At 59.5% G+C, this 115,343-nt stretch carries 92 protein-coding genes, 3 tRNA genes, 1 other RNA gene and 1 pseudogene (1 of these 97 running past the window's edge); 29 read left to right on the top strand and 68 right to left on the bottom strand.

Features of this window, described 5'->3' with window-relative positions; all coding sequences use genetic code 11:
• The 4 genes from ACYYKW_RS05850 to ptsP form a co-directional block, all read right to left on the bottom strand.
• Positions 1–449: the 5' portion of an alkaline phosphatase D family protein gene (locus ACYYKW_RS05850; RefSeq protein WP_464989641.1), read on the bottom strand. 1,093 nt of this gene lie to the left of the window's left edge; 449 of the gene's 1,542 nt are visible here — the first part of the coding sequence; its start codon is at positions 447–449; its stop codon lies off the left edge, out of view.
• Positions 450–629: 180 nt separating this feature from the next.
• Positions 630–2,363: a PTS fructose-like transporter subunit IIB gene (locus ACYYKW_RS05845; protein ID WP_464989640.1), complete on the bottom strand. Its 1,734-nt coding sequence runs from the start codon at positions 2,361–2,363 to the stop codon at positions 630–632.
• Positions 2,364–2,374: 11 nt separating this feature from the next.
• Complete coding sequence (gene pfkB / locus ACYYKW_RS05840) at positions 2,375–3,316, bottom strand: 1-phosphofructokinase (RefSeq protein ID WP_090281725.1); 942 nt, start codon at positions 3,314–3,316, stop codon at positions 2,375–2,377.
• Positions 3,316–6,177, bottom strand: coding sequence for a phosphoenolpyruvate--protein phosphotransferase (gene ptsP / locus ACYYKW_RS05835; RefSeq protein ID WP_464989639.1), 2,862 nt, complete (start codon positions 6,175–6,177; stop codon positions 3,316–3,318). The genes pfkB and ptsP overlap by 1 nt, the downstream gene beginning before the upstream one ends.
• Positions 6,178–6,479: 302 nt before the next feature.
• On the opposite strand from ptsP, the gene cra reads away from it, so the two are divergent.
• Complete coding sequence (gene cra / locus ACYYKW_RS05830) at positions 6,480–7,475, top strand: catabolite repressor/activator (protein ID WP_093104762.1); 996 nt, start codon at positions 6,480–6,482, stop codon at positions 7,473–7,475.
• Between the two features lie 3 nt (positions 7,476–7,478).
• Positions 7,479–8,255 (top strand): TatD family hydrolase, encoded by a 777-nt coding sequence (locus tag ACYYKW_RS05825; protein ID WP_093104763.1) that lies wholly within the window; start codon positions 7,479–7,481, stop codon positions 8,253–8,255.
• Positions 8,256–8,372: 117 nt separating this feature from the next.
• Here ACYYKW_RS05825 and ACYYKW_RS05820 read toward each other — a convergent pair whose 3' ends face one another.
• From ACYYKW_RS05820 to ACYYKW_RS05805, 4 genes are all read right to left on the bottom strand, one after another.
• On the bottom strand, positions 8,373–9,077 hold the full coding sequence (locus ACYYKW_RS05820) for a methyl-accepting chemotaxis protein (RefSeq protein ID WP_464989650.1): 705 nt from the start codon (positions 9,075–9,077) through the stop codon (positions 8,373–8,375).
• A 1,490-nt stretch (positions 9,078–10,567) separates the two neighbouring features.
• Entirely contained in the window at positions 10,568–11,407 is an 840-nt protein-coding gene (ampE, locus tag ACYYKW_RS05815; RefSeq protein WP_336356792.1) for a regulatory signaling modulator protein AmpE, read from the bottom strand.
• Positions 11,404–11,964 (bottom strand): 1,6-anhydro-N-acetylmuramyl-L-alanine amidase AmpD, encoded by a 561-nt coding sequence (ampD, locus tag ACYYKW_RS05810; protein WP_093104766.1) that lies wholly within the window; start codon positions 11,962–11,964, stop codon positions 11,404–11,406. The genes ampE and ampD overlap by 4 nt, the downstream gene beginning before the upstream one ends.
• 64 nt (positions 11,965–12,028) lie before the next feature.
• Positions 12,029–14,209, bottom strand: a complete 2,181-nt coding sequence (locus ACYYKW_RS05805; protein ID WP_464989638.1) for a DUF1631 domain-containing protein — start codon at positions 14,207–14,209, stop codon at positions 12,029–12,031.
• Positions 14,210–14,596: 387 nt separating this feature from the next.
• On the opposite strand from ACYYKW_RS05805, the gene nadC reads away from it, so the two are divergent.
• Positions 14,597–15,445, top strand: coding sequence for a carboxylating nicotinate-nucleotide diphosphorylase (gene nadC, locus ACYYKW_RS05800; RefSeq protein WP_464989637.1), 849 nt, complete (start codon positions 14,597–14,599; stop codon positions 15,443–15,445).
• An 81-nt stretch (positions 15,446–15,526) separates the two neighbouring features.
• Here the strand turns inward: nadC and ACYYKW_RS05795 are convergent, their stop codons facing one another.
• Positions 15,527–15,826, bottom strand: a complete 300-nt coding sequence (locus ACYYKW_RS05795) for a DUF6388 family protein (RefSeq protein ID WP_093104769.1) — start codon at positions 15,824–15,826, stop codon at positions 15,527–15,529.
• Between the two features lie 275 nt (positions 15,827–16,101).
• Here ACYYKW_RS05795 and ACYYKW_RS05790 point away from each other — a divergent pair, with 275 nt between their 5' ends.
• The gene (locus ACYYKW_RS05790) at positions 16,102–16,596 is read left to right on the top strand and encodes a hypothetical protein (RefSeq protein WP_090281715.1); all 495 of its coding nucleotides are present in this window, start codon (positions 16,102–16,104) and stop codon (positions 16,594–16,596) included.
• 7 nt (positions 16,597–16,603) lie between these two features.
• Here the strand turns inward: ACYYKW_RS05790 and ACYYKW_RS05785 are convergent.
• The 16 genes from ACYYKW_RS05785 to rlmE all read right to left on the bottom strand — a co-directional run bounded on the left by ACYYKW_RS05785 (position 16,604) and on the right by rlmE (position 32,144).
• Positions 16,604–16,679, bottom strand: a tRNA-Thr gene (locus ACYYKW_RS05785).
• A 129-nt stretch (positions 16,680–16,808) separates the two neighbouring features.
• Positions 16,809–18,914 carry a polyribonucleotide nucleotidyltransferase gene (gene pnp, locus ACYYKW_RS05780; RefSeq protein WP_090281714.1) on the bottom strand — a complete coding sequence of 702 codons (2,106 nt, stop codon included), beginning with the start codon at positions 18,912–18,914 and terminating at the stop codon, positions 16,809–16,811.
• Positions 18,915–19,118: 204 nt separating this feature from the next.
• The gene (gene rpsO, locus ACYYKW_RS05775) at positions 19,119–19,388 is read right to left on the bottom strand and encodes a 30S ribosomal protein S15 (protein WP_016771751.1); all 270 of its coding nucleotides are present in this window, start codon (positions 19,386–19,388) and stop codon (positions 19,119–19,121) included.
• Between the two features lie 144 nt (positions 19,389–19,532).
• Complete coding sequence (truB, locus tag ACYYKW_RS05770) at positions 19,533–20,450, bottom strand: tRNA pseudouridine(55) synthase TruB (protein WP_024011571.1); 918 nt, start codon at positions 20,448–20,450, stop codon at positions 19,533–19,535.
• Positions 20,451–20,454: 4 nt separating this feature from the next.
• A complete protein-coding gene (gene rbfA / locus ACYYKW_RS05765; RefSeq protein WP_016771753.1) occupies positions 20,455–20,856 on the bottom strand; it encodes a 30S ribosome-binding factor RbfA in 402 nt (133 codons plus the stop codon).
• Positions 20,857–21,015: 159 nt separating this feature from the next.
• On the bottom strand, positions 21,016–23,544 hold the full coding sequence (gene infB / locus ACYYKW_RS05760) for a translation initiation factor IF-2 (RefSeq protein ID WP_093104770.1): 2,529 nt from the start codon (positions 23,542–23,544) through the stop codon (positions 21,016–21,018).
• A 27-nt stretch (positions 23,545–23,571) separates the two neighbouring features.
• Entirely contained in the window at positions 23,572–25,053 is a 1,482-nt protein-coding gene (gene nusA / locus ACYYKW_RS05755) for a transcription termination factor NusA (protein WP_093104773.1), read from the bottom strand.
• Positions 25,054–25,100: 47 nt separating this feature from the next.
• On the bottom strand, positions 25,101–25,559 hold the full coding sequence (gene rimP, locus ACYYKW_RS05750; RefSeq protein ID WP_048385666.1) for a ribosome maturation factor RimP: 459 nt from the start codon (positions 25,557–25,559) through the stop codon (positions 25,101–25,103).
• Between the two features lie 139 nt (positions 25,560–25,698).
• A tRNA-Met gene (locus ACYYKW_RS05745) sits at positions 25,699–25,775 on the bottom strand.
• Between the two features lie 97 nt (positions 25,776–25,872).
• Positions 25,873–25,958, bottom strand: a tRNA-Leu gene (locus ACYYKW_RS05740).
• A gap of 22 nt (positions 25,959–25,980) precedes the next feature.
• Entirely contained in the window at positions 25,981–26,367 is a 387-nt protein-coding gene (secG, locus tag ACYYKW_RS05735; protein ID WP_093104776.1) for a preprotein translocase subunit SecG, read from the bottom strand.
• 4 nt (positions 26,368–26,371) lie between these two features.
• A complete protein-coding gene (tpiA, locus tag ACYYKW_RS05730; RefSeq protein ID WP_464989636.1) occupies positions 26,372–27,127 on the bottom strand; it encodes a triose-phosphate isomerase in 756 nt (251 codons plus the stop codon).
• Positions 27,128–27,192: 65 nt separating this feature from the next.
• On the bottom strand, positions 27,193–28,530 hold the full coding sequence (gene glmM, locus ACYYKW_RS05725) for a phosphoglucosamine mutase (protein WP_464989635.1): 1,338 nt from the start codon (positions 28,528–28,530) through the stop codon (positions 27,193–27,195).
• Between the two features lie 16 nt (positions 28,531–28,546).
• Positions 28,547–29,398: a dihydropteroate synthase gene (folP, locus tag ACYYKW_RS05720; RefSeq protein WP_093104778.1), complete on the bottom strand. Its 852-nt coding sequence runs from the start codon at positions 29,396–29,398 to the stop codon at positions 28,547–28,549.
• Between the two features lie 8 nt (positions 29,399–29,406).
• Complete coding sequence (gene ftsH, locus ACYYKW_RS05715) at positions 29,407–31,314, bottom strand: ATP-dependent zinc metalloprotease FtsH (RefSeq protein WP_090281707.1); 1,908 nt, start codon at positions 31,312–31,314, stop codon at positions 29,407–29,409.
• A 200-nt stretch (positions 31,315–31,514) separates the two neighbouring features.
• Positions 31,515–32,144 (bottom strand): 23S rRNA (uridine(2552)-2'-O)-methyltransferase RlmE, encoded by a 630-nt coding sequence (gene rlmE / locus ACYYKW_RS05710; RefSeq protein WP_090281706.1) that lies wholly within the window; start codon positions 32,142–32,144, stop codon positions 31,515–31,517.
• A gap of 101 nt (positions 32,145–32,245) precedes the next feature.
• Between rlmE and ACYYKW_RS05705 the strand changes: the two genes are divergently transcribed.
• On the top strand, positions 32,246–32,554 hold the full coding sequence (locus ACYYKW_RS05705; protein ID WP_003221534.1) for a YhbY family RNA-binding protein: 309 nt from the start codon (positions 32,246–32,248) through the stop codon (positions 32,552–32,554).
• Positions 32,555–32,563: 9 nt separating this feature from the next.
• On the opposite strand, the gene ACYYKW_RS05700 is transcribed toward ACYYKW_RS05705, so the two are convergent.
• The 8 genes from ACYYKW_RS05700 to grpE form a co-directional block, all read right to left on the bottom strand.
• Positions 32,564–32,968, bottom strand: coding sequence for an MFS transporter (locus tag ACYYKW_RS05700; protein WP_093104781.1), 405 nt, complete (start codon positions 32,966–32,968; stop codon positions 32,564–32,566).
• A gap of 28 nt (positions 32,969–32,996) precedes the next feature.
• Positions 32,997–33,473 (bottom strand): transcription elongation factor GreA, encoded by a 477-nt coding sequence (gene greA / locus ACYYKW_RS05695; protein ID WP_464989649.1) that lies wholly within the window; start codon positions 33,471–33,473, stop codon positions 32,997–32,999.
• Between the two features lie 2 nt (positions 33,474–33,475).
• Complete coding sequence (gene carB, locus ACYYKW_RS05690; RefSeq protein ID WP_039759558.1) at positions 33,476–36,697, bottom strand: carbamoyl-phosphate synthase large subunit; 3,222 nt, start codon at positions 36,695–36,697, stop codon at positions 33,476–33,478.
• A gap of 124 nt (positions 36,698–36,821) precedes the next feature.
• Positions 36,822–37,958, bottom strand: coding sequence for a glutamine-hydrolyzing carbamoyl-phosphate synthase small subunit (carA, locus tag ACYYKW_RS05685; protein ID WP_464989634.1), 1,137 nt, complete (start codon positions 37,956–37,958; stop codon positions 36,822–36,824).
• Between the two features lie 257 nt (positions 37,959–38,215).
• Positions 38,216–39,022, bottom strand: coding sequence for a 4-hydroxy-tetrahydrodipicolinate reductase (dapB, locus tag ACYYKW_RS05680; RefSeq protein WP_090281703.1), 807 nt, complete (start codon positions 39,020–39,022; stop codon positions 38,216–38,218).
• Between the two features lie 9 nt (positions 39,023–39,031).
• Positions 39,032–40,156: a molecular chaperone DnaJ gene (gene dnaJ, locus ACYYKW_RS05675; protein ID WP_464989633.1), complete on the bottom strand. Its 1,125-nt coding sequence runs from the start codon at positions 40,154–40,156 to the stop codon at positions 39,032–39,034.
• A 296-nt stretch (positions 40,157–40,452) separates the two neighbouring features.
• Positions 40,453–42,369, bottom strand: coding sequence for a molecular chaperone DnaK (gene dnaK / locus ACYYKW_RS05670; protein ID WP_039759567.1), 1,917 nt, complete (start codon positions 42,367–42,369; stop codon positions 40,453–40,455).
• A gap of 101 nt (positions 42,370–42,470) precedes the next feature.
• Complete coding sequence (gene grpE, locus ACYYKW_RS05665; protein ID WP_464989632.1) at positions 42,471–43,037, bottom strand: nucleotide exchange factor GrpE; 567 nt, start codon at positions 43,035–43,037, stop codon at positions 42,471–42,473.
• A 240-nt stretch (positions 43,038–43,277) separates the two neighbouring features.
• On the opposite strand from grpE, the gene recN reads away from it, so the two are divergent.
• Positions 43,278–44,951, top strand: a complete 1,674-nt coding sequence (gene recN, locus ACYYKW_RS05660; RefSeq protein WP_464989631.1) for a DNA repair protein RecN — start codon at positions 43,278–43,280, stop codon at positions 44,949–44,951.
• Between the two features lie 76 nt (positions 44,952–45,027).
• On the opposite strand, the gene fur is transcribed toward recN, so the two are convergent.
• Entirely contained in the window at positions 45,028–45,432 is a 405-nt protein-coding gene (fur, locus tag ACYYKW_RS05655) for a ferric iron uptake transcriptional regulator (protein ID WP_016771770.1), read from the bottom strand.
• A gap of 97 nt (positions 45,433–45,529) precedes the next feature.
• Here fur and ACYYKW_RS05650 point away from each other — a divergent pair, with 97 nt between their 5' ends.
• Positions 45,530–46,057 (top strand): outer membrane protein assembly factor BamE, encoded by a 528-nt coding sequence (locus ACYYKW_RS05650; RefSeq protein ID WP_090281698.1) that lies wholly within the window; start codon positions 45,530–45,532, stop codon positions 46,055–46,057.
• Between the two features lie 62 nt (positions 46,058–46,119).
• Here the strand turns inward: ACYYKW_RS05650 and ACYYKW_RS05645 are convergent, their stop codons facing one another.
• Genes ACYYKW_RS05645 through ACYYKW_RS05635 form a run of 3 tightly spaced genes read right to left on the bottom strand, consistent with a single transcriptional unit; the run spans position 46,120 to position 48,266 of the window.
• A complete protein-coding gene (locus ACYYKW_RS05645; protein ID WP_203420693.1) occupies positions 46,120–46,428 on the bottom strand; it encodes an RnfH family protein in 309 nt (102 codons plus the stop codon).
• Complete coding sequence (locus tag ACYYKW_RS05640; RefSeq protein ID WP_464989630.1) at positions 46,409–46,855, bottom strand: type II toxin-antitoxin system RatA family toxin; 447 nt, start codon at positions 46,853–46,855, stop codon at positions 46,409–46,411. Before ACYYKW_RS05640 ends, ACYYKW_RS05645 begins: the two co-directional genes overlap by 20 nt.
• 7 nt (positions 46,856–46,862) lie before the next feature.
• Positions 46,863–48,266: a sodium-dependent transporter gene (locus ACYYKW_RS05635; RefSeq protein ID WP_090281358.1), complete on the bottom strand. Its 1,404-nt coding sequence runs from the start codon at positions 48,264–48,266 to the stop codon at positions 46,863–46,865.
• 119 nt (positions 48,267–48,385) lie between these two features.
• Between ACYYKW_RS05635 and smpB the strand changes: the two genes are divergently transcribed.
• On the top strand, positions 48,386–48,868 hold the full coding sequence (smpB, locus tag ACYYKW_RS05630) for an SsrA-binding protein SmpB (protein ID WP_007953781.1): 483 nt from the start codon (positions 48,386–48,388) through the stop codon (positions 48,866–48,868).
• 135 nt (positions 48,869–49,003) lie between these two features.
• Here the strand turns inward: smpB and ACYYKW_RS05625 are convergent, their stop codons facing one another.
• A complete protein-coding gene (locus ACYYKW_RS05625) occupies positions 49,004–49,771 on the bottom strand; it encodes an FCD domain-containing protein (protein WP_090281356.1) in 768 nt (255 codons plus the stop codon).
• Between the two features lie 263 nt (positions 49,772–50,034).
• Between ACYYKW_RS05625 and ACYYKW_RS05620 the strand changes: the two genes are divergently transcribed.
• From ACYYKW_RS05620 to ACYYKW_RS05565, 12 genes are all read left to right on the top strand, one after another.
• Positions 50,035–51,729, top strand: coding sequence for a lactate permease LctP family transporter (locus ACYYKW_RS05620; protein ID WP_464989629.1), 1,695 nt, complete (start codon positions 50,035–50,037; stop codon positions 51,727–51,729).
• A gap of 149 nt (positions 51,730–51,878) precedes the next feature.
• Entirely contained in the window at positions 51,879–52,703 is an 825-nt protein-coding gene (locus ACYYKW_RS05615) for a (Fe-S)-binding protein (protein ID WP_093104809.1), read from the top strand.
• On the top strand, positions 52,700–54,154 hold the full coding sequence (locus ACYYKW_RS05610) for a LutB/LldF family L-lactate oxidation iron-sulfur protein (RefSeq protein WP_464989628.1): 1,455 nt from the start codon (positions 52,700–52,702) through the stop codon (positions 54,152–54,154). Before ACYYKW_RS05615 ends, ACYYKW_RS05610 begins: the two co-directional genes overlap by 4 nt.
• Positions 54,154–54,825, top strand: coding sequence for a LutC/YkgG family protein (locus ACYYKW_RS05605; protein ID WP_464989627.1), 672 nt, complete (start codon positions 54,154–54,156; stop codon positions 54,823–54,825). Before ACYYKW_RS05610 ends, ACYYKW_RS05605 begins: the two co-directional genes overlap by 1 nt.
• Positions 54,822–57,632: an FAD-binding and (Fe-S)-binding domain-containing protein gene (locus ACYYKW_RS05600; protein ID WP_464989626.1), complete on the top strand. Its 2,811-nt coding sequence runs from the start codon at positions 54,822–54,824 to the stop codon at positions 57,630–57,632. The genes ACYYKW_RS05605 and ACYYKW_RS05600 overlap by 4 nt, the downstream gene beginning before the upstream one ends.
• Before the next feature lie 129 nt (positions 57,633–57,761).
• A complete protein-coding gene (locus ACYYKW_RS05595; protein WP_093104826.1) occupies positions 57,762–58,040 on the top strand; it encodes a hypothetical protein in 279 nt (92 codons plus the stop codon).
• 95 nt (positions 58,041–58,135) lie between these two features.
• Positions 58,136–58,524: a transfer-messenger RNA gene (gene ssrA, locus ACYYKW_RS05590) on the top strand.
• Between the two features lie 708 nt (positions 58,525–59,232).
• Positions 59,233–60,924: a DNA cytosine methyltransferase gene (locus tag ACYYKW_RS05585; protein ID WP_464989625.1), complete on the top strand. Its 1,692-nt coding sequence runs from the start codon at positions 59,233–59,235 to the stop codon at positions 60,922–60,924.
• A gap of 19 nt (positions 60,925–60,943) precedes the next feature.
• Entirely contained in the window at positions 60,944–63,088 is a 2,145-nt protein-coding gene (locus tag ACYYKW_RS05580; protein WP_464989624.1) for a hypothetical protein, read from the top strand.
• Positions 63,085–64,626: a hypothetical protein gene (locus ACYYKW_RS05575; RefSeq protein WP_464989623.1), complete on the top strand. Its 1,542-nt coding sequence runs from the start codon at positions 63,085–63,087 to the stop codon at positions 64,624–64,626. The genes ACYYKW_RS05580 and ACYYKW_RS05575 overlap by 4 nt, the downstream gene beginning before the upstream one ends.
• The gene (locus ACYYKW_RS05570) at positions 64,619–70,090 is read left to right on the top strand and encodes an ATP-binding protein (RefSeq protein WP_464989622.1); all 5,472 of its coding nucleotides are present in this window, start codon (positions 64,619–64,621) and stop codon (positions 70,088–70,090) included. Before ACYYKW_RS05575 ends, ACYYKW_RS05570 begins: the two co-directional genes overlap by 8 nt.
• A gap of 24 nt (positions 70,091–70,114) precedes the next feature.
• The gene (locus tag ACYYKW_RS05565; RefSeq protein WP_394598974.1) at positions 70,115–70,546 is read left to right on the top strand and encodes a very short patch repair endonuclease; all 432 of its coding nucleotides are present in this window, start codon (positions 70,115–70,117) and stop codon (positions 70,544–70,546) included.
• Between the two features lie 265 nt (positions 70,547–70,811).
• On the opposite strand, the gene ACYYKW_RS05560 is transcribed toward ACYYKW_RS05565, so the two are convergent.
• The 7 genes from ACYYKW_RS05560 to ACYYKW_RS05530 form a co-directional block, all read right to left on the bottom strand.
• The gene (locus tag ACYYKW_RS05560) at positions 70,812–71,693 is read right to left on the bottom strand and encodes a glycine betaine ABC transporter substrate-binding protein (RefSeq protein WP_464989621.1); all 882 of its coding nucleotides are present in this window, start codon (positions 71,691–71,693) and stop codon (positions 70,812–70,814) included.
• A gap of 53 nt (positions 71,694–71,746) precedes the next feature.
• Entirely contained in the window at positions 71,747–72,415 is a 669-nt protein-coding gene (locus ACYYKW_RS05555) for an ABC transporter permease (protein WP_464989620.1), read from the bottom strand.
• A 2-nt stretch (positions 72,416–72,417) separates the two neighbouring features.
• Positions 72,418–73,416, bottom strand: coding sequence for an ABC transporter ATP-binding protein (locus tag ACYYKW_RS05550; protein ID WP_464989619.1), 999 nt, complete (start codon positions 73,414–73,416; stop codon positions 72,418–72,420).
• Positions 73,413–74,102 carry an ABC transporter permease gene (locus ACYYKW_RS05545; protein WP_090281322.1) on the bottom strand — a complete coding sequence of 230 codons (690 nt, stop codon included), beginning with the start codon at positions 74,100–74,102 and terminating at the stop codon, positions 73,413–73,415. Before ACYYKW_RS05545 ends, ACYYKW_RS05550 begins: the two co-directional genes overlap by 4 nt.
• A 312-nt stretch (positions 74,103–74,414) precedes the next feature.
• Positions 74,415–75,410, bottom strand: a complete 996-nt coding sequence (locus ACYYKW_RS05540) for a GlxA family transcriptional regulator (protein ID WP_464989618.1) — start codon at positions 75,408–75,410, stop codon at positions 74,415–74,417.
• Positions 75,411–75,552: 142 nt separating this feature from the next.
• Positions 75,553–76,527: a dienelactone hydrolase family protein gene (locus ACYYKW_RS05535; protein WP_464989617.1), complete on the bottom strand. Its 975-nt coding sequence runs from the start codon at positions 76,525–76,527 to the stop codon at positions 75,553–75,555.
• A 35-nt stretch (positions 76,528–76,562) separates the two neighbouring features.
• Positions 76,563–77,456 (bottom strand): amidohydrolase family protein, encoded by an 894-nt coding sequence (locus ACYYKW_RS05530; protein ID WP_464989616.1) that lies wholly within the window; start codon positions 77,454–77,456, stop codon positions 76,563–76,565.
• Between the two features lie 289 nt (positions 77,457–77,745).
• Here ACYYKW_RS05530 and ACYYKW_RS05525 point away from each other — a divergent pair, with 289 nt between their 5' ends.
• Positions 77,746–78,111 carry a DUF6124 family protein gene (locus ACYYKW_RS05525; protein ID WP_090281312.1) on the top strand — a complete coding sequence of 122 codons (366 nt, stop codon included), beginning with the start codon at positions 77,746–77,748 and terminating at the stop codon, positions 78,109–78,111.
• A 249-nt stretch (positions 78,112–78,360) separates the two neighbouring features.
• Positions 78,361–78,948, top strand: coding sequence for a ribosomal protein S5-alanine N-acetyltransferase (rimJ, locus tag ACYYKW_RS05520; RefSeq protein WP_464989615.1), 588 nt, complete (start codon positions 78,361–78,363; stop codon positions 78,946–78,948).
• Here rimJ and ACYYKW_RS05515 read toward each other — a convergent pair.
• Both ACYYKW_RS05515 and pmrG read right to left on the bottom strand, forming a co-directional pair.
• Positions 78,896–79,738: a phosphatase PAP2 family protein gene (locus ACYYKW_RS05515; protein ID WP_464989614.1), complete on the bottom strand. Its 843-nt coding sequence runs from the start codon at positions 79,736–79,738 to the stop codon at positions 78,896–78,898. The two genes, rimJ and ACYYKW_RS05515, sit on opposite strands and share 53 nt — an antisense overlap.
• Positions 79,735–80,406, bottom strand: coding sequence for a lipopolysaccharide core heptose(II)-phosphate phosphatase PmrG (gene pmrG, locus ACYYKW_RS05510; RefSeq protein WP_464989613.1), 672 nt, complete (start codon positions 80,404–80,406; stop codon positions 79,735–79,737). Before pmrG ends, ACYYKW_RS05515 begins: the two co-directional genes overlap by 4 nt.
• A gap of 253 nt (positions 80,407–80,659) precedes the next feature.
• On the opposite strand from pmrG, the pseudogene ACYYKW_RS05505 reads away from it, so the two are divergent.
• Together ACYYKW_RS05505 and ACYYKW_RS05500 are read left to right on the top strand one after the other, a co-directional pair.
• Positions 80,660–81,721: pseudogene (locus ACYYKW_RS05505) on the top strand (methyl-accepting chemotaxis protein); the annotation flags it as partial.
• Positions 81,716–82,579, top strand: a complete 864-nt coding sequence (locus ACYYKW_RS05500) for a methyl-accepting chemotaxis protein (RefSeq protein ID WP_370593494.1) — start codon at positions 81,716–81,718, stop codon at positions 82,577–82,579. The pseudogene ACYYKW_RS05505 and the gene ACYYKW_RS05500, both read left to right, overlap by 6 nt.
• Positions 82,580–82,723: 144 nt before the next feature.
• On the opposite strand, the gene ACYYKW_RS05495 is transcribed toward ACYYKW_RS05500, so the two are convergent.
• The 5 genes from ACYYKW_RS05495 to ACYYKW_RS05475 all read right to left on the bottom strand — a co-directional run bounded on the left by ACYYKW_RS05495 (position 82,724) and on the right by ACYYKW_RS05475 (position 88,314).
• A complete protein-coding gene (locus ACYYKW_RS05495) occupies positions 82,724–83,143 on the bottom strand; it encodes a type II toxin-antitoxin system VapC family toxin (protein ID WP_336356765.1) in 420 nt (139 codons plus the stop codon).
• Positions 83,140–83,385 carry a FitA-like ribbon-helix-helix domain-containing protein gene (locus tag ACYYKW_RS05490; RefSeq protein WP_464989612.1) on the bottom strand — a complete coding sequence of 82 codons (246 nt, stop codon included), beginning with the start codon at positions 83,383–83,385 and terminating at the stop codon, positions 83,140–83,142. The genes ACYYKW_RS05495 and ACYYKW_RS05490 overlap by 4 nt, the downstream gene beginning before the upstream one ends.
• A gap of 179 nt (positions 83,386–83,564) precedes the next feature.
• On the bottom strand, positions 83,565–85,124 hold the full coding sequence (locus ACYYKW_RS05485; RefSeq protein WP_464989611.1) for an FGGY-family carbohydrate kinase: 1,560 nt from the start codon (positions 85,122–85,124) through the stop codon (positions 83,565–83,567).
• Positions 85,121–86,713, bottom strand: a complete 1,593-nt coding sequence (locus tag ACYYKW_RS05480) for a glycerol-3-phosphate dehydrogenase/oxidase (protein ID WP_464989610.1) — start codon at positions 86,711–86,713, stop codon at positions 85,121–85,123. Before ACYYKW_RS05480 ends, ACYYKW_RS05485 begins: the two co-directional genes overlap by 4 nt.
• A gap of 5 nt (positions 86,714–86,718) precedes the next feature.
• Positions 86,719–88,314, bottom strand: a complete 1,596-nt coding sequence (locus ACYYKW_RS05475; RefSeq protein WP_464989609.1) for an FAD-binding oxidoreductase — start codon at positions 88,312–88,314, stop codon at positions 86,719–86,721.
• A 206-nt stretch (positions 88,315–88,520) separates the two neighbouring features.
• On the opposite strand from ACYYKW_RS05475, the gene gliR reads away from it, so the two are divergent.
• Positions 88,521–89,537 (top strand): AraC family transcriptional regulator GliR, encoded by a 1,017-nt coding sequence (gene gliR / locus ACYYKW_RS05470; RefSeq protein ID WP_093104885.1) that lies wholly within the window; start codon positions 88,521–88,523, stop codon positions 89,535–89,537.
• A gap of 284 nt (positions 89,538–89,821) precedes the next feature.
• Here the strand turns inward: gliR and ACYYKW_RS05465 are convergent, their stop codons facing one another.
• From ACYYKW_RS05465 to mdaB, 7 genes are all read right to left on the bottom strand, one after another.
• A complete protein-coding gene (locus ACYYKW_RS05465) occupies positions 89,822–90,190 on the bottom strand; it encodes a glyoxalase superfamily protein (RefSeq protein WP_093104889.1) in 369 nt (122 codons plus the stop codon).
• Between the two features lie 118 nt (positions 90,191–90,308).
• On the bottom strand, positions 90,309–91,766 hold the full coding sequence (locus ACYYKW_RS05460; protein WP_464989608.1) for an N-acyl-D-amino-acid deacylase family protein: 1,458 nt from the start codon (positions 91,764–91,766) through the stop codon (positions 90,309–90,311).
• Between the two features lies 1 nt (position 91,767).
• The gene (locus tag ACYYKW_RS05455) at positions 91,768–92,628 is read right to left on the bottom strand and encodes a MurR/RpiR family transcriptional regulator (protein WP_464989607.1); all 861 of its coding nucleotides are present in this window, start codon (positions 92,626–92,628) and stop codon (positions 91,768–91,770) included.
• A 16-nt stretch (positions 92,629–92,644) separates the two neighbouring features.
• Positions 92,645–93,994 carry a GntP family permease gene (locus ACYYKW_RS05450; RefSeq protein ID WP_203420658.1) on the bottom strand — a complete coding sequence of 450 codons (1,350 nt, stop codon included), beginning with the start codon at positions 93,992–93,994 and terminating at the stop codon, positions 92,645–92,647.
• Between the two features lie 338 nt (positions 93,995–94,332).
• On the bottom strand, positions 94,333–95,226 hold the full coding sequence (locus ACYYKW_RS05445) for an NAD-dependent epimerase/dehydratase family protein (protein ID WP_464989606.1): 894 nt from the start codon (positions 95,224–95,226) through the stop codon (positions 94,333–94,335).
• A 103-nt stretch (positions 95,227–95,329) separates the two neighbouring features.
• Positions 95,330–96,241, bottom strand: coding sequence for a LysR substrate-binding domain-containing protein (locus ACYYKW_RS05440; RefSeq protein WP_464989605.1), 912 nt, complete (start codon positions 96,239–96,241; stop codon positions 95,330–95,332).
• A 60-nt stretch (positions 96,242–96,301) separates the two neighbouring features.
• Complete coding sequence (mdaB, locus tag ACYYKW_RS05435) at positions 96,302–96,892, bottom strand: NADPH:quinone oxidoreductase MdaB (RefSeq protein WP_093104909.1); 591 nt, start codon at positions 96,890–96,892, stop codon at positions 96,302–96,304.
• A gap of 182 nt (positions 96,893–97,074) precedes the next feature.
• Here mdaB and ACYYKW_RS05430 point away from each other — a divergent pair, with 182 nt between their 5' ends.
• A complete protein-coding gene (locus ACYYKW_RS05430; protein WP_464989604.1) occupies positions 97,075–97,389 on the top strand; it encodes a putative quinol monooxygenase in 315 nt (104 codons plus the stop codon).
• Here the strand turns inward: ACYYKW_RS05430 and ACYYKW_RS05425 are convergent.
• Complete coding sequence (locus ACYYKW_RS05425) at positions 97,379–98,143, bottom strand: sulfite exporter TauE/SafE family protein (protein WP_464989603.1); 765 nt, start codon at positions 98,141–98,143, stop codon at positions 97,379–97,381. The genes ACYYKW_RS05430 and ACYYKW_RS05425 overlap by 11 nt on opposite strands.
• A gap of 232 nt (positions 98,144–98,375) precedes the next feature.
• Between ACYYKW_RS05425 and ACYYKW_RS05420 the strand changes: the two genes are divergently transcribed.
• On the top strand, positions 98,376–99,314 hold the full coding sequence (locus ACYYKW_RS05420) for a LysR family transcriptional regulator (RefSeq protein ID WP_206415547.1): 939 nt from the start codon (positions 98,376–98,378) through the stop codon (positions 99,312–99,314).
• 42 nt (positions 99,315–99,356) lie between these two features.
• On the top strand, positions 99,357–99,707 hold the full coding sequence (locus tag ACYYKW_RS05415; protein WP_016770579.1) for a cupin domain-containing protein: 351 nt from the start codon (positions 99,357–99,359) through the stop codon (positions 99,705–99,707).
• 224 nt (positions 99,708–99,931) lie between these two features.
• On the opposite strand, the gene mmsB is transcribed toward ACYYKW_RS05415, so the two are convergent.
• A complete protein-coding gene (gene mmsB / locus ACYYKW_RS05410) occupies positions 99,932–100,819 on the bottom strand; it encodes a 3-hydroxyisobutyrate dehydrogenase (protein WP_464989602.1) in 888 nt (295 codons plus the stop codon).
• A gap of 10 nt (positions 100,820–100,829) precedes the next feature.
• Positions 100,830–102,356, bottom strand: coding sequence for a CoA-acylating methylmalonate-semialdehyde dehydrogenase (locus tag ACYYKW_RS05405; protein WP_093104921.1), 1,527 nt, complete (start codon positions 102,354–102,356; stop codon positions 100,830–100,832).
• 148 nt (positions 102,357–102,504) lie between these two features.
• On the opposite strand from ACYYKW_RS05405, the gene ACYYKW_RS05400 reads away from it, so the two are divergent.
• Positions 102,505–103,452, top strand: a complete 948-nt coding sequence (locus ACYYKW_RS05400; RefSeq protein WP_090281250.1) for a LysR family transcriptional regulator — start codon at positions 102,505–102,507, stop codon at positions 103,450–103,452.
• Here ACYYKW_RS05400 and yfiB read toward each other — a convergent pair.
• The 6 genes from yfiB to recC form a co-directional block, all read right to left on the bottom strand.
• Positions 103,449–103,943 carry an outer membrane lipoprotein YfiB gene (gene yfiB / locus ACYYKW_RS05395; protein ID WP_464989601.1) on the bottom strand — a complete coding sequence of 165 codons (495 nt, stop codon included), beginning with the start codon at positions 103,941–103,943 and terminating at the stop codon, positions 103,449–103,451. The genes ACYYKW_RS05400 and yfiB overlap by 4 nt on opposite strands.
• Before the next feature lie 5 nt (positions 103,944–103,948).
• Entirely contained in the window at positions 103,949–105,217 is a 1,269-nt protein-coding gene (dgcN, locus tag ACYYKW_RS05390) for a diguanylate cyclase DgcN/YfiN (protein WP_464989600.1), read from the bottom strand.
• Positions 105,214–105,783, bottom strand: coding sequence for a regulatory sequestration protein YfiR (gene yfiR / locus ACYYKW_RS05385; protein ID WP_464989599.1), 570 nt, complete (start codon positions 105,781–105,783; stop codon positions 105,214–105,216). The genes dgcN and yfiR overlap by 4 nt, the downstream gene beginning before the upstream one ends.
• A gap of 122 nt (positions 105,784–105,905) precedes the next feature.
• Positions 105,906–108,014, bottom strand: a complete 2,109-nt coding sequence (gene recD, locus ACYYKW_RS05380; RefSeq protein ID WP_464989598.1) for an exodeoxyribonuclease V subunit alpha — start codon at positions 108,012–108,014, stop codon at positions 105,906–105,908.
• Positions 108,011–111,700, bottom strand: a complete 3,690-nt coding sequence (recB, locus tag ACYYKW_RS05375) for an exodeoxyribonuclease V subunit beta (protein WP_464989597.1) — start codon at positions 111,698–111,700, stop codon at positions 108,011–108,013. The genes recD and recB overlap by 4 nt, the downstream gene beginning before the upstream one ends.
• Entirely contained in the window at positions 111,697–115,149 is a 3,453-nt protein-coding gene (recC, locus tag ACYYKW_RS05370; RefSeq protein WP_464989596.1) for an exodeoxyribonuclease V subunit gamma, read from the bottom strand. Before recC ends, recB begins: the two co-directional genes overlap by 4 nt.
• Between the last annotated feature and the right edge of the window lie 194 nt (positions 115,150–115,343).

Raw genomic sequence — 115,343 nt, 5'->3', positions numbered from 1 at the left:
CCTTGGCCAACGGTGTCGCCGCTCCAGACAAAACGAATGTCGCGTTTCGCCGTGGGGACGCTGCGCAGGTGGCCGAACCATGGTTCGCTGGCTACGCCGGTCTGGGCATCCTCGAAGTACACGCGATAGAAAATCGCCTGATCGGCGGGCAGCCCGGTCAGTTCGACGCGGGCGGTGAAATCGCTGCGGGCGTCGGCCAATGGCGAGACGAATTTGCGCGGGTTGCCGAACAGGCTGCGGGTATCCCACTCGACCACCATGCGTGCCGGGCGATCGCTGCGGCTCCAGATCATCGCGCGGTCGCCGAACAGGTCGCCCGATTGCACGCCATCGGTGAGCTGCGGACGATCCTTGACCGAGGCAATCACCGCCGGCGCCAGCCCCGGCAGCAACAGCCCGGCGCCGACCGCTTGCATGACCCGACGGCGCCCGAGGTTGAAATCGCTCATGGTGTTCTCCCTGCAAAAGGGAAAACTTAAGCATGGCTGTATGAATTCGCCATGACATCAGTCACACCGCAAACAAAATGTAGGAGTGAGCCTGCTCGCGATAGCGGTGGGTCAGTAACATCAATGCATCTGACACACCGCTATCGCGAGCAGGCTCACTCCTACAAGGGGATCGCGGTGTCAGGCCTTGGCCGGTTCCAGCGCCAGCTCAACCACCTCAGGCCGCTTGAGCAGCGCATACACCACTGCCGTCACCAGACTCCCCGCGACAATCGCCAGCAGATACAGCAGCGCATGATTGATCGCATTCGGGATAGCCAGCACAAACAAGCCACCGTGCGGCGCCATCAGTTTGCAGCCGAAATACATCGACAGCGCGCCGGTCAGTGCGCCGCCGGCGATGGCCGCCGGGATCACCCGCAACGGGTCTTTCGCGGCAAACGGGATTGCCCCCTCCGAGATAAAGCACAGGCCGAGCACGAAGGCCGCTTTACCCGCCTCGCGCTCGCTCTGGGCGAACTTGCGCCGGGCAATGAACGTGGCGATGCCCAGACCAATCGGCGGCACCATGCCGGCGGCCATGGTCGCAGCCATCGGGGCGTAACTCTGTGAGGCCAGCAGCCCCACCGAAAACGCATACGCGGCTTTGTTGATCGGCCCGCCGAGGTCGACGCACATCATTGCGCCGAGCAGCACGCCGAGCAGAATCGCGTTGGTGGTGCCCATGCTGTCGAGGAACTGCGTCAGCGCCGCGAGCATGCCGGCGACCGGTTTGCCGACCACGTAAATCATCACCAGACCGGTGATCAGACTGGCGAACAACGGAATGATCAGGATCGGTTTCAGCGCCTCCAGACTTTGCGGCAACGAGACATAACGGCTGATCGCTTTCGCCGCGTAACCGGCAATGAAACCGGCAATGATCCCGCCGATAAACCCGGCCCCCAGCGTGCCCGCCAGCAAACCACCGATCATCCCTGGCGCAAGGCCCGGGCGGTCGGCAATCGAGTAGGCGATGTAGCCGGCCAGCAGCGGCACCATCAATTTGAACGCGGTCTCGCCGCCGATCTGCATCAGCGCCGCCGCCAGCGTGCCCTCTTCCTTGAACGCGGTAATGCCGAAGACGAACGACAGAGCGATCAGCAAACCACCCGCCACGACCATCGGCAGCATGTACGAGACACCGGTCAGCAGGTGTTTGTAGACGCCGGTTTTCTCTGACTTGGCCGGGGCCGTGCCCTCGCCTGCCGCGCTTTCAACAACGCCTTCGGCCAGGGCCTTTTTCAGCGTGGCCTCGGACTGCTTCAAGGCGATGCCGGTGCCGCAGCGATAGATCTTCTTGCCAGCGAAACGCTCGGTGGCGACATCGATGTCCGCCGCCAGCAGGACCACGTCGGCGTCGGCAATCGCCGCTGCGCTCAACGGGGTTTTCGCGCCCACCGAGCCTTGGGTTTCGATCTGCAATTCGTAGCCCAGGCGCTTGGCCGTCTGCTGCAACGCTTCGGCCGCCATGAAGGTGTGGGCGACGCCGGTCGGGCACGCGGTGATCGCGACGATGCGCGGCGCACGCGACGTGTCTGCCGCCGGTTGTGCTTCACTGGCAACGTAGACCTCGGCCTCTTCAGCACCACGGCGCAGCACTGCTTCCACATCCTGCAACGCCTGCGCCGGGGCAATCTGGAACACCCGCTTGCCGACGAAACGGTTCATGTCGACCGGACCGGTGGTCACCAGCAAAACCCACTCCGCCGCTTCGATGGTCGCCGCCGACAACTCGCGCTCCGGGTGTGCCGGATCAACCACTTCGACGCTGGTGCTCCAGCCCTGACGCTGCGCTGCGGCATCAAGCAAGCGTGCGCACAGCACACTGGTGACCATGCCGTTCGGGCAAGCCGTAACAATGGCTAACTTCATCACAAACCCTCTTATTGTTCTGTCAGGGGGCGCACGCGCACGCCCTGTTCGAGCTGCGCCAGTTGCGCGGCGTCGTTGATGCCGAAACCGATCTGGGTCACCGCCATCGCGGCAATCGCCGTGGCCGTGCGCAGGGTTTGTTCGGGCGTATCGGCGCTGAGCAAACCGTGGAGCATGCCGGCGAGCAACGAATCACCGGCACCAACCGTGCTGGCGACGCTGACCTTCGGCGGCGTCGCGTGCAGCGCCGAGCCGACGCTGAACCAGTTCACGCCGTCAGCGCCGTGGGAGATCACCACATGCTCGATGCCCTGGGCGTGCAACTGTGCGGCGGCTTGCGCTTCGGCGAGCGGGGAAACCACTTCACAGCCGAGCGCATGGGCCAGTTCTTCGGTGTTCGGCTTGATCAGCCAAGGCCCGGCTTGCAGCGCCGCGCGCAAGGCTTCGCCGCTGGAGTCGAGGGCAACTTTCAGGCCGAGCGCATTGAGTTTTTCGATCAGCTCACGCAACCACTGCGCCGTGACCCCACGCGGCAAACTGCCGGCGACCACCACCGCGTCATGCCCCGGTGCGATCTGCAGCAGACGGTCGAGCAACGCTTGCTGCGCCGCTGCATCGACCACCGGCCCGGGACCGTTGATGTCAGTGATGCGGCCGTCCTGTTCGGCGACCTTGATGTTGCTGCGCGTCTCGCCCGGCACGCGGATGAATGCGTCGACAAAGCCGCGCTTGGCGAACAGGGTTTCGAACGCTTGCAGGTTGTCCTCGCCGAGGAAGCCGCTGACCGTCAGTTGATGGCCGAGATCGGCGAGCACCTGCGCGACGTTCACGCCTTTGCCGGCGGCGTGGGTGTGCATCTCGTCGCTGCGATTGACCTGACCGGCCTCCAGCTGCGGCAACTCGACGGTGAGGTCGAGCGCCGGGTTGAGGGTCAGGGTAAGAATCCTGGCCATTACAGGGCCTCCACTAATGCGCGCACTTCGTTGGCGCTGCCCACGGCCAAGGCCTGTTGAGCAAGGGTTTGCGCCTGGGTCAGGCTGAGTTCGCGGATGCGCGCCTTGACTTCGGCAATGCTGCGGCCGGACACGCTCAGTTCATCGACACCGAGGCCGACCAGCACCGGCACCGCCAGCGGATCGGCCGCCAGCTCGCCACAGACGCCCACCCATTTGCCATGGGCATGGGCCGCGCGCACGGTGATGTCGATCAGTTGCAGCACCGCCGGGTGCAAGCCGTCAGCCTGTGCCGACAGGGTCGGGTGACCCCGGTCAATGGCCAGGGTGTATTGCGTCAGGTCGTTGGTGCCGACGCTGAAAAAGTCGACTTCCTTGGCCAGCACCGGCGCAAGCAACGCGGCGGACGGCACTTCGATCATGATCCCCAGTTGCAGATCGGCGACCGGGATTTCCTTACGCAGGCGTTCAGTCATGTCACGGGCCTGGCGCCATTCTTCGACGCTGCCGACCATCGGGAACATGATCCGCAGCGGCCGGTTATCCGCCGAACGCAGCAAGGCGCGCAGTTGCGCTTCCATGATCTGCGGGCGCTGCAAGGTCAGGCGAATGCCACGCACGCCAAGGAAGGGATTTTCCTCTTTGGCGATCGGCCAATACGGCAGCGGTTTGTCGCCGCCGACATCCAGCGTGCGCACCACCAGCGGACGACCGGCGAGACCATCGAGAACGCGGCGATATTCGGCTTCCTGCGTGGCCTCATCCGGCGCTTGCGGGTGGGCCATGAAAATCAGTTCAGTGCGCAGCAGGCCAATGCCTTCGGCGCCCTGCTCCACCGCGCTGGTCACACCGGCGCTTTCGCCAATGTTGGCGAACACTTCGACGGCATGACCGTCGGTGGTGTGTGCCGGTTGATGGCGCTGTTCGGCGGCGATCTTCAGGCGCTGCTCGCGGGTGTCGCGTTCTTCGGCGGCACGTTTGAGGGTCGCGGCATCGGCGTCGACATGCAGACGCCCGCGCTGGCCGTCGAGCAGCAACGGCGTGCCCGGCTCCAGCAGCAACACCGCCGCGCCTGCGCCAACCAGCGCCGGAATGCCGAGGGCACGAGCAACGATTGCGCTGTGCGCGGTGGCGCCGCCGCGGGCGGTGAGAATCCCGGCGACGCGCACCGGGTCCAGGCGCGCAACATCGGACGGGCCGACTTCGTCCATCACCAGAATGTACGGCTGCTCAGGCTCGCTCGCGGTTTGCACGCCACACAACTGCGCCAGCACCCGACGACCGATGTCACGCAGATCCGCGGCGCGCTCGGCGAGCAAGGCGTCCTGCAACGCTTCCTGCTGTTTCGCCGCGGCTTCAATCACCGCCATCCACGCCGCTTCGGCGCTCTCGCCTTGCTTGAGGCGGGTGTCGACTTCGTCGGTCAGATCCGGATCGTCGAGCATTTCCTGATGGGTAATGAAAATCTCGCGAATGGCTTTGGCCTTGCTGCGTTCGATCAGGCCCTGAATGTCTGTGCGCACGTCGCTCAGCGCTTGCGTCAGGCGCTCACGCTCGATGGCGGCGGACTCGCCGCGCAACGGGTAATCAATGTGCTGCTGAACCTGAACATGCGCCGGACCGATGGCAATGCCCGGCGCTGCCGGAATCGCTTGCAGCAGGCTGCCTGAGGCCGGGGCGACCAGCACCTCGGCAATGTCGGCCATCACTTCACGCTGCTGACTGACGGCGGGCAGCGGCTCGACTTCTTCGCCGAGGCCTTCTTCGATGGCGGCGAGCAGTGCCGGCAAGGCATCGGCGGCGATGCTTGGCTCGGCGATCAACTCCAGCACCTGACCACGCCGGGCGCCGAGGCTGAGCAGTTTGCTCAAACTCTTCACCGACACGGCGCTGTCCTGGCTGTCGACGATGCGCACACGAATTTCGCCGTCAAAACTTTTCGCCAGTTGCGCGAGGATTTTCGCCGGCCGCGCATGCAGGCCGTGGGCGTTGGCCAGCGCAATACGCGCGCTCGGCCAGTCGGCAGGCAACTCACCGCCGAGCACTTCGAGGACTTTACGGCTGCTGGTGGCGCGGCCCAATTCATGACCGCGACCTTCGATCAGCAGCGCACACAAGCGCTCGAGCAACGCCTGATGCGCCTCGCCGAGGCTGGCGAGGCAAAACAGACCGCTGAGCGGCTGGCCGAGGTAACGCATCGGTTTGTCCGGGGTGACGAACGCCAGACCCGGACGCTTCACGGTCTGTTCGCTGTGCAGCCACCACAGGCCATCGCCGAGCGGCAGCGCTTCGACCTGCTGCAACACGCCGGCAAAACCGTTGCTGACGCAATCGGCCTGACGCAGCAGACGCGCGCCACGCCAGACCAGTTCTTCGAAATCGTCGGCGGAAACGCCGAGGCCGATCATCTGCGCATCCAGCGCCAGTTCCTGCGGCGCGCCTTGCAGCAATTTCAGCAGCGCTTCCGGCGAACTGGCACGGCGCAGGGCCTGGCCCAGGTCGGTTTCACCAAGGGCGCGGGTCAGCAATTGCAGCAGGCGCAGGTGTTCATCGGATTTGGCCGCGATGCCGATCGCCAGATAGACGATCTGCCCATCGCCCCAATCGACGCCCTCGGGAAACTGCATCAGGCGCACGCCGGTGGCGAATACCTGATCGCGGGTTTCCGGGGTGCCGTGAGGAATGGCAATACCCTGGCCGAGAAAGGTCGAGCCCTGGGCTTCCCGGGCCTGCAAGCCGGCGAGATAGCCATCGGCGACCAGGCCATCGGCAACCAGATGATCGGCCAAAAGTTGCAGGGCGGCGGGTTTATCCACGGCCGCTTGGCCCATGGATATCTGCTCTATAGTGAGCTCGAGCATGCAATCTCCTTTTTGGCCCGATACAGGCCAGGTATTGTTTTGATGGTCACAGCTTAGGCGCTCGGCCGCGCTTTTTGAGCGGTCGTTTTGGCGGTTTTACGGCAGAACCGGGCAAAGGCGTCTAAAACGTAGAAAATACGCTTGCTGAAACGTTTAATCTAGATTGATCGGCACGTTACTCGATAATGTCTCATCGTTGAAGTCCAACTTGTCGGAAGTGCGTAGGCCATAAGTCGTCTGCCCGAATCGGGTAGGATTGGCGAAAATGTCGAGGCAAGCTCGAAAAAACAAGGAATCCCGGGTTGAAACTCAGTGATATCGCGCGGTTGGCCGGCGTGTCCGTGACCACCGCCAGCTACGTCATCAACGGCAAGGCCGAACAGCAGCGCATCAGCAATGCGACCGTCGAGCGCGTGCGCGCGGTGGTGGACTTGCACGGCTTTACCCCAAACCCGCAAGCGGCCGGCCTGCGCAGCCGGCATACGCGCACGCTGGGCTTTATTCTGCCGGATCTGGAAAACCCCAGTTACGCGCGAATCGCCAAGCTGCTCGAGCAAGGCGCGCGAGCCCGCGGTTATCAATTGCTGATCGCCAGTTCCGACGATGCGCCGGAGAGCGAACGGCAGTTGCTGCAACTGTTCCGCGCGAGGCGCTGCGACGCGTTGATCGTCGCCAGTTGCCTGCCAGCCAGCGATGACAGTTATCGGCAGTTGCAGGCCAAAGGGTTGCCGATCATCGCCATCGACCGGGTCATGGAGCCGGAGCATTTCTGCTCGGTGATCAGTGACGACCGCGAAGCCAGCCTGCACCTGACCCAGAGCCTGCTCGATCCGCAGCCGAAGCAGATCGTGCTGCTCGGCGCGCGCCCGGAACTGAGCATCAGCCAGGAACGTGCCGCCGGTTTCAGACAGGCATTGAGTGACTTCAAAGGCGAAGTGCTGGTCGAGCACGCCGAGGCCTTCAGCCGTGAATGCGGCCAGCAACTGATGGAAGAACTCCTGCAACGTCTGGGGCATTTGCCCGACGCGCTGATCACCACATCCTACGTTTTGCTGCAGGGTGTGTTCGATGCGCTGCACGACTTCCCGCTGAAATCGCGGCCGCTGCGTCTCGGCACCTTCGGCGACACGCAGCTGCTGGATTTCCTGCCGCTGCCGGTCAATGCCATGGCCCAGCAGCACCAGTTGATCGCCGACAAGGCGCTGGAACTGGCGCTCGCCGCCGTCGAACAATCGGAGTACGCCCCCGGCGTGCAAGCCATCGCGCGTACGTTCAAGCAGCGTATTCACCGGGACTGAACCGTGGAGCTGATCGACAGCCACACCCACCTGGACTTCCCCGACTTCGACGCCGATCGCTCGGCGTTGCTGGCCGAAAGCCGCGCCCTCGGCGTGCGGCGAATGGTGGTGCTTGGCGTGCACACCGGTAACTGGCAGCGGGTGTGGGATCTGGTGCAGAGCGATGCGGATCTGTACGCGGCGTTTGGTCTGCACCCGGTATTTCTCGATCAGCACCAGCCCGCAGACCTGCAAAGCCTGGGTGACTGGCTGACGCGCCTGCACGGTCATCGACAGCTGTGCGCGGTGGGCGAGATCGGTCTGGACTACTTCATCGAAACCCTCGACCGCGAGCGCCAGCAGACGCTGTTCGAGGCGCAACTGCGATTGGCCGCGGACTTCGAACTGCCGGCGCTGATCCACGTGCGCCGCAGCCACGCGGCGGTCATCGCAACGCTCAAGCGCTTCAAGCTCAAACGCGCGGGGATCATCCACGCCTTTGCTGGCAGCCGCGAAGAAGCGCGCGAGTACATCAAGCTCGGTTTCAAACTCGGCCTTGGCGGCGCGCCGACCTGGCCGCAGGCGTTGCGCATGCACCGCGTGCTGCCGCAGTTACCGCTGGAGTCGGTGGTGCTGGAAACCGACTCACCGGACATGGCGCCAGCGATGTATCCGGGCCAGCGCAACAGCCCGGCGCACTTGCCAGCGATTTGTGTGGCGCTGGCCGAATTGATGCACATCGCACCTGAACAACTGGCCGCCGGCAGCACCGCCAACTGCTGCGAAATATTTGGCTGGTGACACATCGCCCCCTGTAGGAGTGAGCCTGCTCGCGATAGCGGTGTGTCAGATAAAAAATTGTAACTGACACACCGCTATCGCGAGCAGGCTCACTCCTACAGGGGATCGGCGTATGGCCTAGACGCGAAACGCGCTGATCAGCTGTTTAAGCTCCACCACCTGTGCCGACAGCGCCCGACTGGCATCTTCGGTCTGGTGCGCACCTTGCGCCGTGCGCTCGCCGGCGCGGTTGATTTCGACGATGTTCTGGTCGATGTCGTGGGCCACGGCGGTCTGCTGTTCAACCGCGGCGGCGATCTGCTGGTTCTGATCGACGATCATGCCCACCGCGCCGAGGATATTTTCCAGCGCCTGCTGCACCTTGGCCGATTGGTCGACGGTGCCGTTGGCCATCTGATGGCTGATACCCATGGCTTTCACCGCCGCGCCGACGCCGCCGTGCAGCTTGGCGATCATCTGCTCGATTTCTTCGGTCGATTGCTGGGTGCGCTTGGCCAGCGTGCGCACTTCGTCGGCGACCACGGCAAAACCGCGGCCCTGCTCGCCGGCACGGGCGGCTTCGATCGCCGCGTTGAGCGCCAGCAGGTTGGTTTGTTCGGCGATGCTCTTGATCACTTCGAGCACGCGGCTGATCGACTGGCTGTCGCTGGCCAACTGATTGATGACTATTACCGACTGGTCGATTTCGCTGGCCAGCGCGGCAATGCTGCCCTGCTGCGACTCGACCAGACCGCGGCCGCTGACGGTCTCTTCATTGACGCTGTGGGCGCTGCTCACGGCGGCGGCGGCACTGCGCGCGACTTCCAGCGAGGTGGCCGACATCTGATTCATCGCTGTCGCCACTTGCTCGATCTGCGTGCGCTGACCGGCAACCGCCTGATTGCTTTGCGCCGATACGTTTTCCACCTGCCCGGCCTGACGCTCGACTTCAGCGACAGTCTGACCGACCCGCTCGATCAAATCGTGAATCTTCTTCACGGTGCCATTGAACACCTCGCCCAACTCGCCGAGCTCGTCGCGGCTGCTGGCCTTGAAGTTGACGGTCATGTCGCCGGCCGCCACTTTGTCCATCATCGCGCCGAGGCGTTTGAGCGTGGTGCGGGTCGAGGCGTAGAAGCCGCCGTAGAGATAGAAAATCAGCACAAACACCAGCGACAGCGCCACGGCCTGCAGGACCATGTGCGTGCGGTTCTCGCTCAGGCGTTGCTGTAATTGCCGGTCGAGAAATTTCAGCGTGGCGTCATTGAGCTGGTAGGTCTTATCGATCAGCCCAGTGACCTGGTCGTAAAACGCCTGCCACGGCGCATCGAGGGTATCGGCCATCACCACCTGCTCTTCGAACAGTTCGCTGGCCTGTTTCAACGATGCCTTGCTGCTCTCGGCCGGGGCATTGAGGAACTCACGCGCGGCGCTGCTGGACGTGAGGGCGTCCTGCAGTTTCAAGGCATATTCGGCCTGGAGTTTTTCAATCTGCACCAGCAGTTCATCGAAACGGGTGCTCGACGCGCTATTGAGAAACCCTTGGCCCAGAGAGTAGGAACCCATCGCCCGGCCTTCGCCGAGGGTTTGCGTGACGCTGGGCGTCACGAGCGTCACCAGTTCAGCGAGCTGACGAATATCGCCTTGGTTGTCGCGACTCAAACCCGCCTGACTGCTGATGATCTGGCTGAAAATCTGCGCGCTCGCAAGCAGTTTGCCGATCAGCGCGCTTTTGCTCTGCAGCGAGCTTTCCGCTTGCTGGGACTTGAACGCGGCGATCATCTCGTCGCGCTTGCTATCGAAGAGCTTGATCTGCTCCGAGTCGTCGGTCATCGCCTCCAGCCCTTGCAGGCGCGTCAGCACGGCTTGTTCGAGGGTGGTGATCTGCGCGTCGACATTTCCCGCTTTTCCGGACTGGCCGAGGGTGACGTTGATCTGCACCAGGTTGTTCAGGGTTTCCAGATCGCGGCGCAGGGCCAGGCTGCTGCCCAGCAGGTCGAGGCTTTGCAGCTCGATCCGGGTGCCCTGGAATTCGCGATAGGAATCGCGCACCAGATAGAAATTGGTCACCAGCATCGGCACCAGAAACAGCACGCTGATCAGGCTGAACTTCATGCCGAAGCTCAAGCGGTTCATCAGCGAGACGGCGGGATAGAGCAAGCTCTTCACTGGAAGTCTCCCTTGGTTTTTCTTGTTTTTATTGGCAGGCGCGCAGCGACAGCAGATAGCCACTATCGGGCGCTATCTCTGTATAGCTCAAATCGAAGGGAGTTTTTGTAACTTAAGGTTAACGGCAGCGATGCCGAGGGCATGACGCCCTCGGCACGTCGGGATCAGTGCACCAGCACGGTCCACAGGGCAAAACCGGCATACCACAGCACGGCTGCGCGCAGCAGCAGTTCCCACAGGCAGTCGAGGGTGTTGATGCCTTCCGGCCCGAGCGCCGGTGGCGGGATTTCTCCGGCGGCCAGGCCGACCCGGTTGATCAACTGCGCCGCGCTGATGTTCCAGTTGAGCAATTCATGCAGCATCACCCGACTGACCGCGACGAAGTTGCCGACCAGCGCCAGACTCGCCGCCAGCAAACGCACCGGCAACCAGTCGAAGGCATGGCGCAGTTGCGCGGCGCGCTCGACCAGCGCCGGGTTTTGCCCGTGTTCCTGGGCCAGCGCCAGCAAGCGATACGCCAGTGCTGCCACCGGGCCGAGGACGAAATACCAGAAGATCACCGCGAAGAAGCTTTGATAGGCCTGCCACAACACATGCGCCTGCACGCGTTCGAGCAACTGCTCGCCGCTGTCGGCGCAGATGTTCAGGTCGCGCTTGGCCACATGCGCCGCCGCTTGCAGATCCTCGCGGCGCCAGGCATCGCGAAACGGCCCGAGCCCGCCGAGCAGATCGCCACGCCCCAGGCTGTAAATCACCACCAGCAAATGCACAGGCAAGGCCAGCAAGCCATACGCCACCGGCTCCAGCACCACCAGCAAAAGCGCCAGCAGCGCCACCGGCAACAGCACCAGTATTGTCAGCACCAGCCACGGTTTGCCCGCCATGCGCGGGCTGCTTTCAAGTTTGTGCAGCTCGCGGATCCATCCGCCATCGCGTTGAACCCGATGGCGCAAGGCCGAAAACTTCTCGATCCACAGCGCCAGCAGTAACACCAGAAAACTCATTGTCCTTCCTCTTGTGCCAGGGCCGCGCGGTAACGCGCCCAGTCGAACCCCGGGCCAGGATCAGTCTTGCGCCCTGGGGCAATATCACTGTGGCCGCAGATGCGTGCGTCGGTGATCGCCGGAAATGCCTTTTGCAACTGCCGGGTCAAGGCAATCAACGCTTGGTACTGCGCATCGGTGAACGGCTGATCATCGGTGCCTTCCAGCTCGATGCCCACGGAAAAATCGTTACAGGTTTCCCGCCCATCGAAGACCGAGACGCCCGCGTGCCACGCCCGCTCCAGACAGGAGACAAACTGGGTGACCGTGCCGTCACGTTCAATCAGAAAATGCGCCGAGACGCGCAAGTCGGCAATCCCTGCAAAGTAGGGATGTTCGGTGACATCCAGACGATTCTGGAAAAACTCCTGGACCTTGCCGGTGGCGAACTGCGCCGGCGGCAGGCTGATGTTGTGGATGACCAACAAGGAGATTTCGCCGCTCGGGCGTTCATTGAAGTTGGGCGATGGGCAGACCTGCACCCCGTGACACCACCCGCTAGCGGGATCCAACTGCATACCGATTCCTTCAACGCCGACTGTGTTGGCGCCCAGTATGCCGTGATCGGCCACCGGCGCGCGATCACTTGGCGCGATTGAGTCGGCGCAGATTGCCCAGCACCGACTCCAGCGCACGGTCGAACAGCAAGGTATTGTCCAGCGCACGTGCAACACCGCGGCGCAACTCCAGGGCCAGCGCGGTCCTGCTGCGCTCGAGCACTTTCATTCCGGTGCGATCGACGAAGACATATTTGCCGGTGGCTTCGATGATCGCGGCGAGTTTACAGCGCAGGGTATGCTCGTCGTCTTCGGTAAACGCCACCCAACTGCCCACTCGCAATTGCTCGACCTGCCGCAGACCGGGGTCATCGTGGGGCAGGCGCACCGTTGGCAACGTGGTGTCGCCCTCGTCGGCGGCGGGCAGCACGATCTTTTGCGACACCTCGACCATGGGCGCGGCTTGATCGGCTTCGGCGGAACGCTCCAGCACACTGACGTGCAGCGCTTCGAGTTCGCTGAAAAACTCGCTGGTGGCGAACGGATCGAATGCTGAGCTGGTCAAGCCATCACGCAACGACTTGAGCAAGCCCGGCACCAACGCCAACAGACGCAGACTGGATTCGGCGTCTTCATGACGCTGCACGCTCCAGATCAGTTGTTCCATGGTTTGCACGTCGGCCTGCCATTCGGCGGACTGGTCGCCATGTTTCAGGCAGGTCAGCAGCAGGACCTTGCTCCAGGCGTTCTCGACAAACGTGACCACCGACGGCGGCAGGGTTTTGCCCAGCAACGCCTGATTCAACACCTGCTCGACCCGGCGCCGCGCCAGTTCGGTTCGGGCCCGGCCTTCTTCGGCATCGCGCAAACGCTGTTCCAGCAGTTCGCTGCGGCGGCGTTCGTCGCTGGTGAAGGCGAGAAAGTCGGCCAGCAGTTCGGAAAAAATTGCCGGGTCATCGACGAAATCGGTGAGCAAGCGCTGCACCACTTGTTCGATGCGCAGATACAGACTGTCGCGCGCGTCGCCGTCGCAATCGCCCCAGCCCATCGCCGCCTCGGCAATTTCGTTAAGCAGGCGCCGCGCCGGGTGCGTGCCGCGGCTGAAGAAACTTTTGTCGAGCACCGCTACCTTGAGCATCGGAATCTGCAAACGGGCGATCAGCGCCTTGAGCGAATCCGGCACATTGCGGTCTTCGAGAATGCAGTCGAAAACCATGGCGATCAGGTTGATCACGTCTTCATCCGCATCGCCGACGATCCGCGACTTGCCACTCCTGACACTGACCCGCGTCAGCAATTGTTCGAGCTGATTGCGCAGGTCGAAATCATCCTGAGTTGCCAGCGCCGGCACGTAGTGTTGCAGATGCGAGAGCAGCCGCAGCAAGTCGCGGGTGGAGATCGGTTGCGCCGCGACACTCGGCTCCAGGGTTGGCGCGACCGTGCCACGTACCTGCACGAGCAACTGCTGCAACGCGGCGAAGACTTCCTGCACATCGTCATCGGCGGGCGGCGAATCTTCACGCTCGTCGCGCTCGACCTGGGCGGCCGCTCGATCCAGCGCACGCCGCGCCGGCGCTGGTTTCAGTTCCGGCAGCACGCCGGTGGCGAGCAGCAGTTGATTGGCTTCGGCGTACAACTGCTCGGTTTCGGCCAGGACATAGCGTTCGAACAGCTTGAGCAGGATCAGCTTGACCTTGATTTCCACGCCCAGATTGCGTCCGGCCTGCAGGAAGAATTCGCAAAGCAGCGCCGGGCCGAGGGGGTTGTGTTGATCGTCGAGGGTCTTGCCGAGCAACGCGTTGAGCCGCGCCGTCAACTGATCGAGGGCGAAGCCGTCACGCTTGAGCACGCGACGGACCATGGTCTCGATCGCCACGCTGCGCTCCATGTCGTCGGTGCGCGGCGCCGCCTCGTCGAACAGCAGCGTGCGCGGCAAGGCATTCTGGGTGGGGTCGTATTGAGTCAGGCCGACGAAGGCTTCGAAAAACAGTTCGAGAAAGCCGCGTTCGATGTGTTTGCGCTTGAGGCGCAGGTCACGCATGGCTTCGAAAAAGATGTTCTGCTCGACATCGTTGCGCGCCCGATCGGCCATTTCGAACAGGGTGTCATCGGCGTTATCGAACAGCTCCTGCAAACCGTGGCGCAATTGCTGGGCGGCCTTGTCGCGGACCTGAAGCAGAATCACCGGCAGGCGGGCGAGCGGCGAGTGATTCGCCTGATCGATAGCAGCCTTGTGCAAAGGCACTACTTTTCCGTCGCTGTGCATCCAAGCCTCCTGAAACGGTGATTCGTTCGATCAAGTAACCCCGATCCCCTGTGGGAGCGAGCCTGCGCGCGATGGCGGTGTGTCAGCCGCATCAATGTCACTGAAAAAATGCATTCGCGAGCGGGCTCGCTCCCACAAGTCCCAGCCCATTCTGGCGACATCAGACGTCAATGCCATGACGTCAAATGCAAGGCGGATTATCTTTCATAACGTGTCACCCGCGCCATAGCCGTCAGGGTTTCCCCTAGCAACGCCCCTTCAATGACCACGATATCGCCGGTTTGCTCAAAGAAAATCGACCGGCTGCAGGCCGGCACGCCTGTTCTCACCTTGGGTTGGCTCGCGCCGTACCCCTATAATCGGGCCACTTTGTTTGTGGAGCCCGTTATGCCGAATCTACGTCTCGCCGATCTGACCGCCGAAATCGAAGCCAACGTGCGCCGTGCGTTGCTCGAAGACGTCGGCAGCGGCGACATCACCGCACAACTGATCCCGGCCGAACGTCTGGCCAAAGCCACCATCATTACCCGTGACGACGCCGTCATTTGCGGCACGGCGTGGGTCGATGCGGTATTTCGTCAGCTCGATCCGCGCGTCGCCGTGCATTGGCAAGTGATCGATGGCGAACGGGTCAAACCCAATCAGCCGCTGTTCCATCTGGAAGGCCCGGCGCGTTCGCTGCTGACCGGTGAACGCAGCGCGCTGAATTTTTTGCAACTGCTCTCCGGCGTGGCGACGCGCGCGCAGTACCTGGCCGATTTCGTCGGGCAAACCGAGGTCAAGTTGCTCGACACGCGCAAAACCCTGCCGGGCCTGCGTCTGGCGCAGAAATACGCCGTGACCTGTGGCGGCTGCCATAACCACCGCATCGGTCTGTACGACGCGTTCCTGATCAAGGAAAACCATATTGCTGCCAGCGGCGGCATCACCGAAGCCGTCGTCGCCGCGCACAAGATCGCCCCGGGCAAACCGGTCGAGATCGAAGTGGAAAGTCTGCAGGAATTGAAAGAAGCACTGGATGCCGGCGCCGACATCATCATGCTCGATGAACTGAGCCTCGACGACATGCGCGAAGCCGTGCGCCTGAACGGCGGCAAAGCCAAGCTGGAAGCCAGCGGCGGCATCAACGAAAGCACGCTGCTGCCGATCGCCGAAACCGGGGTGGATTACATCTCGATTGGTGCGATGACCAAGGATGTGAAAGCAGTGGACCTGTCGATGCGCCTCAGCCTCTAACAGCAGCGGCAAGTTTCAAGCTACAAGCCACAGCGCTTTTGCTTTGACTTGTAGCTTGCCGCTTGAAACTTGTAGCTGCTTTTAGACGACGAGGTTGTTCATCTCGCAGTACTCATCCCATTCGACACCCAATACTTCAGCCGCCTCTTTATGCAGTACGAGGCGTTGGGCCTCGAACTCTTCCGGCGTGCTCGTGTACTTGAGCGTCAACTCCCAAGGCTGCAAGCCCTGAGCCTCGGCTTCGTCTTCAAAGGCCCACTGAATCTGGTCTTTCTGATCATCGGGACTCAGGTCCTTGATCTCTTCCTTCAGATCGGGCACGTCCAGAAGGTATTGTTCCAGCGCTTGTTGGTGACGCTGCTCTTGAGTTAATTCAGTCATGGCGTTCTCGTTGATCTGGGAATGGAGGATGGATCTGGATCATCAAGGATCTCTCTGACGCGGCTTGGCCGGCCTTCGGAACCATTCGGGATCATCTGAAAACTGCTAAGCGATGCTCATGCAGGCACCGAATATAGGACGTTTGCATGACGAATTACACGGCTCTTTACATCTCTCGCACAAAAAGCTGACTTGCGGAACATAAATGCCGATCTCGAGTCATAGCGATGTGCCACATCGGCACTCACTTACGCTGTTCACAAGGAAAACCAGTGATGCGCAGCTTCTCGAAAATCTCCGCTGTTGTCTCCACTACCGCTTTGATTGCTGCCCTGGCCCTGCCGGCCAGCGCCATGGCCGTTGAGCTGAGTTCCAGCAGCCCGTCCTATGGCGACAAGGTTTCACTGATCCACAACGACTATGGCAAGACCGTCGTGATCAAAAGCGATATCAGCATCGATGAGTTGCAAAAGATGCGCGATACCCTCAAAGATCAATCACAGCAGATCGAAGAGCTCAAGCGCAGCGGCGGTTCCAGCTCAAGCTCCAGCGGCAGGGAGCTGGACGAACTGAAGAACAAGGTCAAGGAACAGGACCGTGAACTCGAATCCCTTGGCCGTCAGGTTGAAGACCTCAAGCGCAACAGCGGCTCCAGTTCCAATTCCAGCAGCAGCGAGATTTCCAGCTTGAAGCAGAAGGTCAACGATCAGGATCGAGCCATGGATCAGCTCAAACGTACCGTCGAGGATCTGAGCCGCAAGGTGAAATAAGCGAGGATGGTGCCCGAGACAGGAATCGAACCTGCGACCTTCGCGTTACGAGTGCGCTGCTCTACCGGCTGAGCTACACGGGCGGTGCGCTAAAACTAGCACCGCTCTTGTGGTCCGGCAACTTCGCAGAATGTCCGGGTATTTCGCGGGCAAAAAAATGCCCCGCCGTTTGCACGGTGGGGCATTTTCATTGCGCTACAGGCAGGGGGTGATTAAACGCCCGAAGCCTTGGCAGCTGCCACGTCTTTAATGGACAGCTTGATACGGCCGCGGTTGTCCACGTCCAGTACCAGCACTTCCACTTCCTGGCCTTCTTTCAGAATGTCGGTGACTTTCTCTACGCGAGCGTCGCTCAGCATCGAGATGTGCACCAGACCGTCCTTGCCCGGCAGGATGTTGACGAACGCGCCGAAGTCGACGATGCGCTCAACCTTGCCGACGTAGATCTTGCCGATCTCGGCTTCGGCGGTGATACCCAGAACGCGCTGACGAGCCGCTTCTGCAGCTTCCTTGGTTTCGCCGAAGATCTTGATCGAACCGTCGTCTTCGATGTCGATCGAAGCCTTGGTTTCTTCGCAGATCGCACGGATGGTCGCGCCACCTTTACCGATGACGTCACGGATCTTGTCGGTGTCGATCTTCATCGCGATCATGGTCGGTGCGTTGGCCGACAGCTCGGTACGCGACTGACCGATGATCTGGTTCATCTGACCGAGGATGTTCAGGCGCGCTTCCAGGGCCTGGCCCAGAGCGATCTCCATGATCTCTTCGGTGATGCCCTTGATCTTGATGTCCATCTGCAGCGCGGTCACGCCTTTGGCGGTACCGGCTACTTTGAAGTCCATGTCGCCGAGGTGGTCTTCGTCACCGAGGATGTCGGTCAGGACGGCGAACTTCTCGCCTTCTTTAACCAGACCCATGGCGATACCGGCAACCGGCGCCTTCATCGGTACACCGGCGTCCATCAGAGCCAGGGAAGCGCCGCAGACGGAAGCCATCGAGCTCGAACCGTTGGATTCGGTGATTTCCGAAACCACACGGATGGTGTACGGGAACACGTCAGCGGCTGGCAGCATGGCCGAAACCGAACGACGGGCCAAACGGCCGTGACCGATTTCGCGACGACCAGCGCCACCCATGCGACCACACTCGCCTACCGAGAACGGCGGGAAGTTGTAGTGCAGCATGAACGGGTCTTTTTTCTCGCCTTCCAGGGTGTCCAGCAGTTGTGCGTCACGGGCGGTGCCCAGTGTTGCAACGACCAGCGCCTGGGTTTCGCCACGGGTGAACAGTGCCGAACCGTGAGTTTTTGGCAGAACGCCGACTTCGATGTTCAGCGGACGTACGGTGCGGGTGTCGCGGCCGTCGATACGTGGCTTGCCGTTGACGATGTTTTCGCGAACGGTGCGGTATTCGATTTCGCCGAAAGCAGCTTTGACTTCAGCAGCCGAAGGCTGGCCTTCTTCGCCGGACAGCTTGGCAACCACCTGGTCACGCAACTCGCCCAGACGCGCATAGCGGTCGGCCTTGATGGTGATGGTGTAAGCCTGGGAGATCGCGTCGCCGAACTCGGCACGGATAGCGCCCAGCAGTTCGGTGGCTTCAGGCTGTGGAGCCCAGTTCCAGGTTGGCTTGGCAGCTTCAGCGGCCAGTTCCTTGACAGCGTTGATCACCACCTGGAACTCGTCGTGGGCAAACAGTACCGCGCCCAGCATCTGGTCTTCGGTCAGCTCTTTGGCTTCCGATTCAACCATCAGCACGGCGTCGGAAGTACCGGCAACGACCATGTCCAGGCTCGAAGCGGCTTGCTGTTCGTAAGTCGGGTTCAGCAGGTAGCCGGTGCTTTCATGGAAAGCCACGCGCGCGGCGCCGATCGGGCCGTCGAATGGAATGCCGGAGATGGCCAGGGCAGCCGAGGTACCGATCATCGCAGCGATGTCCGGATCGGTCTTCTTGCTGGTGGAAACGACGGTGCAGACAACCTGCACTTCGTTCATGAAGCCTTCAGGAAACAGCGGACGGATCGGACGGTCGATCAGTCGGGAAGTCAGGGTTTCTTTCTCGGAAGGACGGCCTTCACGCTTGAAGAAACCGCCAGGGATCTTACCGGCAGCGTAAGTCTTTTCCTGGTAGTGAACGGACAGAGGGAAAAAGCCCTTGCCCGGATCGGCTTGCTTGGCACCGACAACGGTCACCAATACGCTGACGTCGTCGTCAACGGTGACCAGCACTGCGCCGGAGGCCTGACGGGCGATACGGCCAGTCTCGAGGGTAACGGTCGACTGACCGAACTGGAATTTTTTGATTACCGGGTTCACGGTGTCCTACCTTCTTTGTGGCTCTTGGGGGAAACGGTTTCTTGCGAATTCTTGGGCAATCTCGGGAATCGGCCCGATGTGGATTGTCCGGGTGCTACAGGTAAAGCCATGCCGCAGATAAAACTTGAGGCTGGGAGCCTGCAAGGCGCCAGCGGCGAACCGCTGACGACTTGCAGACAACCAACCTCATAGCGCAATCGCTGATTAGCGACGCAGACCCAGGCGAGCGATCAGAGCGGCGTACCGGCTCACGTCCTTGCCTTTCAGGTAGTCCAGCAGCTTGCGACGCTGGTTTACCATGCGGATCAGACCACGACGGGAGTGGTGATCTTTACCGTTGGCCTTGAAGTGACCTTGCAGTTTGTTGATGTTGGCGGTCAGCAGTGCAACTTGCACTTCTGGCGAACCAGTGTCACCAACAGCTTGCTGGTAGTCAGCAACGATTTGAGCTTTTTCTTGAACGTCGAGAGCCATGAGGCAATCCTTCCTTATCAGGAAACTGTTTCAAAAAAACAGTTTCAACAGGCCAGGGACAAATCCCTGTATCTATAAATGAGTCGTGACCGTGCCTGTTGACAGCCACACTCGCCGACCTGCTGTGACGCAGGCCGGCTCCGGTCATTCCGACCGAATCAAACGACGTGGCGCAATGCGCCCGTCTTCGCTCACTTCACCGATGCCGATGAAGCGACCATTGTGATCCTGTACCCGTACCATGCCGAACTTCGGAGCATCCGGGGCACGTACCGGCTGGCCGTTGAGCCAGTAGAACGCGCTCGCTTCCGAGAAATGCAGCAACGGCCAATCCTGCAGGCCGCTGTCCGATGGCATCAGGAAACGATCGACCGCTTCGTTGCCGCCTTCGGCATGTACCGCTTCCAGCTCTTCGAGGGTCACCGTCTGCGCGAGGGTGAAAGGCCCGGCCTGGGTACGGCGCAATTCTGCGACGTACGCACCACAACCGAGTTGCTCACCAATATCCTCCACCAGGGTGCGGATATAGGTGCCCTTGCTGCAGTCCACCGCAAGACGCGCAGTATCGCCTTCGAAGGCCAGCAATTCCAAGCGCGCAATAGTAACAGAACGCGGTTCGCGCTCCACTACTTCGCCTGCACGGGCCAGCTTGTACAGCGGCTGGCCATCACGCTTGAGCGCCGAGTACATCGGCGGTATCTGACTGATTTGACCGCGAAATTTCGGCAAAACCGCTTCGACATCGGCGCGACCAACGGTCACCGGGCGCTCCTGCAAAACCTCACCTTCGGCATCCGCCGTGGTGGTGGTCTTGCCCAGTTGCGCCAGGGTTTCGTAACCCTTGTCGGAATCGAGCAGGTACTGCGAGAACTTGGTCGCTTCGCCGAAGCACAACGGCAGCACACCGGTGGCCAGCGGGTCGAGGCTGCCGGTGTGACCGGCCTTCTCGGCATTGAGCAGCCAGCGCACCTTCTGCAACGCGGCGTTGGAGGTAAACCCCAGCGGCTTGTCGAGCAAGATGATGCCGCTGACGTTACGACGGATACGTTTGACCTGAGCCACCGAGTTACTCCTTGGTGTCTTCAGGTGCAGGCGCCGCGACGTGCTGATTGTCTTCAGCCACGGCGCGCTCGATCAACGCCGACAAATGCGCGCCACGCACGACGGATTCGTCGTAGTGGAAGTGCAATTGCGGCACGCTGCGCAGCTTCATTTCACGCGCCAGTTGCATGCGCAGGAAACCTGCGGCGGCATTCAGCACCTTGATGCTTTGCGCGATGTCTTCGGCGTTGTCCTGCCCCATCACGGTGATGAAGATCTTCGCGTGACCGACGTCACGGGAGACTTCCACTGCGGTAATGGTGACCAGACCCACGCGTGGGTCTTTGACTTCGCGACGGATCAGTTGAGCCAGCTCGCGCTGCATCTGATCGCCGATACGTTGGGTACGGCTGTATTCTTTTGCCATGATTTGTTACCTGTTACTGCCCAGCGGTGAAACCCGCAAGGTCTGAAAGCGGCAAACGCCCGGCCTGACAAATGCCAGACCGGGCGTTGCGTTTAGAGTCCGGACGCTGCACCGCGCATTTGCATGCTACGGCGCATCGTGGCCCTTGAAGTGCGCGAGTCAGAGGCTGCGAGCAACCTGAACCTTCTCGAAGACTTCGATCTTGTCGCCGACTTTGACGTCGTTGTAGCTCTTCACGCCGATACCGCATTCCATGCCGGCACGTACTTCGGAAGCGTCATCCTTGAAGCGGCGCAGGGATTCCAGCTCGCCTTCGAAGATAACGATGTCTTCACGCAGTACACGGATCGGACGGTTACGGTGCACAACACCTTCGATCACCATGCAACCGGCGATCGCGCCAAACTTCGGCGAACGGAACACGTCACGCACTTCGGCCACACCCAGGATGTTCTCGCGAACATCGCTGCCGAGCATGCCGGTCAGGGCTTTCTTGACGTCTTCGATGATGTCGTAGATCACGTTGTAGTAACGCATGTCCAGACCTTCCTGCTCGACGATCTTCCGTGCGCCAGCATCGGCACGCACGTTGAAGCCGAACAGTACAGCGTTGGAAGCCAGTGCCAGGTTGGCATCGGATTCGGTGATACCACCGACGCCGCCGCCCACTACGCGCACTTGAACTTCGTCGTTGCCCAGGCCATTCAAGGCACCGTTCAACGCTTCCAGCGAACCACGGACGTCGGATTTGAGGACGATGTTGAGCGTCTTCTTCTCGGCCTGACCCATGTTTTCGAAGATGTTTTCCAGCTTGCCGGCGTGAGCGCGAGCCAGTTTGACTTCGCGGAACTTGCCTTGACGGAACAGAGCCACTTCACGGGCCTTCTTCTCGTCGGCAACCACGCTCATCTCGTCGCCAGCGTCCGGGGTACCGTCCAGGCCGAGGATCTCGACAGGGATGGAAGGACCGGCTTCCTTGATCGGCTTGCCGTTCTCGTCGAGCATGGCACGCACGCGGCCATAGTTCGAACCGACCAGAACCATGTCGCCTTGGCGCAGGGTGCCGTCCTGAACCAGCACGGTGGCTACCGGGCCACGACCTTTGTCGAGACGCGATTCAACCACCACACCACGGCCAGGAGCCGATGGAGTCGCTTTCAGTTCGAGAACTTCGGCCTGCAGCAGGACGGCTTCAAGCAGCTCGTCCACGCCAGTACCCATTTTCGCGGATACCGGAACGAATGGTGTGTCGCCACCCCAATCTTCGGAGGTCACGCCGTGAACCGACAGTTCGCTGCGGATGCGATCGAGATCGGCGCCCGGCTTGTCGATCTTGTTCACCGCAACCACCAGAGGCACGCCAGCTGCCTGGGCATGCTGGACTGCTTCGATGGTTTGCGGCATCACACCGTCGTCGGCTGCAACCACGAGGATCACGATGTCGGTCGCCTTGGCACCACGGGCACGCATTGCGGTAAACGCAGCGTGACCCGGGGTGTCGAGGAAGGTGACCATGCCGCGATCAGTCTCAACGTGGTACGCACCGATGTGCTGGGTGATACCGCCGGCTTCGCCAGCAGCTACCTTGGCACGACGGATGTAGTCGAGCAGGGACGTCTTGCCGTGGTCAACGTGGCCCATTACGGTCACGACAGGAGCACGGGAGAACGACTCACCTTCAAACTTCAGGGACTCGGCCAGGGAGTCTTCCAGGGCGGTGTCGCTGACCAGGGTCACTTTGTGGCCCAGTTCTTCGGCTACCAGTTGAGCAGTTTCCTGATCAAGCACCTGGTTGATGGTCGCTGGGGTACCCAGTTTGAACATGAACTTGATGATTTCAGCCGCTTTGACCGACATCTGATTGGCCAGATCGCCAACCGTGATGGTCTCACCGATCTGCACATCACGCACGACAGGGCCAGTAGGGCTCTGGAAACCGTGGGCGTTGCGCTTCTTCAGCTTGGCCTTGCCGCGACCGCCGCGACGGAAGCCATCGCTTTCTTCGTCGGTAGTGCGTGGCGCCACGCGTGGAGCCGGGGCTTTTTCCTTGACCGATGCGCGATGCGGAGCGTTTTTACGCTCGCCATCACCACCGCCGCTGCGACGATTGTTGTCGTCGGCACGCGGTTTGTCCGGACGGCGCTGTTCGTTCTGCTTGTTGCGAACGTCAGCAGACGGCGCTGGAGCAGCAGCCACCGGCGCGCTTTCGCGCACAGGCTCGGCCACGGCAGCCGGTGCCGCAACGGCGTCGCTGGCAGCGGTTTGCGCAGCAGCAGGCTGGCGACGCGCTTCTTCTTCGGCGCGCTGCTTGGCTTCTTCTTCAGCCTTCTGACGGGCAGCATTTTCTACTGCGCGACGCTCATCCAGTTCACGCTTGCGCTCGGCTTCGATTTCTTCCGGGCTGCGCTGTACGAAAACTTTCTTCTTGCGAACTTCTACGCTGATGCTCTTGCTACCAGCCACCCGCAGGGTGCTGGTGGTTTTACGCTGCAGCGTGATCTTGCGTGGTTCTTCCACTTTCGCCTTGTGGCTGCTTTTCAAGTGAGTCAGCAGGGACTGCTTCTCACTGTCAGTCACATTTTCGTCGGCGGCGGTGTGCGGCAGACCTGCCTCACGCATCTGCTGCAACAGGCGCTCTACCGGTGTTTTGACCTCATCGGCCAGTTGTTTCACCGTGACTTGCGTCATGCACTTCTCTCCTCAGGCCGCGCCTAATTACTCGAACCAGTGGGCTCGGGCGGCCATGATCAACTTGCCGGCACGATCATCGTCAATGCCGTCGATGTCGAGCAGGTCGTCAATAGACTGCTCGGCCAGGTCTTCGCGGGTAATTACGCCGCGCACCGCCAGTTCCATCGCCAAATCCTTGTCCATGCCCTCAAGCGAGAGCAGGTCTTCGGCCGGATGGGCGTCTGCCAGCTTTTCCTCAGTAGCGATGGCTTTGGTCAACAAACGATCCTTGGCACGAGCGCGAAGCTCGTCGACGATATCCTCGTCGAAGCCGTCGATGTTGAGCATCTCCTCCACCGGTACGTAGGCAATCTCTTCCAGGCTGGTGAAGCCTTCGTCAACCAGCACCTGCGCCAGCTCTTCGTCGACTTCCAGCTCATCGATGAAGTTGCGCAGGATGTCGCCGGTTTCCGCTTGCTGCTTGGCCTGGATGTCCGATTCGGTCATCACGTTCAGGGTCCAGCCAGTCAACTGGCTGGCCAGACGCACGTTCTGACCACCGCGACCAATGGCCTGAGCCAGGTTATCTGCGCCAACGGCGATGTCCATGGCATGGGCATCCTCGTCGACAATAATTGCCGCAACCTCGGCCGGGGACATGGCGTTGATCACGAACTGGGCCGGGTTATCGTCCCACAGCACGATGTCAACACGCTCGCCGCCCAACTCGCCCGACACTGCCTGGACGCGCGAACCGCGCATACCGATGCAAGCGCCCTGCGGGTCGATGCGTTTGTCCTTGGAGCGAACGGCGATCTTGGCGCGCGAACCCGGATCACGGGACGCTGCCATGACTTCGATGAGGCCTTCGGCAATCTCCGGCACTTCGATGCGGAACAGCTCGATCAGCATTTCCGGCGCGGTACGCGACAGGATCAGCTGCGGGCCGCGGTTCTCGGTGCGGATTTCCTTGAGCAGCGCACGCAGACGCACGCCGACACGGAAGGTTTCGCGAGAGATGATGTCTTCGCGGGCCAGCAACGCTTCAGCGTTGTTGCCCAGATCGACGATCACGTTGTCGCGGGTAACTTTTTTCACGGTGCCGGAGATGATTTCTCCCAGGCGCTCGCGATAGGCGTCAACCACTTGAGCGCGCTCGGCTTCGCGAACTTTCTGCACGATGACCTGCTTGGCAGTCTGTGCAGCGATGCGGCCGAACTCGATGGATTCAATTTTTTCTTCGACGACGTCGCCGACCTTGGCACCCGGATGCGTTTCGGCAACCTTGCTTGGCCAGGTTTCGATGGCCGGATCGTCGAGATCATCCTCTTCAACGACCGTCCAGCGACGGAAAGTCTCGTAAGAACCGGTGTGGCGGTTAATTTCCACACGCAGGTCAACTTCGTCTTCAAAACGCTTTTTGGTAGCAGTGGCCAGAGCCAGCTCCAGCGCTTCAAAAATTACGCTTGCCGGTACGCCCTTTTCATTGGATACCGACTCAACAACCAGCAGTACTTCTTTGCTCATCGTACGCCTCGCCTTTCGCAAGCCATTGGATCCGCGGGATCCGCGTCTCAGTCAAAACTGGGAATAATGTTGGCCTTGTCGATCATATCGATCGGCAACAGGAATTCATGGTCATCTACCTGCACCACGACGTCCTGCTCTTCTACACCGCGCAGAAGGCCCTGAAAGTTGCGTCGACCTTCAAAAGGCGAGCGCAGCTTGATCTTCACTTGTTCACCAACGAACTGGGCGAACTGCTCAAGAGTGAACAGTGGGCGCTCCATGCCTGGCGAGGAAACTTCAAGGGTGTATTCAACGGCGATCGGATCTTCAACATCCAGTACACCGCTGATCTGACGGCTGACAATGGCGCAATCGTCCACCAGCACGCCGCCCTCTTTATCGATATAAACGCGCAACATCGAGTGCCGACCCTGAGCCGAAAACTCGATACCCCAGCATTCATAGCCCAGGGCCACGACCACCGGGGCCAGCAAGGCCTGCAACTCTTCTAGCTTGCTCGACACCTGAACCCCCTAGTGCATGATATGTGCATGCTTTGCAAAATAAAAAAATGGGCATAACGCCCATCCTTGAAACGCCGTCGAACAGCGGCGTTGAAAGTGTCCAGCTAACAAAAAGCCCCTGAAAAGGGGCTCCTTAAACTGGTTGCGGGGGCCGGATTTGAACCGACGACCTTCGGGTTATGAGCCCGACGAGCTACCAGACTGCTCCACCCCGCGACAAAGCTGGGGCGGAAGTATACGACCGATCCCTTATAGGGTCAATGTAACCTTCCACCTGCAAGAAAGCCCGCAACAGCGGGCTCTCCTGACTAATTGGTACCGAGAAGGGGACTCGAACCCCTACACCCTATGGGCACAACCACCTCAAGGTTGCGTGTCTACCAATTCCACCACCTCGGCAAAACTACGTTTGAAACCCTTCTTACTTCTGCTCTTGAGCTGGAGGTACGTCAGTCGCTGGAGTAGCCGACCTTTGCTCTTGAAGCACCGGGACATCATCAGAAGCCGGTTGTTGTTGCTTAGGCACTTCCAACACTGCTGGATCTGGCAAACCTGCTTGAGTCAGCTGATGAGCCTTCTCTTTAGCAAAGTAACCTAACCCCAAGCTGGTTATGAAGAAACCGGCGGCAAGTATAGCAGTAAACTTACTAAGAAAGGTAGAGGAACCTTGGCTTCCGAACACAGTATTTGAAGCACCTGCTCCGAAAGACGCGCCAGCGTCCGCACCCTTACCCTGCTGCAGCAAAACCAGAGCAACTACGCCCAATGCACCCAGCAGATGAAAAACGACTACGACTGTTTCCAGCATTTTCTCAGTTTCCCGCGGCGCGACAGATCGCACCGAACTCATCTGCATTCAGGGAAGCTCCACCAATGAGCCCCCCATCGATATCCGGCATGCCGAACAGTTCGGCCGCATTGGCCGCCTTCACGCTGCCGCCGTATAGAAGCCGCACACCTCGTGCGACTTCAGAATTCTCTGCCGCCAACTGCTCGCGAATGGCTTTATGCACATCCTGAGCCTGTTGCGGAGTTGCAGTCAGTCCGGTACCAATGGCCCAGACAGGCTCGTAAGCAATGACTGCCTTGGCAAAGGCACCGACACCCAGCTCCTCGATGATGCTGCCCAGCTGACGCCCGACAACCTCAAGAGTTTTACCGGCTTCACGTTGCTCGAGGGTTTCCCCTACACACAACACCGGAATCAAGCTGCATGCCTGTGCCGCTGCGAACTTGCGATTCAGCATCCCGTCGCGCTCGCCCATTATCTGGCGGCGTTCGGAGTGCCCGACAAGCACCAGGGAACAACCTGCATCCACCAACTGACTGGGAGCAATCTCACCGGTCAGTGCACCTTGCATGGCTTCCACCGCAGAATTCTGCGCGCCGACCGAAATCGACTTGCCTTTCAAGCCATCAATCACTTGATTGATATGCAAGCAAGGCGGGAATACCGCAACATCAACACCGCTTGGCAAGGCCAGATGACGAAGGCCGTTGATCAGCTCAGCGACGCTGGCGCGGGTACCGTGCATCTTCCAGTTACCAGCTACCATAGGGCGACGCATGCTGTACCTCGTCGGTCAAAGTGGGCGCAGATGTTACCCAAGAGAATGAAGGCTGGCAAGCCGAATCAGGCAGAAACTTCAGTTACCAGTTTTGCCAGTTCTTCGGCATAGCCGCGAACCTGAGTTTCGTCCTCGCCTTCGACCATTACGCGCACCAAAGGCTCTGTTCCCGACTTGCGCAAAAGCACTCGACCACGACCGGCCATTGCCTGGGTTACACGCGCACTCGCTTCTTTGACAGCAGGGTGCTCCAGCGGGCTTTCGCCACCACCGAAACGCACGTTGATCAGCACCTGAGGACACTTGCGCAGCGCCTGACGGGTTTGCGCCAGACCTTCATTACGGCTCTTCAACGCCATCAGTACCTGCAAGGCGGCAATGATCGCATCACCGGTCGTGGTGTGATTGAAGCAGACAACATGCCCCGAATTCTCGCCACCCACCAGCCAGTTGCGCTCCAGCAGCTCGGCGATTACATAGCGGTCACCGACATTGGCCCGGATAAACGGGATGGACAGATCGGCAAGCGCCAGCTCAAGACCCAGATTACTCATCAAGGTACCAACCACGCCGCCCTGCAACTTGCCGCGCTCATGCAGGTCACGTGCGATGATGAACAGCAAATCGTCGCCATCGACAATGGCGCCGGTGTGATCGACCATCAGAACGCGATCACCATCACCATCGAATGCGATGCCCAGATCCGCGTGCTCAGCCAGCACCGCAGCCTGCAACGGCCCCATGTGGGTCGAGCCGCAGTTATCGTTGATGTTCAGACCGTTAGGCTGCGCCGACAGCACGGTCACTTCTGCGCCCAACTCGCGGAACACGCTTGGCGCAACCTTATAGGTCGCGCCGTGTGCGCAATCGATGACAATCTTCAGACCGGAAAAACTGGTGCCGGTTGGCACACTGCTTTTGCAGAATTCGATGTAACGACCGGACGCATCGTTGATTCGCGACACTTTACCGATCTTGCTCGACTCAACCACTGTCATCGGCGCGTCGAGCAACTCTTCGATCATCAACTCCAACTCATCCGGCAGCTTGGTGCCTTTGCCGGAGAAGAACTTGATGCCGTTGTCGTCGTGCGGATTGTGCGATGCACTGATCACGATCCCGGCCTCAGCCTGGAATGTGCGCGACAGATAGGCAATCGCCGGGGTCGGCATCGGACCGAGCAACATCACATCGGCGCCTGCCGATGTCAGGCCGGCCTCGAGAGCCGATTCGAACATGTATCCGGAAATACGCGTGTCCTTGCCGACCAGCACCTTGCAGGCGCCCATCTTGCGGAACGCCATGCCGGCGGCCCAGCCGAGCTTGAGCATGAAGTCAGGAGTGATCGGGTACACACCGACCCGGCCACGAATGCCGTCGGTACCAAAGTATTTTTTGCTCATAAACGCTCCATCATTCTTATTCGGCTGATTCTACGGCCGTGATCATCCGCACCACATCTACCGTTTCCGCCACATCATGGACGCGCAATATACACGCACCTTTTACCGATGCCAGCGCAGCAAGGGCCAGACCGCCATGAAGACGCTCGCCCACGGGACGATTCAAGGCCTGCCCGATCATGCTCTTTCGCGAAACACCCACAAGCAACGGCCTGCCCAACGCATGCAGGGCTTCCATGTGTTTGAACAAGCTTAGATTGTGCTGCAGGGTTTTGGCGAAACCGAAACCGGGATCGAGAATGATGCGCTCGGCAGGGATGCCGGCCGCCGCACACTGCGCCATGCGCTCGGCGAGAAACTCACCCACTTCGCGAGTCACATCCTGATACTGCGGGTTGTCCTGCATGTTTCCAGGCTCGCCGAGCATGTGCATCAGACACACCGGCAAACCGGTCGCCGCCGCTGCGTCCAGGGCACCATCGCGCTGCAGCGAACGGACATCATTGATCAGGCCAGCGCCGAGTCGCGCAGTTTCGCGCATGACCGCTGGCGTCGAGGTATCGACCGAAATGATCACGTCGAGCTCGCGATTGATCAGCTCGACGATCGGCGCCACGCGCTCAAGCTCTTCCAGCGGTGACACCGCTCTTGCACCTGGGCGCGTGGATTCGCCACCGACATCGATCAGCGTCGCGCCGGCAGCCACCATGGCTTCAGCGTGACGCAATGCAGCGTCCAGCTGGCTGTATTGGCCGCCATCGGAAAAGGAATCGGGGGTGACATTGAGAATGCCCATGACATGTGTCCGGGCCAAATCAAGAACCCGGTTGCCGCAAGGCAACCGGGTCAGGGACTGTACAGAAGTCATTTCAAGCCTTAAACGTCAGCAGCCGGACCGCCAATCGGTGTTTCCGGACGCTCGTCACGGACTACTGGTGGTGGCGGAGTACCCGTGCCACCTGTCCAGTCGCGCGGCTCGCGAGGTGTACGCCCCGCCATGATGTCATCGATCTGCTCAGCGTCGATCGTTTCGTACTTCATCAGCGCATCGGCCATCGCATCGAGCTTGTCGCGATTGTCGGTCAGGATCTGCTTGGCGGTGCCGTAGCAGTGATCGATGATGCTGCGCACTTCGGAGTCGATCAACTTGGCAGTCTCACCCGAGAAGCTCGCTGCCTGACCACCGCCGCCGCGACCGAGGAACACTTCACCTTCCTCTTCTGCATACATCAACGGACCGAGTTTTTCCGACAGCCCCCACTTGGTCACCATGTTCCGTGCGATCTGGCTGGCACGCATGATGTCGTTGGAGGCACCTGTGGTGACGCCGTCGAAGCCAAGGGTCATTTCTTCAGCGATACGACCACCATACAGTGAGCAGATCTGACTGATCAGCGCACGCTTGGACAGGCTGTAGCGATCTTCTTCCGGAAGGAACATGGTCACACCCAGCGCGCGACCGCGCGGAATGATCGAGACCTTGTAAACCGGATCATGCTCAGGCACTACTCGACCCACAATGGCATGGCCGGCTTCGTGATAAGCGGTGTTCTGTTTTTCTTTCTCGGACATGACCATCGATTTGCGCTCGGCGCCCATCATGATCTTGTCTTTGGCCAGTTCGAACTCTTTCATCTCGACGATGCGCTTGCCGCTGCGTGCAGCAAAAAGCGAGGCTTCGTTGACCAGGTTGGCCAGGTCGGCACCGGAGAAGCCCGGGGTACCACGCGCGATCACCGCCGGCGCAACGTCGTCGCCCATTGGCACCTTGCGCATGTGGACCTTGAGAATCTGCTCGCGACCACGGATGTCTGGCAAGCCAACCACCACCTGACGGTCGAAACGGCCCGGACGCAGCAGTGCCGGATCGAGTACGTCTGGACGGTTGGTTGCAGCGATGACAATGATGCCATCGTTCATTTCGAAGCCATCCATCTCCACCAGCAACTGGTTGAGAGTCTGCTCACGCTCGTCGTGACCGCCGCCCATGCCGGCGCCACGGTGACGACCGACGGCGTCGATTTCGTCGATGAAGATGATGCACGGCGCGTGCTTCTTCGCCTGCTCGAACATGTCACGAACACGACTGGCACCGACACCGACAAACATTTCTACGAAGTCAGAACCGGAAATGGTGAAGAACGGCACCTTGGCTTCACCGGCAATCGCCTTGGCCAGCAAGGTTTTACCGGTACCCGGAGGACCGACCATCAGCACACCGCGAGGAATGCGACCGCCCAGACGCTGGAATTTGCCCGGATCACGCAGGAACTCGACCAGTTCACCGACTTCTTCCTTGGCTTCGTCGCAACCGGCGACGTCAGCCAGTGTGGTTTTCACCTGATCTTCGGAGAGCAGGCGCGCCTTGCTCTTGCCGAAGCTCATCGGCCCGCCCTTGCCACCGGCGCCGCCCTGCATCTGGCGCATGAAGAACATGAACACCGCGATGATCACCAGGATCGGGAAGCTGGCCACCAGCAGTTGCGTCCAGATGCTTTGCTGCTCGGGCTGCTTGCCTTCAACCACGACATGGTTGTCGACCAGATCGCCGATCAGGCCATTGTCCTGGATTGCCGGACGAATGGTCTTGAAGCTGTCGCCATCGGTGCGCTTGCCGGTAATCACATAACCATCAACGGCGACGCGCTCGACCTTGCCATCCTTGACCTGCTGGATGAAGTCGGAATAGTTGAGGGTCTGCGGCTCGTTAGGGCTGGAGAAGTTGTTCATCACCGTCACCAGGACAGCCGCGATGATCAACCACAGGATCAGATTCTTTGCCATATCGTTCAATTAACTACCCTCTGAAGCAAGCTCCGCTACTGGCGCGCGCTTCGCATGATATTCACCGGCTTAACTTACTACATTACCTACAACTCTGGCAGGCGCCGTCTGTAACCCTTTGTGAAACACTTTCTACACAATATTCGTTTATGCACGCGGGGCAAAATATGAAAAAGCTATCGCCCCGCTGAAAAACCACATTATTCGCCGTTGCCACGGTAGCCCCAGGCCAGCATATATTGCTCGCGGGAGCTGCCACGCGAAGAATCCGGCTTGATCATCTGGATCTTGTCGAATTTGCGACGGGCATCCTTCAAATAAACATCAAACCCTTCGCCCTGAAAAATCTTGATGACGAAATTGCCACCCGGCTTGAGTATCCGTTCCGCCAGGTCCAGTGCCAGTTCGCACAGGAACATGGCCTTGGGCATATCCACTTCAGGCGTACCACTCATATTGGGGGCCATATCGGAAATCACAAGGTCCACTTGCGAATTACCGACAGCCTCAAGGATTCGACCAAGTACTGAGTCCTCGGTGAAGTCCCCATGAATGAAGGTGACGTCTGGAATGCTGTCCATTTCCAGGATGTCCGAGGCGATCAAACGTCCCTGACCACCGATCAGTCGACTGGTGACCTGCGACCAGCCACCGGGCGCCGCGCCCAGATCGACAACGCTCATGCCCGGACGGATCAGTTTGTATTTTTCCTGGATTTCCAGAAGCTTGTAACTTGCACGCGAGCGGTAGCCATCCTTCTGCGCCTGCTTCACATAGGGATCGTTGACATGTCTTTTCAGCCAACCAAGGCTTGTCTTGGAACGCGCCATTGGGCACCTCGATGATAAGGGTCGTGATTAGTTGGGCGGATCCACGAACCCTCGGGTAAAATGGCCGCCATTTTACAGAATCCAGACGAAAGGGTCAGATTATGCCGCTCACTCCAGAGCAGAAGAAACAGTACAAATCCATTGGCCACCATCTGAAACCAGTTCTGACTGTGGCTGACAACGGTCTGACTGAAGGTGTGCTAGCCGAACTCGAACGCGCCCTGGCGGATCACGAGCTGATCAAGATCAAGCTCAACATCCTCGATCGCGAGTCGCGCCTGGCGCACATTGCAGAACTGTGCAAGGTCGGCAAAGCGGACCTGGTACAGGTCATCGGCAAGATGGCACTGGTGTATCGCAAGAACTTCAGCGTCAACAAGCAGCTGTCGAACGTTCATCGCTTCAAGTGATGACAAGGGTCAAGGGTGTGCTTCGCGCACCCTGCCACTCCAGCCCGGCACCGGCTGCATGACCAGCACCAGCCCGGAAAACCCCAGCACCAGATAACTGAACACCTGCCAGCGCTGCGCATCCGGCCAGCCGACACGCACGGCGACATACATCGCACACGCGTACAACGCCATCATCAGCACCTGCCCGCGAAAATCCCGCCATAGACTGCCATGGCCCTCGGCCTGTACCAGCACCAAAGCCTGAAAAATCACGCAGACTGCAGCGAAACCCACGACCAGGACTTCAAACGCACTGGCGACTTCGTCGATCAGCAGCGGCGCCAGGCCAATCTGGCCCAAGGCCGGCTGCAAACCGAGATGGATCAGCCATAGCCCGCCAACCCAAAGCATCTGGGCCAGCTGCCAAAGCATGGCGCCCGCATGCAGCGGACGCCTTCTTTCAGATGTGACGAACTTCGACAATCTCGTACTCGATCACGCCGCTTGGCGTTTTGACGGCGACTACGTCACCCTCTCCCTTGCCAATCAAGGCACGGGCCAACGGCGAGCCGACCGAAATCTTGCCGAGTTTGAAGTCAGCTTCATCCTCACCCACGATCTGGTAAGTGACGCTTTCATCCGTCTCGACATTGGCGATTTCAACGGTCGTGCCGAAAATCACCTTGCCCGTGTGCGGGATGGTCGTGACATCGATGACGACCTGATTCTGAATCCGGCCTTCGATGTCACGGATCCGCGCCTCGACCATGCCCTGCTGTTCGCGCGCGGCATGGTATTCAGCGTTTTCCTTCAAGTCACCCAACTCGCGGGCCGTACCGATGTCCTGGCTGAGCTTCGGACGGACGACCTTGGTCAGGTGAGCGTGTTCTTCTTCCAGGGCGCGAGCGCCCTGAACAGTCATTGGGTACTTGGTTATGCTCATGCCTTCAATCCTGCGTGTAGATCCTGCAAGCGACGCACGGTCTTTTCCGGACCGAATTTCAGCGCTTCGCAGATCGCTTCGCCCGCAGCAATGGTGGTGGTGCAGTAGATCTTGTGCTGCAGGGCATTGCGACGAATGGAGTACGAATCGGCGATCGACTGACGACCCTCGGTGGTGTTGATGATCAGCGTGACTTCGTCATTCTTGATCATGTCGACCACGTGCGGACGACCCTCGGTCACCTTGTTTACGCGGCGCACTTTCAGGCCTGCGGCTTCGATCAGCTTGGCAGTGCCGGCAGTGGCAACCACTTCGAAACCCAAGTTGATCAGATCACGGGCCACGCCTGCAACCAGTGGCTTGTCGTCGTCACGTACGCTGATGAACGCAGTACCGCCGGTGGGCAGCACTTCGCTGGCGCCCATCTGAGCCTTGGCGAACGCTTCACCGAAGGTGTCGCCGACGCCCATCACTTCACCGGTCGACTTCATCTCTGGGCCGAGGATCGGGTCAACGCCAGGGAATTTGGCGAACGGGAATACCGCCTCTTTCACGCTGTAGAAGTTTGGAATGATTTCCTTGGTGAAGCCGATCTCTTTCAGAGTCTTACCGGCCATCACGCGCGCAGCGATCATCGCCAGGGAAACACCGATGCACTTGGACACGAACGGCACGGTACGCGAAGCGCGCGGGTTGACTTCGATGACGTAGATATCTTCGCCCTGCAAGGCCAGCTGCACGTTCATCAGGCCGACAACGCCCAGTTCCAAGGCCATTTTCTTGACCTGTTCGCGCATTTCGTCCTGGATGTGCGCCGGCAGCGAGTACGGCGGCAGCGAGCACGCGGAGTCACCGGAGTGAACGCCCGCCTGTTCGATGTGCTGCATGATCGCGCCGATCACCACGTCTTTGCCGTCGCAGACCGCATCCACATCCATTTCGATGGCGCAGTTGAGGAAGTGGTCGAGCAGCACCGGGCTGTCGTTGGACACTTGCACCGCGTCACGCAGATAACGCTTGAGTTCGTCTTCCTTGTAGACGATCTCCATCGCACGGCCGCCCAGTACGTAGGACGGACGCACGACCAGCGGATAACCGATTTTCGCGGCAGCACGGACAGCTTCGTCTTCGCTGCGCACGGTGGCGTTCGGCGGCTGACGCAGGTTCAGACGCTCAACCATTTGCTGGAAGCGCTCGCGGTCTTCGGCACGGTCAATGGCGTCAGGGCTGGTGCCGATGATCGGCACGCCAGCGGCTTCCAGCGCGCGAGCCAGTTTCAACGGGGTCTGGCCGCCGTACTGGACGATCACGCCTTTCGGCTTCTCGACGCGGCAGATTTCCAGCACGTCTTCCAGGGTCACTGGTTCGAAGTACAGACGGTCGGAGGTGTCGTAGTCGGTGGAAACGGTTTCCGGGTTGCAGTTGACCATGATGGTTTCGTAGCCGTCTTCACGCAGGGCGAGAGCGGCGTGAACGCAGCAATAGTCGAACTCGATGCCCTGGCCGATACGGTTCGGACCGCCACCCAGGATCATGATCTTGTCGCGGCCCGACGGCGCGGCTTCGCACTCTTCCTCGTACGTCGAGTACAGGTAAGCAGTGTCAGTGGCGAACTCGGCGGCGCAGGTATCAACGCGCTTGTAGACCGGGAACACTTCGAGCTTCTGACGGTGCGTGCGCAGGTTTTTCTCGGTCACACCCAGCAGTTTGGCCAGACGCTGATCGGAAAAGCCCTTGCGCTTGAGCTTGAACATCAGGTCGCGGTCGATCGAAGACAGACCGAGGGTCTTGACCTTCTCTTCGTCCTTGATCAGGTCTTCGATCTGCACCAGGAACCATGGGTCGATCATGTTCATGCCGAAGATATCTTCGACCGACAGACCGGCGCGGAACGCGTCAGCTACGTACCAGATACGCTCGGCGCCCGGCACGGTCAGCTCGCGCTTGAGCACGCTCATGCTTTCCGGGTTGCTCAGGTCGAGCTTCTCGTCCAGACCGCAAACGCCGACTTCCAGACCGCGCAGGGCTTTCTGCAGGGATTCCTGGAAAGTCCGGCCGATGGCCATGACTTCACCCACCGACTTCATCTGAGTGGTCAGGCGTGCGTCAGCCTTGGCGAATTTCTCAAAGGCGAAGCGTGGCAGCTTGGTCACGACGTAGTCGATCGACGGCTCGAAGGACGCTGGGGTCTTGCCGCCGGTGATGTCGTTCGACAGTTCGTCGAGGGTGTAACCCACGGCCAGTTTGGCCGCGACTTTGGCGATCGGGAAACCGGTGGCTTTCGAAGCCAGCGCCGAGGAACGCGATACCCGCGGGTTCATTTCGATCACGACCATACGGCCAGTGTTCGGGCAGATACCGAACTGCACGTTGGAACCGCCAGTCTCGACGCCGATCTCGCGCAGTACCGCCAGCGAGGCGTTACGCAGGATCTGGTATTCCTTGTCGGTCAGGGTCTGTGCAGGCGCCACGGTGATCGAGTCACCGGTGTGCACGCCCATCGGGTCGAAGTTTTCGATCGAGCAGACGATGATGCAGTTGTCCTTTTTATCGCGGACAACTTCCATTTCATATTCTTTCCAGCCGATCAGCGATTCGTCGATCAGCAGCTCTTTGGTCGGCGACAGGTCCAGACCACGGGCGCAGATTTCTTCGAACTCTTCACGGTTGTAAGCGATACCGCCACCGGTGCCGCCCATGGTGAACGACGGACGGATGATGCACGGGAAGCCCAGCGTCTCGAGGACGGCGTTGGCTTCTTCCATACTGTGCGCGATGCCGGAGCGCGGGCACGCCAGGCCGATGGATTTCATCGCCTTGTCGAAACGCGAACGGTCTTCAGCCTTGTCGATGGTGTCGGCGTTGGCGCCGATCATTTCAACGCCGAACTTCTCCAGAACGCCTTCGCGTTCCAGGTCCAGTGCGCAGTTCAGAGCGGTCTGGCCGCCCATGGTTGGCAGGACGGCGTCCGGACGTTCTTTCTCGATGATCTTGGCAACGGTCTGCCACTTGATCGGCTCGATATAGGTGGCGTCGGCCATGTCCGGGTCGGTCATGATGGTCGCCGGGTTGGAGTTCACCAGGATGACGCGGTAACCCTCTTCGCGCAGGGCTTTGCAGGCCTGGGCGCCGGAGTAGTCGAATTCGCAGGCCTGGCCGATAACGATCGGGCCAGCGCCGAGAATCAGGATGCTTTTAATGTCTGTACGTTTTGGCATGGGTTGTCACTCAAATCCGCAGGTCAGTCGGCAAGCCGTCTTGATCGATTTCTGAAGTCCCGAAGGGGCCACCGGTGCCGGGGCCGCCCTCGAAGACTTCTCTCTACAGTCTCAAGGCGAACGCTTAGCGTCGCTTGGCCATCTCGTTGATGAAGCGGTCGAACAGTGGCGCGACGTCGTTCGGGCCCGGGCTCGCTTCAGGGTGGCCCTGGAAGCTGAACGCGCTCTTGTCGGTGCGCTCGATGCCTTGCAGGGTGCCGTCGAACAGCGATTTGTGGATCGCGCGAACGTTGCCCGGCAGGGTGGCTTCGTCGACCGCAAAACCGTGGTTCTGGCTGGTGATCATCACAACGCCGGTGTCCAGATCCTGCACCGGGTGGTTGGCACCGTGGTGGCCGTGGCCCATCTTCACGGTCTTGGCGCCGGAGGCCAGAGCCAGCAGCTGGTGACCGAGGCAGATACCGAAGACCGGAATTTCGGTTTCCAGCACGTCCTTGATCGCCTGGATCGCGTAGTCGCATGGCTCCGGATCACCCGGGCCGTTGGACAGGAACACGCCGTCCGGCTTCAGCGCCAGGACATCGGCAGCCGGGGTCTGGGCAGGCACCACGGTGACGCGGCAGCCACGCTCGACCAGCATGCGCAGGATGTTGACCTTGACGCCGTAGTCAAAGGCCACCACGTGATACGGCAGCTCGGAAGCGTCGATGGTCGCGTGGCTGTCGGTCTTCAGATCCCAGACCGTCGAGCGCCATTCGTATTGGGTCTTGGTGCTGACGACCTTTGCCAGGTCCATGCCCTTCAGGCCCGGGAAGCCTTGCGCAGCGGCGATGGCGGCTTCTTCGGAGATGTTGTCACCGGCCATGATGCAGCCGTTCTGCGCGCCCTTTTCACGCAGGATGCGGGTCAGACGACGGGTGTCGATACCGGCGATCGCCACGACATTGTTGGCTTTCAGGTAATCGGACAGCGACATCGTGTTACGCCAGTTGCTCGCTACCAACGGCAGGTCACGGATGACCAGGCCAGCGGACCATACGCGGTCGGACTCGGCGTCTTCCGGCGTGGTGCCGGTGTTGCCGATGTGCGGGTAAGTCAGGGTAACGATCTGTTGGGCGTAGGAAGGATCGGTAAGGATTTCCTGATAGCCGGTCATTGCGGTGTTGAACACCACCTCACCAACGGTCTGACCGTCGGTTCCAATGGCTTCGCCGCGAAAAATGCTGCCATCAGCAAGGGCAAGTATGGCTGGCTTAGTCAAGAAGACCTCCCGTAAATAACGCATGAAAGGGCGATCGCAGGTTGTAAAAAAGCGGAGTGACGTATGGACACGTCACCCCGCTTCTTCACTGAATTATTCTGCGCGCTTTTAGTGGACACACTAAAGCTGTAGCTTACAGAAAAAGGCTTTTTTGGTCCACCGCTAAAGAGCCCTAAAGGCCGGAGAATGCGACAGGTCGTCGCCAAGCGGAGAAAAACCGGTGCAAACAGGGCGTTTGCACCGGGTTCAGCACTGCATCAACGCAGCTCGAGCACGTCCTGCATGTCGTAAAGGCCCGGCTCACGACCATCCAGCCACAGCGCAGCACGCACCGCACCCTTGGCGAAAGTCATGCGGCTCGAGGCCTTGTGCGTGATCTCCAGACGCTCGCCCTCGCAGGCGAACAGCACGGTGTGATCCCCCACCACATCACCACCGCGCACAGTGGCGAAACCGATGGTTTCACGCTCACGGGCGCCGGTGTGACCTTCGCGACCGTAGACCGCAACTTTCTGCAGATCACGATCCAGCGCGCTGGCGATCACTTCACCCATGCGCAGCGCGGTGCCCGACGGCGCGTCGATCTTGTGCCGGTGATGCGCTTCGATGATTTCGATGTCCGCTTCATCGCCCAGGACACGTGCTGCCATGTCGAGCAGCTTCAACGACAGATTGACGCCGACACTGAAGTTGGCCGCGAAGACGATCGGAATGTCCTTGCCCGCCTCGACCAGCAACTGCTTCTGCGCTGCATCCAGCCCGGTGGTGCCGATGACCATGGCTTTGCCGGCCTTGCGGCAGAATGCCAGATTTTTCAGCATCACTTCCGGCAGCGTGAAGTCGATCAGCACGTCGAACTCTTCCGCAACGGCCTCAATATGCCCGGACAGCGGCACACCGATGCGCCCCAGCGAAGCCAGCTCACCGGCGTCGACACCGATCAGCGTACTGCCGGGACGCACCACCGCGGCCGTCAGACCGGTCAGCGGCGCGCGCTGCTGCACGGCTTCGACCAGAATCTTGCCCATGCGCCCAGCAGCGCCCATCACAGCTATACGTCGCATGCCGACTCCTTACAGATCGCCGAAGAAACGCTTCACACCGTCGAACCAACCGGTGGTTTTCGGCGAGTGGCTGTTGTCGTCGGCCAGCGAGCTGCGGAACTCTTCCAGCAGTTCACGCTGACGACGATTGAGGTTGACTGGCGTCTCGACCGCTACGCGGCACATCAAGTCGCCTGCACCACCGCCACGGACCGGCGCCACACCTTTGCCACGCACACGGAACTGCTTGCCGGTCTGGGTGCCTTCAGGGATTTTCAGTTTGACCCGACCGTCGAGGGTCGGAATCTCCAGCTCGCCGCCCAGCGCTGCATCGACGAAGCTGATCGGCACTTCGCAAAACAGATGCTTGCCGTCGCGCTGGAAGATGTCGTGTTCGCGGACATTGATGACCACGTACAGATCGCCCGTCGGGCCACCCTGCGTCCCCGCCTCGCCTTCGCCGGACAGACGAATGCGATCGCCGGTGTCGACGCCGGCCGGCACTTTGACCGACAGGGTTTTGTACTCTTCAACGCGACCGTCACCGTGGCACGAATCACACGGGTCGGAAATGATCTTGCCCTGGCCATGGCAGCGCGGACAGGTTTGCTGCACCGAGAAGAAGCCTTGCTGCATGCGCACCTGACCGATACCGCCACAGGTCGGGCAGGTCGACGGCGACGAGCCTTTCTTCGCCCCCGAGCCATCGCACGGCTTGCAGTTGACCAGCGTCGGCACACGGATATTCACCGAGGTACCGCGCACCGCCTCTTCCAGATTCAGCTCCAGGGTGTAGCGCAAGTCGCTGCCACGCTGAGCGCCGCCACGGGAACCGCCGCGACCGCCACCGAAAAAGTCGCTGAAGACGTCGCCGAAAATATCGGAGAAGTTCTGCCCGCCGAAACCGGCACCGCCGCCACCCATGCCTGGGTCCACGCCGGCATGACCGTACTGGTCGTACGCCGCGCGCTTGCTGGCGTCGGACAACACTTCATAAGCCTCGTTGGCTTCCTTGAACGCCTCTTCCGAAGCCTTGTCGCCCGGATTACGGTCAGGGTGGTGCTTCATTGCCAGGCGGCGGTAGGCCTTCTTCAGGTCCGCTTCGCTCGTGCCTCGCTCGACACCCAATACTTCGTAATAGTCACGCTTTGCCATAAGTTCTTTGCACTCTTAAGGACGTTCGGCAAACCCCTCCTGAGCCTCGCCAAACTCGTTGAGCCCCCATGAAGGCCCGGACCCAACTCACGTCAATTCAACGATCCTGGTCTTGATTGGTGCGGTATCTGCGGCGCGAAAAGCAGGAGCATTTTCGTCCATACCGCCAACATCCGAGCGTTGTCGCATGCTGTAAAAATTCGCGTATTCCAGATACGCCAACGCGGGAGCAAGCTCCCGCGCGGCGACATCCTACCAGTCACCGCCGCAAGGCAGTCAACCGGACGACCAACAACTTACTTGTGGTCTTTTACTTCTTCGAACTCTGCATCGACAACATCATCAGCCTTCTCGGCCGACTCGCCTTGCGGGGCTGCGCCATCAGCTGGCTGAGCCTGTTCGGCGTACATCTTCTGCGCAACCGGAGCGGAGACTTTCGACAGTTCTTCAACCTTGGCTTCGATGGCAGCCTTGTCGTCGCCTTTAACAGCGGCTTCGAGGGCAACCACGGCAGCTTCGATGGCAGTCTTCTCTTCGGCAGTCACTTTGTCACCGGCGTCAGCGACCATCTTGCGAGTCGAGTGAACCAGTGCGTCGCCCTGGTTACGGGCAGCGGCCAGCTCTTCGAACTTGCGGTCTTCCTCGGCATTCGCCTCGGCGTCACGCACCATGCGCTCGATTTCTTCGTCGGACAGACCGGAGTTGGCCTTGATCACGATCGACTGAGTCTTGCCGGTGGCCTTGTCTTTCGCACCTACGTGCAGGATGCCGTTGGCATCGATGTCGAAGGTCACTTCGATCTGCGGCACGCCACGTGGAGCAGGTGGAATGTCGGCCAGGTCGAACTTGCCCAGCGACTTGTTCTGTGCGGCTTGTTTACGCTCACCCTGCAGAACGTGAATGGTCACAGCGCCCTGGTTGTCGTCGGCAGTCGAGAACACTTGCGATTTCTTGGTAGGAATCGTGGTGTTTTTCTCGATCAGCGCGGTCATCACGCCACCCATGGTTTCGATACCCAGGGTCAGCGGGCTGACGTCGAGCAGCAGAACGTCTTTAACATCACCGGCCAGAACCGCGCCCTGGATTGCGGCACCCATTGCGACAGCTTCGTCCGGGTTGACGTCTTTACGAGCTTCTTTACCGAAGAAATCGGTTACCAGCTTCTGCACCAGCGGCATACGGGTCTGACCACCGACCAGAATCACGTCGTTGATCGCGCCAACGTCGATACCGGCGTCTTTCATGGCGATACGGCAAGGTTCGATGGTGCGCTGAACCAGGTCTTCAACCAGTGCTTCGAGCTTGGCACGCGAAATCTTCACGTTCAGGTGCTTAGGACCGGTGGCGTCTGCAGTGATGTACGGCAGGTTGACATCGGTCGACTGAGCGGACGACAGCTCGATCTTGGCTTTCTCAGCGGCTTCTTTCAGGCGCTGCATGGCCAGCGGGTCACCCTTGAGGTTCATGCCGCTTTCTTTCTTGAACTCGTCAACGAGGTAGTCGATCAGACGAATGTCGAAGTCTTCACCGCCCAGGAACGTGTCGCCGTTGGTGGCCAACACTTCGAACTGATGCTCGCCATCAACTTCAGCGATCTCGATCACGGAAACGTCGAAAGTACCGCCACCCAGGTCATAAACGATCACGGTGTGATCGCCCTTGGCCTTGTCCATACCGTAAGCCAGAGCAGCTGCGGTTGGTTCGTTGATGATACGTTTTACGTCCAGACCCGCGATGCGGCCGGCGTCTTTGGTCGCCTGACGCTGACTGTCGTTGAAGTAGGCCGGAACGGTGATCACCGCTTCGGTCACTGCTTCGCCGAGGTAGTCTTCGGCGGTCTTCTTCATCTTTTTCAGGATTTCAGCCGAGATCTGTGGCGGAGCCATTTTCTGGCCGTTCACTTCAACCCAGGCGTCATTGTTGTCAGCCTTGACGATCTTGTAAGGGACCATCTGGATGTCTTTCTGCACAACTTCTTCGTCGAAACGACGACCGATCAGACGCTTGACTGCGTACAGGGTGTTGTGCGGGTTGGTCACAGCCTGACGCTTGGCCGACTGACCTACCAGGATTTCGCCATCGTTGGCGTACGCAATGATCGACGGCGTGGTACGCGCGCCTTCAGCGTTTTCGATAACTTTAGCCTTGCCGTTTTCCAGCACGGAGACGCAGGAGTTGGTAGTCCCCAGGTCGATACCGATAATTTTGCCCATGTTCACTCTCCCGAAACTTTGATTTTTTTGCCGCAGCAGTGGTGGCTGACTGCGGTAATACTTAAACGCTTGACTTCTAAATGGGGGCCTTGCGGCTAATTTCAAGCCTGCTCGTCAATAGAAGGCGAAACTGGCGCAGGCGCCTTGCTGACCACAACCATGGCCGGGCGCAACAGGCGACCGTTGAGCTGGTAGCCTTTCTGGAACACTTTCAGCACGCTGTTCGGTTCGACGTCAGCGCTTTCCTGCATGGCCATCGCCTGATGCTGAACGGCGTTGAACGGTTCGCCATGCGGGTCGATCGCTTCCAGCTGATAACGCTTGAGGGTGTCGTGAAACATTTTCAGCGTCAGCTCAATACCTTCGCGCATCGGGCGGATGCTTTCGTCGTCCGGGCTCGACAGCTCAAGGCCGCGCTCCAGACTGTCAACGATAGGCAGCAGGTCGCCGGCGAATTTTTCCAGGGCAAACTTGTGCGCCTTCTCGACGTCCTGTTCGGCACGGCGACGGACGTTCTGCAGATCGGCAGCTACACGCAGAGACTGATCCTGCGCGGCGGCCAATTGCTCTTCGAGCACTTGTACACGGGTCGCCAGGTCGTCACCCGAACCTTCGGGCGCCTGATTGGCTTCTGGGTTTTGCGTATCTACTGTCTGTTCGTCAGCCATAGAATTCTCCTTTCAATTACGTCCGCGAGCCTGACTCGCGCTTCTGTCCCGATATATGGGGCCGCAAAATCAGGCTTCAAGGGCTGGATTCGATTGTCCCTACAAAAAAGTGCTGATTAGTCATTCTCTAATGCGCTAATAAAGTTATTCGACCAAGCGAATCGAGCTAAGCAGGGGCATTGTCAGGTCCAGACAAAACACTGTATAAATAACCAGACCTCAAGCCTGGGAGCGGCCTCTATGCTGGTGCACCTGTCCGTACACAACTACGCCATCGTTGAACATCTCGATCTCGAACTTGATCGCGGGATGAGCGTGATCACAGGGGAAACAGGCGCCGGCAAGTCGATCATGCTCGACGCGCTGGGCCTGACTCTCGGCGATCGCGCCGACAGCGGCGTAGTACGCCCGGGCGCCGACAAGGCCGATATCCTGGCAACCTTCGATCTGGCCGACATCCCGGAAGCCAGCGCCTGGCTGGCCGAGCGCGATCTGGACATCGACGGCCCGTGCATTCTGCGCCGGGTCATCACCTCCGAAGGTCGCTCGCGCGGCTATATCAATGGCACGCCCTGCCCGCTTGGCGACCTCAAGTCGCTTGGCGAACTGCTGATCGATATCCACAGCCAGCATGAACACCAGTCGCTGCTGAAAACCGATACCCACCGTCGCTTGCTGGATGAGTACGCCGGCGCCACCGATCTGGCCCGTCAGGTGCAGCTTGCCGCCCAGCGCTGGCGCCAGACTCGTCAGGAACTGGAGCGTCTGTCCAACTCCGGCGACGAACAACGCGCCCGGCATCAGCTGCTCAGCTATCAACTCGAAGAGCTGGAAAACCTCGGCCTCGGCGAGAACGAACTGGAGCAACTGGAGCAGGAACACAAGAACCTGACCAATGCCGAAACCTTGCTGGGCATCTGTCGCCAGGTGGTCGAACAATGCAGCGAAAGCGATTCCGGGAATGTGCTGAATGCGCTGACCGCCAGCCTCAACCGCCTGTCGAGCGTGAACCATTCCGCCGGCGCGCTGGGCGAAGCCAGCAGCCTGCTGACCAGTGCACAGATCCAGGTCGAAGAAGCTGTCGGCGAGCTCAACCGCTTTCTCGATAACTTCGATGCCGACCCGGCGCGCCTGCAATATCTGGAAGAACGTCTCGACGCCATCTACACGCTGGCGCGCAAGCACCGCATCCAGCCCACCGAAGTCGGAGAAATGCAGCAGAAACTGCTGGATGAAATCGAAACACTGAATGCCAATGACGAATCCATCGAGCGCCTGGGTGAGGAGCTGGCATCGTATGCCCGTCATTATCAGGAGAAAGCACGCGAGCTGAGCGGCCTTCGCCATCAGGCCGCCGGCAGTCTCGCCAGCGCGGTGGAACAGGAAATCCAGCGCCTGGGCATGCCCGGCGGTCGCTTCACTATCGAATTGAAAGCCAACAGTGGCGACGAGCTGCAACCCAACGGGCTGGAGCAGGTTGAATTGCTGGTCAGCGCCAACCCTGGCCAACCGCTGAAAGCCTTGGCAAAAGTCGCCTCTGGCGGCGAGTTGTCACGAATCAGTCTGGCGATTCAGGTGATCACAGCGCAGACGTCACGCGTGCCGACGCTGGTATTCGACGAAGTGGACGTCGGTATTGGCGGGCCAACGGCGGAAATTGTTGGCCAATTGTTGCGGCGTCTCGGCGATCGCGGTCAGGTATTGACCGTGACTCACTTGCCGCAGGTAGCCGCACAGGGGCATCAGCATCTTTTTGCGCACAAGGTTCGCGATGAAAAAGCCACTCACACCGCTGTCGCGAAGCTGAGCAAGAACGAACGTATCGAAGAAGTCGCGCGCATGCTCGGCGGCATCGATCTGACCAAGGAATCCTTGGCCCATGCGAAAAAAATGGTAGTGACGGCCAAGGCCTGACCGACAGCAGAAAGCACGAAGGCGACCCTTGGGTCGCCTTCGTTCGTTTCGCGAACGTAAAATTCGCGCGACATGCTTACTTTTTCTTGCGTACGTACAACACCAGGTTGTGATCAACCATTTCGAAGCCATGCTTCTCGACGATCGACTTCTGAAGTTTTTCGATTTCTTCGTCGAAGAATTCGATCACTTCACCCGATTCCACGTTGACCATATGGTCGTGGTGACCACCATCAGCCAGTTCGAAGACCGCGTGGCCGCCGTCGAAGTTGTGGCGGACCACGAGGCCGGCCGCTTCGAACTGGGTCAGGACACGGTAAACCGTGGCCAGACCGACGTCCTCGCCAGCTTCCATCAACGCCTTGTAGACGTCCTCGGCACTCATGTGACGCTGCTCGGTGGAGTCGAGCATTTGCAGGATCTTGACCCGTGGCAGGGTCACTTTGAGGCCGGCTTTGCGTAGTTCGCTATTTTCAACCATGGTCAGCTTTCTCGCGATGCTGCTTCGCAGCTTCTCTTAATGCGGGTATGATCGGCGTTTACGTTGTCCCAGCCAAGATAGTGGAAGTCGCCCACCGATGCAAAACACCAAGCTCTTGCTAACCAGTTTCACCTTTGTGGGACTGCTCGCACTCGCCGGTTGTTCATTCCCCGGGGTTTACAAAATCGACATCCAGCAGGGCAATGTCGTCACGCAGGACATGATAGACCAGTTACGCCCGGGAATGACCCGGCCGCAAGTACGGTTTATCATGGGCAACCCTCTGCTTGCCGACACGTTCCATGCCGATCGCTGGGATTATCTGTACAGCCTGCAACCGGGTGGCGGTGAACGCCAGCAGGAACGAATCAGCGTTATCTTCAATTCCAACGACCAGCTTGTCAGCCTGTCCGGTGACTTCATGCCGGGTGTGAGCCGTGACGAAGCCATTCTCGGCAAGGACAGTGGCACCACCGTCACCGCGCCTGCTGAAAACGCCGAGAAGCCAGAAGCTGAAAAACCAGCCAAGCCAGGCTCCTTGCTGGATCAGATCCAGAAAGATGTCGATGGCGTAGAAACCGTTCCGGTGCCAACGCCAGAACCGCTGGACACCTCGCCGCAATAATTTTGCGAGGCAATAAAAAACCCGGACATTCCGGGTTTTTTATTGCCTGCGTTTTGTTCGCCTCAAAGATTTCGGGCCTTGGCCTCTGCCGCTTTGGCTGCCCGCAAACGTCGCACTTCCTTGGGATCGGCAAGCAGCGGCCGGTAGATCTCAATGCGATCACCCGCCTGAATCACACGCGTGTCCGCGACCGTGTTACCGAAGATACCCAACGGGCACTCATCCAGCTTGAGCTCAGGAAAATCGGCGGCGATTCCCGATACCTGCACCGCCGCACGAACCGTCATGCCCTCCGGCACATTGACCGAACGCAGCACCTGGCGATCAACCGCGGCATACACCACTTCAATCTCAAGCACCGGGCTGACCATGCATCTGTTTGGCGCGCTGGCAGAACGCGTCCACCAGCGTGTTGGCAGCCTGATTGAACAGCGGCCCCAACGTAGCGCGCACCAGCGGCCCGGCATAATCGAACGAAAGGTCGAGGCTGATCTTGCAGGCTTTCTCGTTCAACGCCTTGAACACCCAGACGCCGTGCAACTGATTGAACGGGCCTTCTTCCAGGTTCATCTCGATCGACTGCCCCGGCACAAGGGTATTGCGCGTCACGAAATGCTGGCTGAGGCCGCCCTTGGCTACGCCGACGCTGGCGCGCATATGGTCTGGCGAGCTTTGCAGCACCTCGGCAGCCGAACACCACGGCAGGAATTCCGGATACCGCGCCACATCATTGACCAGGTCGTAGAGAAACTGCGCCGGGTAAGGCAGCAGCGCGGATCGTTGAATATGTGTCGTCATGTAAGCGTTACTTCCAGAGCTGAGCGGCAAATACTACAAGAATGCCGATAGGCGCCACGTAGCGCATCAAGAACAGGGACAGGGCAAACAGTGCCGGGTTGCGGATCGACAACTCGTCGCGCACCGCCTCACGCCCCATCACCCATCCGGCGAACAATACGAAACACAAGCCACCGACGGGCAACATGATCCGCGAGGTGAAGAAATCGATCACGCCGAAGAAGTCCAGACCGCTCTTCGCGCCCCATTGGTAGAGGCTGAACACTCCGCCTTCGTTCACGAAAAACTTGGCTTCCTTCCAGATATTGAAGGAAAACACCGTGCCCAGACCGACGAACCAGCAGGTAAAGGCCAGCCAGAACGTGACCCACGCGCGACTGATTTTCGTGCGCTCGACCAGGTAGGCGACCATCGGCTCAAGCAGCGAAATCGCCGAACTCCACGCCGCCACCGCGACCAGCACGAAAAATACCACGCCCATCAACTGGCCGAAAACCACGTTACCAAAAGCAAATGGCAGGCTGACAAACATCAGCCCCGGCCCTTCGCTCGGGTTCAGGCCGGCCGCGAACACAATCGGAAACAACGCCAGACCGGCGACCAGCGACACGAACGTATCGAGCAACGCGACACCCACCACGGTACGCGACAACGACGTGTTCTTCGGCATGTAGGCGCCGTAGATCATGATCGAGCCGACACCGACGCTCAGCGAGAAGAACGCGTGCCCCATTGCCGGCAGCAAGCCATCCAGAACTTTTTCCGGATGGAAGTCGAACATGAAATGCACGCCTTCCATGAAATGCCCGGTGGTCATGCTGTAGCCCAGCAGCACCAGAATCATCACGAACAACAGCGGCATCATGATCCGAAGGCTGCGCTCCAGGCCGGCAACCACGCCTCTGGCAATAACGAACGCCGACAGCAGCATGAAAATCGTGTGCCAAAGTGTCAGCCGCCATGGATCGGCGATGACGTTGCCGAAATACGCGCCGACCTGATCGGGTGTCGCACCCTGGAAGTCGCCGCGGCCCATGTCGACGATGTAGTCCAGCGACCAGCCGCCGACCACACTATAGAAAGACAGGATCAGCAACGCCGTGATCATCCCGGCGAAGGCGCCCCACGACCACTTGGGCGAGTGCCCGGCTTCCAGCGCCAGCACCTTTAAAGCGTTCGCCGGACTTTGCCGGGCGCGCCGGCCGATCAGGGTTTCAGCGAGCATCACCGGAACGCCGATCAGCGCGATGCAGGCCAGAAACATCAGCACAAAGGCGCCGCCGCCGTAGACCCCGACCATGTAGGGGAACTTCCAGATACTACCCAGTCCCACGGCCGAACCGGTCGCGGCGAGTATGAATACCCAGCGGCTAGCCCAACTGCCGTGGACAGAAACCTTGTCTGTCGACATCGTTTATCACGCCCAAGCGTTAGAAAAAGAGGCCGCATTGTCCGGGATTCACTCAACCTGCTCAAGCACGCAGCATCACCGTAGCCGACAGCCGAACAACTCCATATAATGCCGCCCCTATGGCTAAACAGAAGAAACACCCAACAGGGACCATCGCGCAAAATAAAAAGGCGCGACACGATTACTTCATCGAGCACAAGTTCGAGGCTGGTCTGGTCCTGGCCGGCTGGGAAGTAAAAAGTCTGCGGGCGAGCAAGCTACAGCTGGTCGACAGCTACGTGCTGCTCAAGGATGGCGAAGCGTGGTTGCTCGGCAGCCACATCACGCCGCTGATGACCGCAAGCACCCACGTCATCGCCGACCCGGTGCGCACGCGCAAGCTGCTGCTCAACCGCCGCGAGCTGGACAAGCTCGCCGCGGCCGTGCAGCAAAAGGGTTACGCCTGCGTCTGCCTGTCCTGGTACTGGAGCAAGCACATGGTCAAGTGCGAGATTGCTCTGGGCAAGGGCAAGAAGGAATACGACAAGCGTGACACCGAGCGCGAACGCGATGCCGGTCGCGAATTGCAGCGCGCGGTGCGCAACAAGGGCAAGGAAGACTAATTTTCCACCCTGATCGTTCCCACGCTCTGCGTGGGAATGCAGCAATGGACGCTCTGCGTCCGCATTGTGACGCGGAGCGTCACGGGATGCACTCCCACGCAGAGCGTGGGAACGATCGTTTGCAGAACTAACTAACTACATCCCCTTGCGCCGCTCCGCCCGCGCCATCCGCTGAACCTCCTGCCGAACCTCTTCCAGCACTTCCTGCACATACAGAATGTGGCGGCTGGACACTTCCCGCGCCTGCTCCGCACGGCCTTCGATAATCGCCAGATACAATTCCCGATGCTGCGTGATCAGCATGTCGCGGGTCTCCGTGCGCTGCTTGTACATGCCGCCGATGTTGGTCACGACGTTGCGCTTGAGCAGATCGAACAGCCCGCGAATGGTGTGCAGCAACACCGCGTTATGGCTGGCCTCGGCAATTGCCAGATGGAATTTCGCATCGGCCGCGCCCTCCTCCGCCCGACTCACTTCTTCGTGGCGCGAATAGCAGTCCTGTAGCTCTTCGAACGCGGCGGTCAGGCGCTCGCGATCCACATCGGTGGCGCGCAATGCAGCGTAATAGGCACACGATGCTTCCAGAGTGTGGCGAAACTCCAACAGATCCCGCTGCGCCTCGGGGTTGCTTTCGAGCAGTTGCAACAGCGGATCGCTGAACGTCGACCCCAGGCTTTCGACCACATAATTGCCGCCGCCCTGACGGCTGACCAGCAAGCCCTTGGCCGCGAGTTTCTGGATCGCCTCGCGCAGCGACGGACGTGATACGCCAAATTGCTCGGCCAGCGTGCGCTCCGCCGGCAGTCGCTCACCGGACTTCAGCGTGCCCTCGAGAATCATCCCCTCGAGCCGCTCGACAATGTCGTCAGACAAACGGCGCGAACGTATCTGATCAAACCCCATAACTCATTTCTCCACGATCCCGGCCGCTCGCCGGGCTCTCTATTCTGGCCTATCGGCGCCCTGCCGGCACCTGGCAGACGCCACCTGCCGAAAGCGGAGCAGATGCGATCTGCACCGCATGTTCGACAAAAGTTTTAGGGCGGCAAATTGACACACCGATATCAAGGCTTTTACCCTAGCCAACAGCGATTGTAAATTGGTCTTACCAATTATCCAAGAACGCTGACAGTGCCTGACCAACAACAATTAGGGGCCACCCCACTATGCAAACCTGGCAACAGATCTACAGCCCGCTCGGCAGTCTCGGCGTCTCCGCACTCGCGGCCGTCATTCCCATCGTGTTCTTCTTTCTCGCTCTGGCGGTGTTTCGCCTCAAGGGCCATGTCGCGGGCAGCATCACGCTGGCGCTGTCGATTGCCGTGGCGATCTTCGCCTTCCAGATGCCGATCGATATGGCGTTCGCCGCGGCCGGGTACGGCTTCGCCTACGGTCTGTGGCCGATTGCGTGGATCATTGTCGCGGCGGTGTTCCTCTACAAATTGACGGTCAAAAGCGGCCAGTTCGAAGTCATCCGCAGTTCGGTGCTGTCGATCACTGACGACCAGCGCCTGCAAGTGCTGCTGATCGGTTTCTGCTTCGGCGCTTTCCTCGAAGGCGCGGCCGGTTTCGGCGCACCCGTGGCGATCACCGCTGCGTTGTTGGTGGGCCTGGGTTTCAATCCCTTGTACGCCGCCGGCCTGTGCCTGATTGCCAACACTGCACCGGTTGCCTTTGGTGCGCTGGGGATTCCGATCATCGTCGCCGGTCAAGTCACCGGCATCGACGCCTTCAAGATCGGCGCCATGACTGGTCGCCAACTGCCGCTGCTGTCGCTGTTCGTGCCGTTCTGGCTGGTGTTCATGATGGACGGCCTGCGCGGCGTGCGCGAAACCTGGCCGGCTGCGCTGGTCGCAGGTCTGAGCTTCGCCGTGACGCAGTACTTCACGTCGAACTTCATCGGCCCGGAACTGCCGGATATCACGTCGGCGCTGGCCAGCCTGATTTCCCTGACCCTGTTCCTGAAAATCTGGCAGCCAAAACGCGCCGCCGGTCAGCATATCGTCGGTGCCGTTGCCGCTTCGGTGGTGAGCGCCAGCGTCGGCGGTTTCGGCCAGAAGCGCACTACCGTGGCGTCGCCTTACAGCCTCGGGGAAATTTTCAAGGCGTGGTCGCCGTTCCTGATTCTCACCGTGTTGGTGACGATCTGGACGCTGAAGCCTTTCAAGGCGATGTTCGCCGCAGGCGGCTCGATGTACAGCTGGGTGTTCAACTTCGCGATTCCGCACCTTGATCAACTGGTGATCAAGACTGCGCCAATCGTGGCCAATCCAACGGCCATTCCAGCAGTATTCAAACTCGACCCAATTTCCGCGACCGGCACGGCAATTTTCTTCTCTGCACTGATTTCGATGCTGGTGCTGAAGATCAATTTCAAAACTGGCCTGACCACTTTGAAGGAAACCTTCTACGAGCTGCGCTGGCCGATTCTGTCCATCGGCATGGTGCTGGCGTTCGCCTTCGTCACCAATTACTCAGGCATGTCGTCGACCATGGCCCTGGTACTGGCCGGCACCGGCGCGGCGTTCCCGTTCTTCTCGCCGTTCCTTGGCTGGCTGGGCGTGTTCCTTACCGGTTCCGATACCTCGTCGAACGCGCTGTTCAGTTCGCTGCAAGCAACCACCGCGCACCAGATCGGCGTCAACGACACCTTGCTGGTGGCCGCCAATACCAGCGGCGGCGTGACCGGCAAAATGATCTCGCCGCAATCCATCGCCGTGGCCTGCGCCGCGACCGGGCTGGTGGGCAAGGAATCGGATCTGTTCCGCTTCACCCTCAAGCACAGCCTATTCTTTGCAACGATCGTCGGTTTGATCACCTTGGCTCAGGCCTACTGGTTCACCGGCATGCTGGTGCATTAAGCCTACAAGCAACACAGCAATAACCGACGCCGGCCCGTGATCCGGCGTCAGCCATTCACCACCGGGTCTGTAAGGCTGCTGAAAGCAATGCGCTCTATATTCAGCAGCCGCCGCAGACGGATAACCGGGACCACCCGGAGACACGCCTGATGAGCGAGCTTTTTTACAACGCTGTGCCAAACGCGACCCGCGTGGCGCCGCCACTGCCCGAACCTCGGCAATACCCCAGCGAGAAACCGTCGCGGGTCTACCTGTTCGGCACGTGTGTGGTCGACCTGTTCTACCCCGAAGCCGGGATGGACGCGATCCACCTGCTGGAGCGCGAAGGCATTCGGGTCGAGTACCCGCAAGGGCAGAGCTGCTGCGGGCAACCGGCCTACACCTCGGGTTACACCGAGCAGGCGCGGACCGTGGCGCGCTCGCAACTGGCGCTGTTTGCCGGGGATTATCCGGTGGTGGTGCCGTCGGGTTCCTGCGCCGGCATGCTGCGTGAACATTACGCCGACTTGTTCAAGGACGAGCCGGAAACGCTGAAACAGGTACAGGCCCTCGCAGCCCGCACCTATGAACTGGCCGAGTTTCTGCTGTTCGTCTGCAAGGTGCAGCTCAAGGACAGCGGCGAACCGGTGAAAGTCGCGCTGCACACCTCGTGTTCGGCACGCCGCGAAATGAACACCCACCTGCACGGCCGCGAGCTGTTGGCGCAGTTGAGCAACGTGGAACGGGTCAACCACGACCACGAAAGCGAATGCTGTGGCTTCGGCGGAACATTCAGCGTCCGTATGCCAGACATTTCCGGGGCGATGGTGGCTGACAAGACCCGGGCCTTGAAGGAATCCGGCGCGCATCAGATTCTCAGTGCCGACTGTGGCTGCCTGATGAACATCAACGGCGCACTGGAGAAACAACGGGAAGCGCTGCGCGGGCAACACCTGGCGAGCTTCCTCTGGCAACGAACCGGAGGTGCGCAATGAGCACCTCGACGATTATTCCTACGGTCGCCGTAGAAGAAGATTTCCGCACCCGGGCGCACAACGCCCTGGGTGACCAGCAGCTACGGAACAACTTCCGCACTGCCATGGACTCCCTGATGACCAAGCGCGCCGCCGCTTTCAGTGATGCCCATGAACGAGAACATTTGCGCGCACTGGGCAATTCGATCAAGGCCCGCGCATTGTCCAAATTGCCCGACCTGCTCGAGCAACTGGAACAGAACCTGACCCGCAACGGTGTGACAGTGCACTGGGCGGAAACGGTGGACGAAGCCAATGGCATCGTCCTCTCGATCATCCGCGCTCACGAGGCGCGGCAAGTGATCAAGGGCAAATCGATGGTCAGCGAAGAGATGGAGATGAACCATTTCCTCGAGGCTCGGGACATTGAATGTCTGGAGTCCGACATGGGGGAATACATCGTCCAGCTCGACCACGAGAAGCCTTCACACATCATTATGCCGGCGATCCACAAGAATGCCGGTCAGGTCGCGTCCTTGTTCCACGACAAACTTGGCGTGGAGTACACCAAGGACGTTGACCAACTCATTCAGATCGGTCGCAAAGTCTTGCGGCAGAAATTCTTCGAAGCCGACATCGGCGTCTCCGGCGTCAACTTCGCCGTGGCTGAAACCGGCACCCTGCTGCTGGTGGAAAACGAAGGCAACGGCCGCATGACCACCAGCGTGCCGCCGGTGCACATCGCCGTCACCGGCATCGAAAAAGTCGTGGAAAACCTGCGCGACGTGGTGCCGTTGCTGTCCCTGCTGACCCGCTCGGCACTGGGCATTCCGATCACTACCTACGTCAATATGATCTCCGGTCCGCGCAAAGAGCCTGAACTCGACGGCCCGCAGGAAGTGCATCTGGTGCTGCTCGACAACGGCCGCAGCCAGGCCTTCGCCGACAGTGAATTGCGCCAGACCCTCAACTGCATCCGCTGCGGCGCCTGCATGAATCATTGCCCGGTGTACACCCGCGTCGGCGGCCACACCTATGGCGAGGTCTACCCGGGACCGATCGGCAAAATCATCACCCCGCACATGGTCGGCCTGGCGAAAGTCCCGGACCACCCGAGCGCGTCCTCGCTGTGCGGCGCCTGCGGTGAAGTGTGCCCGGTGAAAATTCCGATCCCGGCCATTCTGCGCCGCTTGCGCGAAGAGAACGTCAAAGCGCCGGACTCGCCGCATCAAGTGATGCGCGGTCAGGGCAGCAAGTACTCGCGCAAGGAACGCTTGATCTGGAACGCCTGGGCGAAACTGAACAGCTCGCCGACGCTGTATCGCCTGTTCGGCTTCTTCGCCACCCGGCTGCGCGCGCTCACGCCAAACAATGTCGGCCCGTGGACGCAAAACCACAGCGCACCGAAACCCGCCGCTCGCTCACTGCACGACATGGCCCGCGAGCATCTGGCCAAACAGGGAGATCGTTGATGAGCGCCAAGCAAAACATCCTCGGCAAACTGAGGAAAAGTCTGACGGGCACTACGCCAATCGCCGACAACTTCGATGTCGATCTGGTGACGCAGCCTTACACGTACAGCGCCGAACAACGCATCCCGCAACTGCGCAAATTGATGGAAGCGGTACACACCGAAATCCATCTGACCTCGGCTGAAGCATGGCCGGCGCTGCTCGCGCAATTGCTGCGGGATCGCCAGTTGCCGAGTCTGCTGATCGCACCGACGACGCCGCACGGGCAACGCATCACTCAACACTGGGCGAACAATCCCGGGCTGCCTGCACTGAAATCCTACGACCGGCCGGTGGAGGAATGGAAAGCCGAGCTGTTCAACGACACCCCGGCCAGCCTCACCGGCACCCTCGGCGCCATCGCCGCCACCGGCAGCCTGATTATCTGGCCAACGCGTGAAGAACCACGCCTGATGAGTCTGGTGCCGCCGGTGCATTTCGCCCTGCTCAAGGCCAGCGAGATACGCGACAACTTCTACCAGGTGCAAGCGGAATTTGAATGGGCGCAAGGCATGCCGACTAACGCGCTACTGGTCTCCGGGCCTTCGAAAACCGCCGATATTGAACAGGTGCTGGCGTATGGCGCGCACGGTCCGAAAGATTTGGTCGTGCTGATTGTGGAGGATCAATGAGTCTTCCTGCCGCTTTCCTGCGTGATGCTGAGCAACTGATCCCGGTCGAGCGCCGTTTTGACGATCCGTTATCGACTCTGGCCTTCGGCACCGATGCCAGTTTCTATCGATTGATTCCGCAACTGGTGATCCGCGTCGAGTCCGAAGACGAAGTCGTGGCATTGCTGAAACTGGCACAGCGCGATCATGTTCCGGTGACCTTCCGCGCGGCGGGTACCAGTCTGTCAGGGCAGGCGATCAGCGATTCGGTGTTGATCGTGCTTGGGGATAACTGGAACGCCCGCGAGATCCGTGGCCAGGGCATGCAGATCCGTCTGCAACCGGGCGTTATCGGTGCGCAGGCCAACGCCTGGCTGGCGCCGTTCGGACGCAAGATCGGCCCAGACCCGGCGTCGATCAACGCCTGCAAAATCGGCGGCATCGTCGCCAACAACGCCAGCGGTATGTGCTGCGGCACCGCGCAAAATACCTATCACACCCTGGCCGGAATACGTCTGGTGCTGGCCGACGGCACGCGCCTCGACACCGAAGACGCGGCCAGTGTCGCAGCGTTTCGCTCAAGCCACGGCGAGCTGCTCGAACGCTTGGCGACATTGGGCCGCGAGACCCGCGCCAATGCCGAACTGGCCGCACGAATCCGCCACAAATACCGTCTGAAAAATACCACCGGCCTGTCGCTCAACGCCCTGGTGGATTTCGACGAGCCTGTGGATATCTTGAGCCACTTGCTGGTCGGCTCCGAAGGCACCCTCGGCTTCATCAGCGCGGTGACCTACGACACCGTTGTCGATCATCCGAACAAAGCCTCGGCGCTGATCGTCTTCCCCAATGTGGAAACCTGCTGCAACGCCGTCACCGTGCTGAAAAGCCAACCGGTGTCCGCCGTCGAATTGCTCGACCGGCGCAGTCTGCGCTCGGTGCAGGACAAACCGGGCATGCCCGCTTTCGTACAGCAACTGTCGAACAATGCCTGCGCCTTGCTCATCGAATCCCGCGCCGCATCTTCCACGTTACTGCAGGAACAACTGGCGCAGATCATGGCGTCGCTCAGCGGTTTCCCCGTCGAGAAGCAGGTCGACTTCACCGAGGATCCTGTGGAAAACGCCCGGCTGTGGGCGATCCGCAAAGACACCTTCCCCGCCGTCGGCGCCGTGCGCAAAACCGGCACGACGGTGATCATCGAAGACGTGACCTTTCCGGTCGAGCAACTGGCAATCGGCGTCAATCGCCTGATCGAGCTGTTCGACAAACATGCCTACGACGAAGCGATCCTTTTCGGACATGCCCTGGAAGGCAATCTGCACTTCGTTTTCACCCAAGGCTTCAACAACCCGGAAGAAATCGCACGCTATCAAGCGTTCATGGACGACGTCGCGCAACTGGTGGCGGTGGAATTCGGCGGCTCGTTAAAGGCTGAGCACGGCACCGGGCGCAACATGGCGCCGTTCGTCGAACTGGAATGGGGCAGCGACGCCTATCAGTTGATGTGGCAGCTCAAGCGCCTGCTCGACCCTAATGGGATTCTCAACCCGGACGTGGTCCTCAGCGAAGATCCGCAGATCCACCTCAAGCACCTGAAACCGCTGCCCGCCGCCGACGAGATTGTGGATAAGTGCATCGAATGCGGTTTCTGCGAACCGGTCTGCCCGTCGAAAGGCCTGACATTGAGCCCACGCCAGCGCATCGTCATCTGGCGCGATATCCAGGCGAAAAAACGCGCCGGCATCGACACCCGCGAGCTGGAAGAAGCCTACGAGTACCAAGGCATCGAAACCTGCGCGGCGACTGGGCTTTGCGCACAACGCTGCCCGGTCGGCATCAATACTGGCGAGCTTGTGAAAAAGCTCCGCGGCCGACACGCAACCCATCAGAAAACCGCCGACTGGATCGAAGGACATTTCGCCAAGACCCTGCAAGGCGCACGCTTCACCCTGCATGTCGCCAACGGTGCGCGGATGCTGCTTGGCGCACCGCGTCTGGCAAAGCTGTCGGCGACCCTGACCCGTTTGTCCAAAGGCCAGGTGCCGCTGTGGACCAACGCGATGCCGCAACCGGAAAAAGCCATTCGCTTCAGTCCGAACGTCGCAGACGAGCGCCCGCGCGTGGTGTACCTGGCCGCGTGCGTATCACGGGTCATGGGCCCGGCGGCGGGCGACAAAGAGCAAATGTCGCTCTACGACAAAACCCGCGGGCTGCTGGAAAAGGCTGGTTACCAGGTGGTGTTCCCGGACAACCTCGACAACCTCTGCTGCGGTCAGCCGTTCGCCTCCAAGGGCTACGCCGAACAGGCCGAACACAAGCGCCAGGAACTGATCAGCGCATTGCTGCACGCCAGCCGCGGCGGGCTCGACCCGATCTATTGCGACACCAGCCCGTGTACGTTGCGACTGGTGCAGGACGTCGGCGAATCGCGCCTGGATCTGTACGATCCGGTGCGTTTCATCCGCACTCATCTGGCAGATCGCCTGGACTTCACTCCACAAGACGGACCAATTGCCGTGCACGTGACCTGCAGCACCCAGCATCTAGGTGAAAGCCAGGCGCTGATCGAGCTGGCGCGCAAGTGCAGCAAAAACGTGGTCATCCCCGAAGGCATTCATTGCTGCGGGTTTGCCGGCGACAAAGGCTTCACCACACCGGAGCTGAACAGCCACTCGCTGCGAACGCTCAAGGATGCGGTGCAACAATGCAGCGAAGGCATTTCCACCAGCCGCACGTGCGAAATCGGCCTCACCCAGCATGGCGGCATCGACTACCACGGACTGGTCTATCTGGTAGACCGGGTGACCCGTGCAAAAGCCGTCTGAAGAAAAATAGAACCCTTGAGCGAGACGGCAGTCCACAGAACAAGCCCCGAACAATCGGGGCTTTTCCTCCATTCGGTGGCCCATCCCACGGTCAGCGAAGCCTGGATCCCTCAGTTCAAGGAGATACACATGAAGCGTTCTGTACTGTTAGGTCTGTTCGTTACTGCCTCGATGATGGCCTCCACTTCGTTCGCCGCTGACAAGCCAGCCGATCTGTGTGATGCCAATATTCAGACGATCAACAATTCCAAGGCGCAGTTGGCGTCTAAACCAGAGCTGGTGCAGCGTGCTGAGACCAGCGTGGCCAGAGCCCAGTCGCTCAAAGCCGAAGGCAAAATCGACGACTGCGTCGCGGAAACCTCGCAACTCATCGTGGAAATGCGCAAAGCCACCGGTACCAACAATTGATCAGCGCCGGGCCAACCTGCGGGTTGGCCTCGCAGGCTGATTGACGTACACTGTGCAGGCTTGTTGCTCAAACAGATTCACTGAGCAATGAGTTCGGGGCCGTTTAGGATTCGACGCCGGTTGCGAAACTCTAGGTGCATGCCGACTTGGTAACAGAAGTCGTAAATCCACTGTTGCAACTACTTATAGTTGCCAATGACGACCAATACGGTGTTGCTCTCGCTGCTTAATTGCAGCTGACAATGCTCCTGGTACCTTCGGGTCCAGCAATCATCAGGGGATGTCTGTAAACCCGAAATGATTGTCATATAGAACAGAATCGCCGTGCAGTACGTTGTGGACGAAGCGGCTAAAACTTACACAACTCGCCCAAAGCACCCTGCCCGTCGGGTCGCTGAGGGTTAACTTAATAGACACGGCTACGCATGTAGTACCGACAGCGGAGTACTGGCGGACGGGGGTTCAAATCCCCCCGGCTCCACCAACTCATCATCTAAAGACGTCCATGGACGTCTTTTTTTGTGCCTGAAATCCAGTGAATTGTGGGGTTTGAGGTAACGGGTCAGATGGCCCTGAACTCATCCTACAATTCGTATATTCCAGACTTTGATAGAATTGTGATCAATCCTTTCACCCTTATCGAAGTGCTAGCAAGCACTTCAGGTAACGTCGACTGCTATCCTCCTTTTTCGATTCCCGCCTATCCTGACTGCCGTTGGGATAGCTTTATCGCTCCTGGAATGGCTTCCGGCGCCGATCCGGACTCGAATAAACGGCAGAAGCTGGACACGAGGCAGGCACGCTTGCTGCCGGCATAAATTCATTTCTTTATCTGGCTGATCGAAAACACAGGCTCTGTTCCTGCGCGGTCTGCCGTTCCTCCTTGTTAGGCGCCTCCCCCTAGAGTTAGGAGCAATTCCCGCCCGACATTTTCGCGTACGCAAGGGCGCGTGTATCGCTATGCAGAGACTCTGTAGATCAAAAGTTGCTAATCAGCCGACGGACGTGACTATACGGATCGCCCCAAGGCTAATACTGTACATAATTACAGCATCAAGACCGAGCTTTCCAACGCTTCTGGATCTATTTGCTTACTCTTCAATACACTAGCTCAGCTAGCTCCCTACTAGATCAGCACAGGGCTGCGCTGAGGCGAGATTACTCGGGTTTCAAACCGGCCAAGGAGCTCAATATGTGGGTACCACCAAGCGAAGCCCCAGGCTTAGCCGAGGAAGTATTTCTGAATGAATTCAAAGATATAACTGAATTCGACACTCTTAAACCAGTACAGCAGCTAGGCGGCCCAAGCCATTGCGTTTGCTTGCAGAGCAATCCATTATCCACCACTATTGCCCCCTCGACGCTCGCCGAGCTACCTCTAGTCAGCATGCCGAGTAAGCATCCAGCATCAGTGGCGAAAAAAGACCACCATCGTGCTGCCATTAGTGGCGCTAGCCAAGGGCTTCGCGAGACGCTCCCTACCCTGAAAACGACCGTATCCGGGCAGGAGCCCATGAAAAATTCTGAAACCCTTCCCGCCTTACCCACCCACGGACAACCTTTGATGTTCGCAGATCTTTTTGCGGGCTGTGGAGGGCTATCTCTAGGTCTATCGCTCGCAGGGCTAAACGGCGTTTTTGCCGTCGAACGGGACAAAATGGCATTTTCTACCCTTTCGGCAAACCTGCTCGAAGGGCGTAATGTGCCTGTACCTCAATTCGAATGGCCCGATTGGCTGGAAAAGAAAGCCTGGGGTATCGATGAAATTCTTGAACAGCACCCAATTAAACTTTCCGAGCTCAAGGGCAAAGTGCATGTACTTGCAGGTGGACCTCCCTGCCAAGGATTTAGCTTCGCAGGGAAGCGACTAGAGTCCGACCCCCGAAACCAACTATTTGAGAAATATGTGGAGATGGTCAAGGCTATTCAGCCAGCGGCCATTGTCCTGGAAAACGTACCGGGCATGAAGGTCGCGCATAAGGCCAAATCTTGGAAAGATGAACTTGGCTTAACAAAAGTGAAGCCCGACTCTTACTATGACAAGCTTGTCGAAAGCCTGAATAGGGTTGGCTATCAGGTCCTCGGAAAAATAGTGGACTGCTCACTCTTCGGTGTTCCCCAGAGGCGCCCACGCCTAATCGTAATAGGGATCCACAAAGATCTCGCTCGCCATCTCCGTGGCGGCGCTAACAGAGCTTTCGAGCTTCTAGAGGAAGCAAGAATCAAACAACTGCAGGAGCTTGGTCTTCCAGAAATTGTGAGTACTTCGGACGCTATTTCTGACTTGGAAATAAAGCACGTTGGGACCAGCCCATGCACTGATCCTAGCTCTCGCACCGGCTTTCTGGAGCTCGGATATAAGGGACCTAGGACACATTACCAAACCCTCATGCATCAAGGGAGCGACGACTCTATGGACAGCGTGCGCTTAGCAAAACATAAACCCGAAATCAGTGAACGGTTTATGAGGATCATTCAGGATCCCGAGTCCGTTAGGGGGGGAAAGATGAGCTTGGCCCAAAGGACAAAATATGGCCTCAAGAAGCACCGCATCTGCCTAATGCATGAGGAAACTCCTGCACCGACCATAACAACTTTGCCCGACGATGTGCTCCACTACAGCGAGCCAAGAATATTGACCGTCCGAGAGTCTGCACGCCTACAGTCCTTCCCCGACTGGTTCAAATTCCGAGGTAAATTCACCACCGGGGGGAGCCAACGTACTAAGGAATGCCCGCGCTACACGCAGGTAGGCAACGCTGTTCCTCCTTACCTTGCAAGAGCCATTGGTCTCGCCATCGAGTTGGTACTAAAAGAAGCCATGGCTATAGCTAGCCAAGAAACGATCAATGAGCCAGAACAAGAAATCTTAGCCATAGCTTAAAACATAGGAGTCGAGGGGAATGGATAGCACCCAACTGGAAGGGGCGCGCTACCCCGCAGCCCTTGTCGACTGGGCCGGCCATCACTCGGGGGGAGTGAAGCGGCTTTTAGACAACGAAAGCGGGCAGCCCAACAAACAATTATTAAGGACAAGCCTTCTGGCTCGACTCGAAGTATGGACAAAAAAGCTTCCGGCCGACAGCAAGACCATCCCGAGGATTATCCTTTTGGTTGGCGGACCAGGTAATGGAAAAACCGAAGCGATCGAATCCACAATCCACTGGCTAGATGCGAGCTTATGCTGTGAGGGACGGCTCATCGAAGAGCTGTCAAAGGCGTTCCACCCATCCGCCGGCTTCAAAGTCCCACGAATGGTAAGCGTCGATGCTGGAAGCCTTTCGAAATTCGATAGCAACCTGAGCTTGGATATAGTTCAGGACGCCACTTCTACAGCTGGTCACGAGGTAAGCACTGCACCAGCACTCCTTATCGAGGAGCTTGGCAGGCTTCTGGATGGGCCACCTTCCCAAGCTTATCTATGCTGCGTTAACCGGGGCGTCCTTGATGATGCATTGATCCATGCTATCGATAATAATCTGGAAAGTTCGCGCGCCATACTCGAGGCTGTTACGAGGGCTGTAAGCCTGGCGTACGATGCCCCGTCATGCTGGCCACTCGAAGGCTTCCCATCGATTGCGGTCTGGCCAATGGATGCAGAGTCCCTACTAGTCAAGCCTGACGATGTGACTTCAGCGCCAGCGGAAATCCTCATCGGCCAAGCCACTGCATCCGAAATGTGGCCCGTAAAGGGAGCATGCCCAGCGGGCGAAAAATGCCCCTTCTGTACCAGCCAGGTCATCTTAGCCAAAGACGAGCACCGAACTGCGCTACTAAAGATTTTACGCTGGTATGAGCTAGCCAGCGGCAAGCGTTGGAGCTTCCGTGACCTTTTCTCTCTTACCTCGTACTTGTTGGCTGGCCACCACCCTGTAGTTCATGACTCAGCAAGACACACACATCAATCAACACCTTGCCAATGGGCCGGAAACTTAGTCGAACTTGACCGCAAGGCAGCAGGCACTAAAAAGCACAACCGACAAACACTCACTGCGATTTTTCACCTAGCAACGTCAAGCTACCAACATGCACTGTTCCATCGTTGGGACAAGGATGCAGCGACCTCGCTCCGCCGTGATCTCAAGGATTTAGGGCTCGAGAAGGAGCTAGATGCCGAAGCTGGGCGAACCCTTATGGGGCTTGTGCATTTTCTCGCAGAAAGAAAGGCACATTACCTACCGGCTACAATTGCGCCATTGCTGGAAGGCCTCGTCGAGACCTTAGACCCAGCATTCGCAAGTCCCGACAGTCAGGTCGCCGTAAGTAGCCAGAGCATGATTAGCCTAGGCGACCTCGACATTCGCTTTAGTCGCTCCCTCGCCGGCGGAATAGAGTTTGTCAGCAAATATAGAGTGTTATCGCGAAACGAGATTGAGCTACTCAAGCGACTTTCGGATGCAGACGAAATGCTTTCTATGCCAATTGTCCGAAGAAGGAGACCCGTCGCAGCCAGTCGTGTTCAACGTTTACTTCGTGACTTTGCTTGCCGCCTAGTCCGCAGAAGCATTTGCACCCGAACGGCAGTAGTTGCAGATTTCAAGATCCTCCAGGCTTTCCAACTGGTCGTCGAAGAGAATGACAAGCACCAGCTTTACGAGGTTGTGCAGCAAGTGAAGGGTCTGCTGAATACCGGTCAGGAATTCGAGGTGTCGCTAACCACCACATTTGGACAACCACTTCCACCCAAGCAACGTCAGGCGACATTGGTTGTGCCTCTACGTCAGGTCAGGATGCTGCCCCTGAACACTTCAGGGCGACCTCGCTCCCCAATCTGTTACCTCGGGGTCGGCCATGTGCAATCGGCGCAACCAATCCCTCTTACCTATGACTTGTTCAAGGCAGTGAAGGAGCTGGAAAGGGGGCTATCCCCCGCCTCTCTCCCTCGTACAGTATTGGCCCTGTTGGATACAACAAAAGCTCGTCTCTCTGGTTCCATTGTCCGGGATGAGGAACTTCTCGAGCATGCCAAAATTCGTATCGGGTCAGATGGCACTGTAGTAGCTCGTTCATGGGATGGCTTAGTTGCGAGCAAGGAGGATGTCGTATGAGCCTTATGGAATTCAAGCAAGCACCTTGGCGCTTCTCCAATAGCATTTATCAGAAGTCGGCTCTAGCTATGAGCCCTGCGCCGGAATACGCAAGCTCAGAGGTCCTGCTGGCCTCGCTCTACCGGACGATAGGCTTTGAATCAGCAAGCGAAGGCAGCGTGCCACAGGCGGGACGTGATCTAGATAGGCGCATACAGAAGCTTCGAGAAAAGAGCCAACTACCGCCAAGTGGAGCGGTGATAGGCGTGGACGCTTGGCATACCGTGCTTCATGGGATATTGGAGAGCCCGAAACTTCCTAACCAGTCTTCCAAACGCTTTGTGCAGGTTACTCCTCTCGTACCAGGAGCGGCGATCTTCTCCGGCTCCGCTCGGCTCAGTAGCAACTCCTGGCCTGCCGGCAGCTTGATACGCCGCATGGTCTGCCTGGGCTCAAAGGATCAGGAATCAGCGCAGCGCCTTTGGAAACATCTCTTTGACTCTTTAAGTGTCAACGATACAGACGACTTCTTCGCCCGCTGGCTTGAGCAGGAGACATCGTCGTGGAATCAAGGCGCAGGTACATGGTCACTAGCGCGGATCCCGGAAGAGGAAGCGACAACACTTACGGCGTCCGACTTTCAGGAAATTCACTTCCTGCCAGCCAGACGATTTGCCAAGGACCTGCAAGCGATCATGCAGGCGAAAGACTCCATGACTCGCCGGCAATGGACTAGTTTATTAGAGGCTGTGTTGCGCCTTGGAGCAGTCTCCCATGTGACATGGTTATGTGACGTCCACGCGAGGATTTGGAGCTGTCTCTCCGCAACACTTACCGAAGGCGCGGCACCTAACGAGAAAGAGGTAAGGATCGCAATTTTCCCTGAAACCCCGCAATACATGGCTTACGGAGGAAAGGCTCTTCAAGGTATCAAAGACAAGGTTTCCAGCTACCTAAACGCCAGGCTGGGGATCAATACGCTCCTTTGGTCACTTAAGCAAATAGGAACCCCCTACGAGGGCGATTTCTCCTCAAGTAAAGGAATTGCCGCACTTTGTCAGCATATCCAAAACCATAGAAATGCCCTCCTTCGCGCAGGGACTCTCGAAACCATTATCGATATACGCGAGCAAGAAGCTCGCGCGTTGCTATGCAGGAAAGGCATCGGCTCGAATCTGCTGGAGTTCGCGAGGCACGCGCTAGGGCAGCGCCAGACTGCAGTCCCGTTGCTTAGGGGGTATGACCAAGGATATATCCTCAAGAAGAAAGGTAGCAGTCCATCCAGTCCATGGATCGTATCCCTTGGACCTGTAGCTGTGTTGGCTCTAGTCCACTGCGCGCTCGCCGGGATGGGTGGCCCTCGCTCAATCCACAGACTAGGGCTGCACCTCGAAGCCTACGGCGTTACCGTAGATAAACACGAAATAGCCAGGAATGACTTGGGGCACCAGCTAAGGATGCTCGGTCTTGTGCTCGATAGCCCAGATGCCGAGAGCGGCATGCTGCTATTGCCACCGTTCCACACGAGCCAAGTCCTTCAGGAATACGAACATGAATAAACTCGCAAACTGGCTCGCATCAATTGTCCGTGAAAAAGCTTTGGGTGCAACACAGGGGCTTAGCGGCAAAAAATTTGAGTATCGCCTGATTTTCCGCGGCCCCCCCCTTGAGATTCTCGAGCAAGTCTACGAGGAGCTCGCTCGTGATGGGGGGATTCAAGTTATGTCTGGAATAGACGGCAGTATGGTGACTCTACCAGTACTGCTCCAGTATCCAACTGACCAGATGAGTAGCCATAAGCTTCGTATCGGGGAGTCTGGCAAGTGCGATAACGACCACTTGCTGGATGTACGAAATGATCCAAATAATTCCAGCTTCGTAGCCCTAGTTCCTGCGGGCCAGCACAACAACCTTTCGATCGAGTCTTCAAGTGATGTCTTCGGCATGAGTGCCAATCTCGAAAAATGGTGGGACGATGGTTTTGTGCAGCAATCGGTAAATGAGGCATTGCTCGTCGCAGGTATCGTAGATTCGCAGAGAGACGATGCGAAGCAATTAATCCGTGCAGCTGCAAGCTCCATCGACGAAGTGGATCCAGAACACGCTAACCACGCAGCTTCATGGCGCATGCTATCTCGCTTATTTTCGATAGAGACCGCCCAACTACATCTCTCACCTGGAGATGCGCTTGCTCTGGCATGCGGTCTCCCTCCAATGGCAGACAATGGGATCTCGTCGAAGGCACAGCTCTCCGTCATAGCTAAAATTGCAGATGAGCTGGCTGATGGGTTCAAGACTGGTATTGAACGCCTAGCAAACGGCGCCCCTGACGACATCGCTCAAGCTCTTCGAGAGTTGCTCCTCCACCTTCAAGTAGGCTGCGACGTCCCTACTGCCTTTGAACGTGCAACCCAGGCGTTTTATTTACCAGGGAAAACCCTAGCGCTAGTTTCTCCACCCCTTTGGTGGACGCTGCTAACTATAGAGCAATGGACTTATCTGCTTGCCGAAGAGCCCGATGAAGTCATCGGAGAGATCAGCATTCGATGCACAAATAGTATTATTCCCGCAACCAAGGGCTTACCGGCGATCGTGCGTGACAAGGTGGGGCTAGCCATCTATACGAGCGAAAGCGGTCAACCAGAAGAGTTTCTACTGACAGGGGGTTCCTATGGTAAGGCGCCAACTCCGTTACTAGCAGCCTCTAGCGGAATTAATGAGTACACAGATCTTCTCCCTCCCGCACACAAGACCCCCATAACCTATAAGGTCACCTCTACGGGGTGCAAGCCTGCAAGTATCCGCGTCATTTCCTTAATAAATTGGAAGCCAGGGATACTGGTAACCTGCAGGCTGGCGACAAAACTGTCGCCGCCTAAGAAACCTAGTAAAAAGACTGCAGCGATGGACTGGGAGACATCCCTTTCGCTGCCTGGTTCGGGTCGATATGAACTGCGTCTCCACCTGTCACCAGGAGCAACCATTGGCAACGTAGAGGGCATGCCGGACGATGCTACTGAACTAGAAGGACAGCAACAATCTCTCGACGCGCGCCTCGTAGGAGAGGATGAGTATCTAGTAGAAGTGGAGCCCGACGGTAAGTATCAACTAGATATAGCCTTCAACCTCTTGGGTGAGACCTCCCCTCAAACCTGCAGAGTTTACCTTGCTTGCGATGAGGCAAAGGAGGAAGGTTGCCGGAGCGAGTTCGAGCGCCTAATAAAGCTGAACCGCCGACATCTTGAAAAATTTGATACAAAGGCCGTTGTCCATCTGGACCGGAATGCGCGCGCCTCAAGCTTGCAGTCTTGGATACTTGAGGAGCAGAACGTAGCCAAATCGTTCAGACCCCTAGTGATAGCAGATGACTACGTATCTAGTTGGGTTCCACCCAACTGGAATGCCGATAATGGCCCCATTCTCTCGCAAGGCCGCTTCCTGCATGACCCGCGTCCCAACACCCTGAGTTTCCAGCCACCAAAGGGCTTCGTGGAAACTCGCCAAGAGATTGCAAAATACATACGAGGCGATGACCAGTCGGGGCTCATCGAGTCTGCGACGCTAGGAGCCTGGCTCTCGGAGGATACTGAATTTCGCGTACTCGCCGAAACCTATCTCGATGCTTATATGTCTTGGCTCGACACCGACCCGGACATTGCTTGTTGGATAGATACCGTTGCGGTCTGCTCGCTAGAACTCGACGGACGAACCCTGAGTAGAATTCCAGAAGCCATCATCCTTTCCCCGCTTCATCCATTGCGACTTGCATGGCATTGTCTTGCCCAGAAAATCCTACGGGATGAGGTGGAAGGCGACTCACCCTTGCCTTGTCCGGCGGCAAGTATTCTTGACCCAGATTGTGTTCCCGACCTGCTGACCATCTCGCTTCAGTCTCCGAGTGGCGTTGAGCGGATGGACTTCCTGTCCGTCGAATGCAGTTCCGACTACTGGTCTGTCCTTTGGAATGGCTCTCGCCTGGGCCAGCTACCAGCCCGTACCCGACGCCCCCCATTCGACAACACCTTCGGCCTAACTGTCGGCGGTATCTCAAGCGGATTCAGCCCCGCTCAGGTTTCGCGCGCACTCGACGATGTAACCAACCTTCTTGCAGCTAAGCCCATTATCAGTCTAGTAGTTTCTAGCGCAGGTGGTACTACTGATGCCTGCAACGAAGGTTTGACTAACTGGTGTACAAAGCGGTTCGGTAACGGAGGCGCGAACACACCTATGCAAAGCGTAGGTGCAAAGATTCTGGAAGTTTTCGATACTAGGCTTTCAGGAAGACCTGACCAGGCTACGATCGCGAACCTCTCCGAGGACACCGATAACCACGTTCGCTGGTATGACAAGCAACCGTTAGGCGCCACGCCGGATCTAGGCATCATTGCACAACTGGATTCGGCAGAACCTGGCTCCAAGGATGTAGGCATGCTCTCACCGATGGGTGTTGGTGGCCTAATCAGACACAGAGTCAGGCGTCAGCTTCAAGGCTCATTCCTAAGTGAATCCCGTCAAGGCCGGCAGATGCCTCCCTCTGGCGAACAATTCGCCGACAAGGTTTCAGCATGCATGCTTATGGTTGAAAGGATGAGGGACAGTAAGGTTGGACTGCAGTTCTCGCCTAGCGTCCACGCAGTGTCCGACATGCTTAAGGAAAACAGCGCCGGCTATGTTGCAGTCTCGTCTTCTGCAATTGACCCAGCTTGTTTTTTGGGTGGCTGGATCGAAGGCACTTACCTGTGGGACTACGACCTGCCTTCGTATTCCCATCGCGCAGGCGATACCAGCGGCTACTACCTCTTGTCGCAGGTCAAGCAAGCCGATCGTGATGCCTTACGCCGTGTTCTGAAGCCCCTTCCAGGATGCGACAACTTAGACGACTCAAAGATCGAGCAGATTCTTCTAGAGGTCGCTAGAAGAGGAATTCCCACCGTTCGCGGTCTCTCCGGTGACGATACAGGTGCTACAGGTGACCTGGGTCTATTCCTAGCGGTCCGACTACTTCAAGACCAGTTCCGGACCGAAGGAAACCTGAACAGCTTGTTACCAGTGCTCGCGGGTTCGCCAGACGAAATCACAATCGCAATAATCGTCCCCGTCGACCCGTTCAGAGGTTATCTAGCTGACCTTGCCCGCTCTCTCGGCAAGGAGCGCAAAGACACCTCCTTTTCACGCCCCGACTTGCTTGTCATCGGCGTGCGAATCAGCAGCGACAAAGTCCATCTGCATCTGACGCCCATAGAGGTCAAGTGCCGCCAAGGAAGCGTGTTCGGAGCCACCGACTCCGTCGAAGCCCTTTCTCAAGCCAGAACGCTCTCAAAACTCTTGCAAGCCATCGAGGAACGCGCCAATAAATCTTTGGCATGGAGCCTGGCCTACCAACATCTACTACTCTCGATGATTGGCTTTGGCTTACGAGTCTACAGTCAGCACCAGGCAGTAGAGGGGCAAGCTACCCGCTGGGCTGGGTATCACGAGCTAATCGCCGCAGCCATCCTCGATCCTGACTCGAGACCTAGTATAGATTTACGGGGACGACTTATCGTCGTCGACGAATCGAGCCTGAGCGGCCCACATAATCGTGACGGCGATAATTTCGACGAGACGATTGTCATTTCAAGCAAGGATGCAGGTCGTATCGTATTAGACAGTGATGCGCAGTCGTTCTACGACGCTGTGCGTGCCAAGGTGGGTGATTGGGGATTATTGCCTCCCCTGCTTGCCCACGAGACCAGTTCGCTTCCTATCGACAGTTCTGCTGCGGAAAGCGAACAATCGATAATTCCAACCAACGCGGCCGTTGTGCAGCTAATCAGTGAAGAACCATCCTCCAGCAATTCAGGTGGAGAGATCGCATCTTCCTTGACTCCTGACGAGTTAGGCAGCGGAGTAATCCTTTCCGTAGGTAAAACAGTTGATGGTTTCGAGCCAAGACAGCTCCGTTTGAACATATCCGATACTCGACTCAATCAGTTGAATATCGGTGTGGCGGGAGACCTCGGCACAGGCAAAACCCAATTCCTCAAGTCGCTTATCTTGCAAATATCCAGTGCCAGCAATGCAAATCGTGGGATAAAGCCACGTTTCTTGATCTTCGATTATAAGAGCGACTTTAGTAGCCCGGATTTCGTAGAGGCGACTGGGGCAAAGGTGGTGAAGCCCTACCACCTGCCTTTAAATCTCTTTGATACCACCGGAATGGGGGAGTCCTCGGCACCATGGCTGGATCGGTTCCGATTTTTCGCAGATGTCCTCGACAAGGTGTATTCGGGCATAGGTCCAGTGCAGCGGGATAAACTAAAAGCAGCTGTTCGTAACGCCTACGAATCAGCTAACGCTCAAGACCGCCAGCCTACGATCTACGATATCCACGCGGAGTACAGAGAAATACTGGGTGGGAAGTCAGACGCGCCGATGGCGATTATTGATGATCTGGTGGACATGGAGGTGTTTGCAAAGACCAAAGGTGAGACAAAACCTTTCGACGAATTCTTCGATGGCGTCGTGGTGATATCCCTGAGCTCCATGGGACAAGATGACCGAAGCAAGAACATGCTCGTCGCCATCTTACTGAATATGTTTTACGAGAACATGCTCAAGGTGCCCAAACGAGCCTTTACAGGCACCGACCCACAGCTCAGGGCGATCGACTCCTACCTATTGGTGGACGAAGCCGACAATATCATGCGCTACGAATTCGACGTTCTACGCAAGCTATTGCTACAGGGTCGCGAGTTCGGTACTGGCGTGATACTAGCATCTCAATTCCTTAGGCACTTCAAGGTCGGAGCAACCGACTACAGGGAACCCCTGCTGTCCTGGTTCATACACAAGGTACCTAACATCACTCCTGCCGAACTGGGAGTCCTCGGCTTTACATCCGACCTTGCTGAACTGTCGGAGCGTGTGAAGACACTGCCTAATCATCACTGCCTCTATAAGTCTTTCGACGTGTCAGGGGAGGTAATTCGCGGCCTACCTTTCTATGAACTGATGAAGGAAAGGAATGAAAGCCCAGCCTAGGATCTCTCGACATGGAGGTCGGACATGACCGACTTCCTCTCCCCTAAAGAGCGGTCAGAGAGGATGGCCCGAATCAAGGGGAGTAACACTCGCCCAGAAATAGCACTGCGTAAAGTGTTGCACAGTCTCGGCCTGCGCTACCGTCTGAATGGGGCTGGCTTGCCCGGCAAGCCCGACCTTGTGCTTCCTAGGCACAAGGCCGTGGTGTTCGTCCACGGATGCTTCTGGCACCGGCATTCCGACTGCAGCATAGCTACAACACCGAAAAGCAACACGGCATTTTGGGTGGAAAAATTCGAGAAGAATGTCGCTCGGGATAACCGAGTGACGGCGCTCCTCAACGCTACCGGCTGGAGAGTGTTCGTCGTCTGGGAATGCGAGCTTGGATCTGCGAGAAAGGCACGGGCGACTGGGGAGCGAATAGCGGAACTGATACGAGAAAAAAAAGGATTTTGAGAACGACCCAAAGGGACAACCCCATCCAAATCTCGGAGACCGTCATCCGCCTGAACACTTGCCGCCACTAACAAAAACGAGCACGCCACAAACTTTTTATTCAACCGCATGGTGATTCTCCGCATAACGACAGGCGAACGGAATGAGCTCACGCCGCAAAGCTCTTGGGGTAAGCGCAACAAACAAGCAGGATTAAGACGGGTCAGCGAGATCTGGCTGACCCGGACATGCTGTAACCGGTGGCTAGAACGCCATCGCAGCCTAACTAGAGCAAATTGTTCTTTTGCAGGAATTCTTTGGACACCCCCTCAATAGACTCCCGCCCCACATCAACCCGTGAGTTAAGCCCTGCAATCGTCTCATCATCCAGCTTGGAAGAAAGCGCATTCAACAACTCCCCAACCTTCGGATTCCCCTCCAAAACCTCAGTACGAATAACCGGCGTCAGCGCATAACCAGGAAAGAACCCCTTATCGTCCCTCAACACCAAAAACCCAAACGCCGGAATCCGTCCATCCGTCGACAGCACCAACGCCAGATTCACCTGACCATCCCTAAGCGCCTGATAAGTCAGTCCGCCATCCATCCGCACAATGTTCTTCCGCTCGAATTCAAACCCGTACTCCTCCTGAAGCGGCCGCAGCCCATCGGGCCGTGAGAAGAACTCAGCATTCGACGCAAACTTGTACGACTTGCCCGCTGCGACGTTCTTCGCGAGATCGCTGATCGAGACGATGCCACCCTTCTCAGCGTCCACTTTGCGCATGGCCAGTGCATAGGTGTTGTTGGCCTTGGAAGGATTCAACCAAGTGATGCCCTTTTGCGCATCGAGTTCGCTGATCCTTTCGTAGGTTTCCTCGGCGCTGAGTTTGTCGGTGATTTTGTTGTAGGTAATCAGGGACGTGCCGGTGTATTCCCAGTACACATCGACCTGTCCGTTCTCCTGTGCGGCGCGTAATACCGACGAACCCAGGTCCGCGCGTTTATCGACCTTGTAACCATTAGCGCGGAGAAGTTGTGCGGTCATTTCGGCGACCAGTTGCTGTTCGGTAAATTTCTTGCCGCCGACTACGATTGTGCTGTTGGCTGAAGCGCTGCCGATTACGCCGCAAATGAGACTAAGGCTTATGACCAGACTGGTGAGCATTCGATAAATCATCGTGCACCTCATGTTATTGATTTAGTGAAGGGTGTTCTGACTCATTCGCGCCCGGCCATTCGCAAGCCCCGGGAGACTGCAATGTGTTGAATCACTCCGCAGCCGAGGTCGACGGCGATGGCAAGGAGCGCGGTCGATACGGCGCCGGCCAGCATCATGCTGAAGTCGTTTAGGTCGACGCCGGTGAAGATCAGCTCGCCCAGCCCGCCGCCGCCGACCAGGAAGGCCAGTGGTGCAGTGCCGACGTTGATTGCCAGTGCGGTGCGGATGCCGGCGAAGATCACGTTCAGCGCGTTTGGGATTTCGACTTTCCACAGCGTCTCCCGCGGCGTCATGCCCATGGCCTCGGCTGCTTCGACCAGATGCTGGGGCACCGCGCGCAAGCCTTCATAGGTGTTGACCGCGACGGGCAGCAAGGTCGCGACGAACAGGCCGATGATGGCCGCGCCGCTGCCAACGCCGATGAAGCTCATGGCCAGGGCCAGCAGTGCGAGTTTGGGGATTGCCTGCCCGATGTTGAGCACTTGCATGCTGGCCATGGCGTAGCGCTGGTTCGCCGGTCGGCTCATCCAGACGCCCAATGGAAGCGCAATGGCGATGGCCAGCGCGCCGCTGACGGCGACGATCTGCAAGTGCTGGAGCGTCAGGTAGCTGATGTCGCCCCAGTAAAACTGCAGCCCCTGCCAGAATCCGATGAGCAACTCAGGCATGATCAGTTCACCGCCGGGTTAATGTTTTCAACCAGTCGCGCCAGGATGTCAGCCTGGTGGACATAGCCGACAAAGCGGCCGTCGCTGTCGTTGCACGATGCCCAGTCCTGGCCGCGGCCCAGCAGTTGCGAGAGCACCTGGCGCAGGTCGTCTCCAGGCCGAACGATGAGGTGCGAGTGCGCAGCGATGCCGCTGGTGCTGCCGACGACCTGCATGTGTTCGCGCGGCGCGATCTTGCTGACGACATCCGCGGCACGCAGCAGGCGCAGGCGTTTCATGATCCGGTCGCCGCCCATGAAGTTCGCCACGAAGTCGCTGTTGGGCCGGGCGAGCAAATCATCCGAGCTGCCGAATTGCTGGATTTTGCCGTTGTGGAACAGGGCGACGCAGTCGGCCATCTTCACCGCTTCGTCGATGTCGTGGCTGACGAACAATACGGTCTTGTTGACGAGGCGCTGGATGCGCATGAATTCGTCCTGGATCACTTCGCGGTTGATCGGGTCGATGGCGCCGAAGGGCTCGTCCATCAGCATCACTGGCGGGTCCGCTGCCAGGGCCCGCGCCACGCCTATGCGCTGCTGTTGACCACCGGACAGCTCGCACGGGTAGCGCTTGAGGAATTTCGCCGGGGCCAGCGCGACCACTTCCAGCAATTCTGCCGCGCGCTTGCGACTTTTGTTCTTGTCCCAGCCCAGCAGGTTCGGAACGACGCAGATGTTTTCCTCGACGGTCATGTTCGGGAACAGGCCAACTTGCTGGATCACGTAGCCGATCGAGCGTTTGAGGGTGACGCTGTCCAGTTCGGAGGTGTCGCGCCCGTTGATTCTGATCGTGCCGGAAGTCGGTGTGATCAGTCGGTTGATCATTTTCAGCGTGGTGGTTTTGCCACAGCCGGACGGCCCGAGCAGTACGCAGATCTGTCCCTCTTCAACGTTGAAGGAGACATCTTCCACCGCCGTGATAGCGCCGAATTGCTTGTTCAGGTTTTCGATCTGGATCACGTCGTCGCTTCCTTCATTCGGCCGGTGGCCAGTTTGTTCTTGTTCAAGCCGTTTGGCGTCAGCAGACGCTGCAAGCCGTACAACGCATAGTCGGCGGCAATGGCGATGACGCTGATGACGATGGCGCCGGCCAGCAACTGGCGGGTATCCGATTGGGCGATGCCACGAATGATCAGGCTGCCCAGGCCGCCGGCACCGATGTAGGCGGCAATGGCGGCGATGCCGATGTTGATCACGGTCGCCATCCGCACGCCCGCCATGATCAGCGGCACCGCAAGCGGCAGCTCAACCTTGCGCAATCGCTGCCCGGTCGACATGCCCATGCCGATCGCAGCTTCGCGCAGCGCCGGATCGATGTTGGCGATCGCCGTGGTGGTGTTCCGGATGATCGGCAGTTGGGCGTAGAGAAACAGCGCAATGACCGCCGGCACCACGCCGATCCCGTAGCCAATTTGCGACAGCGCCGGAATCATCAACCCGAACAGCGCCGCAGAAGGAATGGTCATCAGCACGGCAGCGAAGGCCAGGACCCAGCGGCGCGTCCTCGGGTGCTGGGAGATGGCGATGCCGACAGGCACGCCGGTCAGAATCGCCAGCCCCACCGCTATCGCCACGATGAGCAGGTGCTGGCCGAGCAGCAGACTGATCAGCCCGCCGTTTTCCAGAATGAAACGCAAGGTTTCCATGAGGGTTGTGCCTTCTGTACGTCATCTGTTGTTTTTATCCGGCGCGCATCTGGATTGAACGCCGTGTCTGCAAAAGACCTTACCGCGCCGGTGCGGGCACTCTGAGCTGCGGGCTCGACGTTTTCTATCAAAAAATCGACGTTACGCAGAAAGCCAATCCGCCGTTCAGCGCGTTGGGTGCGGGGCAACAGGCGGGTCGCTGGTGACAGACGTGTACGGTAATACGCCAGCCAGACGGGTCATTAGCCGGCTAAGGGATTCGCCGACTGGAGAGATTCGAAGGTTTTGCGCGGATACATTCTGTAAACGAAATCAGGAGTGAGCATCATCAAATTTCCGCCGCTCCTCTCCCGGCGTGCATCCCCAGACACGACGGTAGGCAGCGCCCAGATGGGAGGCCGAGACGAACCCGCAACTGTAGGCAATCGACGCAATGGGCTGCGTGCTCTCACGCAACAATCGGCGCGCTTCGTTCAACCTGAGTTCCAGATAGAACTTCTTCGGAGTCCTACCAAAGTGCTGATGCCACAGGCGCTCGAGTTGACGATGGGACAGATTGCAGCGGTCGGCGATTTCTTCGATGCCGACGACGTTCTCCAGATTGTTCTCCATGAAGGCGATGGCGGCAGTCAGCCGGCGATCATGAATGCCGAACCGCCACTGGATCGACATACGCTGATGCTCTTCCGGCGCGCGTATCCGCGCGTGGAGAAATTGTTCCGCGACACTCGCCGCAAGCGGGTTGCCGAAATCGAGCGCGATCTGCGCCAGCATGAGGTCGATGGCCGCCGTCCCGCCGGCGCACGTCCAGCGGTTGTCATGGTTGACGTACAGCTCCCGGGTCACCTCGATCGTGGGAAATTCTTCGGAGAACTGACCGAAGGATTCCCAATGCAACGTACATCGCTTGCCCTCCAGCAATCCCGCGCGGGCGAGGATGAACGTACCGGTGCTCAGTGCGCCGACGGTGATCCCGCGGGATGCCGCACGTTGCAGGTAGCGCAGCATTTTTGGTGGTTTCTGATGCTCGGTATCGAGGCTGGCCAGGACGAATACGCGATCCAGTTCCGGGGCCTGATCGACGGCCACGGTTTGAATTTCGATGCCACTGCTGGAACTGACCGGTCCACCCGCCTCCGTTAGCAACGTCCATTGATAAAGCGTTTTGCCGGACAACCGGTTGGCCGCACGCAAGGGCTCGCTGGCACCCGCCAGGGCCATCATCGAGAACTGAGGAAGGATGAGCAGCCCGATTCGCTTGGTTGTACCGTTATTCACAGACATCGCTGAATCATGGGGGGCTGTCATCGCCAGATCCTTTCATGGGGGCCAGCCGTTTGAGCGAACGGCTTTGACCCGCCATGTTAGGGGTTGGACACGCATCCAGCCAGATTGAAAGTGCGTACTGCTTTTGCCGAAGTGCGCAGACAAATCAGAACGCTGCCCGGGATCAAGATCGCGTGCGGATGGCTTCGTCGATGCTTTGGATCATCGATTCGAACACCGGATTGCCGGCCTGATTCTGTTGACCATGTTGCATGTGCGAAATGATCAGCGCATTCGGGCCTGCATCGCCCGGATAGTTCTGATGCAGGCGCACGGATTCCGATGGCATATGCAACGTGTTGTCGGCGCCATGAATGATCAGCGCCGGCGGGAAGCCTTTCTCGCCTTCGATGGACTGCTCCGGGTCATATTGCACATAGGACTTGTAGGACTTCGCCGTCACGTAGGTGCAACCCGGCCAACGATCCGCGCCGCCCGCTTCGGTGTAACCACCCAGTTGCCGATCGACATACGCCTGGGTTTCTCGGTCCAGCGGGTAGTAACCGAGTCGGGTCTCATCGGTGCCGGTGTCGAACGGCGGGATCGGAGCGTCATCAGCGAGTTGTTTGATGGCCGCATCAGCCGCCGCTTGATCGACGCGCAAGGACTGCAGCTTGCGAATGTTGGTGTAGCTCATCGGCACCCAGAAGCGGATCTGTTCAGCGCCGGCCGCGGCCAGTTCAGCAACAGCTCCGAGGCTGGCCACCGAACCCATCGCCCACGATGCGACCACCGGCATCTCACCGAAGTTTTCGCGCGCCCAGGCAACGGCGCCGAGCACTTCGTCTTTCTGGTCTTCGAGAATGACGTGGGTGATAACCTTATCGCCTGATTCGAGGGTGTTACGGATGTGCTTGTTGGAAAAGAAACCTGCTACGTCATAAGTCATCACGCGATAACCCAGAGCCGCGAGGGCGCGACCGAACAGTTGGCCGTACATCGTGACCCCGCCGGTGAAGCCGGAGTTGAAGATTACCGGTGGCAGTTTTTGCGACGCAGCGTCGTGTTGTTCGGGCTGGAACACCATCCCTTTAAGGCTCAGGGTTGCATCGTCGTACTTGACGCTGAAGTTGATGTTTCTTGTTGTAATGGTCGTCATTGTGGGTGATCTCGAAGTGAGAGTGTGGGCGTAGATCAACTTACCAACCGGCCAAATGTTCCTCGCAGAAGTTGGCCAACAGGAATTCGGGTCGCTTTGGAAACATGCTGTGCAACGGCATCGACAAAGTTGAAAGCCCTGTGCGGATCAAACAGTTCGGCATACGCAACGCCTTTGTTGTCGGTGCCTACATGCGGCGCATCCGTTGCTTCAAGAACGATCTTGTCCGCGCCGACGGCACTGATGATTTGCGTCACGAAGCGAGCTGTTTCCTCGGGCTGAATGCAGGTGCGATAGCCGGGCCCCTTGAACCACACATTGCCGCGGGCTCTGGCTTCGGCAAGTAGCGCGATGTAAGCGGGCTCGGTGATGTCGCGCTCACGGTGACAAGTGCCCAGATGATCGATGACGACCCGCACAGCGCGAGGGATCTGGCGCAATACCCGCAGATTTGTCTCGGCTTCCTTTGCATAAATGTGCAGATGCTGGTGCGGTTGCAAGCGGCCATAAAACGCCAGCCACTGCTGATCGCTGAATTGCCTGTCGGAAACCGCTTCCGGTGGTGCATCGTGCAGAACGATCCGCGCGCCCACCACTTGTGGGTGCGAGAGGCGTTCGTGTGTGGCATAGGCAGGTTCGGCCTTAATCGTCCCTACTAACGTGACGCCCCCGTAGCGCTGAGGGTCGGCCGCCTGGAGATTCTTGAGCTCGGCAAATGAAGCGAATACGTTTTCCGAGTCCGGCAAGATACTTAAATGGACGTTGTTCAGGAGCGTCGGCGCAATACCGGCATCAATCAACTTATCCAGATAAGCCGTCAGCGAGTGCGGTTCGGGTAATGCATAGGGCAGCGAACCCGAAACTCGGCGCAGGTCTTGCGAAGTGAAAAAATGAACGTGACTGTCGGTTCTTTTGATCAACGGCAGCATGATTATCGCTTCCTGCTTTTGTGCGAAAGACAATAATCGGCTGCAGTGCTTCGTTGCTCCCGTCAACTCGACGGGTACTATCAAAATTCCGCCATGCGCGTTTTTTTGGGCAGTAACGTCTCGCTCCCCTTTCCTACAAAAAGCCCATCCTAGGACTTTTCCCTCAACCCGCGTCGACTCCCATGAACTGGCGCTCCCTCCCCCCCGCCGTTACCCTCCTCCATTCCTGCCATCCAGCGGACGGTCTGGCAGTTGAATCGCTGTGAATGTTCACCCACGGAGCTCCATCATGAAGAAAATCACCCGGCTCACGCTGGTTGGCCCGGCCTCGGCTGATGCGCTGACCGCCAGTCCTGTCGCCCCCTCCACTGCCACCCCACGCTGCGAGATGCCAAGCCGGCGCCGACGGGCGTTGCCGCTGAATCAATTGCTCAGGGTGCGTGACGATGTCGACACGCTCACCTTGCTCAACCATGCCAGCGAAATCCTCGATTCTCTCGCGGCCATCAGCGCCACGTTTGCCGATGAGTTCGACGGCTCGAAATATCATGTGGCGGTGGCGATCAAACAATTGAGTGCGATGGCGGAGATGCTGGTTTGCCGGGCGCGGGACAATCTTGATCCATCGGCTGCCGGGCCGGAAACCCGCCACTGAGTCGGTAAGACGCCTTGATTTCCAAGGCCTGGTGACCGCGTTGTCAGCCACCGATCGAGATGAATTTTTATTCACTGCTCATGCGCGGCCAACCCTTGTAGAGTCCTCTCGCTCATTCAAGAAACTACGGTTCGCCCGCGCTCCTGCGGGCTTTTTTTGCCTGGAAGAAAGTCCCCTTTCACACCACGACTTGCCGTCATCCGGTGATTGCGCGACTCTGCGAGCAGATTCCTCGCTCCGGAGCGTCCGATGCCGCTGTTGACCCTGCCCTGCGAGCGCCTGACGCTTGCGATTCTCGATCCGGATCAGGCTGAGCTGGAAAGCGCGTTCTATCAGCGCAATCAGCGTCACCTGGCGCCATGGTCGCCGATTCGTACGACTGAGTATTTTTCCACCGAGCAGATTCGTCGACGCCTCGATATTCAGGCCAGTGCCTTCGAAGCCGGGCTGGCGATGCATTTCGCGCTGTTGACGCTGGATGGTCAGCAGATGATCGGCGCGTGCAATTTCAGCGGTCTGATTCGTGGGGCGTTTCAGGCGTGTTATCTGGGTTATCACCTGGATGAAAAACATCAGGGGCAGGGTTTGATGGCTGAGGCGCTGGAGGTGGGCATCAGCTATATGTTCGATACGCAGAACCTGCACCGGATCATGGCCAACTACATTCCCGGCAATGAGCGCAGTGCGCGGCTGCTTGAGCGTTTGGGTTTCGAGAAAGAAGGCTACGCCAAGGCGTACCTGAACATTGCCGGGCGCTGGCAGGACCATGTGCTGACGGCGCTGGTCAATCCGCTGTTCGAAACGCCGGACAAGCGCTGGTCGCGGCGACTCGGCTGAGTGTTTGTTCACGCCGGCTCAAAACCGGCAACGCCAACCGCGCCCATCCATAGAAGGCCAGCGCTGTCAGCAAACAGGCGAGCCAGACGAAGATTCCCGCCCACAGCGTGTGGGACATGTAGTGCCAGCCTTGCAGGACGCGGGTGGTGCCATAGATGAATCCCAGCAGCAGTGAGCCCCACAGGATGGCCTTGGAAAAACGCCACTGATAGCGGCGCGCGACGAAGTACAGCGCCAGCATGGTGAAGCCGCCCGACGCGTGACCACCCGGCCAGCACCGACCAGTGCCGGCCTCATGAAATAGCTGGAAGTTTTCGTACCACTCGATGTGCGGCATTTTTCCCCCATACAGCGTGGTTTCAATCGGGCAGTACACGCTGGTGTGGGATTTGAGGAAATGGATCACCCCGGTGCACACAGCAAAAGCGACCACGACAAAGAGAAAATCCCTACGGTGTTCTGCGCAGAATCGCAGCAGTGGTGCGACTTTGCTGCGTTGCAGAAATGCGCCGAGGCGTGGGCGCTTTTGCGGGTTTACCAGCGGCCAGATCACTGAGAGCAGCGCACCGATCAGGGCGATTTCTGCCGTCCAGTCGGGAATGATCCGCGCCCATTTATGGGTGAGTTTTTCGAAGAAGTGGATCTTGTCGATCGGGAATGTCTGGGTCTGCGGATCGAACAGCAGGTTGCTGATCGCGATGTCGATACCGGTCATGTCGAACATCAGGAACACCAGCGCTGCGCAGAGCAGTGGAATGCCGAAGTTGTACGCGTAGAAACGAGATTTCATCGGGTGGTCACCGTGCGCCAGTCGGAGGCTTCGATAAAACCGAGCATTTTTGGCGCTGCGGTGTTGGCAGCAGAAACGAACAGAGACGCGCCGTAATCTGGGTTTGAGGTCGGTACTTTCAAGTCTTTTTCAATTTGCGCCATGCACTCGCTGTGCGTCACCAGGATCAGATTGCGGCCTGGCACTTTGTGCGCCAGCGCGTCCTTCAGCATTCGTCCGCGGCAATTGATCAGCCAGTCATCACCGCTGGCGGCGTGGTTGAACATATAGCCGGCGGTCTGCACGGTGCGCATCGACGGGCTGTTGTAGATGTCGGCGTTGCTCAAGCCCAGTTGCTCGAAACGCGCGCCGACCGCGACGGCGACACTGCGCGAGCGCTCGGTGATACCGTCGTGGCCGCTCAGGCATTGCGCTCGCGAGTGATCGCAGCGCTCGACGTGGCGCACCAGGGCGATCACGTCGCCTTGGGCCCAGTCCTGCGCCAATGCCTGCGCGCCGGCGACGTTGCCGTGCGCCAGGTCCGGCACCGCAGTCGGCGCCAGCAACCACAGGGTCAGCGGGATGACCAAAATGGATGCCGCCAGCACCACCCAAGTGTCGCGAAAACGCGCCAGTACGCGCAGATCGATCGCGCGTTTGACGCCGAACAGGTTCAGTCTCAATTCCACAAAAAGCCGCCTCGCCGGGATGCATCAGCTGTCATTCGATGCGGCGAAGGTACCGAGCCCGGCGTCGGCGACTGGTGAAACCCATGTGAAAAAAGTCTTGGCGGCGGGCGTTGTGTACCGCAGGACAAAAAACCTTTCAGCTCTCGGTTTTGCGGCCGATACAGTCCTGCTTACACCCCTGCTGGCTCAAAAGAACAACAATCTTCCAGCTTAACTGACGACCAAGAAACCCAACGTTTCTGGAGGATTATTGATGAATAGCTGGTTCGGCAACATCAGCGTGAACATGAAACTGGGCCTGGGCTTCGGCCTGGTGCTGGCCCTGACGTGCGTTTTGGCCTTGACCGGCTGGACCAGCCTCGGCGGGCTGATCGACCGCAGCAACTGGATGAGCGACATCACCCAGCTCAACAGCGGCCTGACCAAACTGCGCGTGGTGCGCCTGCAATACATGCTGACCAATGGCGATGAAACCGCCGCGCAGAACGTGCAGACCACCCTCGACGGTTTCGCCGCTCAGCAGCAAGCGCTGATCAGCAAATTCAAGAGCCCGGAAAACGTCAAACTGCTCAAGCAGCAGGCCGCGACCATCGCTGAATACCAGACTTCGCTGAACAAGATGCGCAACGCCTATCGCACCGGCAACAGCGCCCGCGACAGCATGAGCGCCAGCGCCGCGACCGCGTACGATTTGATCGAATCGATCAGCCAGCGTGTGCAGCAGATGGAGCTGAGCGAGCAGCGTTTCGAACAGTTCCAGGCGGTCACGGCGGCCAAGGAAGCGTTCATCCTCGCGCGCTACGAAGTGCGCGGCTACACCGCCACCAGCAATGCCGAAACCGAGCAGAAAGCCGTCGCCCAGATCGATGCGGCGCTTGCCAGCCTCAAGCCACTGAACAGCTACTTTGCGTCGACCCAGCAAGACGCGCTGCGTCAGCTGGAGACCGCGCTGGTCAACTACCGCAGCTCGCTGATGGCGTTCAAGAATGCCAACAGCGAAGCGGTGCAGGCGCGTAAGGAAATGACTGACCAGGGCACCACCATCGTGTCCCTGAGCGAGCAGCTGTACCAGATTCAGCTCGACCGTCGTGACGTCGAAAGTGCTCAGGCCCGCACCTTTCAGTTGATCAGTACCCTGCTGGCGTTGCTGGTGGGCGTGATCGCTGCGGTGATCATCACCCGCCAGATCACCCGTCCGCTGCAAGAGACCCTGGCCGTGGTCGAGCGCATCGCCAGCGGCGACCTGACCCAGAACGTGACCGTCACGCGTCGCGACGAACTCGGCGTGCTGCAACAAGGCATTGCTCGCATGGGCGTGACCCTGCGTGACTTGATCAGCGGTATCCGCGACGGCGTCACCCAGATCGCCAGCGCCGCCGAAGAACTGTCGGCTGTGACCGAACAGACCAGTGCCGGCGTGAACAGCCAGAAAGTCGAGACCGATCAGGTCGCCACCGCCATGCACGAGATGACTGCCACCGTGCAGGAAGTCGCGCGCAACGCTGAAGAAGCCTCGCAAGCTGCTGCGGCGGCGGACGGTGAAGCCCGTGAAGGCGACAAGGTGGTGAACGAAGCCATCGCGCAGATCGAGCGTCTGGCCAGCGAAGTCGTGCGTTCGACCGAAGCGATGAGCGTGCTGCAACAGGAAAGCGACAAGATCGGCAGCGTCATGGACGTGATCAAAGCCGTAGCCGAACAGACCAACCTGCTGGCGCTGAACGCCGCCATCGAAGCCGCCCGCGCCGGTGAGGCCGGTCGTGGTTTTGCTGTGGTTGCCGATGAGGTCCGTGGTCTGGCCCAGCGTACGCAGAAGTCCACCGAGGAAATCGAAGGCCTGGTTGCCGGTTTGCAGAACGGCACTCAGCAAGTGTCTGCGGTGATGAACAACAGCCGCGCGCTGACCGACAGCAGCGTCGCCCTGACCCGCAAGGCCGGTGCGTCGCTGGAAAACATCACCCGCACGGTGTCGAACATCCAGTCGATGAACCAGCAGATCGCCGCCGCTGCCGAACAGCAAAGCGCCGTGGCCGAAGAAATCAGCCGCAGCATCATCAACGTACGCGACGTCTCGGAACAGACTGCCGCGGCGAGTGATGAAACGGCCGCGTCGAGCGTTGAACTCGCGCGTCTGGGTGGTCAGTTGCAGCAGATGGTCAGCCACTTCCGCGTTTGATGCTCATGTTGCGCTGAAGCTAAAACCCAATCGCGGGCAAGCCCGCTCCCACAGGTTTTTGGGTCGTCCACAGATGATGTGTTCGCCTCGAAAACTGTGGGAGCAGGCTTGCCCGCGATGTCATTTCGAATGGTTAAAAGCGCCTTATGCTTCCCACGGGTTGATCACTTCGATTCCGGAAAACTCGAAATCCCTGATATTTCGCGTCGCTATTGCAGCACCGCAGCTTCGGCAGATTGCAGCGATTTGCGCGTCAGCCATCGCGACTCCCCTTCCCTTCGCCTCCGCACCAGCTACGAGCGTTGCGTATTCAACGGCTGAATGAGCATCGAACGGCAGGATTCGTCCGGCAAAGTCCTCTTCGAACATTGCCATAGCATGGGCTTCAAGTTTCTGTTTGCGCTTGCCAGACGGCAGCCTTGCTATGCCATGAAGTATTTCTGCCACCGTAACTGCACTGACTGCCAACTCCATTGCGGGCTGAGCATCAACCCAAGCCAGTACACGGGATTCAGGCTCAACTCGCATAAACTCCGAAAGAACATTGGTATCAAGCACTATCATTCAGAAAAATCCACCGCAGTGGCTTTTTCGGAACGTCCGGGCAGCTTGAGATCGACTCCGCCGACAGCGCTGAACCGGCCGCGAATCCGACTGCCAAGTCCTCCGGCTCGATCAACGGCTGCCAATGCTCTACCCAATATCAGGCGAGCCTCTTCTTCCATAGAGTGTCCATTGTGCGCAGCAGTAATTCTCAACTGCTCCTTTAGCTTCTCATCCAGATTTCTAATTGTGATGCTGGCCATACCCGCCCTCCTGTAATCAATGAAATCACTGATTGCAGGCTAGCATAGTTTGAGTTTCCTACATACTGTGGGAGCGGGCTTGCCCGCGATGGCGTTGTGTCAGGCGATTCGATGCTGGCTGACACTGCGCTATCGCGAGCAGGCTCGCTCAGTTTTTGAGTCGTCCACATTCAGCGGCTTCACGCCGGGTACCCGGTAATCTCCCGAATGCTCTGATACAGCGGTTTAAGCTGCCGATACATGCGCAGATACACCTCTGCATACAGTCGCTGATAAACCTGCTGCGCCTCAGGTTGTGGGGTGAACACCGTGCCCACGCGGGTCATCGCGGCGATGGCGCTGGGGAAGTCGGGATGCAGGCCCAGCCCTACAGCGCAGCAGATCGCGGCGCCGAGGCCGGAGGCTTCGTAGACGTGCGGGCGCTCGGCCGGCAGGCCGAAGATGTTGGCGGTCAGTTGCATCGCCGCATCACTTTGCGAACCGCCCCCGGCCACGCGCAGGCGCTTGATCGAGACCTTCGAGCGTTTCTCGATGTTCTCCATGCCTTGGCGGAGCGCATAAGCCAAACCTTCCAGAATCGCCCGGTAGATATGCGCGCGAGTGTGCACATCGCCGAAGCCGATCATCGCGCCTTTGGCCTCCACGCCCGGTTCGCGAATGCCCGGCGACCAGTAGGGTTGCAGCATCAATCCCATCGAACCCGGCGGCACCGCATTGACCAGCGCGTCGAACAGTTGCTCGGGCTCGATACCCTGCTCTTGCGCCTGCTGCATTTCGCGCAGGCCGAACTCGTTCTTGAACCAGCTGACCATCCAGTAACCGCGGTAGATCATCACTTCGCAGTTGTACTGATCCGGCACCGCCGCGGGGTACGGCGGGATCAACGGGACGATTTCCAGGTAGCGTGAACGGGTGCTGGTGATGGTCGCCGTGGTGCCGTAGGACAGGCACACGGTGCTTGTATCGACCACGCCGGCACCGAGCACTTCGCAGGCCTTGTCGGCACCGGCGGCAATCAGCGGCAAGCCTTCGGGAATACCCGTATGACGGCTGGCTTCGGCGCTGATGTGACCGAGGGTTTCGCCGGGCTTGTGCAGGCTAGGCAACTGCTCGGGACGCACCGCCAGCGCCTGCCATTTCCAGTCACGCGGCGCCGCCCATTTCAGCCGCTTGAAATCGAACGGCAGGTAACCGACGCAGCAGCCCACCGAGTCGACAAAGCGCCCGCAGAGTCGATAGCTGAGAAACCCCGACAGCAGCAAAAACTTGTCGGTCGCCGCCCACACTTGCGGTTGATGCCGGGCAATCCAGTTGGCCTCGGCCTGGGCGCGAAAGTAGTCGACGGTGGCTTTCGCGCCGACCAGTTTCAACAGCCAGCCCCACGGCCCTTTGATGCTGCCTGCAACTTCGCTCTGGCGCTGATCGAGCCACACAATTGCCGGGCGCAGGGGTTTGCCATCGGCATCAAGATTGATCACCGTGCCGCGCTGCGTAGTCAGGGAAACGCCGACAATCTGCGCACGGTCGATCCCGGTCTGCTGCCAGAGTTGCTGACACGCCTCGCCGAGTTTCGCCCAGTAATAGTCCGGATCCTGCTCGGCCCAGCCCGGTTGTGTCGAGTAATACGCTTGCAACTCGACCTTGCCCTTGCCGAGCAGATTGCCTTGCAGATCGAACAGCAGCGCGCGCACGCTCTGGGTGCCGTTGTCGATCGCCAGCAGGTATTTTTGAGCCGTCATGGCGTGATCTCCGGCAAGCCATGATCGCGTTGCCACAGCAAACGATAACGCTGAATTTCCACCTGCCAGCGCTCGTCGTTCCAGGCCAGGCGCGGCTGGCAGAGCGTACGGATCGCGGCGAAATGCTCCTCGCCACCGCGCGCCAGCAACAGCCCCAGACGAGTGCGACGCAGCAGCAAGTCATCCAGATGCAGGACCATTTCCGCCTCGCAGGCTAACGCCAGTTCGGCCCACAACGTATCCGTGGCGCCGACCGTTTCCTGCCCGACTTCGGCAATGAGTTGCGCCAGCCTCGGCAGATCACGGCCATGGCGCCCGGCCAGGCGTCGCCATTGCTGCGGGCTCAGGCCCGGAATCGGCGATGGCTGCACCGCGGCAAACACCGGCGCGGCGTCATCTTCAAAAGCGCGGCCGAGCATGTCCGCGCATGCCTTGAGCACTTCAATCGCTTGCGGACGGAACGTGGTCAGTTTGCCGCCGGCCAGCGTTACGCAGCCGGGCTCCTGCCACAGCACATGTTCCCGGGTTTCGTTCGACGGTTTGCCCTGATGCTCGCCAGCAGCGCCGACCACCGGACGCACGCCGGCCCAGGTCGACAGCACATCCGTCGCCGTCACTTCGGCAGCGGGAAAGGCTTGCGTGCAAGCGGCCAGCAGATAGTCGAGTTCTTCGCCGCTGATGCTCGCGCTCTGATCGAGATCTTCACGATGATCGAGATCAGTGGTGCCGACCACGGTCGCGCCTTCCCACGGGAAAACGAACACCGGCCGCCGGTCACGCGCATGCAGAAAGGTCAGCGCCTGCGCCACCGGCAAACGCCAACCCGGCAGCAGCAAATGACTGCCGCGCAGCGGGCGCAATTGCCGTGGCGAATCGCTTGGGCGCAGGCGTTCTGCCCATGCGCCCGTGGCCACCGCGAGCACAGCGCAGCGCAATTGCAATGTCTTGCCCGACTCACGATCTTCGACTTCAACGCCACACACCCGCCCGTCTTCACGCAGCACCTGCGTCACGCGCAAACCATTGAGCACCACGGCGCCATCGGCGCGCGCCTCGTGCAATACGCGCATCACCAGCCGGGCATCGTCGGTCAATGCATCGACGAAACGGGTGCCGCCGACAAGGTCATGTTCCTTCAGCCCCGGCGTCAGAAAACGCAGCTGCTGCGCGTCATCGAAACGATGGCTGCGGCGCCCGGCCAAGGCGTCGTAAATACTCAGTAAACCGCTCAACACACGCGGGCCGGGAAAGCCGCCGCGATAGTGCGGCATCAGGAAACTCATCGGCTCGACCAGCCCCGGCGCCTCGTCGAGCAGGCGCTGGCGTTCGCGCACCGAAGCGCGGGTCAGCCGCCACTGGCCCTTGGCGATGTAGCGCAAACCGCCATGGACCATTTTCGAAGAACGACTGGAGGTGCCCCAGGCAAAATCCCGCTGCTCCAGCAACAGACAGCGCCAGCCACGCCGCGCCGCTTCACGCACTATCCCGGCGCCACTGATGCCGCCGCCGATCACGATCAGATCCCAGCGTTCGTCCGCCAGGGTTGGCAGCATCTGCTCGCGCCATGCGGCGTTCCAGTTCTCATTCACGGCAGTCATTCCGGCAGCAACGTGCCGGGATTGAGGCGCCCGGCCGGATCGAAATGTCTGCTCAACGCCTGCAAGGTTTCCACCGCCAGCGCGCCCTTCTCGCGCAGCAGATACGCCGCGTGGTCCTTGCCGACGCCGTGCTGATGGCTGATCGTGCCGTGGTGGGTGACGATGGTTTGACTGGCCGCATGTTTGAGCGCCTGCCAGCGCGCCAGCGTCGCCGGGTAATCCGCCGCCGGGCGAAACACGTAAGTGGTGTAGATGCTCGAGCCTTCGCCGTAGACGTGGGACAGGTGGGTGAACACATGCACGCGCTCGCCTTCAGCGGCCAGGGCGTCGCGCAGGCTGTTTTCGATGAGGTTGAGCAAGTGGTCGACGTTGCTCCAGTCGGTCGCGGTTTCCAGGGTGTCGACCACGTAACCGGCGTTCCACAGGTTCTCCCGCAGGTAGGGAAAACGGAAGCGGTTCTGCGCCCACTTCTTGCCGAGCAAGGTGCCGGTGAACACACCGCCGAACGCTTTGAGATTCTGCCGCGCCTGGCGCAACGACAGCGCGTTCTGCTGACGATTGCCGGTCACGCCGAAGGTCAGCAGGCATTTGCCCTCGCCGGCACCGCGCAGGCCCAGGTACTTTTCCAGCCAGGCAATCTGTTGCGGATGGCCGGCCAGGGCCAGTTGCGTTTCGGTTTCCACCGCGTTGGACAGGCGCAGCATCGACAGCGGCACGCGCGCCTGGGCCAGCTGGCGAATGGCGCCGAGTGCCTGCGTCCAGTCCGGCAGGAACACGCCATAGAAACGTTCATCGGCAGGCAGCGCACTGACGCGCACCTTGACCTCGGAAATGATTCCGAAACGGCCCTCGCAACCGAGCACGATTTCGCGCAGGTCCGGGCCAGCCGCCGAGGCTGGAAAGGTCGGGATCTGCAGCGGTCCGGCGAAGGTTTCCAGCGTTCCGCCGGCGAACAATTGCTCGATGCGCCCGTAGCGCAACGACTGCTGGCCACTGGAGCGACTGGCGACCCAACCGCCCAGCGTCGACAGCTCCCACGACTGCGGAAAATGCCCCAGGGTATAGCCGCGCGCACGCAACTGACTCTCGACCTGCGGGCCGCTCGCGCCGGGGCCGAAGGTCGCCAGCAGGCTCTGTTCGTCGAGGTCGGTCAGGCGGTTCATTCGCGCCAGTGAAACGGTCAGTACTGGCCGCGCAGAAATCGGCGGATTGATATGGCCGGCCACCGACGTGCCGCCGCCGTAAGGGATCAGGCACACGTCCTGCTCCTCGGCCAGCTTCAGCAATTGGCGAATGGCGGCGGCGCTCTCCGGAAATGCCACGGCGTCGGGATAAACGCCCAGCGTGCCTTCGCGCAGCGCCAGCCAGTCCGGCAGACTCTGACCGCGCGCATGCAGCAAACGCTCATGGGCGTCGATGCTGTACAAGGCGTGCGCCGGCAACCGCGATGCGGGCACCCGGGCCAGCGCGGTGTCCAGCGAGGCGTCGGGCAGCGCGCGGCCCTCGCCCACTCGCTGCGCAAGAAAACTTGCGCCCTGCGCTGGTAACTCGACCACCGTGGTTGCGTCTCCCCAGCCGTTCCAGCGTCGCATGCGTGTGTCCTTATGGGCCGTCGAATCAATGCGGCTTAAAGTCCCCATACTAGCCAGCGGCGCCAAAGTGTCACGGTCGTATCCGGCCAATCGGGGTAGCCAATTGAGTCAACCGGCGTGCCAGATACGGTCATTTACTTTCGCCGGGGTTTCACCGTACCTTTCGGCCATCCCTTCGCTCAGGCGTTGCTCAAAGGAACGCGATCATGCAATCGCTCGGTTTCACTTCGGTTCCGCCGCTGCTCAAGTACCTGCGCCATGCCGGACAACTGGGCATGGCCATTGAGCCGGCGCTGGCGGCGGCCGGGTTGCAGACGCAGCAGTTGAGCGACAACAGCTTGCGCTTGCCGGGCGAGGCGCATGAGCGTTTGCTCGACTATTTCTGCGAGCATTCCGGCGATCCGCTGTTTGGTCTCAACGCGGCGAATTTCGTCCTGCCCAATTCCTGGAGCGTGCTCGGTTACATCACCATGAACTGCGCGACGCTGGGCGATGCGATGAGCCGGATCATGCCGTTTGAAAAACTGGTCGGCGACATGGGCGTCAGCCGCACCGAAATGCGCGACGGTCAGGTGCATTTGATCTGGGATTGCCGTCATCAGCGCCCGCGAATCCGGCGGCATCTGGTGGAAAACGTGCTCGGTTCATGGCTGCACTATGCGCGCTGGATTGCCGACACGCAGCTGTCGCCGGCCGCTGTCTGGCTGGAACACTGCTGCCCGGCCGAGGTGACGCCGGCGCAATATCAGAGCTTCTTCGGTTGCCCGGTGTTGTTCGATCAGCCGTATTCGGCGTTGATCGTGCCGCTGGCCTATCTGCAATTGCCGTTGCGTCAGGCCGATGCGCAGTTATTGCGCACGCTGGAAGAGCACGCGCTGGGCTTGCTGGCGACACTGGAGGACGCGCCGCTGGCGCAGCAGGTGAAAAACATTCTGCGCGGTCTGCTCAAGCAGGGCTTGCCGCGCAAGGAGCAAGTGGCCGAACAGCTGAATGTGTCGCTGCGCACCTTGCAGCGACAGTTGCAGCAGGCGGGGACGTCGTATCAGCAGGTGCTCGATGAGTTGCGGCAAGAGCTGGCGGAGCATTATTTGCTCAACAGTGATTTGCCGATTCAGGAGATTGCCCAGTATCTCGGGTTTACCGAACCGCGGTCATTTCACCGGGCGTTCAAGAGTCAGAGGGGGATGCCGCCAGGGGAGTTTCGGCAGATGCATCGGCGGTGATGGGTCGGGTCTCTTCGCGAGCGGGCTCGCTCCCACGGTTGATCGTGGTTGGTCGCGAGTTTGGTGTTTACCCCGTTTCCCCTCACCCCAGCCCTCTCCCAGAGGGAGAGGGAGCCGACCGGGGGTTGCTCGAACGATGCGCCGACCTGCAAGAGCGGCGGTGAATCCCCAATCGACTCGATTTTTCAGGTCGGTGTATAGCGCAAGACACCTCGGTCAGTCCCCTCTCCCTCTGGGCGGTCCGACGTTTCGGGAGGGCTAGGGTGAGGGGCTTTTTTCCCGCGTCAAAGACTGATCGCATTGGTAAACACCAGCCGATTGCCAAACGGATCGGCAATCGTCATGTCCTGGCTGCCCCACGGCATCGCCTGAATCTGCGGGTGTGAAAACGTGTAGTCCTTGGCGATCAGTTGTTGCTGAAAAACTTCCAGCTCATCCGTCTCGATGCGCAGCGCCGAACCCGGGCACGCGTCGCCGTGATGCTCGGACAAATGCAGCACACAATCGCCGCGCGACACCTGCAGATACAGCGGAAAATTCGCTTCGAAGCGATGCTGCCAGTCGATCTTGAAACCGAGAAAATCGACGTAGAACTCAACAGCTTTGGCTTCATCGAAGATCCGCAGGATCGGGGTGGTTTTGCCGAAGCTCATGGGGTGCTCCCTGACTGATTGGCCCCACAGTGTAGACGGGGTGGATGTCAGCAAGTCGGCCTGCTGCCGGCTTTCTTTAGTCGCAATGTGCCATCATTGTGACGCAGACCACGAATCGTCAACGAAAGTTGTCGCGCAAATCCCCCTGTCGCGCAAGAAACCGCCCTGCCCGACTGCCATTCGCCTGGCCCTCTCGATAGCTCAACACGCCGTTGACCCACACCCCGTCAATGCCCTGCGCCGGCCGTTGCGGGTCGTTGAAATCAGCCACATCGCGCACTGTCGCCGGGTCGAACAACACCAGATCCGCCCAATAGCCTTCACGGATTTCGCCCCGTTCTTTCAAGCCAAAGCGCGCTGCCGACAGGCCGGTCATCTTGTGCACGGCGGTGTGCAGCGGAAACAGGCCGACGTCGCGACTGAAATGCCCCAGCACCCGTGGGAAAGCGCCCCACAGGCGCGGATGCGGGAACGGGTCTTCGGGCAGGCCGTCAGAGCCGACCATGGACAGTGGATGGGCGAGGATTCTTCTGACATCAGCCTCGTCCATGCCGTAGTACACCGCGCCTGCCGGTTGCAGACGTTTCGCGGCGTCGAGCAGCGACAGATTCCATTCGGCGGCGATGTCGATCAGGTCGCGACCGCTGACTTGCGGGTGCGGTGTCGACCAGGTGATGGTGATGCGGTGGGCGTCGGTGACTTGCTTGAGATCCAGCGTCGAAGAACTCGCCGCGTAGGGATAACAATCGCAACCGACCGGGTGGTTTTTTGCTGCCTCCTCCAACGCTGCCAATAACTGTGGACTGCGCCCCCAATTGCCGACGCCGGCACATTTGAGGTGGGAAATGATCACCGGTGATTGCGCATGACGGCCAATCTGAAACGCCTCGTCCATGGCTTCGAGCACCGGGGCGAATTCGCTGCGCAAATGGGTGGTGTAGACGGCGCCGAATGCCGTCAGTTCTTCGGTCAGTTGCATGACCTCGTCGGTAGAAGCGTTGTAGGCGCTGGCGTAGGCCAGGCCCGTGGATAAACCCAAGGCACCGGCCTCCAGGCTTTCGCGCAACTGCTCGCGCATCGCAGCGATTTCCTCCGCCGTTGCGGTGCGGAACAGGTCGTCGAGGTGATTGCTGCGCAGCGCCGTGTGGCCGACCAGTGCCGCAACATTCAGCGTGGTGTTGGCCGCTTCCACCGCCGCGCGGTAATCGCTGAAGCGTGGGTAAACGAACGCGGCCTGAGTGCCGAGCAGGTTCATCGGGTCCGGCGGATTGCCCTTCAACGTGACCGGCGAAGCGCTGATGCCGCAGTTGCCGACAATCACCGTGGTCACGCCCTGGCTGAGCTTGGGCAACATCTGCGGTTGGCGGATGACCACGGTGTCGTCGTGGGTGTGGACATCGATGAAACCCGGCGCCAGCACGCGGCCGGCGGCGTCGATTTCTTCCCTGGCGCTGGCGTCGTGCAAGTCGCCGATGCGCTCGATGCGGCCGTTGAGAATCGCCACGTCGGCTTCATAGCCTGGGGTGTTGCTGCCGTCGATGACCAGAGCGTTGCGAATCAGCGTGTCGTACTGCATGTCAGTCTCCCAGCGGCAGGTGATCGTCGCCGCCACGGTATTCGTCGAGGGCGAGTTTGATCCGCCGCAGACGTTCTTGATTGTCTTCAGGACTGGCCAGCGCCAGCTCGGTGGCGAGCACGTCGATGGCCAGCAGCATGCCGTAGCGCGCCGCCGTCGGTTTGTAGATGAACGAGGTTTCCGCGCCTTGCAGCGGCAGGACGACATCGGCCAGTTCGGCCAGCGGCGAATCGGCGCGGGTGATTGCCAGAATGCGCGCGCCGTAGTTGCGCGCCAGCTCTACAGTTTCCAGCAGCTCCGGGGTGATGCCGGTCAATGAGCAGACGATGACTACTTGCTCGGCATTCAGGCTGGCCGCGGTGACGCGCATCATCACTGCGTCATGACACACCGCAATCGGATAGCCGAAGCGCACCAGGCGCACCTGCAATTCATCGCTGCACAGGGTCGAGCATCCGCCCATGCCGAACGCATGAATCATCCGCGCCTGGCCGAGCATTTTCACCGCATCGGCGAAGCGCGATTCGTCGAAACCGGCCAGATGCTGGCGCAGCGTGGTTTCGATGTCGCCAACAATCTGGCCGTAGAACGCCGACTGTTCAGGCGTGCCCGCCGGATCAAGGAAACGGCTGCCAACGCCGCTGGCCTGGGCCAGTTGCAGGCGCAGGTCACGCAGGTCGCGGCAGCCGACCGTACGGGCAAAGCGCGACAGCGTGGCGGTGCTGACTTCGGCGCGTTGCGCGAGGTCTTCGAGGCTGGCGCTGGCGGCGAAACCGACGTCGTCGAGCATCAGCCGGGCGATGCGCCCTTCGCCTGCGCTGAAGGAATCCTGGCGGGCGCGGATCTGGTAGAGGATATCCATGGGCGGCGGGCTCCGGTTACAGCAGGTAAGAAAGGCCAACGGTCAGGCCGAACGCGACCAGCGAGATCAGCGTCTCAAGTACCGTCCAGGTCTTGAATGTCTGCGCGACGCTCATGTTGAAGTATTCCTTGATCAACCAGAAGCCGCCGTCGTTGACGTGGGAAAAGATAACCGACCCGGCGCCGGTCGCCAGCACCAACAGCTCCGGGTGTGGATAACCCAGACCAATGGCCACCGGCGCGACCACCCCGGATGCGGTGGTCATCGCCACGGTTGCGGAGCCGGTGGCGATGCGCATCAACGCGGCGAACAGCCAGCCCATGAGCAGCGGCGACAGATGAAATTCATGGGCGAGGCCGACGATCTGATCAGTCACGCCTGCGTCCACCAGAATCCGGTTCAAGCCACCGCCGGCACCGACCAGCAGGGTGATGCTGGCGGTGGGCGCGAGGCATTCGTTGGTGAACTTGAGGATCGATTCGCGGTTGAAGCCTTGGGCGATGCCGAGTGTCCAGAAGCTCAGCAAGGTCGCTAGCAACAGGGCGATGACCGAGTTACCGATGAACAGCAGGAACTGGTTGAACCCGCTGCCCGGGGTGGAAATCAGATTGGCCCAGCCGCCGATCAGCATCAGCACCACCGGCAACAGAATGGTTGCCATGGTGATGCCGAAACCGGGCAGTTTGTCGCGTGGCTCGCGGTCCAGGAATTGTTTTTCCAGCGGGTTATCCGCCGGCAATTGAATGCGCGGCACGATGAATCTGGCGTACAGCGGGCCGGCGATGATTGCAGTCGGAATACCGATGGCGATCGCGTAGAGCAAGGTCTGCCCGACCGAGGCCTGATACGCCTGCACCGCGAGCATCGCCGCCGGATGCGGCGGCACCAGTGCATGCACCACCGACAGGCCCGCAACCATCGGCAACCCGACCATCAGAATCGACACACCGACTCGCCGCGCCACGGTAAAGGCAATCGGTACCAGCAAGACGAAACCGACTTCGAAGAACAGCGGCAGCCCCACCAGAAAGGCGATGCAGACCATCGCCCAGTGCGCGTTCTTCTCACCGAACTTATCGATCAAGGTTCGCGCCATCTGCTCGGCACCGCCGGACTCGGCCATCATCTTGCCAAGCATCGTCCCCAGCGCCACCACCAGCGCAATGTGCCCCAGCGTCTTGCCGACCCCGGCCTCATATGCCCCTACCACGCCCGACGGTGGCATGCCGGCGACCAGAGCCAAGCCGATGGAAATCAGGGTGATGACGATGAACGGATTGAGCCGGTAACGGGCGATCAACACGATCAGCGCGATGATGGCGACAGCGGCATAGACCAGCAGCCAGTAGCCGAAAGAAGGCGTCATGCGGTACTCCTCGAAAGGGTCACGTTCGAATGGGTTGTGAAACTCATAAATCATTTCGAGATCGAGATTTCAAACCGCATGAAAGTAATTTTCGTGGAGAGGCAAGGTGTGTCGCTGATGGGTACGGGTTGTCGTGATGAATGAAAATCGTAGGGTGGGATTTACATGCTTTTACAGCCAACACAGCCCCCTGTAGGAGTGAGCCTGCTCGCGATTGTGTCGTAACAGTCAATATCATCATTGGCTGAATGACCGCTATCGCGAGCAGGCTCACTCCTACAGTTTGATCGCATTCCTCCAAACAGAATGCGCAAAACCTGTGGGACGTAGCGTACGGATCACACCATTTCCTTACGAATCCATTCAACCACCGAAGTGCGCTTCGGCGCCCAGCCCAGCAGTTCGCGGGCCTTGTTGCCGCGGACGCGGCTGTTGGAGCCGAGGCCGTAGTTGGCCATCTCATAGCCCCATTCGGCTTCGGCGTCCTGCAGCGGCCAGTCTTGTGGCTGGCCCAGATTCAGCGCGGCGGACATGGCGGTAGTCATGTCGATGAACGACGCTTCACCGCTTTCGACGAAGTAGAAAGTGCCCGGTACATTCTTGCTCAGCGCCAGTACGTAAAGGGCCACGACGTCTTCGATGTGAACGTTGGACCAGATGTTCTGCCCGGTGCCAACATGCCGCACCACACCACTTTTGCGCGCCTGCTTCAGCAGACGCGGCAACTGCACGCTGTCGCGTTTGACGCCGAGGCTATGACCGTAGATCAGCGTGTTGCAGATGACAGCGGAATTCACGCCGTCCTTCGCCGCGGCAAGCACCAGGTTGTCGATCGCCACGCGGGCGGCTTTGTCGACGGTCGGTTCCGGCAAGTTATCTTCGTAATAGATGACGTCGCTGGACTTACCGCCCGACGCATCGCCGACAATGCTCGACCCGCTGGTGTGCAGAAGCACCTTGCTGGAGCCGCGCAAGGCATCGATCAATGCCTCAACCGCAGCGCTATGGTCGCTGCTGGCGGCGTTGATTACCGCATCCGCCGCGCGGGCCTGTTCGGCGAGCAATGCCTGATCGTCAAGGGTGCCGATGACGGCGTTAATCCCCAGAGCCTTGAGTTCATCAGCCTGTTCGGCACTGCGCACCAGACCGGTGACCTGATGCCCGGCCTGAACCAGACCGGTGGCGATGGAACCGCCGATAAAACCGGCAGCGCCGGTAATAAATACGTTCATGGAGAAACTCCCTGCGTGAATAAGTGATGCGGCGAGTATCGACCGCTGACCCCGATCGAAAAACCCGCCCGCGCCCAAATCACTGTTGCGCAGGAATCACGAATCAGCCCTTGAAATCCGCGCTGGCGTACGCCGCGAGTTTGCTCTGAATGAAATCGAGAAAGCACTGAATGCGCAGGGCCAGTTGCGAATTACGGTAGTACACCGCGTTGATCGGCTGGCGATAACCGCTGTTGAATTCACCCAGCAGGACTTTCAAGCGCCCGGCACGAATGTCATCGATGGTCATGAAGTGCGACAGACAGGCAATGCCCTGCCCTTCCAGCGCCAGATGGCGCACGGTTTCGCCGCTGGAAGCGCTGATCGCCGCGGTGATCGGCCAGCGGTCACCGTGCACGTAGCGCAGCGGCCATTGGTTGAGGCCTTCGTTCTGGGTAAAACCGAGCAAGGTGTGTTGGCTCAGATCGGCCACTTGCCGCGGCGTACCGCGCTGTTTCAGATAGGCCGGGCTGGCGACGATCAGCAACGGACTGCAACCGAGCGAACGCGCATGCAATGTCGAATCGGCGAGATTGCCGATGCGAATGGCGATGTCGGTGCTTTGTTCCAGCAGATCGATGATCAGGTCATTGCTGTTGAGTTCGAGCTGAATGTCCGGGTAGAGCCGGCGAAACTCGTCGATGTAGGGCACGATGGCGTGCAGCATGAACGGTGAGGCGGCGTTGATTCGCAGTCGCCCGGACGGGGTTTGCTGGCGCGAGGACAGGCGTTCTTCGAGTTGGTCCATTTGATCGAGAATCAGCTTGGCCTGTTCGAAGAAGTACCGGCCCTCCTCGGTCAGGTCCATGCGCCGCGTGGTGCGATTGATCAGCGTGGTTTCAAGTTTGGCTTCCAGCCGCGACAGCGTGCGACTGACCGCCGATGGCGTCTGCCCGACCTGTTCGGCCGCGGCGGAAATCGAACCGCACTCGATCACGCAGACGAAAATCTGCAATTCATCGGATCTGGCTTTCACGGGTGTCCTCTGCTCGATGGGCCTGCCACACAGGCGCAGGCCCACGATAGTAGCCGAGCATCAGCCCTTGAGGCCAAACACCTCGGTCAAATGCTGCTCATAACGCGCCACGTCGTTTTCGATGTTCGGGCGCTTCATCACGTCGACACAGAGGAAGGTTGGCAGCGCGGTCATGCCAAGAAACTCGTTGGCCTTGTGGAACGGGAAGTACACCGCATCGACGCCCTTGGCTTCAAAGAAATCGCTCGGGTCATCGAAGGCTTGCTGCGGTGCGTTCCAGGTCAGCGAAAGCATGTACTGCTTGCCCTGGATCAGACCTCCGCTACCGTATTTCTGCGACGCGTCGGAACGGGTGCGGCCATCGCTGGCGTAGAGACTGCCGTGGCCCTCGGTAAAGACTTCGTCGATGTATTTTTTTACGGTCCATGGCGCGCCCATCCACCAGCCCGGCATTTGATAAACGATCACGTCGGCCCAGAGGAATTTCGCCACTTCCTCGGCGACGTCGTAGCCCTCGTCGATGAAGGTGGTTTTCACATCGACACCGCCACGGTCCAGCACGCTCAGCGCGGTTTCGTGCAGGGTGGCGTTGTAGCGACCGTCGGAGTGAGCGAATTTTTTACCGCCATTGAGCAACAGTACTTTTTTCATGACAAAGCCTCAGCGCAGCCATTGGGCTGGATGGAAAGTGGAAATGGAATGGCGGCAGATTAACGGCTCGCGTCGCGCGGAATAAGCCATGCCCGCGCAAAATACATTTGAGCAAAACGCACGAATCGAACCGTGATTGTTGTCGTAGCATTCGGCGCTTTCATGAATACGAGGACGTTGTGATGAGTGAACGCGAGGGTTTTATCCTGCATGCCAAGACCCGCCCGGAACGCGCCGAGGCTTTCGAGGCACTGTTTCGCGCTTATGTCGAACCGAGTCGCGCCGAGCCCGGTTGCATCGAATACCACATGTTGCGCGACAAGGAAGATCCGACGCTGTTCATTTTCTACGAGATCTGGGAGTCGCGGGCGCACCTGGACGAGCACTCGAATCTGCCGCACATGAAGGATTTTTTCGCCCGACGCATGGAATATCTGGAGCGCGATTTTGACATCCGCCCGATCGACATGCTCAGCGCTTCCTCGGCTAAGCGCTGATCAGCAAATGGGCGCCGAGCGCGCCCAGACCGATAAAAAACACCCGCTTGAACAGCACCGCGCTGATGCGCTGGCGCAGCCATTGGCCGAGCCACATGCCGAGCAGGGCCGGCATCAGCACCAGCAACGACGCACCGAGTTCGCCACTTCCCAGCGCACCGCGCCAGAGCAAGCCTGCGGCCAAGGCAAGCGTCGACACCGTGAACGACAGGCCCAGCGCCTGCACCAGTTCATCGCGACGCAAGCCCAGGGCTTGCAGGTACGGCACGGCCGGAATCACGAACACACCAGTGGCCGAGGTGATGATGCCGGTGATCAAACCGCAGGTCGGACCAAGCCAGGTTTCATAACGCGGGTTGACCCGCAGTGTCGGCAGGAACAGTCCGCTCAACGCATAGAGCAACAGCGCCGCGCCCAGCCCGCGTACCACCCAATGCCCGCCCGCCATGCCGATCCATAGCGTGCCGATGGCAGTGCCGAGGAAGATCAGCAGAAGCATCGGCCACAGGCGTTTGATCAGCGCAACGAGATGCCCGCCGAATGCCAGTTGCCAGAGATTGGTCAAGGTCGCCGGGATGATCAACAGTGCGGCTGCCTGCGCCGGCGCCATAGCCAGACCGAGCAGGCCCATGGCGACGGTGGGCAAGCCGAGGCCGATCACGCCTTTGACCAGGCCGGCGAGCAGGAAGGTGAGGACGACAAGCAAGGACAGGACTGGGCCGAGGTTTTGATAGAAGTCGGTGAGGGTATGCATGATGCTACTTTGCACCAGTCGGGGCTGGCTGAAAATCTGCCATATACTGAGGCTGCCTCACCCTTTGCAAGAGGCTGATGTTTGCAATGATGCATCTGGCCTCATCGCTGGCAAGCCAGCTCCCACAGGATCTCGGTTGTTCATCACATTTAGAGACCAACAATGAAACCTGTGGGAGCTGGCTTGCCAGCGAAAGGGCCAGCCCAGACGCCATAAAAATCAGAGGCCCCCCATGCACTTCGACCTCACCGACCTGCGCCTCTTCCTGCACATCCTGGATACCGGCAACATCACCGCCGGCGCCGTCCGCAGCCATTTATCCCTGGCCGCCGCCAGCGCCAGAATCCGCGCGATGGAAGCCTCACTCGGCACCGAATTTCTCGAACGCGGTCGCCGTGGCGTGACGCCGACGCCCGCCGGCAACGCCCTCGCCCGCCATGCTCGCGTCATCCTGCAACAGGCCGAGCGCATGCAACAGGATCTGGCCGATTACGCCCAAGGCGTCAAAGGCCAGGTGCGCCTGCTGTGCAACACCACGGCGATCACCGAATACCTGCCGGAACTGCTCGCGGATTTTCTGCGCAGCCATGCCAATCTCGACATCGAGCTGCAGGAACTGCCCAGCGCACGGATCACCCACGCCTTGCGTGAAGGCGCAGCAGATCTCGGGATTGTGTCTGACGCAGTCGACACTGGCGGCTTACAGACTCAGCCGTTTCGCCACGACCCCTTGGTGCTGATTCTGCCGCTCGACCACCCGTTGTCTGACGCCGTCGCAGTCAATTTCAGTGCGACGTTGCAGCACGACTTTGTCGGACTCAGCGCCGACAGCGCCTTGGCGATCTATCTCGAAGAACAAGCGCTGCACAGCGGCGCGCGCATGTCGGTACGGATTCGCGTCGAAGGTTTTGACGGGGTAATACGCATGGTCGGCCGGGGCGCGGGGCTGGCGATCGTGCCGCTGGCGGCAGTCGAACGCGCGGCGCCCGGAACCTTCAAAAGCGTAGCGTTGAATGAACCCTGGGCGCGCCGGACTCTGATGATGTGCGCTAGAGATTTCAGCGCACTACCGCCCTACGCGCAGGCGTTGTTACACGCGCTGACCGATCCGCGCGTTTCTGAGCAGTTCGATGTCGACCCCAGACAACTGAACGGCGACCGCGCGCTATAGGGTGCGACTTCATTCCTCAAGTCCACCTGCCCCGGAGTCCTCATGACCGCGACCGCCCCTATCACCGTTCTGCGCGACACCCACCCGCTGCCGGTACTCGACGCCTGCAAATGGGAAAAACTCGAAGGCGACCCGCACACCGTCAACCTCAACGCCTACACCAGCGAAGACGGCAGCAAGATCATGGGCACCTGGATCTGCACTCCGGGCAAGTGGCGCGTCGATTATGTGAAGTGGGAATACTGTCATTTCCAGGAAGGCTACTGCGTGATCACCCCGGACGGCATGGCGCCGATCCACCTGCGTGCCGGCGATATCTTCGTGGTCGAGCCGGGCATGAAAGGCACCTGGGAAGTGGTCGAGACCGTGCGCAAATATTTCGTTTTCGCCTGATGCAAAAAAGCCGGGGAATCACCCGACGTGATTTCCCGGCAAACATTATCAAGTACACCTCAATTCCCTGTGGGAGCCAGCCTGCTGGCGCTGCAATCGGCTCCCTCTCCCTCTCCCTCGGGAGAGGGCTGGGGTGAGGGGGAGAACTGTCAGGCGATGATGTATTGAGGCTGACGCCGTCTTCGCGAGCAGGCCCGCTCCCACAGGTTTTGCACCAGGGCTTTCTATTGCGGTTTGCGATAGCTGTTGATGATCGCCGAGAAATCCTTGCCGCCATCACCGCGCTGACTCATCGCCTGATACAACTGCTGCGCCACCGCGCCGAGTATCACCGGCTGATGCGCCTGACGCGCTGCTTCGGTGGCCAGGCCAAGATCCTTGAGCATCAGCTCCGCCCCGAAGCCACCGGTATAACCCCGCGAGGCCGGCGCCGTTTCGACGATGCCCGGCCACGGGTTGTACATTTCCGAACTCCAGCAGCGGCCGGTCGAGCTGTTGATGATCCCGGCCAGCACCGAAGTGTCGATACCCAGCGCATCGCCCAGCGCCATCGCCTCGCTGACGCCAACCATGGAGATCGCCAGCAGCAGGTTGTTGCAGATCTTGGCGATCTGCCCGGTGCCGACTTCACCACAATGCACGATGTTGCGGCCCATCTGCGCCAGCACCGGTTGCAGGGTGGCGAACAGTTCCGGGGTAGCGCCGACCATGAAGGTCAGCGTCCCGGCCGTCGCACCTCCAGTACCGCCGGATACCGGCGCATCAGCCATCGCTACGCCGTGTTTGGCGGCAGCGGCTGCGACGTCGCGTGCGGTCTGCGGATCGATGGTGCTGCAATCGACCGCCGGCACGCCCTGACGGATGCCGGCGAGCACACCTTCCTCACCGAGCCAGACGCTGCGCACATGCACGGCGGCTGGCAGCATGGTGATCACCAGTTCGGCATCCTCGGCAGCCTCGCGCGCCGACGCGCGAATGGTGCCGCCCAGTTGCTCCAGTTCGGCCAGCACGGTCTTGTTCAGATCGACCAGATTCAGCGAATGGCCAGCTTTGATCAGGTTGCGCGCCATCGGTGCGCCCATGTTGCCAAGACCGATAAATGTGATTTTCATGATCGAATCCTCAGCGCAGGTTGATGGTGGTGTTCACGCCGTCGTTGACGCTGTCGTCATCGAACCAGCGCGCCGTAACCGTTTTGGTCTGCGTGTAGAACTGCACCACTTGCTTGCCGTACGGGCCGAGGTCGCCGAGTTTCGAGCCGCGCGAACCGGTGAAGCTGAAGAACGGCACCGGCACCGGAATCGGAATATTGATGCCAACCTGACCGACGTCGATTTCAGTCTGGAACTTGCGCGCCGCCGCACCGCTCTGGGTGAACAGACCGGTGCCGTTGCCGAACGGGTTGGCGTTGACCAGAGCGATGGCCTGATCGAGGGTGTCGACTTCCAGCACCACCAGCACCGGGCCGAAGATTTCCTGAGTGTAGATCTGCATGGCCGGCGTCACGCCGGAAAACAGGGTCGGGCCGACAAAGTTGCCCTGCTCGTAGCCCGGCACCTGGATATCGCGACCGTCGAGCTCCAGTTTGGCGCCTTCCTTGATGCCGCTTTCGATCAGTTCAAGAATTCGCGCCTTGGCCTTTTTCGAAATCACCGGCCCCACGTCGGTGCCCGGCTCGTTGCCGGCATTGACCTTGAGTTTCTGCGCCAGCGCTTTCAAATCCGGCAGCCACTGTTTCGCCGCACCGACCAGCACCACCACCGAGGTCGCCATGCAACGCTGCCCGGCCGCGCCGAAACCGGCGCCGACCAGCGCATTCAACGCTTGCTCGCGATTGGCATCCGGCAGGACCACGGCGTGGTTCTTCGCGCCCATCATCGACTGCACACGTTTGCCGTGCTTGCCGGCCAGGTCGTAGACATGCGTACCGACGGCGGTCGAACCGACGAACGACACGGCTTTGATGTCCTTGTGCGTGCACAGGCCATCGACCACGTCCTTACCACCATGCACGACGTTGAGCACGCCCGCGGGCACGCCGGCCTCGATTGCCAGTTCGACCAACAGCATGGTCGACAGCGGATCCTGTTCCGAAGGCTTCAGCACGAAGGTGTTACCGCAGGCGATGGCCATCGGGAACATCCACAGCGGAATCATCGCCGGGAAGTTGAACGGGGTGATGCCGGCGCACACGCCGATCGGCTGGCGCAGGGTGTAGGTGTCGACGCCGCCGGCAACGTTTTCGGCGAACTCGCCCATTTGCAGGGTGCCGATCGAGCAGGCGTGCTCGACCACTTCCAGACCGCGGAAGATGTCGCCTTCGGCGTCAGCGATGGTTTTGCCCTGCTCGGCGCTGAGGACCACGGCGATGCGTTTGGAATGCTCGCGGATCAGCGCTTGCAGCTTGAGCATGATGCGCATCCGCGCGCCGATCGGGGTCAGCTTCCAGGTCTGGAAGGCGCGCTGCGCGGCGCTGACCGCCGCATCGACTTCATCAGCGGTAGCAAATGGCACTTTGGCCAGCACTTGCTGGGTCGCCGGGTTGACGATGTCATGCCATTCAGTGGTCTGCGACTCGACCCACTCGCCGTCGATCAGCAATTTGACCTTCTGCAGCGTGGTGTCGTTGGGCGTAAGCGATGCGTTCATGCTGGTCTCCAGAACTTGTTTTTATCGGAGGAGCCAAGGCGAGAGGTTCGCCTTGAGATGAGGCGTGTGTCCAGAATGGTTGTCGGACGGTTTTTGGAGTATAGATGTGCAAACTTCTAATAAGAACGCACATATAAGCCCGTCCATCATGCAAAAAAACATTACCTCGTTAGGCTCGCTGAACTGGGACGACCTCAAGTTTTTCCTCGAAGTCGCCCGCACCCGCAAGGCCAGCACCGCCGCCAAACGCCTGGCCGTCGACTACACCACGGTGTCGCGGCGCATCAGTTCGCTGGAAGCGGCATTGGGCACCTTGCTGTTTGAAAAGTCGCGCACCAGCGGCTTCGTCCTGACCACCGAAGGCCAGCGTCTGCTCGGTTACGCCGAGTCGATTGAAAGCACGCTGCACATGGCCTGCGAGCAGGTTTCAGGCTCCGGCGTGGCCCTCTCCGGGCACGTGCGCATGGGCTGCACCGAAGGCTTCGGCAGTTTTTTCATCACCCCGCAGCTGAGCCATTTCGTCGACGCCTACCCGGCGATCTCCGTGGATATCCTGCCGCTGCCGCACTTCATCAGTCTGTCCAAGCGCGAGGCCGATATCGTCATTGCTTTGGAGCGGCCGGAACATGGGCCGTACGTCTGCTGCAAACTCTGCGACTACCGCTTGCAGCTCTACGCCACTCAGGAATACCTCGACCAACACCCACCGATCCGCCGCCCGGCAGATTTGAGCAAGCATCAATTCATCAGTTATGTCGACGACTTGGCGTTCAGCTCGGAGCTACTGTACCTGGCGAACGTCCTGCCCGGCGCCAACGCGCATTTGCGCAGCACCAGTGTCATTGCCCAATACGTCGCGGCGCAGCAGGGGCGATCACTGGCGATCCTGCCGTGCTTTCTTGCGGCGCAGGATCCGCGTTTGTTGCCGGTGCTGGCGGAGGAAATCGATATCACCCGGCAGTTCTGGATGTACTGCCGGGAGGATCTGCGCAAGTTGAAGCGGATCACCTTGTTGTGGGATTACATCAGGGAGGTAACGGAACGTAATCAGGGGCTGCTGATGGGGCGGACACGGGTAATGCAGTTCGCCGATTAATCGGCGCTGACCACAATCGCGACCCGGCGGTTTTCCGTGCGGCCGGTCGCGGTGTCGTTGGACGCTACCGGCTCGCTGCTGCCCAGGCCTTGTAGCTGAATGTTTTCCTGCTTCATGCCCACCGTGCCGAGAACATTGGCAACACTCTTGGCCCGGCGCAACGAGAGCTGCTGATTGTAGGTTTCCTTGCCCGAGGCATCGGTGTGGCCGTCGACGCGCACGCGTTCGATGCCGACGCCCAACAGGGCTTTGCCGATGCGCTCGACGATCTCGGTGCTTTGCGGATTGAGGCTTTCGACGTCGCTGCCAAACAGCACTTTGCCCGACAGGCCAAATTCCCAGCCCTCGTCGGTCAGTTCGAACCCCTGTTGTTTGAGCACCGCGACTTGCGCCGGGGTCAGGCCTTTTGGCGGCGCGCTCTGGCAACCGCTCAGAACGAGCACGGCCAGCAACAACACAGCGTAAAGAGAACGAATGGACAAAGTGGACACGGCTATCAGCTCCTGGAGGGTTCGGAATCGACCGGGTGCTCCGCCCCGGCAGTGAATTGGGCGCCACGCGACAGGCGCTTGGCTTGGTACATTGCCGCATCGGCGGCATCGAGCAAGGCGCTCGGGCTGGCGCCATGGTCGGGGAACACCGCAATGCCGATACTCAGCGACGTCACCACGCGGGTGTCGCCCGGCAGCGCGATGGGCATGTCCATGCTGGCGAGAATCTTGTCGGCAATGCGCTCGGCATCTTCGATCGCATGCAGCGGCGCGAGCAGTACAGCAAACTCGTCGCCGCCCAACCGCGCCACCAGATCGCCCTCACGCAACTGCGCGCGAACGCGGTTGGCCACGGCCACCAGTACCGCATCGCCGGCAGCATGACCGAAGTTATCGTTGATGCCTTTAAAACGGTCGCTGTCGAGAAACAGCACAGCAGCGCGTTCATCGTGCTTGCTCGCGCTGCGCAACGCGCGGATCAAGCGCCCTTCGAAAAACGCGCGATTGGGCAGGCCAGTCAGGCTGTCGTGGCTGGCCTGATGGGCGAGGGTTTCGTTTTCGTTTTGCAGGTGGGTCTGCCACGACTCCAGCTCGTCGAGCAACGCATTGAAGTCATTGCCCAGGTTATCGAGTTCGGCGATTTGCGCCGGTGGCACCCGCCGATCCAGCGCTCGTTCACTGCGGGCGGCGTGCGCCACGGCGGCGAGGCCGCGCAGCGGGCCGATGATGCCGCGCAACTGACGCCGGGCCAGATACAGCGCCACCCAGGCACTGATCGCCGTGCACAGGATAATGCCTGCCAGACCGCTGAGCAGAAAGCGCATCAGACTGCCGCCATGCCCGGTGAGCAGCACCCGGCCGATTTCTCGGTCCTGATGTTCAATGGGCAGGCTGACGGGTTTTTCCAGGATCGCGCGGGCGATTTGCATTTCCAGCTCGGAAATCAAACCGTTTTCCGGGCGCTGCCATTGCGCTAGCAGTTGTCCCTGGCTGTCGAGCACCTGAGCATCAGCCACTTCTTCGGTCGAGGCGATCAGCGCCAGCGCTTCAGTGGCGGCAGCCTTGTCGTTAAACACCACCGCGGCCTCCACGGTGTAGCTGATTGAACGCGCAATCAAATGCAGGTTGTGATCGGCATACACGCGCAATGCGAGCACACCGAGCAAGGTCAGCGAGACACTGGCCATCGCCACGGCGACCAGCGCGACAATCAAATGCCCTCGGCCAATCACCGAGCCCAGCGTCGGGCGGCTACTCGGTCTGAACAGCCTCATGGTGCAGCCGCTTTGCGTCGCGACAATTGCAACACGCTGGGGTGAATGCGCACGCCACTGCGGGCGACGGAATCGAGATTGACTTCGAACGACACTTGTTCATCGCCCACACGCAGACAGAACAGGCTGCCAACCGTGCATTGATCGCCACCTTCGCTGATGCTCAGCACTGGATGCCCGATCAGCGAAGCAAACAAGCGACTGCGCTCATCGTTGGTGAGCTTGCCGATATAGACCGCATTGCATTCGCTGACGATCGCCGGGTTGTCGGCCAAAAGCCGTCGCACCAGCACCGGCCGGCCAGTGGCCTGAGCGGTGCCTTTGACCAGATCATCGGTGTATTCGGTGGGGCCGACGATACACAGGCGCAACTGCGCAGGTTCGACCGGCCAGCGCGCATAACTGAGAATCCCCAGCACGACCTGGGTGACGGATTTGGCCCGTTGTTCAGCCATACCTGCGGGCGCTTGCGCCATAACCACGCCCGTCATGAGCCAGAACAGGCCGACCAGCACGGCTTGCTTGCAGACAACGATGCGCCCTGCCTCCCAGACAGACACCTTCATGCAGGAAACTCTCTTGGATCGTAGCGAAATGATGCCGCAACGGTAGCACAGCGGCGAAGGGCCAGCGAGGCGGCGAGCACTGACCGGTTGGTCAATAACCGCCCCACCGCCAGTGCAAGACTTCAATCCTGAAAGATGCCGTTTTCCTCCAGTTCCAGCATCAATCCGCTCAACCGCTTGACCTTGCGCTGCACCGCCTCCTCGAACACGCCGGCTCGGGATTCGATCAAGGTGAACCAGTGCTTGGCTCGGGTGATGCCGGTGTAGACAAGTTCTTTGGTCAGCACTGGATTCAAGGCATCGGGCAGGATCAGCGCGGTGTGGGCAAACTCCGAGCCCTGGGATTTATGCACGGTCATCGCGTAGACGGTTTCGACATCGTTGAGCCGGCTGGGCAATACGAAACGCACGCCGCCCTGGCCGTCGTTGCGCGGGAAGGCCACGCGCAACACAGGCTTGCCGGCATCAGATCCTTCGCCCTCGGGCAGCTTGAGAGCGATACCGATATCGCCATTCATCAGACCCAGACCGTAATCGTTGCGCGTCATCAATACCGGACGGCCTTCGTACCACTGCTGATCGTTTTCGATCAGGCGTGCCTTGAGCAATGCCGCGGTAATCCGCTGATTCAGACCTTCGACACCCCACGGTCCTTTACGCACGGCACACAGCAGCTGAAACGTATCGAACGCCTGCAAAACATCCCGCGCCCAGACGATCCAGTCCGGGTGCTCAAGCGGCCTGCCCGGCGGTGGACGCTTGTCGCGCAGCACATTCAGGTAATGGCGGTAACCTTGCGGACCGTCGCCCTGGCCCTCCAGCAACAGACGCTCCAGCGTGTGGTCGTGTTCGCCCTTGAGCGCCAACGAATATACATCGGCGTAGTCACCGGCCACCAGCAACTGCCGCGCCTGCTCCGGCAATTGTTGGTTGACCCGCCGCGCGAGCTGACCGATGCCGCTGCTTTCGCCGAAGCGCCGGGAATGACGCAGCATCACCACTTGCTGAGCCAAGGGATGAGAACCGTCGACGTCCTCATGCAGGCCGCTGTCTTGTAGCGTCTCGCCACTGGCCGCCTCCAACCACTGTCGAGTTTGTGGGCTATACCAACCACCCTCGGCGTCGCGGCACAGATCGCCCAGCACCGCACCCGCCTCCACCGATGCCAGTTGGTCCTTGTCGCCGAGCAGAATCAGTCGCGCATGGGCCGGCAGGGCATCGAGCAGATTGGCCATCATTTCCAAGTCGATCATTGAGGCTTCGTCGACTACCAGCACATCCAGTGGCAAGCGATTGCCGGCATGGTGGCGGAAGTGGCGAGTGCCCGGACGACTGCCAAGCAAGCGGTGCACGGTGGTCACGTCGCAAGGGATTTTCGCGCGGACCTCTTCGCTGACTTTCAGCGATTGCACTTGCTGACTGATCGACTCGGTCAACCGCGCCGCCGCCTTGCCGGTCGGCGCCGCGAGACGAATGCGCAACGGCTGACCGGCCTCCACGGCTGGCGCTTGCAGCAAGGCCAGCAAACGCACCACCGTGGTCGTTTTGCCGGTACCTGGCCCGCCGGTAACGATACTGAAAGCACCGCGCGTGGCGAGGGCACAGGCGAGCTTCTGCCAGTCGATCACTTCGCCAGGCCCGCCCGACTCGAACAATCCGTTCAAGCGCTGCGGCAAGTCAGCAGGCGTCGGCTCGACCTGCTCCAGGCGCTGACGCAACGCCGCATCGATGCGCCGTTCGTACGCCCAGTATCGACGCAGGTACAAGCGCTTGCCGGATAACACCAGCGGACGCTGCTGCGCTGCATCACTGGGATCCGCCGCCAATGCCACCAACGAACTGCTCGCCAGAACCTTGCACCAGTGCGCACCCTCCAGCGCGTCGAGCAGTTGCGAAGGCAGCAACAACACACCGCCCTGCACATCACCCTCCGGTGGCAGCGATAACGCGAAATCGGGCGCCTTCAGGGTTTCGAACAGATCAAGGCAGACGTGACCGTGGCCGAGTTGATGGCTGGTCAGTGCAGCCGCGAGCAACACCAATGGATCGGTGTCCGGCTCCAGTTCGTGAAGGAAGGCGACGAATGCCTTGTCCAGCGCACGCAGCCAACCGCGCTCGACCCAGCGCGTGAGCAACAGCAACAGATCATCGGCACGGCTCAGCGGCGCGAGCTTCGACAGACTGTCGGCTGCCAGCGGCGTGGGAAGCAAATCGGCAAAGGTGCGACTCATAGCAGGACTCCCTGTTCCCAGGCGGGTTCGGTCTTGGGTTCGGGTTTGCCTTGAAACATTCGGTCCAGGCGCTCGATCAGTTCGCGTGGCGGACGAGCGAAGTAAACGCCGCGACTGTCGGCGCGTGTGCCACGCAGGAACAGATACAACGCACCGCCGACGTGTCGGTCGTAGTCGTAATCCGCCAGCCGCGCCTTGAGCTGTCGATGCAAGGCCAGCAGGTACAACACGTATTGCAGGTCATAGCGGTTGTCGAGAATCGATTGCTCCATGGCTGCTTCGGTGTACGCCTGATCATCCAGGCCGAGCCAGTTGGATTTGTAATCGGCGACGTAATAACGGCCATTGTGCTCGAACGTCAGGTCGATAAAACCCTTGAACATGCCGTTGAGTTGCACCGGTTCCGCCGCGACCCGGGCGACACCCTGATGAGTATGCTGACGCACCAGCTCATCGAGTTTGAGCACATCGACTTTATGGCTGGCAAACCAGAACTCCATTTCGACGCGAAACTGTTTCAGCTTCCCCAGCACCACGGGCGGTTGCCCGTCCGCAACAGGAAGCGGCAGCTTGAGCAAATGCTGCAGCCAGTCACTGAGCGTGGTAATCCAGCCCTCCCAGCCACGCAGATTGCAGCGCCGCGCGATCGCATCTTCCAGGGCCTCACGGGAAACGGCGAAACCTTCATCGCCGGCCCACTCAAGTAACCCGTGGAGGAACGTGCCCGGATTGGGGCCGCGAGGAAAACGATGGATATCGGCGCCACCGGCAATCATCTCGCGCGGCGCATCCGGATCGAGGCGCTCGTCATCGAACAGCTTTTGCGCTTGCGGACTGTCCGGCGCCTCATCGCTGCCGACGCTCAACACGTCGCTGATCCGCAACGCACTGTAGGAGGCGATCCACCAGTTTTCGCTGGCCTTGCGCCTGGGCACACGGATGGCACTGAGTACCGCCTCATTGCGTGGCGGACGGTAATGCTCGTCGGTGGGTTGCGGCATCTCCAGGATGCTGATTGCCGCGCAGTCCTGTTGCAGATCTTCCAGCCAACGCTTGAGTTCGCCGGATTCACTCAATGCAGCACCACCGCCGAGCAAGTAGCCCAGTGCGGAAAGATGCAGCACCGAGCTGTTGTTATTGCCGCGTTTGAGATCCGTCACGCCCAGCCAACAGGCATGCTGCGCGCGCGTCAGAGCGACATAGAGCAAACGCAGATCTTCAGCGAGGCGCTCATCATCCGCTTGCGCAATCAGCTCGGCGGTTGGCTTGAGGCTAACCCGGGCCTTGCCTTCGGCATCGTGGTAATGCAGCGGCAAGCGACTGCCATCCACAGGCTTCGCCGAGCAGATGAACGGCAGAAACACCAAGGGATATTCCAGGCCCTTGGATTTGTGAATGGTCACGACCTTGACCAATTGCTCATCGCTTTCCAGGCGCAGGATCTGTTCTTCACCCGCCTGCCCGGACAGCATCAGCAACTCGGCCAGATGACGGATCAGTGCTTGTTCGCCGTCCAGTTCCGCGGCGGCTTGCTGCATCAGCTCCGACAGATGCAGAAGGTTGGTCAGCACGCGCTCGCCATCACTGCGCTTCATCAGGGTTTGCGGCAAGTGAAAATCGTGCAACAGGCGCCGTAACATCGGCAGCACGCCTTGCTTGCGCCACAGTTCGCGATAGCCACGAAACTGCATGACGCGGGTTTCCCAGAACAACTCATTCTGGTTCAGACGTTCGAGCTCGGCCAAGGGCAGGTTCAGCGTGACACAGGCCAGTGCGGCTTTGAGCAAGCGCTCGACATCCGGTTCGGCACAGGCCTTGAGCCAAGCCAACAGGTCGTGGGCTTCTTGCGCTGCGAATACCGAATCCTTGTCCGACAGATACACGCTGCGCACGCCACGGTCGGCCAGCTCACTGCGCACAGCTTGAGCTTCCTTGCCATCGCGAACCAGAATCGCAATGTCGGACGGCCGCAAGCCTCTGAAGTCTTTGCCATCCTGAATGAATCCCGCGCGAGCACTCTGCCCGCCATTGAGCAGCGCAGTGATTTCGCTGGCGCACGCTGCCGCTAATTGCTGACGGTAAACCAGGCCCGACAAGGGCTGGTCGGCAGGCAACTGCCAGACATTCAAGGCTGCAATGTCTCGCCCGTCGACCTGCAGGCGTTCCTTGCGTCCCTGAGACTCAACGGGGAGGAATGGCACCGGATTGTTGCCGGTTATCTCGCGAAACAAAAAAGCACCGCGCCCCTGCTCACGGGATTCGGCACGTGCGAACACATGATTGACCGCCTCGACCATGCCATGGCTGGAGCGGAAGTTGGTACCCAGCGTATGCAGTCGGCCAGTGGTGGCCTGACGCGCGCGCAGATAGGTGTAGATATCCGCCCCGCGAAAGGCGTAGATCGCCTGTTTCGGATCGCCGATCAGAAACAGGCCGGTTTCGGCGCTGTTCTCTTCGATGCGATAGATGCTCTCGAAGATCCGGTACTGCACCGGATCGGTGTCCTGAAACTCGTCGATGAGCGCGACCGGGAATTGCTTACGGATCAATGTCGCCAGTCGTTCGCCACCGTCGGACTGCAATGCGGCATCGAGGCGCAAGAGCATGTCGTCAAAGCCCATTTCGGCGCGACGACGCTTCTCTTCTTCGAAACGTGTGCCGACCCATTGGGCGGCGTGTTGCAGAACCGCAGCATCGGGCGTTGGCAGCGCATCGAGGCTCGCCTTGAGAGCCGACATGGCATCCAGACCCGGGTGCGATGGCGGCGGCCCCTTCCAGGCTTCGGCCATACCGTCAGGCGTCAGACGCGAGAATCCGGTGCCGATGTCCAGTTGTTCCAGGGACTCGTCTTCAGCCCATGCCTTGAGCTTTTCGAACCACGGTTCGAAATAGCGTGCCTGCATCTTGCGCCCGTCGACCGTTTTGCCGGCCACGCCTTGATGGCAGATGGCGAGTAACTCGTCTGCCCACAGGCGCCAGGGCATTTTCAATTCAAGCAAGGCCACGCGGCGCTCTTGCAGGCACTCGTTGATAAGTTCGGCGGGAGCCCTTGTTTCATCGCTGTCGCGTTCGCTGGCAAACAAGCCACGGACTCGTGGCAACAAGGCCGCAGGCCCGCCCCAGTTGTTGCGAACCCAATTCAAGGCGTCGCCCTGCATTGGATAACAGAACAGACGCCAATAATCGCGCAGCACTTCGCCAAGCAAGTCACTGTGATCGGTTTCCAGCGACTGGGTGAACAAGCTGCCGCTGTCGAACGCGTGCTCACGCAACATGCGCTGACACCAACTGTGGATAGTCGAAACGGCGGCCTCATCCATCCACTGCGCGGCGACATCGAGGCGGTTCGCGCATCCTGGCCATTGCCGGGGTTCGTATTGATCGCGCAATTCGGCGATCAGTGCGTCAGGCGCCGGCGTCTCGTCGCGGAAAAATCGAGCCGCCTCTGCCAGACGCGTGCGTATCCGCTCACGCAGTTCCTTGGTCGCGGCATCGGTGAATGTCACTACGAGTATTTGTGGCGGCAGCAATTCACGACCGAATCCGCTCGACTCGTCTCCATGCCCGAGGATCAGCCGCAGATAGAGGGCAGAAATGGTAAAGGTCTTGCCAGTACCGGCGCTGGCTTCGATCAACTGGCTGCCATGTAACGGAAATGCCAGCGCGAGGGGTGCTTTGGTACTCATGTGCGTGCCCCCTCGGTGGACAGCGAACGCCATGGCGCTTCGAAAAGCGGGCGGTACAAGGCATCGCACCAGCCGGAAAATGTTTCGTCGGCCAGCAGTGAATGGAAGTCAGCGAACTGCCTTAGCAATGCGGGACTTTCGCGGCGCTCACCGTCAGTGGTCTGCCCGTCACCTTCATACGCCTTGCAAGCGGCAGCTTCGGCTTTCAACGGGTCGGACTGAGACAGCCACGCGAACGCGGTTTTCACCGCTATCGGTAGCGGTTGGCGCATGCCCGCCTGCCAGGCGAGGAGCAGATCGCCAAGAAAACGCGTCGCCCGTGCAGGCTCCAGCGGTTCAAGCAGCAGCGTGTCATCGCTGGCCACCAAAGCGGTCGTCAGCGAAAGGCCACTGGCGCACGCGACGAGATGGTTGACCCAAGGCTTGGTCAGACGATGCCATTTACGGTTTTTGATCGAGCCGATGCTGTTGGGAATGGTCGTGACGGACAACAGACCGCCGTCGGCGCGCTGATGCAAACCGGCGAGCCAGCCTTCCAGACGCAGACCGTGCAGCTCCAGATTGACAGGCAACGCACTGGTCAGCGGAACAGGCCAGAGCGTCAGCAATTGTTGATAGCGCTTGAGCAGATCAGGCAACGGCTCGATCAATTCCCGCTGCAGGCATTCGCCGAATCCTGCCATTGGCAACAGACCGCTGTTTTGCAGCCGACGGGCCTGGGCGTCGAGCGCTTGATCGATGTTTTCCGGCTGCCTCAGCGCCGCTTCGAGCAGGCTCTCGCTGAGCGTATATCGCTGTAACGCGTCCAGCACGAAGGGTTCTTCGTCCGCCAGTGGTGCTTCAGCAGCCTCGAAATACACCTTGAGTCGCTGGGTGAAGAAATGTCGAACCGGGTTGCGCAAAAAGTCCTGCAACAAAGCCAGGGTTAACGGTTCTTCTTGTACATAAGGGGGAAGCAAATCGGCATTGGTTTGAGGTTCCAGTTCTTGATGCAACACTTGCCATTCGCTGGCGTAGCTGAACAGTTGATCACCTTCATGAAAATAGCGCGCACTGAACGGTTGCAGCGGATGTTCTTCAGTCATGACATCCAGCAAATCGCCTTGCTCATCGAGCAATCGCCAACCGCTGACCAGATGATCGCGTAACTGGCCGATTAGCACAGACGCCGGCCGCTCGCTGTTGTCGCGAATGCTGCGGCCCACCCAACTGATGTAGAGCTGATTGCGCGCAGACAGAAGCGCTTCGAGCAAAAGATAGCGATCGTCTTCTCGTCGCGAGCGATCGCCGGGGCGGTAATCGCTGCCCATGAGGTCGAAGTCCAGCGGAGGCTGCGCGCGAGGATAGTCGCCATCGTTCATGCCCAGCAGGCAGACCAGTTTGAAAGGAATGGCGCGCATGGGCATCAGCGTACAGAAATTCACCGAACCGGCGAGGAAACGCTGAGACAGTCGCCCCTGATCCAGCCCGGCGAGCCAGGCCTCGCGAACCACGGTGAGCGGCAGCTCATCTGTGAGATTCACCGCTTCGCAAGTCTCCAGCCAGGTTTCGCGAAGCTCCTCAAGTTGCGTCAGCAAGTAGTCGTCATGCTCATTGCTCGCTTTGAAAAACAGCTGCATCAGCGCTTGCAAGCGATACCCCCACTCGGCGGGTTGTGCCGGTTGAGTGAGCTGCTGGTGGGCCAGTTCCAGCGCATCAAGCAAGGCCACCAGAGGGCCGATCAGTGCGGCATCCAGGCCACCGATCTCATCGTAGGGCTCGATACCTTCACAGGCGCTTGCGCTGCCGACGGCGTATCCCAGCAGCATCCGACGCAGACCGAAATGCCAGCTGTTCTGCTCCAGTTCGTCAGGCAAACCAAGGCCCGCTCGCTGCTCCGCGTTCATCCCCCAGCGCACGCCCGCACCTTCAATCCAGCGATGCAATGTTGGCAGGTCGCGCTCCTCAACTCCAAAGCGTGCACGTAGTGCAGGAACGTCGAGCAGGTCGAGGATCTCACTGACCGGAAAACGGCTATCGGGAAGTTTGAGCAGATGCTCGACCGCAATCAGCAACGGATCACGACCGCGTTGCCCCTGATCCGCCAATGTAAATGGAATGAAACGCGGATCATGGCGATCGAGTTGGCCAAACACCGCACGGATATGCGGCGCGTAATTGTCGATGTCCGGCACCATCACGATCACATCGCGTGGACGCAACTGCGGGTCGGCACTGAAACGTGCCAGTAGCTGGTCATGCAGAATTTCGACTTCGCGCTGCGCGCTGTGGGCAATGTGAAAACGGATCGACTCGTCCTGTGACAGATCGACCGCGGGCCATTGCTCGCGAGTTTCATTGAGCGGACGTAACTCAAGAATGTCGTCTTGAAGCTGGTTGAGCATATTATGCGGCTGGGTCTCGCTGAACAGGTCGATGCGCCCGTCACGAAAGGCTGCCCGGTAACTGTTTGGGTCGTCATAACTATCGAGCAAATTTATATAGTCTCGGCCTTGTTTACCCCAAGCGGCCAGTAGCGGGTGCGCATGTTGATGCAGGGTTTCAGCGTCCAGTACGACCGGCATGCCGCTCTTGCGCGATTGCCGCTTGTACTGGTGACGGAGCAAATCCTTGTCGGCGACGATATCGGCCCAGTGATGACGACACGGGTTGTGCACGCAGAGCAATACCTGACTGAAACGCGCCAGTCCGGCCAGCGCCTCGAGGACTTGTGCGGGAAGTGAGGAAATCCCGAAAACGATCACTCGCGGCGGTAAGCCGGTGGGGGCCTCTGCGAGCTTATTGATGCGCTCGATAAATCGCTGATGCACACCGGCCCGGCTTTGCGCCATGCCCTTTTCGCCTACATCGTCCAGCAGCGCCCGCCATAATTCAGCTTGCCAGCAACTGGTGGCGGGGAGCGCTTTTACCTCGCCCCGGACATTGCGCAACTGGTGGCGACCCTCGGCCCAGTCCTCAAGCCAGTCAGCCCGATATACTTGATATTGGTCGAAGAGATCCGCCAGTCGCTCGGACAGTTGGTAGCGCTTGCGCAAGTCCGTGTCGTGAGTCAGAAAACGTTGCAGCGGTTCGAAATGCGGGCGGTCGATCAGCTGCGGCAACAAGCGCATCAGGCGCCAGGTCAGCGGCGCTTTATCGAGAAGGGATTTGGGCGGGATTTCATCGCGACCCAATACCAGACGGTATAGCTGCCACATGAAACTGCCCGGCAATTGCACATCGATCGCTGCGGCGATACCGCAGCCGCCCAAGTCGTCTTCCTGCGGATCTTCTGCCAGAGCCAACTTGAGCCACTGCGCGATGCCGTTGCTTTGTACCAGCGCAATCTCGTTCTCCAGGGGCGCTAGTGGGTAGCGCCGCATGATGCTGATCACAAGGCTGCGCAGCTCGTCCAGGCTATTGCTCTGAACCACCATGAATGCAGCGTAGAGGGACTGGGCGTCCGGCATAAAGGCTTCCTTGGAGAGTACAAAAGCTAAGGCAGAACCTTAGCATTGTCGGCAGGTTGTGACAGCCGGGCGGTGTCGGCGAATGCTGTAGGAAATTTCTCGCAGGCAAAACAAAACCCCAACTGCTTTCGCAATTGGGGTTTCGGAATTTAATCTTGACGATGACCTACTCTCACATGGGGAAACCCCACACT

The organism is Pseudomonas sp. 15C, assembly GCF_055484735.1.
Note: the sequence above shows the minus strand (reverse complement) of the source record. Positions and strands in the feature narration are given on the sequence as shown.

Coding starts and splice junctions, on each gene's coding strand:
- ACYYKW_RS05845 (WP_464989640.1), bottom strand. CDS start 2,363: ATGAAGTTAGCCATTGTTACGGCTTGCCCGAACGGCATGGTCACCAGT.
- pfkB (WP_090281725.1), bottom strand. CDS start 3,316: ATGGCCAGGATTCTTACCCTGACCCTCAACCCGGCGCTCGACCTCACC.
- ptsP (WP_464989639.1), bottom strand. CDS start 6,177: ATGCTCGAGCTCACTATAGAGCAGATATCCATGGGCCAAGCGGCCGTG.
- ACYYKW_RS05820 (WP_464989650.1), bottom strand. CDS start 9,077: ATGTCGGCCACCTCGCTGGAAGTCGCGCGCAGTGCCGCCGCCGCCGTG.
- ampE (WP_336356792.1), bottom strand. CDS start 11,407: ATGAGTTTTCTGGTGTTACTGCTGGCGCTGTGGATCGAGAAGTTTTCG.
- ampD (WP_093104766.1), bottom strand. CDS start 11,964: ATGCAGTTGGATCCCGCTAGCGGGTGGTGTCACGGGGTGCAGGTCTGC.
- ACYYKW_RS05805 (WP_464989638.1), bottom strand. CDS start 14,209: ATGCACAGCGACGGAAAAGTAGTGCCTTTGCACAAGGCTGCTATCGAT.
- nadC (WP_464989637.1), top strand. CDS start 14,597: ATGCCGAATCTACGTCTCGCCGATCTGACCGCCGAAATCGAAGCCAAC.
- ACYYKW_RS05795 (WP_093104769.1), bottom strand. CDS start 15,826: ATGACTGAATTAACTCAAGAGCAGCGTCACCAACAAGCGCTGGAACAA.
- ACYYKW_RS05790 (WP_090281715.1), top strand. CDS start 16,102: ATGCGCAGCTTCTCGAAAATCTCCGCTGTTGTCTCCACTACCGCTTTG.
- rpsO (WP_016771751.1), bottom strand. CDS start 19,388: ATGGCTCTCGACGTTCAAGAAAAAGCTCAAATCGTTGCTGACTACCAG.
- rbfA (WP_016771753.1), bottom strand. CDS start 20,856: ATGGCAAAAGAATACAGCCGTACCCAACGTATCGGCGATCAGATGCAG.
- infB (WP_093104770.1), bottom strand. CDS start 23,544: ATGACGCAAGTCACGGTGAAACAACTGGCCGATGAGGTCAAAACACCG.
- nusA (WP_093104773.1), bottom strand. CDS start 25,053: ATGAGCAAAGAAGTACTGCTGGTTGTTGAGTCGGTATCCAATGAAAAG.
- secG (WP_093104776.1), bottom strand. CDS start 26,367: ATGCTGGAAACAGTCGTAGTCGTTTTTCATCTGCTGGGTGCATTGGGC.
- tpiA (WP_464989636.1), bottom strand. CDS start 27,127: ATGCGTCGCCCTATGGTAGCTGGTAACTGGAAGATGCACGGTACCCGC.
- glmM (WP_464989635.1), bottom strand. CDS start 28,530: ATGAGCAAAAAATACTTTGGTACCGACGGCATTCGTGGCCGGGTCGGT.
- folP (WP_093104778.1), bottom strand. CDS start 29,398: ATGACTTCTGTACAGTCCCTGACCCGGTTGCCTTGCGGCAACCGGGTT.
- ftsH (WP_090281707.1), bottom strand. CDS start 31,314: ATGGCAAAGAATCTGATCCTGTGGTTGATCATCGCGGCTGTCCTGGTG.
- rlmE (WP_090281706.1), bottom strand. CDS start 32,144: ATGGCGCGTTCCAAGACAAGCCTTGGTTGGCTGAAAAGACATGTCAAC.
- ACYYKW_RS05705 (WP_003221534.1), top strand. CDS start 32,246: ATGCCGCTCACTCCAGAGCAGAAGAAACAGTACAAATCCATTGGCCAC.
- ACYYKW_RS05700 (WP_093104781.1), bottom strand. CDS start 32,968: ATGCTTTGGCAGCTGGCCCAGATGCTTTGGGTTGGCGGGCTATGGCTG.
- carB (WP_039759558.1), bottom strand. CDS start 36,697: ATGCCAAAACGTACAGACATTAAAAGCATCCTGATTCTCGGCGCTGGC.
- dapB (WP_090281703.1), bottom strand. CDS start 39,022: ATGCGACGTATAGCTGTGATGGGCGCTGCTGGGCGCATGGGCAAGATT.
- dnaJ (WP_464989633.1), bottom strand. CDS start 40,156: ATGGCAAAGCGTGACTATTACGAAGTATTGGGTGTCGAGCGAGGCACG.
- dnaK (WP_039759567.1), bottom strand. CDS start 42,369: ATGGGCAAAATTATCGGTATCGACCTGGGGACTACCAACTCCTGCGTC.
- grpE (WP_464989632.1), bottom strand. CDS start 43,037: ATGGCTGACGAACAGACAGTAGATACGCAAAACCCAGAAGCCAATCAG.
- recN (WP_464989631.1), top strand. CDS start 43,278: ATGCTGGTGCACCTGTCCGTACACAACTACGCCATCGTTGAACATCTC.
- fur (WP_016771770.1), bottom strand. CDS start 45,432: ATGGTTGAAAATAGCGAACTACGCAAAGCCGGCCTCAAAGTGACCCTG.
- ACYYKW_RS05650 (WP_090281698.1), top strand. CDS start 45,530: ATGCAAAACACCAAGCTCTTGCTAACCAGTTTCACCTTTGTGGGACTG.
- ACYYKW_RS05645 (WP_203420693.1), bottom strand. CDS start 46,428: ATGGTCAGCCCGGTGCTTGAGATTGAAGTGGTGTATGCCGCGGTTGAT.
- ACYYKW_RS05640 (WP_464989630.1), bottom strand. CDS start 46,855: ATGACGACACATATTCAACGATCCGCGCTGCTGCCTTACCCGGCGCAG.
- ACYYKW_RS05635 (WP_090281358.1), bottom strand. CDS start 48,266: ATGTCGACAGACAAGGTTTCTGTCCACGGCAGTTGGGCTAGCCGCTGG.
- smpB (WP_007953781.1), top strand. CDS start 48,386: ATGGCTAAACAGAAGAAACACCCAACAGGGACCATCGCGCAAAATAAA.
- ACYYKW_RS05625 (WP_090281356.1), bottom strand. CDS start 49,771: ATGGGGTTTGATCAGATACGTTCGCGCCGTTTGTCTGACGACATTGTC.
- ACYYKW_RS05620 (WP_464989629.1), top strand. CDS start 50,035: ATGCAAACCTGGCAACAGATCTACAGCCCGCTCGGCAGTCTCGGCGTC.
- ACYYKW_RS05615 (WP_093104809.1), top strand. CDS start 51,879: ATGAGCGAGCTTTTTTACAACGCTGTGCCAAACGCGACCCGCGTGGCG.
- ACYYKW_RS05610 (WP_464989628.1), top strand. CDS start 52,700: ATGAGCACCTCGACGATTATTCCTACGGTCGCCGTAGAAGAAGATTTC.
- ACYYKW_RS05605 (WP_464989627.1), top strand. CDS start 54,154: ATGAGCGCCAAGCAAAACATCCTCGGCAAACTGAGGAAAAGTCTGACG.
- ACYYKW_RS05600 (WP_464989626.1), top strand. CDS start 54,822: ATGAGTCTTCCTGCCGCTTTCCTGCGTGATGCTGAGCAACTGATCCCG.
- ACYYKW_RS05595 (WP_093104826.1), top strand. CDS start 57,762: ATGAAGCGTTCTGTACTGTTAGGTCTGTTCGTTACTGCCTCGATGATG.
- ACYYKW_RS05585 (WP_464989625.1), top strand. CDS start 59,233: ATGTGGGTACCACCAAGCGAAGCCCCAGGCTTAGCCGAGGAAGTATTT.
- ACYYKW_RS05580 (WP_464989624.1), top strand. CDS start 60,944: ATGGATAGCACCCAACTGGAAGGGGCGCGCTACCCCGCAGCCCTTGTC.
- ACYYKW_RS05575 (WP_464989623.1), top strand. CDS start 63,085: ATGAGCCTTATGGAATTCAAGCAAGCACCTTGGCGCTTCTCCAATAGC.
- ACYYKW_RS05570 (WP_464989622.1), top strand. CDS start 64,619: ATGAATAAACTCGCAAACTGGCTCGCATCAATTGTCCGTGAAAAAGCT.
- ACYYKW_RS05565 (WP_394598974.1), top strand. CDS start 70,115: ATGACCGACTTCCTCTCCCCTAAAGAGCGGTCAGAGAGGATGGCCCGA.
- ACYYKW_RS05560 (WP_464989621.1), bottom strand. CDS start 71,693: ATGCTCACCAGTCTGGTCATAAGCCTTAGTCTCATTTGCGGCGTAATC.
- ACYYKW_RS05555 (WP_464989620.1), bottom strand. CDS start 72,415: ATGCCTGAGTTGCTCATCGGATTCTGGCAGGGGCTGCAGTTTTACTGG.
- ACYYKW_RS05545 (WP_090281322.1), bottom strand. CDS start 74,102: ATGGAAACCTTGCGTTTCATTCTGGAAAACGGCGGGCTGATCAGTCTG.
- ACYYKW_RS05540 (WP_464989618.1), bottom strand. CDS start 75,410: ATGACAGCCCCCCATGATTCAGCGATGTCTGTGAATAACGGTACAACC.
- ACYYKW_RS05535 (WP_464989617.1), bottom strand. CDS start 76,527: ATGACGACCATTACAACAAGAAACATCAACTTCAGCGTCAAGTACGAC.
- ACYYKW_RS05530 (WP_464989616.1), bottom strand. CDS start 77,456: ATGCTGCCGTTGATCAAAAGAACCGACAGTCACGTTCATTTTTTCACT.
- ACYYKW_RS05525 (WP_090281312.1), top strand. CDS start 77,746: ATGAAGAAAATCACCCGGCTCACGCTGGTTGGCCCGGCCTCGGCTGAT.
- rimJ (WP_464989615.1), top strand. CDS start 78,361: ATGCCGCTGTTGACCCTGCCCTGCGAGCGCCTGACGCTTGCGATTCTC.
- ACYYKW_RS05515 (WP_464989614.1), bottom strand. CDS start 79,738: ATGAAATCTCGTTTCTACGCGTACAACTTCGGCATTCCACTGCTCTGC.
- ACYYKW_RS05500 (WP_370593494.1), top strand. CDS start 81,716: ATGGGCGTGACCCTGCGTGACTTGATCAGCGGTATCCGCGACGGCGTC.
- ACYYKW_RS05495 (WP_336356765.1), bottom strand. CDS start 83,143: ATGATAGTGCTTGATACCAATGTTCTTTCGGAGTTTATGCGAGTTGAG.
- ACYYKW_RS05490 (WP_464989612.1), bottom strand. CDS start 83,385: ATGGCCAGCATCACAATTAGAAATCTGGATGAGAAGCTAAAGGAGCAG.
- ACYYKW_RS05485 (WP_464989611.1), bottom strand. CDS start 85,124: ATGACGGCTCAAAAATACCTGCTGGCGATCGACAACGGCACCCAGAGC.
- ACYYKW_RS05475 (WP_464989609.1), bottom strand. CDS start 88,314: ATGCGACGCTGGAACGGCTGGGGAGACGCAACCACGGTGGTCGAGTTA.
- gliR (WP_093104885.1), top strand. CDS start 88,521: ATGCAATCGCTCGGTTTCACTTCGGTTCCGCCGCTGCTCAAGTACCTG.
- ACYYKW_RS05465 (WP_093104889.1), bottom strand. CDS start 90,190: ATGAGCTTCGGCAAAACCACCCCGATCCTGCGGATCTTCGATGAAGCC.
- ACYYKW_RS05460 (WP_464989608.1), bottom strand. CDS start 91,766: ATGCAGTACGACACGCTGATTCGCAACGCTCTGGTCATCGACGGCAGC.
- ACYYKW_RS05455 (WP_464989607.1), bottom strand. CDS start 92,628: ATGGATATCCTCTACCAGATCCGCGCCCGCCAGGATTCCTTCAGCGCA.
- ACYYKW_RS05450 (WP_203420658.1), bottom strand. CDS start 93,994: ATGACGCCTTCTTTCGGCTACTGGCTGCTGGTCTATGCCGCTGTCGCC.
- ACYYKW_RS05445 (WP_464989606.1), bottom strand. CDS start 95,226: ATGAACGTATTTATTACCGGCGCTGCCGGTTTTATCGGCGGTTCCATC.
- mdaB (WP_093104909.1), bottom strand. CDS start 96,892: ATGAAAAAAGTACTGTTGCTCAATGGCGGTAAAAAATTCGCTCACTCC.
- ACYYKW_RS05430 (WP_464989604.1), top strand. CDS start 97,075: ATGAGTGAACGCGAGGGTTTTATCCTGCATGCCAAGACCCGCCCGGAA.
- ACYYKW_RS05425 (WP_464989603.1), bottom strand. CDS start 98,143: ATGCATACCCTCACCGACTTCTATCAAAACCTCGGCCCAGTCCTGTCC.
- ACYYKW_RS05420 (WP_206415547.1), top strand. CDS start 98,376: ATGCACTTCGACCTCACCGACCTGCGCCTCTTCCTGCACATCCTGGAT.
- ACYYKW_RS05415 (WP_016770579.1), top strand. CDS start 99,357: ATGACCGCGACCGCCCCTATCACCGTTCTGCGCGACACCCACCCGCTG.
- mmsB (WP_464989602.1), bottom strand. CDS start 100,819: ATGAAAATCACATTTATCGGTCTTGGCAACATGGGCGCACCGATGGCG.
- ACYYKW_RS05405 (WP_093104921.1), bottom strand. CDS start 102,356: ATGAACGCATCGCTTACGCCCAACGACACCACGCTGCAGAAGGTCAAA.
- ACYYKW_RS05400 (WP_090281250.1), top strand. CDS start 102,505: ATGCAAAAAAACATTACCTCGTTAGGCTCGCTGAACTGGGACGACCTC.
- dgcN (WP_464989600.1), bottom strand. CDS start 105,217: ATGAGGCTGTTCAGACCGAGTAGCCGCCCGACGCTGGGCTCGGTGATT.
- yfiR (WP_464989599.1), bottom strand. CDS start 105,783: ATGAAGGTGTCTGTCTGGGAGGCAGGGCGCATCGTTGTCTGCAAGCAA.
- recD (WP_464989598.1), bottom strand. CDS start 108,014: ATGAGTCGCACCTTTGCCGATTTGCTTCCCACGCCGCTGGCAGCCGAC.
- recB (WP_464989597.1), bottom strand. CDS start 111,700: ATGAGTACCAAAGCACCCCTCGCGCTGGCATTTCCGTTACATGGCAGC.
- recC (WP_464989596.1), bottom strand. CDS start 115,149: ATGCCGGACGCCCAGTCCCTCTACGCTGCATTCATGGTGGTTCAGAGC.